Below are 114,832 nucleotides of genomic sequence, written 5' to 3' on the forward strand. Positions count from 1 at the left end.
GGCAACGAGCAGCGGGTTCGCACCCTGCAGGATCGCCGGCAGGATGAACAGGGTCAGCACCAGGAAGCTGACGGCCAGGGCGACCAGCGCCATCACGCCGCGCAGCCTGCCGACCACCACGACGGCGAGCGCGAAGATCCCCGCCAGCAGTCCGACGGGGAGTTTCCGATTCACGTCGGTCACCGAGTACTGCAGGTCCTTCGGCGCCGAGGGCTCGTAGGCGACCACCACCTGCTCGCCCTGGCGCAGTTGGCGGGTCTGGTCGGGCTGCACGATCTCGGTGAACGTACGGCCTTTGTCCTTACCGGTGTCGACCCGGACGGTCGCCTTCTTGCAGCTTCCCTTCACCTCCTGCCCCGCAGACGTGCCCTGGGCGGTGGAGGTGTCACCGGTCGGGGCGCCACCGGAGGCGTTCACCGACGTGCAGCTCACCTCGACGACCCTGGTGACCGTCGCCTGCTGGGTCTGCCGGTCGAAGCCGACGCCGCTGCGCTTGTGGGACGGGGCTCCCCCGGGCCAGAGCACCACCAGGCCGACGACAACTGCAACGGTGAACGGGACCAGGATCGCGGCGATGACCTTGCGCAGATGCTTGGAGACAGGGGCGGCGGGCCCATGGCTGTGGCTGTGCCCGTGTCCGTGGTCGTTCCCACGCCGGTGCCCGTGGCTGTGACCGAGTGCCCGACCGTGGCCGTCACCGGGGCCGTCGTACCGGCCGCCTTCCCGCTCGGAGACGTGGTCGTCGCCCTGTCCGGAGCTCGGTCGTTGGTGCGGCTCGGGCGGCCGATAGGGGTACTGCTGCATCCGGGTCACCGCCTGATCATTGCAACAGCGGCAGGGGGCCCACTGTTCACCGCGCCACAAATGACGCTAGCGTGGAGGCACCTTTGCACACGCGGGAGCTCGGAGCACCGGGCTGAGAGGGCGCTGACCTCCGTACGTGCGATGTTTCACGTGGAACAAGCGACGTTCCGCGCGGAATGCCGCCAAACGGAAACCGCTGCGTCGACCGCCGAACCTGTTACCGGGTAATGCCGGCGTAGGGAGTAGGTCTCATGACCAACAAGGACGCACGCACGCCTGCCTCCGCTCAGGACGAGAAGTCCCAGGAGGCCGGGAAGTCCATCGGATGGCACAAGGCGTACGTCGAGGGTTCGCGCCCCGACCTGCGCGTGCCGGTCCGTCAGGTGCACCTCACCAACGGGCAGTCGGTCACGCTGTACGACACGTCGGGCCCGTACACCGATCCACTCGTCGACACCGATGTCCGCAGGGGCCTGCCGCCGTTGCGGGAGAACTGGATCATCGCCCGCGGTGACACCGAGGAGTACGCGGGCCGTCCCGTCCGTCCCGAGGACGACGGGATCAAGCACACCTCACCTCGCGGTGGGCTGCGCAACCTGGACGCGGTCTTCCCCGGACGGCCGCGCCAGCCGCGGCGGGGCCGGAGCGGCGAGGCGGTGACGCAGCTCGCGTACGCCCGCCGGGGCGAGATCACCCCGGAGATGGAGTACGTGGCCATCCGGGAGAACGTTTCTCCGGAGGTGGTCCGCGAGGAGATCGCGGCAGGCCGGGCGGTGCTGCCGGCCAACGTCAACCACCCGGAGATCGAGCCGATGATCATCGGCAAGCGGTTCCTGGTGAAGGTCAACGCCAACATCGGCAACTCCGCGGTGACCTCCTCCATCGAAGAAGAGGTGGAGAAGATGACCTGGGCGACCCGTTGGGGTGCCGACACGGTCATGGACCTGTCCACCGGCCGCAACATCCACACCACCCGCGAGTGGGTGCTGCGCAACTCCCCCGTCCCCATCGGCACGGTGCCGCTCTACCAGGCCCTGGAGAAGGTCGACGGCAAGGCCGAGGAACTGACCTGGGAGATCTACAAGGACACGGTCATCGAGCAGGCCGAGCAGGGTGTGGACTACATGACCGTCCACGCGGGCGTCCGGCTGCCGTACGTGCCGCTCACCGCCAACCGCAAGACCGGCATCGTCTCGCGCGGTGGCTCGATCATGGCCGCGTGGTGCCTGGCGCACCACAAGGAGTCCTTCCTGTACGAGAACTTCGAGGAGCTGTGCGAGATCCTCGCCGCCTACGACGTCACGTACTCGCTGGGTGACGGGCTCCGTCCGGGTTCGATCGCGGACGCCAACGACGAGGCGCAGTTCGCTGAGTTGAGGACGCTCGGGGAACTCAACCGGATCGCCAGGCGTTTCCACGTACAGACGATGATCGAGGGCCCGGGACACGTCCCGATGCACAAGATCAAGGAGAACATCGACCTTCAGCAGGAGATCTGTGATGAAGCCCCGTTCTATACGCTCGGCCCGCTGACCACGGACATCGCGCCGGCGTACGACCACATCACCTCCGGCATCGGCGCCGCGATGATCGCCTGGTGGGGCACGGCGATGCTCTGCTACGTCACACCCAAGGAGCACCTGGGCCTGCCCAACCGTGACGACGTCAAGACCGGCGTCATCACCTACAAGATCGCCGCGCATGCGGCCGACCTCGCCAAGGGTCACCCGGGCGCCCAGGAATGGGACGACGCACTGTCCGACGCCCGCTTCGAGTTCCGGTGGGAGGACCAGTTCAACCTCGCCCTGGACCCGGACACGGCACGGGAGTTCCACGACGAGACCCTGCCGGCCGAGCCGGCCAAGACCGCCCACTTCTGCTCCATGTGCGGGCCGAAGTTCTGTTCCATGAAGATCTCGCAGGACATCCGCCGCGAACACGGTGGCAGCCGGGCCGAGATCGAGGAGGGCATGGCTCAGAAGTCGCAGGAGTTCGCGGCGAGCGGGAACAGGGTGTACCTGCCGATCGCCGACTGACGGCTCACCCCTGGCGGTGCCGCCCGTGGTGCGCCATGGGCACTGCCCGGGGCCGCGCCCACAGGTGTTCCGGTGCCGCCGGGCACGGCCGCCTCGGCCGGCCTGGGCGGCGGCGCACCGGTGGGCCCGGTCGGGCCCGCGTCGGCCGGGGCGCGAGCCGTGTCCGGGCTGCCGCGGGGCTACTCGGGCTGGTGCTCCGGGCCGCCGAAGTCCGGGCTCGTGTAGTCGGGGCTGGTGAAGCTCGGCCGGCCGGACTGGGTGCCGTCGTCAGGGCTGCTGAAACCGGGACGGTCGTATCCCAGACGGGGCATGCGGCCGCGCGGGGCCGGCGAGGTCGTGCGGTGCACGGGGGCCGGTCCGGGCTCGGCGAGCGCCTCCCTGAGGAACGGCAGGATGCCGCGCTCCAGCAGGGCGTCCCGCCAGGCCTCTCTGGCGCTGTCCAGTTCCCGGTGTGCCGCGTCCAGTGCCTGGGCCTGCGGCGAGGTGCTGTTGCGCAGGGCGGTGAGGAGCAGTCCGACGGCGGCGACGAGGATGGTGGCCGCGGTCACCGCGCCGAACACCCACCCGGCGGTGAGCATGGTCTGGGCGAAGGCCTGTCCGGGGCTCAGGGTCTTCAGGATGTAGCCGACGAGCAGGAAGATCGCCGCGGCGGTTCCGGAAAGGACGGGAGCCAGTACGGCGATGACCGCGACGGCACCCGCGCCGGTGCTCTCGGCCGCCTCGCCAACGGGGGGAACGAGTCCGGTCGTGGCCGAACCGGGGTCCGCGGGAGCGGAGTCACCGGAGGCCGAGGGGGTCATCACCGGCTGGCGAAGTTCCTGGCGGACCTTCACATAGTGCTGGTATTCGGCCGCGGCGGCGGCCGTTATCAGTGCGGTGGCGTTGAGCGCCATGGTGCGCAGTTGTTCGGGATTGAGCCGCTGTCCGACAGCGGCCAGTTCCGGCCGCTGTGGTGCGGAGCGCAGCGCCTCATCGAGGAGCCGCTCGAATTCCTGGCGGTCCTCGCTCTGCAGGTGCTGCGGAACGCTGTTCATGTGCATCCCCCGATGCTCCGTAGGGCTTGGGGCTCGCACGCCGGCGAGCCGTCGGGCAGAAACGGAGGGGAGCCTGCTACGGATAAGCCGATGGTAGAGCCGTTACGGCACACGGTGACAGGGGGTTGCCGGAAATTGCCCTCCGGCCCGCGGGCACTCCGCCGAGGGAGGCCCGCCCGCAAAACGGTCAGGTGGCCAGGGGGAGTTGCCGGACCAGGAGCTTTCCGGCCATGGTCACTCCGCCGTCCATCGCGATGGCGAGGCCGTCGGCGTAGACGTGCGGTCCCTCCACGACCGGGCCGGTGCCCTCCTCGCCGTCCTCGGAGCCGACCTCGCCGAGGAGGTAGGGAATCGGGCTGTGACCGTGAACGACGCGGGTGCCGCCGTACGTATCGAGGAGGGAACGCACGGCGTCGGCGCCGCCCTCGTCGCGGAAGGAGAAGCGCTTGGTGAACTTGCGGAACAGATCCCAGCACTCGTCCGCGTCGTTGCGGGTGAGGGTCTCGCGGACGGTGTCGTTGACCGCCTCGATGGAGTCGCCGTAGTCGAGGTAGGCGGTGGTGTCCGAGTGCACGAGCAGATAGCCGTCGACCTCCTCAACGGCGTCGAGGCGGGCCATCCACTGCAGATGGTGGTCCTGGAGACGGTCCATGTCGGTCTTCTGACCGCCGTTGAGCAGCCAGGCCGCCTGGAAGGTGGCGGTGCCCGCACCGGAGTTGACGGGGGTGTCGCCGAACCGCTTGGCGCCGAGGAGCAGCAGCTCGTGGTTGCCCATGAGGGCCTTGCAGTAGCCGCCGGCCGCCGCGGCCTCGGCGGACAGCCGCATCACGAGGTCGATGACGCCGATGCCGTCGGGTCCGCGGTCGGTGAAGTCGCCGAGGAACCACAGCCGGGCAGTGCCGGCGCACCACTGGCCGGAGGCGTCGATCAGCCCCTGCTCCTGCAGTGCGGCCACCAGTTCGTCGAGGTACCCGTGGACGTCTCCGACGACGAACAGCGGTCCGGGCCCGGTCGCGGGCTGCGAGGCCGGGGCTGCGGGTGCCGTCTCCACGGGGACCTGGAGCGTCTCCGTCCGGTTGATGACGGGCAGGTCGCGCTGGGTGGGGGTGTAGCTCTCGGGGTACGCCTCGTCGGCGGGCGGCGCGGTGTCGCCCGGGTGGGCGGTGCGGACGTACGGACCGGTCTCGTGGACGTACGCGGGTACCCGGAAGTCGCGCAGTGTCGCCGTCCGCTCCACTTCGGGTCCCTGACCGGCCCCCTGAGTCATCAGACCCCTCCACCATCGCGCCGCATCTGCACCCCTTCGGACTGCCTGGTCGCAGCGGTCCGCGGTGTCGTGGGCCCATCATAGGAATGCGCATCGCGCCGTGTGATGACCCAGGGGTGGTGAATCGGAACAAGACTCCAGTTCACCGCGGCTTTCGCCCCGTTTGGGCAGGTGTTCGGCCGACTGTGCGCCGACCGAACACCCGGCCCGCCGGTCGCCGGCCCGCCGAGCCCCCTCGCTCGGCCGGCGCGCGCACAGGGTGAGCGCCCCGCTTTCCGGCGCTATTTCTCGTCCGGCGTCCGCGGCGGGCTGACCGTCGTGCGCGGCGAGCGCCGCTGCGAGGAGGTGCGCACGATCAGCTCGGTCGGTATCACCTGCTCGACCGTCTGGTCCGACTCCACGCCCTCGATGGCGTCGATGAGGAGCTGGACCACCGCCGTGCCGATGCGGCGGGGCTTGAGGGAGAGCGTGGTGATGGGCGGCTCGGTGCTGGCGTACACCATGGACTCGCTGCAGCACACGAGCAGCAGGTCGTCGGGGACGCGGAGCCCGTAGCGCCGGGCGGCGGCCAGCAGGTCGGTGCCGTTGGGGTCGAACAGGCCGTAGACCGCGTCGGGCCGGTCGGGGCGGGCGAGCAGCCGGTCGGCGGCGACGGCGCCCGCGCACGGGTCGTGCGCCGGGTAGGCCTCATAGACGGGGTCCTGGCCGACCCGCTTGCACCAGCGCAGATAGGCGGTCGTGGACAGGTGGGTGTACGTGTCCGTCGTCGTGCCCGTGAGCAGGCCGATGCGGCGGGCGCCGGCGTCGGCGAGGTGGTCGAGGATGCCGAGGACGGCGGCCTCATGGTCGTTGTCGACCCAGGCGGTGACCGGCAGCGAGCCGGCCGGGCGGCCGTCGGAGACGACCGGCAGCCCCTGCCGGACGAGCTCGCTGACCACCGGGTCCTGGTCGGAGGGGTCGATGACGACCGTGCCGTCCAGGGCGACGTTGGACCACACGTCGTGGCGGGAGGTCGCGGGCAGGATCACGAGGGCGTAGCCGCGGGCGAGCGCGGCCGAGGTGGCGGCCCGTGCCATCTCGGCGAAGTACGCGAACTCCGTGAAGGTGAAAGGTTCATCCCCGTACGTCGTCACGGTCAGGCCGATCAGACCCGACTTGCCGGTACGGAGGGTGCGGGCGGCGGCGGACGGGCGGTATCCGAGCCGGTCGGCGACCTCGCGGACGTGGCGCCGGGTGGCATCCGGGAGCCGGCCCTTGCCGTTGAGGGCGTCGGAGACGGTCGTGATGGAGACTCCGGCGGCGGCGGCCACGTCTCTGATGCCCGCCCGGCCCGGCCGGCTGCCTCGACGTGAGGTTTCCGCGCGGCTCACCTGGTGCTTCCCTGCTGCTGTCATGGCGAGCCGATAGTAGGGCTCATGTGGTGGGGTAGTGCGGACGCATATGCACACGTTGACAGGCACGTTTCTGCATGGTCGCACAGGGCCAACTGCCTTAGAAAAACAGTCAGTTGAACGATTCTTCTGTAGGACGTGACGCAGTGACGCGTATGGACCTGCCAAGTGCCCGATGTCTCGAAGAGGTCTCAACTCACCTGCACGGGTGATGCGCGCCAGGGCGCAAGCCACCGGCGCATAGATATATGTACGGCGCGCCCCCTGAAACGTACGCCTTCGTACGGTGATGCCCCGGGATGACGCCGGGACGGATGCGGTTCATTTTGCAGGGCCGCCACCTGTACGCACCGGGGCCGAATCCTCATAAGGTGAGGAGTATTGGAAGCCGGCGGCGTCGACGGTCCGCCGGTGGTCGCGAGGAGGACTGCGGTGAGCGAGACGAGCCCCAAGCTGCGCGCCGAGCTGGAGGGTATCCCCACCTACAAGCCGGGCAAGCCCGCCGCGGCCGGCGGGCCGGTCGCCTACAAGCTGTCCTCCAACGAGAACCCGTACCCGCCGCTGCCCGGCGTGATGGAGAGCGTGACGGCGGCCGCTTGCAACTTCAACCGCTACCCGGACATGGCGTGCACCGGGCTGATGGCCGAGCTGTCGGAGCGCTTCGGCGTGCCGATGTCCCACCTGGCCACCGGCACCGGCTCGGTGGGCGTCGCCCAGCAGCTCATCCAGGCCACCAGCGGTCCCGGCGACGAGGTGATCTACGCCTGGAGGTCCTTCGAGGCGTACCCGATCATCACGCAGATCAGCGGCGCCCGGTCGGTGCAGGTGCCGCTCACGCCCGGGGATGTGCACGACCTGGACGCGATGGCGGACGCGATCACCGACCGGACGCGTCTGATCTTCGTCTGCAACCCGAACAACCCGACCGGCACGGTGGTGCGGCGGGCCGAGCTGGAGCGGTTCCTCGACCGGGTGCCCGGCGATGTCCTGGTGGTGCTGGACGAGGCCTACCGCGAGTTCATCCGCGACCCCGAGGTGCCCGACGGCGTAGAGCTGTACCGGAACCGGCCCAACGTCTGCGTCCTGCGCACCTTCTCCAAGGCCTACGGGCTCGCCGGGCTGCGCGTCGGTTTCGCGATCGCCCACGAGCCCGTTGCGGCGGCGCTGCGCAAGACGGCGGTGCCCTTCGGTGTCACCCAGCTCGCGCAGGAAGCGGCGATCGCCTCGCTTCGGGCGGAGGACGAACTGCTCGGGCGGGTCGGCTCGCTGGTGTGCGAGCGCACGCGCGTGGTCGACGCGCTGCGCGCCCAGGGCTGGACGGTGCCGGAGACGCAGGCGAACTTCGTGTGGCTGCGGCTGGGGGAGCGCACGGTCGCGTTCGCTCAGGCCTGCGAGCAGCACGGTGTGGTGGTCCGGCCGTTCCCGGGCGAGGGTGTGCGGGTGACGGTCGGAGAGACCGAGGCGAACGACATCTTCCTGAAGGTGACGGAGGCGTTCCGCAAGGAGCTGTAGCGCCGCGAAGGCTCTACTCGTCGATCAGTTCCACACGGATGGGGTCGCCGCCTCGTACGGTCGCCAGCACACCGGCGTCCCCGTCCAGGCCTCCCAGGATGTTGCACGGGCTCGCGAGGCGGCACTCGTCGCCTCGCGAGATCGGTGTGGGGCCGTAGGGGAGGGCGAGCGCGTCGCCGTCCGTCCAGAAGGCCACCGTGCCCGGCTCCACGACCTGCCGGGCGTCCGTTTCACGTGAAACGGAGACACCTGTGTCGAAATACACCTCCTCGCCCCATGTGCAGGCGCTGGAGGTGAGCGGCAGTGCCTTGGCGAGGGCCTGTGCGGTCGGGGTGTCGTCGAGGGTCGCGGTGATGTTGCCCGCGGGCCAGGAAATACGTATCTGCATGGCGCGCAATTCAACAAGATGTTGAAGTCGCTGCCAAGGCCTTGACTCCGCGGCAGGAGGGCCCCCCGCCCTACCGGGCCGAAAATCGGTACGTCATAATGGCTTGTGAATGTGAACGCGTTCACAAGCGCGTCCCGTTTGCCCTGTATGTATGCGACAGACGGGGCGAATCGCCGCTGTACCACGGCGTAGTAAGGAGAGTGACGACGTGGACCTGGCTCTGGCGCCGGAGACACTGGCGCGCTGGCAGTTCGGCATCACCACCGTCTACCACTTCCTGTTCGTCCCGCTGACCATCTCCCTGGCCGCTCTCACGGCCGGGCTGCAGACGGCCTGGGTGCGCACGGAGAAGGAGAAGTACCTCAGGGCGACGAAGTTCTGGGGCAAGCTCTTCCTGATCAACATTGCGATGGGCGTGGTCACGGGCATCGTGCAGGAGTTCCAGTTCGGCATGAACTGGTCGGACTACTCCCGCTTCGTCGGTGACATCTTCGGCGCCCCGCTCGCCTTCGAGGCGCTGATCGCGTTCTTCTTCGAGTCCACCTTCATCGGCCTGTGGATCTTCGGCTGGGACAAGCTCCCCAAGAAGATCCACCTGGCCTGCATCTGGATGGTCTCGATCGGCACGATCCTGTCGGCGTATTTCATCCTCGCGGCCAACTCCTGGATGCAGCATCCGGTCGGCTACAGGATCAACAAGGCGAAGGGGCGCGCCGAGCTGACCGACTTCTGGGCGGTGCTGACCCAGAACACCGCGCTCAGCCAGGCCTTCCACACGCTGTCCGCGGCCTTCCTGACCGGTGGCGCCTTCATGGTGGGCATCGCCGCCTATCACCTGGCCCGCAAGAAGCACATCCGCGAGATGAAGACCTCGCTGCGGCTGGGCCTGGTGACCGTGGTCATCGCCGGTCTGCTCACCGCGATCAGCGGCGACACGCTCGGCAAGGTCATGTTCAAGCAGCAGCCGATGAAGATGGCCGCGGCCGAGGCGCTGTGGGACGGCCAGAAGCCGGCACCGTTCTCGATCTTCGCCTACGGCGATGTGGAGAAGGGCCACAACACGGTGGCCATCGAGATCCCAGGGCTGCTGTCCTTCCTTGCCGACGACTCCTTCAGCTCGTACGTCCCGGGCATCAACGACGTCAACAAGGCCGAACAGCACAAGTTCGGCCCGGGCGACTACCGGCCCAACATCCCGGTCGCCTTCTGGGGCTTCCGCTGGATGATCGGCTTCGGCATGGCCTCCTTCGCCATCGGCCTGGCCGGGCTGTGGCTGACCCGCAAGAAGTTCATGCTGCCGCAGCATCTGCGGGTCGGCGAGGACGAGGTGCCGCATCTGGTGCTGTTCCAGAACAAGGCGCTCAGCCCGAAGCTCACGCACTGGTTCTGGCGCATCGCGACCTGGACCCTGGCCTTCCCGCTGATCGCCAACTCCTGGGGCTGGATCTTCACCGAGATGGGCCGCCAGCCATGGGTCGTGTACGGCGTTCTGCAGACCCGGCACGCGGTCTCCCCCGGTGTCTCCCAGGGCGAGGTCCTCACCTCGATGATCGTCTTCACCTCGCTGTACGCGATCCTCGCCGTCGTCGAGGTCCAGCTGCTCGCGAAGTACGTCAAGGCCGGCCCGCCCGAGCTGACCGAGGCCGACCTCAACCCGCCCACGAAGATCGGCGGCGAAACCCGTGACGCCGACAAGCCGATGGCCTTCTCGTACTAGGCCGGGGGAACAGTCATGCAACTTCACGACGTCTGGTTCGTCCTGATCGCCGTCCTGTGGACCGGCTACTTCTTCCTGGAGGGCTTCGACTTCGGGGTCGGCATCCTCACCAAGCTGCTGGCCCGCAACCGGCCGGAGCGACGGGTGCTGATCAACACCATCGGGCCCGTCTGGGACGGCAACGAGGTGTGGCTGCTCACGGCCGGAGGCGCGACCTTCGCCGCGTTCCCCGAGTGGTACGCGACCCTCTTTTCCGGCTTCTACCTGCCGCTGCTGATCATCCTGGTCTGCCTGATCGTCCGGGGCGTCGCCTTCGAGTACCGGGCCAAGCGGCCCGAGGAGAACTGGCAGCGCAACTGGGAGACGGCGATCTTCTGGACCTCGCTGATCCCGGCGTTCCTGTGGGGCGTGGCCTTCGGGAACATCGTGCGAGGTGTGAAGATCGACCAGCACTTCGAATACGTCGGCAGCTTGGGGGATCTGCTCAACCCCTATGCCCTGCTCGGCGGTCTGGTCACGCTCACCCTGTTCACCTTCCACGGAGCGGTCTTCACCGCGCTGAAGACCGTGGGGGACATCCGGGTGCGGGCACGGAAGCTGGCTCTGTGGGTCGGTCTCGTCACGGCCGTCGTGGCCGTCGGCTTCCTGCTGTGGACGCAGGCCGACAGCGGTGACGGCAAGAGCCTGGTGGCGCTCGTCGTGGCGGTCGCCGCCCTGATGGCTGCACTGGTGGCCAACCAGTTCGGGCGTGAAGGATGGGCGTTCGCGCTTTCCGGCGTCACCATCGTGGCCGCCGTGGCGATGCTCTTCCTGTCGCTCTTCCCGAACGTCATGCCGTCCACGCTCAACGGGGACTGGAGCCTGACGGTCAGCAACGCCTCGTCGAGCCCCTACACCCTGAAGATCATGACGTGGCTGGCGGCCATCGCCACGCCTCTCGTGGTGCTCTACCAGGGCTGGACCTACTGGGTCTTCCGCAAGCGGATCGGCACGCAGCACATCGCTCCCGATGCTGCGGCCGGCGCCACGCACTGAGTCCGTCGAGGGTGTGTTTCACGTGAAACACACCCTCTGGGCCGAAGGGCATGTTTCACGTGAAACCAATCGATCCACGTCTGCTGCGCTACGCCCGTGCCACGCGTTTCTTCCTCGTGGCGGTCGTTGCTCTGGGAGTCGTCGGGGCGGGGCTGGTCATCGCCCAGGCGATGCTCATCGCCGAGGTCGTCGTCGGCGCGTTCCAACATGGGCAGTCCGTTGCTGAACTGCGCACTCCTCTGCTGCTGTTGGCCGCCGTGGCCGTGGGTCGGTCGGTTGTCGCGTGGTTCACCGAACTCGCCGCCCATCGGGCGAGTGCGGCGGTGAAATCCGAACTGCGCGGACGGCTTCTGGACCGGGCGGCTGCGCTCGGTCCGGGCTGGCTGGCCGGGCAGCGCACCGGTTCGCTGGTGACTCTGGCCACGCGAGGGGTCGACGCCCTCGACGACTACTTCTCGCGCTATCTGCCGCAGCTCGGGCTCGCGGTGGTCGTGCCGGTGGCTGTGCTGGCGCGGATCGTCACCGAGGACTGGGTGTCGGCGGCCATCATCGTCGGTACCCTGCCTCTCATTCCGCTGTTCATGATGTTGATCGGCTGGGCCGCGCAGTCCCGGATGGACCGTCAGTGGCGGCTGCTGTCCCGGTTGTCGGGGCACTTCCTGGACGTGGTCGCCGGACTGCCCACGCTGAAGGTGTTCGGGAGGGCCAAGGCGCAGGCCGAGTCCATCCGCCGCATCACCGGCGAGTACCGGCAGGCCACCCTGCGCACCCTGCGGATCGCCTTCCTCTCCTCCTTCGCGCTGGAGTTGCTCGCCACGCTGTCGGTCGCCCTTGTCGCGGTGACGATCGGTATGCGGCTCGTGCACGGTGACATGGATCTGTACATCGGCCTGGTGATCCTCGTGCTGGCGCCCGAGGCGTACCTTCCGTTGCGGCAGGTCGGCGCGCAGTACCACGCGGCGGCGGAGGGGCTGGCCGCCGCGGAGGAGATCTTCAGCGTGCTGCAGACGCCGGTTCCGGCGTCCGGTACCGGTGCGGTGCCGTCGGGTGCCATGGCCTTCGAAGGGGTCACTGTTCGCTATCCCGGTCGGTCTGCGGATGCGGTGACGAACGTGTCGTTCAGCGTCGAGCCCGGTGAGACGGTCGCGCTGGTGGGGCCGAGCGGGGTGGGCAAGTCGACGCTGCTCAACGTGCTGCTCGGGTTCGTCTCGCCCAACGAGGGGCGGGTCCGGGTCGGGCAAGCCGATCTTGCGGTGCTCGACCTGGAGGAGTGGCGGTCGAGGATCGCCTGGGTGCCGCAGCGGCCGCACCTGTACGCCGGGACCGTCGCGGAGAACGTGCGCCTGGCGCGGCCCGGGGCGGACGATGCTGCCGTACGTCGGGCGCTGCGGGACGCGGGTGCGTTGGAGTTCGTGGACGCGTTGCCCGAGGGGGCGGAGACCGTCCTCGGGGAGGACGGGGCCGGGCTGTCGGCGGGGCAGCGGCAGCGGTTGGCTCTTGCCCGCGCCTTTCTCGCCGACCGGCCCGTGCTGTTGTTGGACGAGCCGACGGCCTCGCTGGACGGGGGGACGGAGGCGGAGGTCGTGACGGCGGTACGGAAGCTTTCGGTGGGCCGTACGGTGCTGTTGGTGGTGCACCGGCCGGCCTTGCTGGAGGTGGCGGATCGGGTGGTGCGGCTGGAGAACGGTGGGTTGCCGAGCGCCGAGCTGTCGAGCGCCCGGAGCTGCGGCCGGCCTGCCGGGGAGCCCGGAACCCTGGGCCCCCGTCCTCACCCACTCGCCACCCGACTCGGTGGGCCGGAGAGTGGTCCGTCGGTGTCTGGGCTCGGTGGGGTGGAAGGTGGGCCGGAACAGGCTGGGCCGGGGCCGGTGGGGACCGGCTCGTCGGCGTCTCTGCGCGGACAGCCGGAAAGTCGCTCGGTCGTGCTGGCTTCGGCGCGGTCACGGCGTGCCCTTGCGCGGGTTCGTGCGCTTGCCGGGCCGCGGCGGGGGCGGCTGGTGTTGGCGTTGGTGCTCGGGAGCCTCGCGCTCGGCAGTGCCGTTGGGCTGATGGCGACCTCGGGATGGCTCATCTCGCGGGCATCGCAGCAGCCTCCGGTGCTGTATCTGATGGTGGCCGTGACGGCCACGCGGGCCTTCGGTATCGGTCGGGCCGTGTTCCGGTACGCCGAGCGGCTGGTGTCGCACGACGCGGTGCTGCGGATGCTGGCCGACACCCGGGTCGCGGTCTACCGGCGTCTGGAGCGACTGGCGCCGGCAGGGCTGCGGACCGCCCGGCGCGGCGATCTGCTGACCCGGCTGGTGGCGGACGTGGACGAACTCCAGGACTACTGGCTGCGCTGGCTGCTGCCCGCGTCGGTCGCCGTCGCCGTCTCCGTTGCGACCGTCGGCTTCACGGCATGGCTGCTCCCCGAGGCGGGCGCCGCCCTCGCCGCGGGTCTCGTGGCAGCCGGTGTCGGCGTCCCGCTCGTCACCGCGACCGCGGCCCGCCGGACCGAGCGACGGCTGGCCCCGGCTCGGGGCGCCCTCGCCACCCGCGTCACCGACCTGCTCACCGGCACCGCAGAGCTGACCGTCGCCGGCGCGCTGCCCGCCCGTACGGACGCCGCCCGGCGAGCCGACGGGGCCCTCACCCGGATCGCCTCGCGCGCCGCCGCCGTGACCGCGCTCGGCGACGGTCTCACCGCGCTGATCTCCGGCCTGACCGTCACGGCGGCGGCGCTGTGCGGCGCCCAGGCGGTGGCCGCGGGCCGGCTCGGCGGCGTGGCGATGGCCGTGGTGGTCCTCACTCCTCTGGCCGCCTTCGAGGCCGTACTCGGGCTGCCGCTCGCCGTACGCCACCGGCAGCGGGTGCGGCGCAGCGCCGAGCGCGTCTACGAGGTGCTGGACGATCCGGAGCCTGTCCGCGAGCCGGAGCGGCCCCGGCAGGCGCCCGCCTCGCCGTTCCCAGTGGTGGTCAAGGGGCTGGCCGCGCGGTACGAGGGGCAGCGGCGCCAGGCGCTGGCCGGCTTCGATCTCACCCTGGAGGAAGGACGGCGGATCGCGGTGGTCGGGGCGTCCGGCGCCGGCAAGTCGACCCTCGCCCAGGTGCTGCTGCGCTTCCTCGACCCGCAGGAGGGCTCGTACACGCTCGCCGGTGTGGACGCGTACGCGCTGGCCGGTGACGACGTACGGCGGCTCGTCGGACTGTGCGCGCAGGATGCGCACCTCTTCGACAGCTCGGTGCGCGAGAACCTGCTGCTGGCCAGGAAGGACGCCACCGAGGCCGATCTGCGCAGTGCGCTGGACCGGGCCCGGCTGCTGGACTGGGTGGACGGGTTGCCCGACGGCCTGGACACGCTGGTCGGCGAGCACGGGGCCCGGCTGTCCGGCGGTCAGCGGCAGCGGCTGGCGCTGGCCCGCGCCCTGCTGGCCGACTTCCCCGTTCTGGTGCTCGACGAGCCCGCCGAGCATCTGGACCTGCCGACCGCCGACGCACTGACCGCCGACCTGCTGGCCGCCACCCAGGACCGTACGACGCTGCTGATCACGCACCGGCTGGCGGGACTGGAGGCGGTGGACGAGGTGGTCGTGCTCGACGCGGGCCGGGTGGTGCAGCGGGGAAGCTACGCGGATCTGCTCGCGGTGGACGGGCCGCTGCGGGCGCTCGCGCGGCGGGAGGCTGAGGCGGAGTCGCTGGTCGGAGCGCGGTGACCGTCACTCCGGTCACCGGCTCCGCCCGTATCAGAGGGGTGTTTCAGAAGCGGTCGGCGAGCAGTTGCTCGATCACGATCGCGACGCCGTCCTCGTTGTTGGCGACCGTACGGCCGGACGCGGCGGCGATGACGTCCGGGTGGGCGTTGCCCATCGCGTACGACTGGCCGGCCCAGGTCAGCATCTCGACGTCGTTGGGCATGTCGCCGAACGCGACGACCTCCTCGTGCGAGATGCCGCGCTCGGCGCAGCACAGGGCGAGCGTGCTGGCCTTGGAGACGTCGGGGCCGCTCAGTTCCAGCAGGGCGCTGGGGCTGGAGCGGGTGACGTTGGCGCGGTCACCGATCGCGAGCCGGGCGAGGGTGAGGAAGGCGTCCGGGTCGAGGTCCGGGTGGTAGGCCAGGATCTTGAGCACGGGCTGGTCGGCGTCCGGGCCGTCGGGGGCGAGGAGGTGCTCGGCGGGCAGGAGGTTGTCCGGTATCTCCATGTGCAGCTTGGGATAGTCCGGCTCCTGGTGGAAGCCGTAGGTCTGCTCCACCGCGAACACCGTGCCGGGCGCCGCCCTGCGCAGCAGCCGTACGGCGTCCAGGGCGTTCCCGCGCGCCAACTCGCGGACCTTCACGAAGCGGTGGGCGCCGGGGCCGCCGTGCAGGTCGACCACGGCGGCGCCGTTGCCGCAGATCGCCAGGCCGTGGCCGTGGACGTGGTCGCTGACGACGTCCATCCAGCGGGCCGGACGGCCGGTGACGAAGAAGACCTCGATGCCCGCGTCCTCGGCGGCGGCCAGCGCGGCCACGGTCCGCGGGGAGACCGACTTGTCGTCGCGCAGCAGGGTGCCGTCGAGGTCGGTGGCGATCAACCGTGGCCGTACGGCGGCGGACGGGGTCCCGGGCTGTCTGGTCGCTGAGGTCACCCGGTCATTCTCGCGCATATGCCCGCACGACCGTGCGGAACTCCGCACAGATGAGACACAGATGACGTCCGGCCCTTGCTGCGGCGCCGGTCAGTCCAGCTGGGCGGCGGCTTCCATGGCGATCTGCTCGAAGACCTTCTCGTCCGCGGCGAAGTCGGAGTCCGGGATGGGCCAGTGGATCACGATCTCGGTGAAGCCCAGCTCCCGGTGTCGACCGGCGAAGTCCACGAAGGCGTCCAGGGACTGAAGCGGCCGGGCGCGGTCCGGGGTGAAGCCCGTGAGCAGGGTCTTCTCCAGGCCGGCCGTGTCCCGCCCGGCGTCCGCGCAGGCCTCGGACAGCTTGGCGAGCTGCCCGCGCAGGGCCTCGACGGACTGCTCCGGGGTGCCGTTCTCGTACAGCTTCGGGTCGCCGGTGGTCACCCACGCCTGGCCGTGCCGCGCGGCGAGGCTGAGACCGCGCGGTCCGGTGGCCGCCACCGCGAACGGCAGCCGGGGCCGCTGCACGCAGCCCGGGATGTTCCGGGCCTCGTGCGCCGCGTAGAAGCGGCCCTCGTGCGTCACCGCGTCCTCGGTGAGGAGCCGGTCCAGCAGCGGCACGAACTCGGCGAACCGGTCGGCGCGCTCGCGCGGGCTCCATGGCTCCTGGCCGAGGGCGGTGGCGTCGAAGCCGGTGCCGCCGGCGCCGATGCCGAGGGTGATCCGGCCGCCGGAGATGTCGTCGAGGGAGATCAGTTCCTTGGCGAGGGTCACCGGGTGCCGGAAGTTCGGCGAGGTCACCAGCGTGCCGAGGCGCAGCCGCTCGGTGGCGGCAGCGGCGGCGGTCAGCGTGGGGAGCGCGCCGAACCACGGGCCGTCACGGAAGCTGCGCCAGGACAGATGGTCGTAGGTGTACGCGGTGTGGAAGCCGAGCTGCTCGGCCCGCACCCAGGCCGAACGGCCGCCCTCGCTCCAGCGGCGGTACGGCAGGATCACGGTGCTCAGACGCAGACTCATGCGTCCGAGGGTAAGCGGACCGACTGACAAGGGACCAAACGGTCACCTCACGCGGTTGCTCGGCCACGCGCTGAGCAGGACCGTCCCGGCGTCCGCCGGCACCTTCAGCGCGGGCCCGGAAACCGCAGGTAGCGCGGGGGGACGGCCTCGGTCAGCCAGACGCCGTTGGCGCTGACGCGGAAGACGTGGCCGTCGCGGTGCATGGCTCCGGCGTCGACCGTGAGCACCACGGGGCGGCCGCGCCGAGCGCCGACCCGGGTGGCGGTCTCGCGGTCGGCGGAGAGGTGGACGTCGTGCCGGCTCATGGGCCTGAGGCCCTCCGCCCGGATCGCGTCGAGGTTGCGGGCCACGGTGCCGTGGTAGAGGTGCGGCGGCGGGGTCGCCGGGGGCAGGCCGAGCTCGACCTCGATGCTGTGGCCCTGGCTGGCGCGGATGCGGCTGCCTTCGATCGCGAAGCGACGTTTGTCGTTGGCGGCCACCACGTGGTCCAGTTCCTCGCGTGTGAACGGGAAGCCGTGGGCGGCGGCCGCGGCGATCAGCGTGTCGATCTCGACCCAGCCGCCCTGATCCAGGGTGAGCCCGATGCGCTCCGGCTGGTGCCGCAGGTGTTTCGAGAGGTACTTCGACACCTTCACGGTGCGTCTTTCGTCCATGTGTCCAGGGTGCGGGAGAGACACGGATCACGCAGGTTCTTTTCGTTTGCAGGTTTGGTCCACAAGCAAGTGGTGTTATCCACAGGGGAATTGGCGACTCTGTGGACAAGTGATCTGTGGATTGGGATGGTTCGTGAAGTTGCTTGTGGCGGACGGAGTCTGTGGCCAAGCGGTCCAAGGTCCGTGATTTCACCTCGGGTTCGGCTGACAGTGCGGTGAGCTCAAGAACGCGTTCCCGGCCAACGGTTCCTTCTGGGGCGCGGATTGTCCCGGTGTGGCGGGTGCCCGAGAACTCTCCTGCGGGCCTCTGCGCATCCAGGTGTGCGCAGAGGTCTCGTGGCCAACGCCGCTATGGACGGCGCCAGTTCGGCGCGCGCCGTCTGCTCGGCCGAAGGGCGCAGCCGGGCACCTGCGAGGCAGCTTCCGCCGCGCGAGCGACCGCACGGTGAGCTGGGGCGGCCACATGGCGGGCGAAGACACCTTCGGTGGCGAAATCCAGGAAATACGCGGCGATTTGCCTGGCCTGCCTTCTCAACTCTCCCAGATGGCCTGTGAGCACGGACAGTGGACACCCGCAACGTGCAACTCAAAGGCCACGGACAACGCTTGAGGGCACGGGACGGGGAACGCCTCACACCTTCGGCTCCACCTGAGCCAGTCCCCGCAACGCCCCGGGCAGGAACCGTGACAGCAGATGCGCGCCGCGCGCCTCCGGTGTCACCGGCACCACAGCCCGGTTGCGGGCCACGGCGTCCAGGATCGCCTCGGCGACCTTCTCCGGTGGGTAGTTGCGCAGGCCGTACAGGCGGGCCGAGTTCTTCTGGCGGCGGCGCTCCTCCGCCTCGTCCACACCGGCGAAGCGGGCCGTGGAGGTGATGTTCGTGTTGACGATGCCGGGGCAGATCGCGCTCACCCCGATGCCCTGACCGGCGAGTTCGGCGCGCAGGCACTCGGAGAGCATCAGCACCGCGGCCTTGGAGGTGCCGTAGGCGGGCAGGGCCCGGGAGGGCTGGAACGCCGCCGCAGACGCGATGTTGACGATGTGGCCGCCCTGGCCGCGCTCGGCCATCCGCGCGCCGAAGAGCCGGCAGCCGTGGATCACGCCCCAGAGGTTGACGTCCAGAACCCTGCGCCAGTCTTCGGTGGTGGTGGCGAAGAAAGAGCCCGACAGCCCGATGCCCGCGTTGTTGACCAGCACGTCCAGCACGCCGTACTCGCGGTGCACCTTCTCCGCGAGCTTCTCCATCGCCTGCTCGTCGGAGACGTCGGCCGTCTCCGCCCAGGCCTCGGGCGCGCCGGTGAGCCGGGACAGCTCGGCGGTGCGGGCGGCGGCCTCTGCGTCGCGGTCGACGGCCACCACGCGCGCGCCGGCCTCCGCGAACGCGAACGCCGTGGCCCGGCCGATGCCACTGCCGGCCCCGGTGATCAGGACCAACTGGCCGCCGAACCGGTCGGCGTGGCGGCCGGTGGCCTTCGGTTCGGGGCGGCCGCCGTCCACGGACATGATGAACTCCTCGATCCAGGAGGCGAGTTGATGAGGGCGGGTGCGCGGCACCCAGTGCTTGGCCGGGAGCGTGCGGCGGGTCAGTTGCGGCACCCACCGCTCCAGGTCGTCGTACAGGCGCTCCGAAAGGAACGCGTCCCCCTGGGGCGTGATGAGCTGCACGGGCGCGTGCGCGTACGCGTCCGGGCGCGGCCTGAGCAGCCGTGGGCGGACGTTGTCCCGGTACAGCCAGGCGCCGTGCGCCGCGTCGGAGGGCAGGGACGAGGTCGGGTAGTCGCCCCCCGGGACCTTCTCCACCCGCTGGAGGATCTTGGGCCAGCGCTTGCCGAGCGGGCCGCGCCAGGCCAGTTCCGGCAGGGCCGGAGTGTGCAGCAGGTACACGTACCAGGACTTGGCGCCCTGGCCGAGGAGCTGGCCCACCCTGCGGGGCGTGGGACGCCGCACGCGCGCGTTGATCCAGTGCCCGAAGTGGTCCAGGGACGGGCCGGAGATCGAGGTGAAGGAGGCGATACGGCCCTCGGTGCGGCCGACCGTGACGAACTCCCAGGACTGCACCGAGCCCCAGTCGTGCCCCACCAGGTGGACCGGGCGGTCCGGGCTCACCGCGTCCACGACGGCCAGGAAGTCGTCGGTGAGCTTGGGCAGCGTGAAGCCGCCGCGCAGCGGCCGGGGCGCCGTCGAACGGCCGTGGCCCCGGACGTCGTACAGGACCACGTGGAAGCGGTCGGCCAGGCGGGCGGCCACCTCGGACCAGACCTCCTTGCTGTCCGGGTAGCCGTGCACCAGAACCACCGTGGGCTGCTCCGGATCGCCCAGCTCGGCCACGCACAGCTCGACCCCGCCGGTCGCCACCCGGCGCTCCCGCGCACCCTTCAGCGCCACGTTCGCCGTCGCTCCTCCCGACACGTCCGCCGTCACTTCTCCTCCGCCCAGCGCCGCACGTGCGGCAGATCGTCGTCCAGCCAGAACGCGCTCTGCTCGGGGTCCTTCGAGTCGGTGACCACGAGGATCTCCTCGAACTTGGCGCCCGTTCCCCGGAAGCCGAGGTGGGGTTCGACCGCCCACAGGCCCGGCTGCGGAGGATGGTCGGAGAAGCGGTACGGCGACCACAGCGGGGACCAGCCCTCGCGGTGGCCGTGCAGCGCGTCGGCGGCCAGGCCCTTCAGGGACTGCGTACCGAACCCGAAGAGGTGGGGAGAGAAGCGGCGCTGCTTCACGCGGTCCACCTTGTGGGCGATCACGCCGAAGGGGTACGCGCGATGCCGGTTGGCATAGCCCTGGCGGACCATGAGCCGGTCCACGTCCTCGTAGATCTCGCGCAGCGGGCGCCGTTCGCGCACCTCGTGCAGGATCAGCTCGCGATGGGCTTCCAGGTCGGCCATCAGCCGGTCCTGCACCGGGTTGACGCCGAGCGAGCCCGAGTAGCCGATGTCCGCCGTGTATCCCTCGCAGACGGGTGCCATGTCCAGGATGAACGGCATGCCCGGCTCCAGGGCGCGGTCGGTGGGGAAGAACTGCAGAGGTATGCGGAAGTTCACGAACGCCGTGCGGTCGCCGAACCAGGCGAAGGGCAGGTGGAACCAGTCCCGCACCCCGCGCTCGCGCAGCCACTCCCGCTGCATCCGCGCCGCCTCGCGCTCGGTCATGCCCGGCTCCAGCCGCGCCGCGACCGCCTCCGCGCACTCGTAGGCGAGGCGCTGCACCCGCCTGAACCCCCGCAGTTCCACGGGGAGTTCGCTGCTCACTGCCGTCGTCATGCCGCCCCGTCCCGTCGCGGCGTCGACTCGTCCCGTCGATGCGCCGACTCGTCTGTGGACCGCCGTACTCGTCCGTAACTTGACACTGGTGAATGTGGCAGTTGTTAGAGGCCGCGTCAATAGGAGGGGTGACAGGCTGTGGAGAACCCGGGGTAACCCTTAGGCGTGGCTTCCCCTAGGGCCCCGTAATACTTGGGTCTGACGCGAAGACGGCTCTGAGGTCTGACGACCGGCGTGGCCCGCATCACTACCGTCGTATGCGTGACTGTGATCGCGACCGAAAGCCTGAGCAAGCGGTTCCCCCGGGTGACCGCGCTCGACCGGCTGTCCGTGGACATCGGGCCCGGTGTGACCGGACTCGTCGGAGCCAACGGCGCCGGCAAGTCCACCCTGATCAAGATCCTGCTGGGTCTGTCCCCCGCCACGGAGGGCCGCGCCGAGGTGCTCGGCCTCGACGTCGCCACCAAGGGCGGCGCCATCCGCGAGCGCGTCGGCTACATGCCGGAGCACGACTGCCTGCCACCGGACGTCTCGGCCACCGAGTTCGTCGTCCACATGGCACGCATGTCCGGCCTGCCGCCCACCGCCGCGCGCGAACGCACCGCGGACACCCTGCGCCACGTGGGTCTGTACGAGGAGCGCTACCGCCCCATCGGCGGCTACTCGACGGGCATGAAGCAGCGGGTCAAGCTCGCCCAGGCGCTGGTGCACGACCCGAAGCTGGTGTTCCTGGACGAGCCGACCAACGGCCTCGACCCGGTCGGCCGGGACGAGATGCTCGGCCTGATCCGCCGCATCCACACCGAGTTCGGCATCTCGGTCCTGGTCACCTCCCACCTCCTCGGTGAACTGGAGCGCACCTGCGACCACGTCGTCGTCATCGACGGCGGCAAGCTGCTGCGCTCCAGCTCCACCACCGACTTCACGCAGACCACGACCACCCTCGCGATCGAGGTCACCGACAGCGACACCCACCCCGACGGAACCCGCGCGGTCCGCGACGCGCTCCACGCGCGCGGAGTGGAGACCGAGAACGAGGGCGCCGGACTGCCCGGCGCCGGACACATCCTGCTGCTGACCGCCCAGGGCGAGGAGACCTACGACCTGGTCCGGGACGTCGTCGCCGACCTCGGCCTGGGCCTGGTGCGCATGGAGCAGCGCCGGCACCACATCTCCGAGGTGTTCACCAGCAGCGCCGAGCACAGCGGCGACGAGCAGCGGAAGGAGGCCGTCCGTCATGGCGGTTGAGCGCCCTTTGCAGCCCCTGACCTCTCCCGCGGGCGACCAGACCCGCATCCACGACATCGGCTATCGCGGCTACGACGGCCCCCGCCTCGGCCGCGCCTACGCCCGCCGCTCGCTGTACTCGCAGTCCCTGCGCGGCGCCTACGGCCTCGGCCGCTCGGCCAAGTCCAAGGTGCTGCCGATGCTGCTGTTCGCCGTGATGTGCGTGCCCGCGGCCATCATGGTGGCCGTCGCGGTCGCCACCAAGGCGCACGAACTGCCGGTGGCCTACACCCGCTACGCGATCATGCTGCAGGCCGTGATCAGCCTGTACGTCGCCGCGCAGGCACCCCAGGCCGTCTCCCGCGACCTGCGCTTCAAGACCGTACCGCTGTACTTCTCGCGGCCCATCGAGACCGCCGACTATGTACGCGCCAAGTTCGCCTCGCTCGCCTCGGCGATCTTCATCCTGACCGCCGCTCCCCTGCTCGTGATGTACGTGGGCGCGCTGCTGTCCAAACTGGGCTTCGCCCACCAGACGAAGGAATTCGCCGAGGGACTGGTCTCCGTGGCCCTGCTCTCCCTGCTCTTCGCCGGCATCGGCCTGGTCATCGCCGCCGTCACCCCGCGCCGCGGCTTCGGCATCGCCGCCGTGATCGCGGTGATGGTCATCTCCTACGGAGCGGTCAGCACGCTCCAGGCCATCGCCAATGTGCAGAACCACACCTCCGCCATCCCCTGGATCGGCCTGTTCTCGCCCATCACGCTCATCGACGGAGTCCAGTCGGCCTTCCTGGGCGCGACCGCCCGCAACCCCGGCGCGGTCGACCCGTCGGCCGGGCAGGGCGTGGTCTACGTCCTGGTCGTGCTCGCCCTGATCGCCGGCAGCTACGGCCTGCTGATCCGCCGCTACAAGAAGGTGGGACTGTGACCACGCTCAGCATCGACCACGTCTCGCGTTGGTTCGGCAACGTGGTCGCCGTCAACGACATCACCATGACCATCGGCCCCGGCGTCACCGGCCTGCTCGGCCCCAACGGCGCCGGAAAGTCCACCCTGATCAACATGATGGGCGGCTTCCTCGCCCCCTCCACCGGCACGGTCACCCTCGACGGACAGCCGGTGTGGCGCAACGAGCAGATCTACCGGCACATCGGCATCGTCCCCGAGCGGGAGGCGATGTACGACTTCCTCACCGGCCGCGAGTTCGTCGTCGCCAACGCCGAGCTGCACGGCCTCGGCGAGAAGGCGGCCCAACGGGCGCTCGCCACGGTCGAGATGGAGTACGCGCAGGACCGGAAGATCTCCACGTACTCCAAGGGCATGCGGCAGCGCGTGAAGATGGCCAGCGCCCTGGTCCACGACCCGTCGCTGCTGCTGCTGGACGAGCCGTTCAACGGCATGGACCCGCGCCAGCGCATGCAACTGATGGACCTGTTGCGGAAGATGGGCGACGAGGGCCGCACGGTGCTGTTCTCCTCGCACATCCTCGAAGAGGTCGAGCAACTCGCCCGGCACATCGAGGTCGTCGTCGCGGGCAGGCACGCGGCCAGCGGCGACTTCCGCAAGATCCGCCGGCTGATGACCGACCGCCCGCACCGCTATCTGGTCCGCTCGAGCGACGACCGCACCCTCGCGGCCGCGCTGATCGCCGACCCGTCGACGGCCGGCATCGAGGTCGACCTGACCGAGGGCGCGCTGCGCATCCAGGCCGTCGACTTCGGCCGCTTCACCGCCCTGCTGCCGAGGGTCGCCCGGGACCACGGCATCCGGCTCCTCACGGTCTCGCCGTCCGACGAGTCCCTGGAGTCCGTCTTCTCGTATCTGGTCGCGGCGTAGGAGGCCGAAGATGTACGACCCCACCGTCGCCCGGCTCACCTACCGAGCCCTGCTCGGCCGCCGCCGGGCCCTCATCCTCGGCGCACTGCCGCTGCTGCTGATCATCATCTCCGTGGCCGTGCGCGGCCTGACCGGAGCCGACGACCAGACCGCCTCCGACGTGCTCGGCGGCTTCGCGATCGCCACGATGGTGCCGATCATCGGCGTCATCGCGGGCACGGGCGCGATCGGACCGGAGATCGACGACGGCTCCGTCGTCTATCTGCTGTCCAAGCCGCTGAAGCGGCCGGCGATCATCTTCACCAAGCTGATCGTCGCCATCGCCGTGACCATGGTCTTCTCGGCGGTGCCCACCCTGATCGCGGGCCTGATCCTCAACGGCAACGGCCAGCAGGTCGCCGTCGCCTACATGATCGCCGCGCTGGTGTCCTCCATCGCCTACTCGGCGCTGTTCCTGCTGCTCGGCACGGTCTCCCGGCACGCCGTGGTCTTCGGGCTCGTCTACGCGCTGGTCTGGGAGGCGCTGTTCGGCTCGCTGGTGCCCGGCGCGCGCACCCTCAGCGTCCAGCAGTGGTCGCTGGCCGTCGCCCACAAGGTCGTCGGTGGTGACCTGGTGACCTCGGACGTGAGCCTGCCGACGGCCACCGTGCTGCTGGTGGCGGTGACCGTGCTGGCCACCTGGTACGCCGGGCAGAAGCTGCGGACGCTGAAGCTGGCGGGCGAGGAGTAGGCGCAGCGGGGCCCGGCCCGGCTCCGGCGGCCTTGACGGCGACTTCACCTCGGTCCGGGCAGACTGGACAAAACCGGATGTACGGCTAGGAGGCCGGTGATGGCAGAGGAGACGCCGAGCGACGACGGGCGGGGGCGGACCGAGGGCGCCGGGGCAGACGTCTGGGACGGCCTGGTCCTGGACGAGGACTTCATACGGGGTGCCGAGACCTCCGAGCCGTCCGCCCGGGCCCGCATGCTCGCCGCCCGCTGGCGCGCCGAAGCCCCCGAGCCGCAGCCCTGGCGCTCGGACGAGGCGCCGGCCGGCTGGTTCTTCAGCAAGGCGCGCAGACGCAGGTGGCGTCGGCGGTAGCCGCGCGTCCTTTATTCGGTGGCACCCAACTCGGCGGTGAGGCACAGTGGCTGTGCCCCATCCGCCGGGATCGTCCCGGCGTCGTGTACCGGGAGTGGAGGTGGACGATGTCCATGCACGGCAGTACGTCCAGCTCCCGACAGGGCAGCCCGAGGCCGGCTCCGGTGTAGTTACCCCGCCGTAGAGCCCGAGGGGCTGCCCGGGGCGGCCGCTTCGAGCACGCGATGTCGCTCTCGCGTGGGCCGCCCACCCGGAGGATTGGCCGAGTGGTAAGGCACCGGTTTGCTAAACCGTGGTCGGGTCTGGAAAGCCCGCGCACGTTCGATCCGTGCATCCTCCGCGAGACGTTTTCACTGGGACCTGGTCGGGTTGTCAGCCGGGTGGGTGCCCTGCACGACGGTCACGCCACCCTGATCCGCACCGCGCGCGAGATCGCCGGCCCGGATGGCGAGGTCGTCGTGGAGCAGCTGCCCGCAGTGGTGGTGCCGCGGAAGGCGACGGCACCGCGGTCTCCGGCGGGAACCAGCCGCTAAGCCAGCAGTCGCTCCAGCACCACCGCGATGCCGTCCTCCTCGTTGGAGGAGGTCACCTCGTCGGCCACCGCGCGGAGTTCCTCGTGGGCGTTGGCCATGGCCACGCCCCGCGACGCCCAGGCGAACATCGGGATGTCGTTGGGCATGTCGCCGAAGGCGATCGTGTCCGCGGCCTTCAGGCCCAGGCGGCGGGCTGCCAGGGAGAGGCCCGTGGCCTTGGACAGGCCCAGTGGCAACAGCTCCACGATGCCCTCGCCCGCCATGGCCACGGTGACGAAGCCTCCGGCGGCCTGCCGGGCGGCGTCCGCCAGCTCGTCGTCGCCCATCGTCGGATGCTGTATGTAGATCTTGTTGAGCGGAGCCGTCCAGAGGTCGGACGCGTCCGTGAAGGGGGTCGCCGGGAGCTTGCCGGTGACCGCGTAGCCCGGACCGACCAGCACCTCGCCGTCGAGGCCGTCCCGGCTGGCCGCCAGGTACAGCGGACCCACCTCGGCCTCGATCTTGGCCAGCGCCACACCCGCCAGCTGCCGGTCCAGGGTGACCGAGGTCAGCAGGCGGTGCGCCCCGGCGTCGTAGACCTGCGCGCCCTGGCCGCAGACGGCGAGGCCCTCGTAGCCGAGGTCGTCCAGGATGTGCCGGGTCCACGGGACCGCGCGGCCGGTGACGACGATGTGGGCCGCGCCCGTCGCGGTGGCCGCGGCGAGCGCGTCTCGGGTGCGCTGCGAGACCGACTCGTCGGAGCGCAGGAGCGTTCCGTCGAGGTCGGTCGCGATCAGCCGGTAGGGGAAGCCCGTCACTTGGCGACCGGCTCCAGGACCTCCCGGCCGCCCAGGTACGGGCGCAGCACCTCGGGGACCCGGACGGAGCCGTCGGCCTGCTGGTGGTTCTCCAGGATCGCCACGATCGTGCGCGGTACGGCGCACAGCGTGCCGTTGAGGGTGGCGAGCGGCTTGACCTGCTTGCCGTCGCGGACGCGGATCGACAGGCGGCGGGACTGGAACTCGGTGCAGTCCGAGGTCGAGGTCAGCTCGCGGTACTTGCCCTGGGTCGGGATCCAGGCCTCGCAGTCGAACTTGCGGGCGGCCGAGGCACCGAGGTCACCGGAGGCGACGTCGATGACGCGGAAGGGCAGCTCGAGCGAGGTCAGCCACTGCTTCTCCCACTCCAGCAGCCGCTGGTGCTCGGCCTGGGAGTCCTCGGGGGCGACGTACGAGAACATCTCGACCTTGTCGAACTGGTGCACCCGGAAGATGCCCCGGGTGTCCTTGCCGTGCGAGCCGGCCTCGCGGCGGAAGCAGGGCGAGAAGCCCGCGTACCGCAGCGGCAGCTTGTCGGCGTCGATGATCTCGTCCATGTGGTACGCGGCCAGCGGGACCTCGGAGGTGCCGACCAGGTACAGGTCGTCCTTGTCGAGGTGGTAGACGTCCTGGGCCGCCTGGCCGAGGAAGCCGGTGCCCGCCATGGACTGCGGGCGCACCAGCGCCGGGGTGAGCATCGGCGTGAAGCCGGCCGCGGTGGCCTGCGCCATCGCCGCGTTCACCAGGGCCAGCTCGAGCAGGGCGCCGACACCGGTGAGGAAGTAGAAGCGGGAGCCGGAGACCTTGGCGCCGCGCTCGACGTCGATGGCGCCGAGCAGCTGGCCGAGCTCCAGGTGGTCCTTGGGAGCGAAGCCCTCGGCGCCGAAGTCACGGATCGTGCCGTGCGTCTCCAGCGTGACGAAGTCCTCCTCGCCACCGACGGGCACGTCGGGGTGGACGAGGTTGCCGAGCCGGAGCAGCAGCTCCTGGGTCTCGGCGTCGGCCGCGTCGCGCTCGGCATCGGCGGCCTTGACGTCGGCGGCGAGCTGGCTCGCCCGCTTCAGCAGCTCGGCCTTCTCGTCGCCGGTGGCCTTGGGGATGAGCTTGCCGAGCTGCTTCTGCTCGGCGCGCAGCTCGTCGAAGCGGACGCCGGAGGACCTGCGCCGCTCGTCGGCAGACAGGAGGGAGTCGACGAGCGCGACGTCCTCTCCACGGGCACGCTGGGACGCGCGCGCACGGTCGGGGTCCTCACGGAGCAGGCGAAGGTCAATCACGAGGCCAAGGCTACCGGTGCGGGCTTGTCGCTCACGAATCCCTATTCCACCGAGTTCGGATTCGCCACCCTTTGTCGCTTACGTTCCGTTATGCACGCATTGCGTAACGTATCGGAACATATCCAAACACGTCAGAAAGCGTCGGAATGCGTCGTGACGTGCCAGAACAAGCCGTCAAGGAAGAGTGTCTCACTCCCTGGGACGGGGCAGGTCCAGGCGCCGCGTTGACCGGATTCCCTTGTGGAGGCCGGGACTTCGTGAGGCCGCTGTCCACAGGAATCCACACCCTCCCAAGAGTTATCCACAGGCTGTGTGGAAGGTCTGTGGATTTCGGAATTGATCACTCCGGATCATCGTGACGCACTCAGGAATTCCCAGGGCATACGCATGTCACACCCACTTTTGAGTGGAAAGGGGTCGCTCCAAAAGATGAATCAACGGAAACGAGTGGACGAAGGGTGAGGTGTGGGATGGTGGCCGCATCGGGGACGCGAGGGGAGATTTGTCGACCGACTCACGCACCCTTGTCGACTTGTCCCCAGGTCGAGAAGCTGACCTGTGGATAACTTCTGTGGATAACGAAGATATGCAGGTAGTACTGGCCGGAAGTAGTCTACGGCCGCCTCAGAACCGGCCGTCCTGGCAGCGCGCCACCCAGTCCGCCGCCGCCACGAACTCCTCGTCCGACGTCCCCGGCCGGGTCCCCGGAGCCTCGTCGGGCCGGATGTCCGCACGTGGATAGGAGCCGAGGAAACGCACCTGCAGACAGATCCGCTTCAGACCCATCAGCGCCTCCGCCATCCGCCGGTCGGAGATATGGCCCTCGGCGTCGATGCAGAAGCAGTAGTTGCCGATGCCGGCGCCGGTCGGCCGGGACTGCAGCAGCATGAGGTTGATGCCGCGCGAGGCGAACTCGCCGAGCAGGTCCCGCAGCGCACCGGGGTGGTCGTCACGCTGCCACAGCACCACCGAGGTCTTGTCGGCGCCGGTCGGCGCGGCGGGCCGGGCCGGGCGACCGACCAGGACGAACCGGGTCTGCGCGTTCTCCGCGTCGTGGATGCCGGTCTCCAGGGCCTCGAGGCCGTACCGGGCGGCGGCGAACTCGCCCGCGAAGGCGGCGTCGTAGCGGCCCTCCTGGACCAGGCGGGCGGCGTCCGCGTTGGAGGCGGCCGACTCCCAGTGGGCGTCCGGGAGGTGCTTGCGCATCCAGTTGCGCACCTGCGGCTGGGCCGCCGGATGGGCGGAGACCGTCTTGATGTCCGTGAGTTCCGTGCCGGGCCGGACCAGCAGCGCGAAGGTGATCGACAGCAGCACCTCGCGGTAGATCATCAGCGGTTCGCCCGCGACCAGCTCGTCCAGGGTGGTGGTGATGCCGCCCTCGACGGAGTTCTCGATCGGCACGAACGCGGCCTCGGCCTCGCCGGCCCGCACCGCGTCCAGCGCGGACTGCACCGACACATAGGGGACGAGCTCCCGGGTGGCCGCTTCCGGGAGCGTCCGCAGGGCGACTTCGGTGAAGGTGCCCTCGGGGCCGAGATACGCATAGCTCGCTGGCATGTCCTCACCCTAATGGCGCCACGGCGAGCCGTCCCCTCTGTCTCACGACAGCCACTCGACCGGGTGGTTTGACGCCGGAAAGCCCAGCAGAACCGGTAAACCCCGTAACCCCGTAACCCCGTAGCTCCGTAGCCAGTCGGGCTCCGGGCTAGCCCTCCAGCAGCCGCTGCCCCACGTACTCACCCTGCGCTGCCCCGCCCGGGACCGCGAACAGTCCGCTCGCCTCGTGCCGGATGTACTGCGACAGCGCGTCGCCCCGGTCGAGCTTGCGCTGCACCGGGACGAAGCCGCGCAGCGGGTCGGCCTGCCAGCAGACGAAGAGCAGACCGGCGTCGGGCGTGCCGTCCGGGTCGAAGCCGTCGTGGTAGGAGAAGGGGCGCCGCAGCATGGCCGCGCCGCCGTTCTTGTCGGGCCGGGTGATCCGGGCGTGCGCGTTGAGGGGGACGACGTACTCGCCCTTGGCGTCGGTCTTCTCCAGGTCCATGGGGGTCGTCTCGTCGCCCCCGGACAGCGGCGCCCCGTTGGACTTCCGGCGCCCGATGACCGCCTCCTGGGCCGGCACCGACAGCTTCTCCCAGTCGTCGAGGAGCATGCGGATGCGGCGTACGACGGCGTACGAGCCGTTCGCCATCCAGGCCGGTTCGCCCGAGGCGGGCACGAAGATCCGCCGGTCGAAGTCGGAGTCGGCCGGCTTCGGATTGCGGGTGCCGTCCAGCTGGCCCATGAGGTTGCGGGCGGTCATGGGGTGTGCGGTGGCGCCCGGCGTGCGGTTGAAGCCGTTCATCTGCCAGCGCAGCCGGGCCGCGCCGCCCGCGTCCTTCTGGATCGCGCGCAGGGCGTGGAAGGCGACCAGGGCGTCGTTCGCACCGATCTGCACCCACAGGTCGCCGTCGCTGCGTGCCTTGTCGAGGTGGTCGGAGGAGAAGTCCGGCAGCGGGTCCAGCGCGGCCGGCCGCTGCTTGTCCAGGCCGGTCCTGCCGAAGAAGGAGTGCCCGAAGCCGAAGGTGATCGTCAGCGTGGAGGGCCCGGCGTCGCGGGCCACATCGGTGTCGTCGTGCGGCGCGGCCTCGCCCGCCATGAGCCGCTCGGCCGTCGTGGACCAGCGGCGCAGCAGGGCCGCGGCCTCCTTGCGTCCGGCGCCCGCCGCCAGGTCGAAGGCGGCGAGGTGGCCGCGCGCCTGGAGGCCCTCGGTGATGCCGGGCTGATGTTTCCCGTGAAACATCGCCCGGTCGGAGCCCACCGACGTCAGCGGGGTGGCCGGAGCGGGCGCGGCGGCATAGCCCACGGCCCCGCCGGCCGCGCCGAGCACGAGCCCGGTGGCGCCCGCGGTGCCGAGCAGGGCGCGCCGGGAGAGGCCCACGCCGTCGCGGGACGTGGCGTCCTGCGCGGAGGACTCGGGCGTACGGGCCTGAGGGACGGACTGGTCGGGCATGGTGTCGTTCAGCCGATCTGCGCGTTCTTGGAGACGGTCACCTGGTCGATGTCGGAGGTCCGCACGGTGACGGCGATCTTCCAGTCGCCCGCCATGGGGATCTGCACTCCGCTCGCCGACCAGTGGCCGGTGGTGATGTGGTCGGGGGTCACGGGGAGCGGGCCGATCTTCTTCGCCTCGAGGGTGAAGGCGACCTTCACCTCGGGGACGTCGAAGGCCCGGCCGTTGGGCCGCTGGACGTAGACATGCATCTCGTTGCCGCCCACGCGGGCGGGGTCGAGGTCGATGCTGACGACACCCTTGCCGTCGGCGCCGCCGGTGTCGAAGGGCATGTCCAGGGTCAGCGCGCCGTTCGAAGGCGCTGTGGCCGCACCGGAGGACGACGAGGAGGCGGCCTTGGCGTCGAGTTCGGTGCGGCCCGGCTCGGTCTGGGTCAGCCAGGTGGTGACGGCGAGCAGTACGACCGCGACACCGGCCTCGGCGAGCACCGTACGGCGCAGACCGAAGCGGTTCGCGTCGCCGTCCCGCAGCCGCTTCTGCCGGGCGGCGTCCATCGCGGCCCGCTGCCGGGCGAGCTGGGCGGCGCGCCGGGAGTCAGCGGAGCCGGTGTTCTTCCCGGCCGCCTTCGCCGCGGTGACGCGCTCCTTCTCGGCTTCCCCGTCGATGTCGACAACGGCGGTGTCGTCGGCGTTGTCGGCGAGCCGCCCCGTCCACCGCCGCGAGATCGAGGCGATGCCGACCAGCAGCGCCACCAGCCCGATCTTGACCAGCAGCAACTGCCCGTAGCGGGTGTCGGTGAACGCCGACCAGGCGCCCAGTTGCCGCCAGGACTGGTAGACACCGGTGGCGATGAGCACGACGACGGAGCCGAAGGCCAGCCGGGAGAAGCGGCGGACGGCGGCGGACTCCACCGGTGTCCCGGCGGGCGCCCGGTACAGGGCGACCAGCAGGGCGGTGAGCCCGCCCAGCCAGGCGGCGACGGCGAGCAGATGGACGACGTCGACGGGCATGGCGATGCCCGGCTGGAGCCCCACCGAGGCGTGCTCGGCCATGGCCCAGCTGCTCGCGAGGCCCGCCGCGACGACCACGCCGCCGATGGCGAGCCCGAAGGTCAGATCGCGCTTGTCCGGGCCCTCCTCGCGCTTGGTGAAGGCGCCGAAGAGGACGGCGATGAACAGCGCGGCGGCGGCGAGCAGCAGCAGCCGGGAGACCAGCGCTGCGCCGGTCTTGGTCTGCAGCACCTGGCCCAGCAGTCCGAGGTCGAAGACGTCGGCGAACTTCCCGGAGGTGGTGTACGAGCCGCGCAGGAGCAGCAGCCACAGGGTGGCCGCGGTGAGCGTGAGCCAGCCGCCGACCACCAGCCGCTGCAGGGCCCGTACGCCCGCGCCGCGCTGCCAGCAGGCGAGCACGAAGGCCGCGCCGCCGGCGAGGACGATGAACCCGGCGTACGACGCGTACCGCCCGAACGCGTAGAGCCCGCCCACGGCGCCGCCGCCCGCGACCGGCCCCGTGCCGGAGACCACGGTCTGCGAGGGCGCCCCGATGGAGAAGGTGTAGGCGCCGGAGACGGGGTGGCTGTCGGCCGAGACGACCTGGTAGGTCACCGTGTAGGTGCCGTCACCCAGGCCGCTCCTGAGCTTCACGGCGTACGTCGTCCCGCTCAGGTTGGCCGGTGTGCCGGTCTGGACCGGCTTGCCCCGGGGGTCGAGGACGCGCAGGGAGTCGTCGTTCATCGCCACCTTCTCGGAGAAGGTGAGCGACACCTGGGCGGGTGCCTGCTTGACCACCACCCCCTGTGCGGGGTCGCTGCCGGTCAGCGCCGCGTGCGCGGAGGCCGGTCCGGCACCCGCGAGCAGTGCGCCCAGGACGGCGAGGAGCAGCAGCACCAGGATGCGCAGGCTGCCCCGGTGTCCCGTGGGGGTGATGGTCAGCGTCACGGTGGTCGGTCCCTCCCTCAGTGGCCGGTCGACGGGTTGTACGTGGCGGACTTCACCGGCATCTCGACGGTGAGGGGCCCGGACTCGGCGAAGGTGAGCTTCACGGTGACCGTCTGGCCCTGCTCCGGCTTGTGCTTCAGCTTCTCGAACATCAGATGGTTGCCACCGCTTTTGAACACGAGTTGACCGTGGGCGGGTATGGCGAAGGAGCTCTTCTCCTGCATGGCGCCGCCCACGGTGCTGTGCATGGTGATCTGGCCGGCGACGTCACTGGTCACCGAGGTCAGCGCGTCCTCGGCGCCTCCCTTGTTGGTGATCGTCAGAAAGCCGGCGGCCATGTCGGCGGAGACCGGCTGCGGTATGTACGGCCCGCTCACCGACAGTTCGGCCTTCGAGGACCCGGGATCGGAGTCCGAGCCGGAGCCCGAGCCCGAGCCCGAGCAGCCCGCGAGGGTCAGGGCGCCGGCGAGCGCGGCGGCCGCGGTGCCGAGGACAGAACGGCGCCTCACGGGTTCGCCCCCTTGACGAGCTTGGGCAGGTCCTTGGTGTAGTCGTCGACGGTGGTGTCCTCGCCGTAGAGGACGTAACCGCCGTTCGTCTTCGGGGAGAAGGCGATGACCTGGGTGCCGTGGACGGAGACGAGCTTGCCGTTCTTGTCCTTCGTCGTCGGCTCCACGGAGATGCCGACCGAGCGGGCACCGGCCTGGATGGTGGCGAAGTCCCCGGTCAGGCCGATGAACTGCGGGTCGATGCCCTTGAGCCACTTGCCCAGCCCGGCCGGGGTGTCGCGGCCGGGGTCGGTGGTGACGAACACGACCCGCAGGTCGTTCTGCTCGGCCCTGGGCAGCGCCTTCTTGGCGACGGCGATGTTGCTCATCGTCGTCGGGCAGATGTCGGGGCAGTGGGTGTAGCCGAAGTACAGCAGGGTCGGACGGCCCTTGGTCTCCTGGCGGAGGTCGTACTTCTTGCCGTGCGTGTCGGTGAGGACCAGGTCCGGCTTCTCGAAGGGCTGGTCGAGGACCGTGCCGGCCTTGCCCGAGTCGGACTCCTCCGAGACCACGGAGACCGGCGACTTGCCGTCGTTCCCGCTGCCGCAGGCGGAGAGGGTCAGGGTGGCGGCGGCGAGCAGCGCGGCCGCGGCGAACGTCTTCTTGCGCATAGAAAAATGTCCCAGATGTGAGTAATCCGGCGCGCACCGGGGGGCGTACGACAGCCAGGACAGCGTCGCACGCGCCGCACGCCCCCCGGTGCGCGGTCCGGAACGGCCTAGGCGGTCCGGCGGCGGCCGGCGAGGACGCCGTAGGCGACGCCCGCGACGCCGACGGCGATGCCGGCCACGGCGAGCACGCGCGCGGTGGTGTCGGTGTCGTGGGAGCCCGATCCGGAATCGGCGGCGGCCGTGGTCGCGGCCTTGTCGGAGGCGTCCTCCGCCGTGCCGTGGTGGTCGTCGGCCGCGGCGGACAGCTGCAGCACCGGAGCCGGGTTCTCCGGCTCGTCCTGCCCGGCCTGCGGCACCTCGATCCAGCGCACGACCTCCTTGTCGGAGTACGTCTGGAGCGCCTTGAAGACGAGCTGGTCGGTGTTCTCGGGCAGGGCGCCGAGGGAGAGCGGGAACTTCTGGAAGTAGCCGGGCTGGATGCCCTTGCCGTCGGCGGCGGTCCAGGTGACCCTGGTGACGGCCTCGTCGATCTTCTCGCCGTGCATGGTCAGCGGCTTGGCCAGCTTGGTCTTGGTGACCTGCACGTTCCAGCCGGCGACGGGCTGGGTCATGACCGAGGCGAGCGGGTGGTCGGCCGGGAAGTCGACCTCGACCTTGGTGGTCGAGGCGTTGTCGCGCTCGTTGGGGACCTTGAAGTCGACGACCGCGTAGCCGCCCTTGGCCGCGGCGCCCTCCGGCTGCACGGAGACGTGTGCGAAGGCGGGTACGGACAGCGCCAGTACGGCCGTGCCCGCGGCGCCGGCGGCGGCGAGGGCACGGGAAGCGATACGAGAAGCCTGCATGGCAGGAGCACTCCACTCTGAGAGTTCCGGTGAGGAAGAGAGGTACGCGCACGCGCGCGTGCCGCGCGACGGCGGCAGCTCTCTCCCCGGATCCGTGGAGTGGTGCGCGCGTCGCGTCAGGAGGCGAGACGGAAGCCGGCGGCGGGCGGGCCGCGGCGGATCACCGTGTGCTGGAGTGCGATGGTGTGCGGGTCGGGTGCCTCGTCCCGGGCGGTACGACGGCCGCGCGGGAGGAGCCGCGGGGCGGGCAGCAGCCCGGCGCACAGGGCGCGCGTCAGCGCGAGCGCAGCGCGCAGGGACCGCACGAGCGCCCCCTCTGTGACTCCGTGCGCCGACAGTTCGATCAGACGCAGCAGCGCCAGGTCGCCGCGCCGCAGCAGCCAGCCCGCGGCGACGGCCGCGAGGGCGTGGCCGAGCAGCATCGGCAGCGAGGGCAGCAGCCCGGCGGAGGAGCCGGTGGCGTCGTACGCGTGGTGCGTGCCGCCCATGACCGCAACGGGCCGGCCCGAGCGGTCGACGAGGTGAGCGGCGAGCAGCAGGTGGAAGGCGCGCCCCGGGGTCAGGGCGGTCGGGCTCGCCCCGCACAGCAGTCGCGCGGCCTGCTCGACCAGCGCGGGGTCGCTGAGCGAGGAGCCCGCCGGGCCGGTGGAGTGCATCGACCCCATCGACCCCGTCGCCATCCCGCCGGCGGCCATGGCGGTCCCGTGCTGGCCCAGCCCGAACAGCGTGTGCAGGGCGGTCTGGCCGAGCGCGAGGAGTGCGGCGATGCCCGGCAGCGAGCGGGTCCGCCCGGCGAGCGGCACCACGAGCAGCAGACAGCCGAGGAAGCCCGCGCCCAGCGTCCACAGGGGCACGCCCGCGCAGGAGGCGAGGGTGTGCCCGCACGCGGCCAGCGCGACGCAGACCGCGGCGAACACCGCGGCCCGCAGGATCCGGAGCCCGGCTCCGGGTTGCGCCGTGCGCGCGTGGGGGGCAGTCATGGCGGCCTCATCATCGCACTGCGCCTACCGGCGGCCTGTGGCAGGGCCGGGGGATCGTCCCTCATACACTGATTCCTCCCCAAACGCATCGGCTGTATGGGCGGAGTCACGTCAACTGTGTGCTTACGGTCCCCTACGGGCGGCAATACGTATCGGTATGTCGTTCCGCGGCCAGGAGGCTGGAGCATGAGCATCTGGTGGTCACTCCATCTGCGCCGCGAGGCCGCGAGCGTGCCGCTCGCCCGGCGGCTGCTGATCGGCACCATGGAGACGGCGGGCGTCGACCCGGAGATCTCCTACGACCTGTCCGTCGCCCTGACCGAGGCCTGCGCGAACGCCGTCGAGCACGGCGGGAACACGCCGCACGGCGGCACCTCGGAGGCGTACCGGGTGACCGCGTATCTCGACGGCGAGAAGTGCCGTATCGAAGTGGCGGATTCCGGGCCGGGGTTCTTCCACGCCCAGGAGCTGCGGCCCGCCCGCTCGGACGCCGAGCACGGCCGCGGGCTCTGTCTCATCCGGGAACTCGCCGACCACGTCCACATCGGCGCCAAGCCCGGCCGGGGCGGCACGGTGGTCAGCTTCGACAAGATCCTCAAGTGGACGAAGGACCCCTCGCTGCTGACTGCATAGCCGGGGGTGCTTGCCGGGTGGCGCGGACGCACGAGGCGCACGGCACCTCGTGAGCCCCGCTCAGGCGTCCAGCACCTTCGCCAGCACCTCCAGCGCCTCCGGATACGCCCGCTCGCGGGGCGTGCCGTAGCCGACGACCAGGCCCTGCGGGCGGTGCTCGCCAGGGGCGTGCCAGTGGTCGCCGAGGGCACCCAGGGCGAGGCCCTCCGCCTCCGCGCGGCCCAGCACCTCCGCCTCGTCGGGCACGTCGATCAACGCGTGCAGCCCCGCCGCGATCCCGCGCACGCTCCGGCCCGCGCCCAGCCGGTGCAGCAACTGGTCCCGGCGGCGCCGGTAGCGCAGCCGGCACGCGCGCACGTGCCGGTCGTACGCGTGGCTGTCGATCAGCTCGGCGAGGGCCAGCTGGCCGATGGTCTCGGTGTGGTGGTCGCTGTGCAGCTTGGCGTCGGCGACCGCGTCGACCAGGTGCGGCGGCAGCACCATCCAGCCGAGCCGGAGTGCGGGGCCGAGCGTCTTGGAGGCGGTGCCGAGATACACCACCTGGCCGGGTGCCATGCCCTGCAACGCGCCCACGGGCTGGCGGTCGTAGCGGAACTCGCCGTCGTAGTCGTCCTCGACGATCAGCCCGCCACGCGCGCGTGCCCAGTCGGCGAGCGCCCGCCGACGCTCCGGGTGCAGGGTCACCCCGGTCGGGTACTGGTGCGCCGGCGTGACCACCACGGCGGCGGCCTCGCCGAGCCCCTCGGGGCGCACCCCTCGCGCGTCGACGGGCGCCGGCAGGACCGTTCCGCCACCCCGCCGCACGACCTCCCGGTGGAACGGCAGTCCCGGGTCCTCCATGGCGACGGCGGCGCCGTGCAGCACGCGCGTGAGCAGCGCGAGGCCCTGGACGTATCCGGACGTGACGACGATCCGCTCCGGCGGCGCGAGGACTCCGCGCGCCCGGCCCAGATAGCCGGAGAGCGCCGTGCGCAGCTCGATCCGGCCGCGCGGGTCGCCGTAGTCGTACGCCAGTGAGGGTGCCGTCGCTATGGCCCGGCGCAGCGCGCGCAGCCAGGCCGCCGCCGGGAACGCGCCGACGTCCGGGCTGCCGGGGCGCAGATCGAAACGCGGGGCACGCGTGCGTGCCGCCGTGCCGGGCTCCGCCGATGCGACGGGCGGCAGCTCGGCGACGCGGGTGCCCGAGCCCTGGCGCGCCGTCAGGTATCCCTCGGCGACGAGCTGGTCGTAGGCGGCCTTGGCGGTGCCGCGCGAGATGCCGAGCTCGGTGGCGAGCCGCCGGGTGGCCGGCAGCCGGGTCCCGGGCACGAGCCGCCCGTCCCGTATGGCGTCCCTCAGGGCCCGCTCCAGGCCGGTGCGGCGCCCGTCCGCCGAGTCCGGCTCCAGATGCAGATCGACACCGACACCGGACCAGAAGTCGTTCACGAGAACCTTCCCCCCAGGCACGCGAAATGGCCGGGCACCTTCCCGGTACCCGGCCATTGAAACCCAGATCAGCCCTTCAGCGCGGCCATCCACGCCTCGACCTCGTCGGAACGGCGCGGCAGGCCCGCCGAGAGGTTCCTGTTGCCGTCCTCGGTGACGAGGATGTCGTCCTCGATCCGGACGCCGATGCCCCGGTACTCCTCCGGCACGGTCAGGTCGTCGGCCTGGAAGTACAGGCCCGGCTCGACCGTCAGCACCATGCCGGGCTCCAGGACACCCTCCACGTACGTCTCGGTCCGCGCGGCGGCGCAGTCGTGGACGTCCATGCCGAGCATGTGTCCGGTGCCGTGCAGGGTCCAGCGGCGCTGCAGGCCCAGCTCCAGGACGCGCTCCACCGGGCCCTCGACCAGGCCCCACTCGACGAGCCTCTCGGCGAGCACGCGCTGGGCGGCGTCGTGGAAGTCGCGGTACTTGGCGCCCGGCTTCACGGCCGCGATACCGGCCTCCTGGGCCTCGTACACGGCGTCGTAGATCTTCTTCTGGATCTCGCTGTACGTGCCGTTGACCGGCAGCGTGCGCGTGACGTCGGCGGTGTAGAGGGTGTGGGTCTCCACGCCCGCGTCCAGCAGGAGCAGGTCGCCGGAGCGGACCGGGCCGTCGTTGCGGACCCAGTGCAGGGTGCAGGCGTGCGGGCCGGACGCGCAGATGGAGCCGTAGCCGACGTCGTTGCCCTCCACGCGAGCGCGGAGGAAGAACGTGCCCTCGATGTAGCGCTCGGAGGTGGCCTCGGCCTTGTCGAGGACCTTCACGACGTCCTCGAAGCCGCGGACGGTGGAGTCGACGGCCTTCTGCAGCTCGCCGATCTCGAACCCGTCCTTGACCAGCCGGGCCTCGGAGAGGAAGACGCGCAGCTCCTCGTCGCGCTCGGCGGTGACCTTGTCGGTCAGCGCGGCCTCGATGCCGGCGTCGTAGCCGCGCACGACGCGCACCGGGCCGGTGGCCTCGCGCAGCTTGTCGGCCAGCTCGCGCACGTCGGCGGCCGGGATGCCGTACAGCGCCTCGGACTCGGCGAGGGAGTGGCGGCGGCCGACCCACAGCTCGCCCTGGCCGGAGAGCCAGAACTCGCCGTTCTCGCGGTCGGAGCGGGGCAGGAGGTAGATCGTTTCCTCGTGGCCGCCGTCCTTGGGCTCCAGCACCAGGACGCCGTCCTCGGTCTGGTTGCCGGTGAGGTACGCGTACTCGACGGAGGAGCGGAAGGGGTACTCGGTGTCGTTCGAGCGGGTCTTCAGGTTGCCCGCCGGGATCACCAGGCGCTCGCCCGGGAATCGTGCGGACAGCGCGGCGCGGCGGCGGGCGGTCTCGGCGGCCTGCGGGATCGCCTGCAGATCACGCAGCTCGGTGTCGGCCCAGCCGGACTTCATGTTCTCGGCCAGCTCGTCGGAGACGCCCGGGTACAGGCCGTTCTTCCGCTGCTTGATGGGCTCCTCGGACTCGGTCTCCGGGCCCTCTGCGGTAGCAGAGTCGGGCACAGCCGGGTTGAGCTCGTCGGACACGTGATCCTCCTCGATACGCCATGTGATCTCCCCCGGGACCCGCGCGCTCCTGCTTGTGGCCGAGCGGGGGCCTCCATCATCGTACGGTCGTACCGCGGGCGGACCGGGGTCGGATGACCTGTTATGCCCGCTCATGCCAGCCCCCGGGGCGCCGGCTCAGTCGAAGCGGGCCGCCAGCACCACCACGTCCTCCTCGCTGTCGGCCTCGTCCAGACCGTCCGGCAGGACGGTGCGCAGGACGTGGTCGGCGACGGCGCCGGGGTCGTGGCGCAGCGCGCGCGGGATGCTCGCGGCGGCCGTGTGCAGGCGGGCGAAGGCGCGGTCCGTCGGGTCGCCGGTACGGTGCAGCAGCCCGTCGGTGTAGAGCAGGACCGTCTCCCCGGCCTCGGCCTGGAACTCGACGCTCGGCGCCTCCCAGCAGGCGAGCATGCCGAGCGGCGCGGAGACGGAGGTCTCGGCGAACTCGGTGCGCCGCTCGCCGATCAGCAGCGGCGGGCTGTGTCCGGCGCCGGCCAGGGTGATCTTGCGCAGGGCGGGCTCGCAGTAGGCGAACAGGGCGGTGGCCGAGCGGGCGGGTTCGGTCAGCCGCAGCAGCAGCTCCAGGTCGGACAGGACGGCGACCGGGTCCTCCCCCTCCATCACGGCGTACGCGCGCATGCTGGCGCGCAGCCGGCCCATCGCGGCCACGGCGCTCGGGCCGGAGCCGGTGACCGAGCCGACCGACAGGCCGAGCGCGGCGTCCGGCAGCGGCAGCGCGTCGTACCAGTCGCCGCCGCCGCGCGGGCCGGTGCGGTGCCGGGCGGCGAGCTGGACGCCGGGCACGCGGGGCAGCCGGGTGGGCAGCAGTTCCTCGGTGATGGTCGCCACGCGCGCGCGGGTGCGTTCCACCTCCAGCAGGCGGGCGAGGTGCTCGGTGGCGAACCGGACGTAGAGGCCGGCCAGGTGGCGCCGGCGCTCGTCGGGTTCGGCCGGCTCGTCGTAGAGCCAGACGGCGGCGCCGAGGCGGCCGGCGGAGTCGGTGGCGAGGGGCAGTGCGTAGCTGGCGGCGTAGCCGAGGCGGGCGGCCACCTCCCGGTGCCGGGGGTCGAGGCCCTCCTCGGCGAGCAGGTCGGGGTGGACGATCTCGGTGGCCGTGCCGGTGTCGTACGGCAGCGCGCCGGGCGGGACGGTCTCGATGTGGCCGAGGTCGGCCCGGCCGAGTCCGAGGCCGAGGGTGGTGCGGGGGCCGAGTCCGTCGCCGGGTTCCAGGGCGACCAGGCCGCGGCGGGCGCCGACGAGGGCGGCTCCGGCGCGCAGGAGTTCGTGGAGGGCCGGTTCCAGAGCGTTCGTGCGGGACAGGCGCTCGGTCAGTTCGTGGAGGGTCGTGAGGTCCGAGACCCAGCCGGCCAGCCGGTCCTGGAGGAGGGCGCCGGGCGCGGGGGTGTTCGGGGCGGGGACGGGAGCGGTGTCCGGGCAGGGACCGGCGCCGACGGCGGGGGGAGTGGGCGCAGTGTGTGCGGGCGTCGGAACCGCTGGATCGATTCCAGCCACTTTCGGAGGGTGCGGGGCGTTCATGGCGTCCGGCCTTCAGACCGGTGCGTATTGCTGAAAAGCATCGCAAACCCCCATGTCATTCTGCGCCGCTAGCAGTGTCTCCACATGTACACGCACTCGTGAGGGGATGTCCAGCATTGTCCTGCGGGGATTCCTGGTGTCCATGAGTCGGACGAGGTTTCCCTCGAACCCCTTGCCTTACTGCCAAGTTGGCTGAAAACTGCACCAGGTATCGGTCCATTGCGGTCGACTGGCCTTGCTCCACGCAGCGTCACAGCGGTCGTGATGGGTACGTACTCGGTGAAGGCCAGGGGTGGTTGGGGACCACCCGGAACCTGGCGACGGACCCGGGCGTCATAGCCACCGACGGCCGAGCCCCATCCTCCCTGGCGGAGGCGGAGAGAAATACGCGCGACGGCAAAACGCCATACTTCGCCACCCCCGCGCCGCAACCGTGCCTTTGAAAGACGCACTATGGACGCGGACGCGGCCCATGCTCGACCCCTTGGGGTTCCCCCTGCCGTACGCAGGGGCGTGATGCGCCAACAGGTACGCACAGTGAAGTGATCGACACATGATGTGATGTGGACCACGGTGTTGCCAGCGGTGCAACGGAAAGGAACGAGCGCTCATGCGCGAGATCCTCGGAAGGCGACGCAGGCTCCTGTCCAGGCGGAACGACGGGAGGCCTGAGCTGATCAGCGCGGCCCTGACCTTCGCGACCGAATGGCAGTGGCCCGTACTCCCGGGCGTGGCCCCGGACCCGCAGGGCCGGGCCCGCTGCGGCTGCCCGGACCCGGAGTGCACGGTGCCCGGTGCGCACCCCTTCGACCCCGGTCTGCTCGCCGCCACGACCGACGCCCGCATGGTGCGCTGGTGGTGGGCCAACCGGCCGAGCGCGCCGATCATCCTGGCCACCGGGGGCAAGGCGCCCTGCGCGGTCAGCCTGCCGGCGCTCGCCGCCTCCCGCGCCCTCGCCCTGCTCGACCGGCGGGGCATGCGCCTCGGCCCGGTGATCGCCTCGCCGACCCGCTGGGCGCTGCTGGTGAAGCCGTACTCCATGGAGCAGTTGGGCGAACTGCTCTACGCCAAGGACTTCGTCCCCGGCTCCCTGCGCTTCCACGGCGAGGGCGGCTACCTCGCCCTGCCCCCGACCGAGACCGGCCAGGGCACCGTCCGCTGGGAGCGCGCTCCGCTGCCCGGTTCGTCCTCACCCTGGGTGCCCGATGTGGAGGCCGTGGTGGACGCCGTGGTCGACGCCCTCACTCGTACGGGTGTGAGCGCGCCCGAGTTGTAGTGGTGTCGGGCGTGGGCGGGGCCGCGAGCCGCGTCGGCTCGTTATCTTCCGCACATGCTGCGAATGTCTGGGGGACATGGCCGCCGGTACTCCGGGGGGCCATCGGGGCGGCACGGCCGCCGATCGGTGCGGGGTGCGGCGCGGTCGTCGGGGGTGGGGCCGACCGCGGCGAGCGTGCCGGACTCCCGGAAGCTGCGGCTGCTCGCGCTCCTGGGTGCCGTGACGGCCGCGGTCGCGCTGCCGCTCGCCGTGGCGTCCGCCGGGCAGGTGGGCGGGGCGGGCGGACACGCGGGGACCGGGAAGGCTCGGGACGCCGTACGGGCCGCTGGGCGTGAGGGCGCTTCGGGGCGCGCCTTCGAGAACACCTCGGGACGCGCCTCCGGGGGCGACGAGGCCGCCGGGGGCGAGCCGGGCTCCGGGCGGGGCGAGGGGGGCTCCGGGCCGGAGGACGCCAAGCTGCCCTCGCTCGGCCGGTCCCCCCGGCTGCTCGAACTGGGCCTGGGCACCGCCATGCGGTGCGGTCCCCAGCTCACCTCCCCCGACGGCATCGAGGCGCAGACCTGCGTCCTGTCGCAGGACACCGACACCTGGGCCCGCACCTACTACCGCAACTCCACCGGCAAGTCGCTGGACGCCGTGCTCAGCCTGATGGGTCCGGGCGGCCACAGCCTGGAGATCCGCTGCGTCACGGGCGGCGACGACGAGCCCGCCACCTGCGAGACGCCCCGTGAACGCAGCCGGGGCGGCATGGACGCCTACACGGCCGTCACCGAGTTCGCCACGCGCGGGGCCGACGGCAGGCTGCTGCTGCGCTCGGGCAGCGACTCCCCGCACACCGACGGCAACTCACGTATCGATAACAAGAGTTAACGGTGGTTGACGCTCCGCGACGCGCTGTCCACGTCGTACGCGGGCATGGAAAGACCCGGTTGCTGGCGACGGGGGATGCACCAGCAACCGGGCTACTGGAACGGTAACAAGAGATCGGCGGTTCGCAAATTCCGGCTGGGGCATTCGGCCACCGATTTCCCTGTTACCAGGGGGAGTTGTGACAGGAGTCACCTGTTTCGCCGGCCGTGCGCGCGCCTTACCGACCGTTCAGTAGTCAGACGCGCGCGGCGGCGTCAGCTGAGCGTGACCTGCCGGTTGGTCAGTCCGCCACGCGCCCGGCGCTCGTCCACGGTGAGCGGCTCGGTGACGGCCAGGGCGGCGGCGAGGCGCTCGGCGAACTCGGCGGCAGGCTTCTCCACGTCGTCCGCCGTGACCCCGCTCGGCAGGTCCCAGACCGGCACGGTGAGGCCGTGAGCACGGAAGGAGCCCACGAGCCGGGTGCCCTCGCCCAGGCGGGAACGGCCCGCCGCGTGCAGCCGCGCGAGAGCGTCCAGAAGCTGCTCCTCCGGATGCGGCATCACCCAGCGCAGGTGGTTCTTCTCCGGGGTCTCGCACCAGTACGCGGCGTCCACACCGCTCAGTCTGGCCGTCGGGATGGCGGCGTCGTTGGCCCGCTCCAGGGAGGCGGTCACCTCGGGCGTGGCGTTCTCCGCGTCCGGCACCCAGAACTCGAAGCCGCTGTGCACGACCGGCTCGAACGGCGCCTGGAGGTCGAGCACGTCCTGCAGCCGCGGACCGCCGGCCGGGGCTCGGCGGCCCTGCACCGGGGTGCCGGGCTCGGCCTGCAGGGCGCGCTGGAGGGTGTCGGCGAGGTCGCGGCTGAGGTCACCGGACGCCGTGTCGTTCTGCAGGCCGAGCAGGACCGAGCCGTCGTCGCGGCGCAGCGCGGGCCAGGCCATCGGCAGCACCGTGGCCAGCGTGACCGACGGGACGCCCTCGGGCAGGCCGTCCTTGAGGGTCAGCTCGACCGTCGCGGCCGGCACCAGTTCGCGCAGCGCCACCCAGTCGCACTCGCCGGGCAGCCCCTCGAACGGGCGGTGCACCAGCTCCGTCACCGCGTGTGCCGCGGCCCGGCCGTGACACGCCTTGTAGCGCCGGCCGCTGCCGCAGGGGCAGGGCTCGCGGGCGCCGACAACCGGGACCTCCGCATCGCTGAGCTGCGGCCGCTCGGCCTTTGTCTGGGGTCGCTTCTTGGCCATCGTGGGTGTCTCCCGGTTACGGCTCTTCTCGTACGGGCGCGAGCCTAGCCGTTCAGGCCATGACCGGCTGGAACCTGTGGACAACGCACGCCCACACGACGCCAACGGTGTGAACCTGTGGACAACTTCGGGGTGCCCTGCGGCTCGGTCGTGCTCCTGCCGACGGCGGTGCTCGACCGGCGGGGCGGTTCGTGACCGGCGGGGCGGTTCTTGACGGCGGTTCAGTCCACGACTTCGGTGCGGTGCACGACCGCCCGGTGCAGCCCTCGCACGCCGGTCCTGGCCTTTGTCCGTCGGCTGAGTGGACGGGTCCCCGTCCGTCGGCGCGTCTCCCGGTCTCCGTCCGTCGGTGCGTCTCCCGGTCTCCGTCCGGCGGTGCGGGCCTCGGATTCCGCCCGCCGGACCCGGCTCCCGGTCTCCGCCGGTCGGTGGGGCCCTCGGGCTCCATCCGCAGGCCGAGGTCCTCGACCGCTTCCACCGACCCGGGGTTCTCCACGGCGTGGCTCAGGCCCTGGACCGCGCTCGTCGTCGGCCCGGCTCGTCCACCGTGTGCGTCGGTGCTGCCCCTCTTGTCCCGTCCGCCGGTTCAGGTCCTCGGGCTCCAGCCGCAGGTCCAGGTTCTCGACCGCGTCCGCCGAGCTGGGGGGTTCTCTGCCGTGTGGCTCGGTTCCTCGGCTGCGGCCCGCACCGTCGGTCCGGTTCTCTCGACCGTGCCACTGAGCCCAAGCCGTCGACCGTGTTCGACGGTCCGGGCTCGCGACCGTGCCGGCCGGTCCAGTTCCCCGACCGTGCGCCTCAGTCCAGGTCGTCGAACACGTCCGCGAAGTCCATGCCGGGGAGGGGCTGGAGTGCGGGGGACGTGACGCGCGTAGCGAAACCGTCCCGGCCGCACCCGGCATCGGGTTCGTGGACGCCGTCGTGGACCACCACCCAGACCGTCACCTCGCCGTGGACGTCGTCGCGGACGCCCCAGTCGTCGGCGAGCGCCGTGATGATGTTCAGCCCGCGGCCGCCGTGCGCGGTCACCGACGGGGTGGCCGGCACCGGGCGGGTCGGACCGCCGCCGTCCGTCACCTCGACGATGAGCCGGCCCCGCGCGTCGACCTGCCACGCGGCGCGCACGTCGCCGTCCCCGGCCAGCGCGTTGCCCAGGGGCCGCCCGTGTTTGCAGGCGTTGCTCAACAGTTCGGAAAGGATCAGTACGGCATCGTCGATGACCGATTCGGACACGCCCCCGCTGCGCAACTGCGAACGCATCCGGTGCCTCGCCTTCCCCACGCCCGCAGGGCCATGGGGTACGGCCATGCTCGACGACGTGGGCACCTCCTGTGCCACCACCAACGCCACCCCCGAGACCTCCTTTGCCCCACGCCACGGTGTGGATGCCCCATTGGCCTGTACCGGAAACCGGCCAATCCTCTTCCGGTGACGCATTCGCAACGACCCTGCACGGAGCGAACGCGCCGGAGCACTCCCTGTGACGAAGACCTTTCCTCGGGTCGTTCGTATGGCTGGACTCCAGTGGCTGGATTTCAGTGGTGTGGCCGAGAGTGGAGGATTCCGGCAGTCGCAGGCGGGGTCAAGGGGGCGGACGGGGCTCCTTACCGGCCTTTTGAGTTCACGCGCGCCCCAGCTGTCGCAGGACCGCGTGCGGGCGGTTGGTGATGATGGCGTCGATGCCCAGCTCCACGCAGAGATCGACGTCCTCGGGCTCGTTCACGGTCCACACGTGCACCCGGTGACCGGCGCCCTGCAGCCGCTCCACATAGGCGGGGTTGTTGCGCACGATGCGGATGGAGGGCCCCGCGATCCGCACGCCCGCGGGCAGCCGTCCGTCCCGCAGCCGAGGCGTGAGGAACTGCACCAGGTAGACCGTCGGCAGCGTCGGCGCGGCGGCACGCACGCGGTGCAGCGAACGCGCCGAGAAGCTCATGACCCGGACCTGGGACTCGGCCGCCGAGGCCGGCGCGTCCAGGCCGAACCGCTTCAGCAGCGTCAGCAGCCGCTCCTCGACCTGGCCGGCCCAGCGTGTGGGGTGCTTGGTCTCGATGGCGAGCTCCACCCGCCGCCCGGCGTCCGAGACCAGCTCCAGCAGCCGCTCCAGAGTGAGCACGGAGGTCTCCTCGCGGTCCTCCGGCCGGTGCTCCCAGTCGGGCTCCTCGTCCCGCCCGCGCCAGCTGTCGCGCGACTTCCAGGAGCCGAAGTCGAGCGCGGCGAGATCGGCCAGTTCGAGCGCGGAGACGGCACCGCGGCCGTTGGAGGTACGGTTCACGCGCCGGTCGTGGACGCAGACCAGATGGCCGTCGGCGGTCAGCCGTACATCGCACTCGAGGGCGTCGGCGCCGTCCTCGATCGCCTTCTTGTAGGCGGCCAGGGTGTGCTCGGGCGCGTCTTCGGAGGCGCCTCGGTGGGCGACGACCTGGACGGAGCGCTGTAGTGCGTGGGTCACCGCGTCATGGTGCCACCGTCCGGGGGTGTGCGGTGCGGCCGGGGCGCACCCGGTGCCCGTTTATGTAACTTTTGCCAGTAAGGCCCAATGTAAGGACTGGTCATGGACCCACAGCCACCGCTTATGGTGCTCTGACGGCTCGTGGGAAAAGCTGACTGCATACAAACGGCACAGTGAAGACTGACCACAGCACATGCACAGCTGCCGAGCGTGACCGAGTGCGACCGACAACAACAGCCGTGGACCGAGGAGAAGAGCTGTGAGCACCGAGAACGAGGGCAACGAGGTACCCCAGGCCCCGTCCGCACCTCCCGTGCCGGTGGCCTCTCCAGCCGCTTCCCCGCAGGGCACCGTCCCTGAGGGCAACGAGCCGACGGCCACCCTCCCGCCCGTCCCCCAGGACGCCCCGGCCGGCCCCGGAACCCAGCCGGGCCGGCCCGCCACCCCGTACGCCGCCGCCCCGCACGCGTCCGGCCCGCCCGCCCAGGGCCCGGCCCCCGACGGCTCCTGGCCGCCTCCGCCCCCGGCCAACCCGCCGTACGGCGAGGGCGCGCCCCATGGTGACGGCGCGTTCCACGGCGACGGCGGTGCCGGTGCCGCTGGCGGCTTCGGCGCCGGTGGTGCGGCTGGTCCGGGCGGCCCCGGCGGCTGGGGAGCGTCGTACCAGCAGCCCGCCCCCAAGCCGCGCAACGGACGCGGCGGCCTCGTCGCGGCGGTCCTGGTGGCCGCGCTGGTCGCGGGCGGCCTGGGCGGCGGCCTCGGCTACACCCTGGCCAAGAACGACGACAACAGCGGCTCCACCACCGTCTCCGCCTCCGACAGCAGCGCCGCGCAGGTCAAGCGCGCGCCCGGCACGATCGCCAACGTGGCCGCCAGGGCGCTGCCGAGCACGGTCACCATCGAGGCCGAGAGCACCAACGGCGAGGGCGGCACGGGTACCGGGTTCGTCTTCGACAAGCAGGGGCACATCGTCACCAACAACCACGTGGTGGCGGACTCGCTGGACGGCGGCAAGCTGACCGCCACGTTCCCGAACGGCAGGAAGTACGACGCCGAGGTCGTCGGCCACGCCCAGGGCTACGACGTGGCGGTCATCAAGCTCAAGAACCCCCCGTCCGACCTCAACCCCCTCCCCCTCGGCGACTCCGACAAGGTGGCCGTCGGCGACGAGACGATCGCCATCGGCGCCCCCTTCGGCCTGTCCAACACGGTGACGACCGGCATCATCAGCGCCAAGAACCGCCCGGTGGCCTCCAGCGACGGCAGCTCCACCAGCAAGGCGTCGTACATGAGCGCCCTGCAGACCGACGCCTCGATCAACCCGGGCAACTCCGGCGGCCCGCTGCTGGACGCCTCCGGCGCGGTCATCGGCATCAACTCGGCGATCCAGTCGAGCAGCAGCGGCGGCTTCGGCTCCGGCCAGTCCGGCTCGATCGGCCTGGGCTTCGCCATCCCGGTCAACCAGGCCAAGTACGTCGCCCAGCAGCTGATCAAGACCGGCAAGCCGGTGTACGCCAAGATCGGCGCCTCCGTCTCGCTGGAGGACTCCACCGCCGGCGCGAAGATCACCGACCAGGGCGCGGCCGGCTCCGCCGCGGTCGAGTCGGGCGGTCCGGCCGACAAGGCGGGTCTCAAGCCCGGTGACGTCATCGTCAAGCTGGACGACATGGTGATCGACAGCGGCCCGACCCTGATCGGTGAGATCTGGACCCACAAGCCCGGCGACAAGGTCACGATCACCTACAAGCGCGGCGGCCAGGAGCACACGGTCGACCTGACCCTGGGCTCCCGGGCGGGCGACAACTGACCCTGCGCCGCACGTGCGCCTGGGCTGCCCCACCGAGGAGCTTCTGTGACGGAGCTTCTTCGCGCGGCACAACCGGCCCACCACGGCCTGGCCCGGCCCGGTAATGTGTACCCGCGCCGCCGGACTCCGGCAGCGCGGGGAGGCGTGCCCGAGCGGCCGAAGGGAACGGTCTTGAAAACCGTCGTGGCAGCGATGTCACCGTGGGTTCAAATCCCACCGCCTCCGCACAGGTCATAGCCGGTACGGGTCGTGGCCGGTGCAGTCGAAAAGGGGTGCCTCTCGCAGAGAGGCACCCCTTCCGCATTCAGCCCGCCACCGTCGTCATGGGGCGCGCCACGGTCGTCACGGCCGGTGGCCCGTCATCCGTGCCGCCGAGGCGATCGTCGCGCGGGCCTCGCGTTCGGACAGGCCGGTGCCCAGGGCGGCCTCGGTCAGGGGATCGGCCAGGGCGGGGCCGATGCCGTTCTCGTAGGCGCGGCAGGCCGCCCAGAAGAGGCGGGTGTTGCGCTGGCCCTCGTGCGCGGAGAGGACGAACTGGACCAGGCCGCGGCCGTGGTCGCCGGCGTCCGGAGGGTTCGGGTGCGGATGCGGGGGCCGGGGTGGCGGCACCAGCAGGCGCAGCAGGGACGGCGGGCAGGGCGCGGGGGTCAGGTGCGCGGTGCCGGGAGCGGTCGTGTACACGCCGTGGTCGGTGCGGGAGCCGGGGCCCACCAGGTAGCCACCGGCGCCTCGGATGTCGATGCCGGGGGCGAGGCGCCCGGCGGAGTTCGGTACGACGACGTCCGGCGGGCCGGTGAGCCACAGGTGGCGCCCGCCGCTCGGGGTGCGCACGACGACGGTCTCCGGAATGGTGAACAGATGGCGCAGGGCCAGTTCGCGCAGCGCGGTCGAGGAGTTCGTGCCGGACTTGGTGTCCAGGTCGACGCCGATCAGCTGGTACGGCGGAAGCCCGCAGGCGATGCCGTAGCCGGTCGCCCAGGGCGCCGCGGCGAACATCTCGCGGATGCGGACGGGGTCGGTCGAGGCGTCGTACACGCCGTGGCCGAAGCGGCCGCACTCGCCGTGGCAGCGGGGTCCGGCGGGGTCTGGGTCGTCGCGGTGGGGGGAGCGCAGGGCCGGCAGCTTCGTCCGGGACAGGGGGATGACGGACAGGCCGCGTTCGGCGGCTGACAGGGCGTGTGCGAGGGCCAGCGTCGTGGCCTGCCGGTCGGTGTAGGCCATGCCTCCATGTTCGTACGTACGTTCGAAAAAGGGAAGGGGAGGCGGCCGCGGCGCGCCGGGGCCGGGGAAATTGGCCGGATGTGTGACGGAAAGATTCATCCCTTGTGCCGCTTGGCATGTGAAAGCCAGCGCCTGGTGGGTTACGTCACGAAAGATGGCGATAGGGGTTTATCGACTTGTCATCACGCTTGCGTGCGAATCGGGCTTTCGGGGTGGTTCGCCGGGGATTCGGTGGGCAACTCTGATCTCGCGACGTCGTCCACCACCGTCGGAGCGGTCGGCCAACTGCCCTGACACAAGCCGAACTTCACGCACTTCCGGCCCTAGGGCCGCACAGTTCTCGGTTCTGGAGGAACAACATGGCAAGCATCCGTACAGCCCGCGTTCTCGCCGCCGTCGCCGCGCTCCCGCTCGCAGCCGCTCTCTTCGGTGGCGTCGCGGCCGCGGACAACGGTGCGCTCGCGGACAACGGATCGAGCGCCAACACCGGTGTGGCGGGCATCATCGGCAGCGGAGTCGGCCACGACAACAACGGCAACTCCTCGACCACGCAGCAGAACGCGGTCGGCAACGGTGCCTCGACCCAGAGCAATACCGCCCAGGTCAACGGCTCTGCCTGGACGGCCGTCCAGCAGGGCAACGAGAACGTGGCCATCCACTTCACCGACCTGTGGTGAGCCTCGGGCGAGGTCCCTCCCGGTGAGGGCCCTCGTGGGGTGTGCTCAGGGGTCGTAACACGTCTGCGCGGCGGTACTCCGGTGCCGCCGCGCAGGCGTTTTCCCGCGCCCTGTGCCGTTTGGTTCCGGGGGAGCGACGACCGCGACGACCTTGACACCCGACCGTATCTGACGGACAGTCAGGAACCGTCCTGTCAGGTACGCGAGGCCGGGAGGGCCCGCCGTGCACCTCGCCCCCACCGAGCGGCAGCAGCGCCTGCGCGCCGAACTCCGCGCCTATTTCCGCACCGTGCTCCCGGACCCCCGCAAACACCGCGAACCGGCCGACGACCGCGCCCTGTTGCGCCGCATCGGCGCCGACGGCTGGCTGGGCCTCGGCTGGCCGGTCGAGTACGGCGGCCAGGGCCGCGGCGCGGACGAGCAGTTCGTCTTCTTCGACGAGGCGTACCGGGCCGGCGCCCCCGTCTCCATGGTCACGCTCAACACCGTGGGCCCCACCCTCATGAAGTACGGCAGCGAGCGGCAGAAGGCCCGCTTCCTGCCCCGCATCCTCAGCGGGGAGGCCGTCTTCGCGATCGGCTACACAGAGCCGTCCGCCGGCACCGACCTGGCCTCGCTGCGCACGCGTGCCGTGCGCGAGGGCGACGGCTGGCGGATCGACGGGCAGAAGGTCTTCACCTCGGGCGCCCAGCACGCCGACTGGATCTGGCTCGCCTGCCGCACCGACCCGGAGGCGCCCAGACACCGCGGCATCTCCGTCCTCGTCGTCCCGACCGACGCGCCGGGGTTCTCCTGGACGCCCATCGAGACGGTGGGCGGGCAGACGACGACGGCCACGTACTACGACGGCGTCCGCGTCCCGGGCGACAGCCTGGTCGGCGCCGAGAACGAGGGCTGGTCGCTGATCACCGGCCAGCTCAACCACGAGCGGGTCGCGCTCGCCGCTCTCGGCATGCAGGCGGAGGACTTCCTCGCCGCCGCGCTCACCGCCGCCCGTACACCCGATCCGGTGACGGGCGGGCGCCGCATTGACGAGCCGTGGGTGCGTTTTCGGGCGGCCGAAGCGCATGCCCGGCTGGCGGCATCGCGCCTGCTCAACTGGCGTTTGGTGGCGGATGTGGGGGCGGGGCGAGTGGCCCCCGGGGACGCGAGCGGGGTGAAGTTCGCGGGAACTGAATCGACTGTCGCGACGTATCGCATGTGTCAGGAGATCGCCGGGGAGGCGGGCCTGGTCCGCTCCGGTTCGCCGGGTGCCTTCGGGGACGGCGAGCTGGAGCGGCTGAACAGGGCGGCGCAGATCAACACGTTCGGGGGCGGGGTGAGCGAGGTGCAGCGGGAGATCGTCGCGACGATGCGGCTCGGCATGACGAGGGGGCGGCGATGAGCACGGCCGAGGTGGTCCCCGACCCGCTCGGCGCGCGGCTCAAGGCGTACGAGGGTCGGCCGGCCGCCGTCGCCGGGGTGGGCAAGGACCCGGTGAACGCGCCGATGATCCGGCACTGGTGCGAGGCCATGGGCGACACCAGCCCGGCCTACTCCGGCCCGGACGCCATCGCCCCGCCCACCATGCTCCAGGCCTGGACGATGGGCGGCCTGTCCGGACACCAGGGCCGCACGGGTGCCTACGACGAGCTGCTGTCCCTCCTCGACGCCTCGGGCTGTACGGCCGTGGTGGCCACCGACTGCGAGCAGGAGTATCTGCGGCCCCTGCGCCCGGGTGACCGGGTCGCGTTCGACTCGGTGATCGAGTCGGTCTCCGGCCGCAAGACGACGAAACTGGGCACCGGGTACTTCGTCACGACCCGCACGGACGTCCGGGTCGACGGCGACCTCGTGGGCACGCACCGCTTCCGCATCCTCAAGTACGCCCCGGCCCGCCGGAAACCCCCGGCCCCGCGCCCCCGCCCGGTCGTGGGCCGGGACAACGCCGGGTTCTGGCAGGGCGTGACCGAGCACAGACTCCTCATCCAGCGCTGCACGGACTGCGGCACCCTGCGGCACCCCTGGCTGCCGGGCTGCAACGCGTGCGGCTGCCTGGACTGGGACACGCTCGAGTCGAGCGGCGAGGGGACGGTCTACTCGTACGTGGTGATGCACCACCCGCCCTTCCCGGCATTCGACCCTCCCTACGCGGTCGGCCTGGTCGAACTCGCCGAGGGCGTGCGGATGGTGGGCAACGTGACGGGGGTGCCGTACGACAAGGTGCGCATCGGGTTGCCCGTCCAGGTGGAGTTCCGTACCTACGAGGACGCGGAGGGCGCGCAGGTCCTCCCGGTCTTCCGGGTCGTCGACGGCCACGGCGAGGGCGGGGCCTGACATGGACTTCACACCCACCGAGGCCCAGACAGAGGCCCGTGACCTGGCCGCGCGGATCTTCGGCGACCTCGCCACCCACGAGCGCCTCAAGGCCGCCGGCACCGGCAGCGACCCCGCGCTGTGGAAGTCGCTCTGCGCGGCCGGCCTGGTCGGTGCCGCGGCGGACCTGGGCCTGCTCGGCCTGGTCCTGCTCCTGGAGGAACAGGGGCGTAGGACGGCCCAGGTGCCCTACGCGGCGAGCTGTGTGTACGGCGTCCTGGCGGTCGCGGCCCACGGCAGCCCGGAGCAACGGGACCGTCTCCTGCCCGCCCTGGAGGACGGGTCGGTGGTGGTGACGGGGGCGTTCCCGGCGCAGGACGCCGTACGGGCTTCGGTGGCGAGCGATTACACACGACCTTCGGTGGCGAGCGACTCCGTACGGGCTTCGGCGGCCTCGGCCGTGCGGGGCGCCGTACCCGCCGCCTCGGCGCCGGGAGAGCTGACCGGCACCGTCCCGGTCGTGCCCTGGCTCCGGGACGCCTCCCACGCCCTGGTCGCCGACACCGACCGCCGGCTGTGGCTGGCCCCGCTCGGCCCGGGCGCGGACATCACCCCGGTCGAACTGACGGCTCCCTGGTCGGCGGCCCGGCTCACCCTCGACCGGGCACCGGCCGAACCGCTGGGCGGCCCGGACGCCTACGCCGACGTCCTCGCCACCGCCCGCACGGCCTTCGCCGGACTCCAGGCCGGGGTGTGCGCGGGCTCCCTGGCCCGGGCCGTGGCGCACGTCGCGGACAGGGAGCAGTTCGGGCGCCCGCTCGCCACCCGGCAAGCCGTTCAACTCCGCGCCGCCGACGCCCACATGGACACCGAGGCGATACGGGTCACCGCCTATGAGGCCGCCTGGCGGCGGGACGCGGGGCTGCCGTACGCCACTCATGCGCTGACCGCCGCCTGGTGGGCGTCCGAGGCGGGGCAGAGGGTGGTGCACACCGGGCAGCATCTGCACGGCGGAGCGGGAGCCGATCTCGACCATCCGGTGCACCGGCACTTCCTGTGGGGCCGGCAGCTGGACGCCTATCTGGGCTGCGGGGCCGAAGTGCTCCAGGAACTGGGGGAGTTGATCGCGAGTGGGGAGTGAGCCATGAACACGGCGCCGACGACGGCACTGACGGCGGGCGCCGAACTGCCCCCGCTGGAGATCGCGGTCACGCGGACGCTGATTGTGGCCGGGGCGATCGCGTCGCGGGACTACCAGGACGTGCACCACGACGCCGAGTCGGCCAGGCAGAAGGGCTCCCCGGACGTCTTCATGAACATCCTGACGACGAACGGCCTGGTCGGCAGATACATCACGGACCACTTCGGCCCGACGGCGATACTCCGCAAGGTCGCCATCAGGCTCGGGGCACCCAACTACCCGGGAGACACGATGGTGCTGACGGGCACGATCGAGGCGGTCGACGGCGACACCGCCACCGTGCGGGTCGTCGGCGCCAACGCCCTCGGCAGACATGTGACGGGCACGGTGACGGTCACGGTCCCGGACGCGGAGGCCCGCCCATGAGTTCCCGGGCGCGCGACACCCTGGCCGGGCGCGCCGCGATCGCCGGGATCGGGGCCACCGAGTTCTCCAAGGACTCCGGGCGCAGCGAGCTGCGGCTGGCCGTGGAGGCGGTGCGGGCCGCGCTGGACGACGCGGGGCTGGCGCCGGCGGACGTGGACGGGATGGTGACGTTCACGATGGACACCAACCCGGAGATCACGGTGGCCCAGGCCTGCGGGATGGGCGAGCTGTCCTTCTTCTCGCGGGTGCACTACGGCGGCGGTGCGGCCTGCGCGACCGTGCTCCAGGCCGCGCTCGCGGTGGCGACGGGCGTGGCGGAGGTCGTGGTCTGCTACCGGGCCTTCAACGAACGCTCGGGACGCAGGTTCGGTGCCGGTGTGCAGCACCGGGAGCCGTCGGCGGAGGGCGTGGCGCTCGGCTGGGTGCTGCCGTTCGGGCTGCTCACGCCGGCCTCCTGGGTGGCGATGGCGGCCCAGCGGTATCTGCATGCGTACGGGCTGGCGCCGGAGGTGTTCGGGCATGTGGCCGTGCTGGACCGCAAGTACGCGGCGACGAACCCGGCGGCGTACTTCCACGGCCGCCCGATCACGCTCGCCGAACACGCGGCGTCCCGCTGGATCGTGGAGCCGCTGCGGCTGCTGGACTGCTGCCAGGAGACCGACGGCGGGCAGGCGCTCGTCGTCACCTCGGTGGAGCGGGCCCGGGACCTGCGGCATCCGCCGGCCGTGATCGCGGCGGCCGCCCAGGGCGCCGGCCGGGCGCAGGAGCAGATGACCAGCTTCTACCGGGACGATCTGACCGGCCTGCCGGAGATGGGCGCGGTGGCCCGCCGGCTGTGGCGGTCGTCCGGACTCGGCCCGGCCGACATCGACGTGGGGATCGTCTACGACCACTTCACACCGTTCGTGCTGATGCAGCTGGAGGAGTTCGGGTTCTGCGGGAAGGGGGAGGCGGCGGACTTCGTGGCCGAGGAGCGGCTGCCGCTCAACACCCACGGGGGCCAGCTCGGGGAGGCCTATCTGCACGGGATGAACGGCATGGCGGAGGCGGTGCGCCAACTGCGGGGCACGGCGGTGAACCAGATACCGGGCGCGGCCCGGACCCTGGTGACGGCAGGCACCGGGGTGCCGACCTCGGGGTTGGTCCTGACGGCGGAGGGCTGACCGGCGGAGGGCTGACCGGTGGACGACGGACCCAGCAGATGACGGACCGGCAGATGACGGACGGCCGGAACCTTCGCCGAGGCCGCCGACCGGCGTACCGAAAGTCGCAGACGAGAGAGCCGGTGTCGTGCCCCCGGAACAGTTGCCGGACGCCCGCCCCGGCCCGGGTGTCAGGGGCGGCTCGGCGGGCGGTGCCTGGTGGGATCGGTGCGGAGTCAGGGTCGTACCCGCAGACGGGGTGCACCCGCCGTCCACCTTCAGGAGGTGGAGCAGACCCCACCCCTACAACCTGAGGGGGACGCCGCTTCGGGACCTGGGGGCGATCCGCCGCCGGGGCGTCCGCTCCTAGCGTGGAGCCATGACCACACCCGTCTGCACCAGCGCCTCGGCCGCCGCCGCACCAAGGCGGCAGAGCCTCCCGCACCCCCGGCACCGGCCGAGCGGGGAGGCTCCCGCATACCCGACGTTCGCGTCGTACGTGCGGGCTCGTCAGCCGGTTCTGCTGCGCACCGCGCGCTCGCTCACCGCGAACCTCTGCGACGCCGAGGACCTGTTGCAGACGGCGCTCGCGAAGACCTACGTGGCCTGGGAGCGGATCGAGGACCAGCGGGCGCTCGACGGCTATGTCCGCCGCGCGCTGCTGAACACCCGGACCTCGCAGTGGCGCAAGCGCAGGGTGGACGAGTTCACCTGCGACGAGCTGCCTGAGCCGGAGCCCGTGCCGGGCGACGACGACCCGGCCGAGCGGCAGGCGCTGCACGACGCCATGTGGCGGGCCATCACGAAGCTGCCGGCGCGGCAGCGGGCGATGGTCGTCCTGCGCTACTACGAGGACCTCAGCGAGGCCCAGACCGCCGAGGTGCTCGGGGTGTCGGTGGGCACGGTGAAGTCGGCGGTGTCGCGTGCGCTGGCCAAGCTGCGCGAGGATCCCGAGCTGGGACTGGTGCGCTAGACCGGGACGTTCCCCGGGTTTCCTGCCCGGTTTTCTCGCCGAGTGACACACCCCCTAGTGACATACCGCGCGGTATGTGCGCAGAATCAGCGCAACCTCTACCACCGCGTAGGCAATGCCGCCCCGGGAGGACTCCGTGCTGAGCACCATGCAGGACGTACCGCTGACCGTCACCCGAATCCTGACGCACGGGACGCTGGTGCACGGGCGGTCCCAGATCATCACCTGGACCGGAGAGGCCGAGCCCCAGCGGCGCAGTTTCGCCGAGGCCGGAGCGCGCGCGGTACAGCTGGCGAACGCCCTGCGGGACGAACTCGGCGTCCGCGGCGACGACCGGGTCGCCACTCTGATGTGGAACAACGCCGAGCACGTGGAGGCGTACTTCGCGATCCCGTCCATGGGCGCGGTGCTGCACACGCTCAATCTGCGGCTGCCCGCCGAGCAGTTGGTGTGGATCGTCAACCACGCGGCCGACAAGGTCGTCATCGTCAACGGCTCGCTCATCCCGCTGCTCGCCCCGCTGCTGCCCAAGCTGCCGACGCTCGAGCACATCGTCGTCTCCGGCCCCGGCGACCGCTCCCCGCTCCAGGGCGCGCACGCCCGCGTCCACGAGTACGAGGAGCTGATCGCGGACCGGCCGACCACCTTCGACTGGCCGGAGCCGGACGAACGCCAGGCCGCCGCCATGTGCTACACCTCCGGCACGACCGGCGACCCCAAGGGCGTGGTGTACAGCCACCGTTCGATCTACCTGCACTCCATGCAGGTCAACATGACCCAGTCGATGGGCCTGACCGACGAGGACACCTCGCTGGTCGTGGTGCCCCAGTTCCACGTCAACGCCTGGGGTCTGCCGCACGCCACCTTCATGACCGGCGTGAACCTGCTGATGCCGGACCGCTTCCTCCAGCCGGCGCCGCTCGCCGAGATGATCGAACGCGAGAGGCCGACCCACGCCGCGGCCGTCCCGACCATCTGGCAGGGCCTGCTCGCCGAGCTCACCGCCCGCCCCCGTGACGTCTCCTCCCTCACCCAGGTCACCATCGGCGGCTCCGCCTGTCCGCCCTCCCTCATGGAGGCCTTCGACAAGCTCGGCATGCGCGTCTGCCACGCCTGGGGCATGACGGAGACCTCGCCGCTGGGCACGGTGGCCCGTCCCCCGGCCCACGCCGCCGGCACCGACGAGGAGTTCGCCTACCGCCTCACCCAGGGCCGCTTCCCGGCCGGCGTCGAGGCCCGCCTCACCGGCCCCGGAGGCGAACGCCTCCCCTGGGACGGCGAGTCGGCGGGCGAGCTGGAGGTGCGCGGCCCCTGGATCGCCGGCGCCTACTACAACGGCCCCGACGCCGAACCGCTGCGCCCCGCCGACAAGTTCAGCGCGGACGGCTGGCTGAAGACGGGTGACGTCGGGACCATCTCCCCCGACGGCTACCTCACCCTCACCGACCGCGCCAAGGACGTCATCAAGTCCGGCGGCGAGTGGATCTCCTCGGTGGAGCTGGAGAACGCGCTGATGTCCCACCCGGACGTCACCGAGGCCGCGGTGGTCGCCGTACCCGACGAGAAGTGGGGCGAGCGCCCGCTGGCCACGGTCGTCCTGAAGGAGGGCGCAACCGCCGACTTCGAGACCCTGCGTACCTTCCTCGCCGAGGAGGGCCGCATCGCCAGGTGGCAGCTGCCCGAGCGCTGGACGATCGTCGAGTCGGTGCCGAAGACGAGCGTGGGCAAGTTCGACAAGAAGGTGCTGCGCAGGCGGTACGCGGAGGGGGAGCTGGACGTCACCCGCCTGTGACACCCCCGGACGCGCCGGGCAGCGGGGCTTGCTGCCCGGCGCGCGTGTGCCCGGCGTCAGCCGCCGGGCACCTGTCCGAAGCAGTGGCCGTCGGGGGTCGTACGAGGTTCGAGAGGTCCGTGAGCTAGTTGGTGCCGATCCGCGCCAGCAGGTCCACGATCCGGCTCTGCACCTCGCCGCTCGTCGACCGCTCCGCGAGGAAGAGCACCGTCTCGCCCGAGGCCAGCCGGGGCAGATCGGCCTGGTCGACCGCTGCGGTGTAGACGACCAGCGGGGTGCGGTTGAGCTGCCCGTTCGCGCGGAGCCAGTCGATGATCCCGGTGACCCCGGCCTGCAGTCGCTGCACCTGCATCAGGTCCATCACCACGAGGTTCGGCCGGAACTGCCCCGCCAGCGTCACCGCGTCGTTGTCGCTCGCGGCCCGCGCCACCTGCATCCCGCGCCGCTCCAGCGTCGCCGTCAGCGCCAGCGCGATCTCCGCGTGCTCCTCGATGAGCAGCACCCGCGGCGGATGCTGCTCGCTGTCCCGTGGCGCCAGCGCCTTCAGCAGTACGGCGGGATCGGCGCCGTACGCCGCCTCGCGCGTCGCCTGCCCGAGCCCGGCCGTGACCAGCACCGGCACCTCGGCCGCGACGGCCGCCTGGCGCAGCGACTGCAGGGCCGTACGCGTGATGGGCCCCGTCAGCGGGTCCACGAACAGCGCGGCCGGGAACGCCGCGATCTGCGCGTCGACCTCCTCACGGGAATGCACGATCACTGGCCGGTAGCCGCGGTCGCTCAGCGCCTGCTGGGTCGTCGCGTCCGGCGCGGGCCACACCAGCAGCCGGCGCGGGTTGTCCAGCGGCTCCGGCGGCAGCTCGTCGTCCAGCGGCTGCGGTCGCGGGGTGTCCGCGATCTCGATGGCACCCCCGGGGCCGTCCAGCGGCTCGGGGCCCTCGGCGGCGTCGGCGTCCGGCGCGCCTATGGCGTACGACCGTCCGGCGCCCTCGGTACCCGGGGCGAGCCGGGACTGCCCGGCCAGGGACGGATGCGCGGTCGTCGGCTGTTCGGCCGGCGGATGCGGCCGGCCCGCCTGCTCCGGCTGCCTGGCCGGGTCGGGAGGCGTGCCCAGCTTGCGCCGGCGGCCCGAACCGCCCGGCGCGTGCGGCGGCGGGGTCGCCGTCGGCTGCTGCACCTGAGCGGCCTGCCGCGAGAACGGCACACCCTGACCGAGCGTACGGACGCTGATCGCCCGTCCCTGCGTCGAGTTCGGGTCGACCGCGGCGCCCTCGGCGGGCAACGGCTGCGCGGCGCGCGGCGCCTGGACCCCGGCGTGGTCCGCGGGGAGCGGGGTGCCGGGGGCGGGTGTGCCGGTCTGCGGTACGGGCGTGCCCGCGCCGGAGGTGCCGTCGGCGCCGGGCCACTGCTGGGGCACGGGCGCCTGAACGGCAGCCGGTACCGGTCCGGCAGCGGCCGGTGGGGGCAGCGGCTGGGCGCTCGGGGTGGCACCGGGCGGAGTCGGGGTCGCCGGAACCGGCCGGCCGACGGTGTCGTGCGTCGGCGCGGCGGGATGCGGTACGGCGGCCTGGGGTACGGCCGTCTGCTGACCGGGGGCGGAGGCGCCGGCCGGGGCGCCGGGTGCCGCACCGGGCGTCTGCGCGGGCGCCGCCGCGGGACCGGCCTGGACGGGCATGCCCTGCCCGGCCGTACCGTGCGCCGGAATGCCGTGAACTGGCATGCCCTGTCCGGGAGTCGGCGTCCCCGCCGGGTGCGGTACGGCCTGCCCGGGAGCGACCGGAACCCCCTGAGCGGGAGTCACCTGCCCCGGTACGCCCGGCACGCCCGGTACGGCCTGCGCCGGAGCGGCCTGAGCCGTGGGCGTCGGAGCAGGGGCCGTGGGCGTAGGTGCCGGCTGGGCGGCATCCGCCGACTGTGCCACCGCGCGGCGGCGCCGGCCGGTCGGTGCGCTGGTCGGATGCGGCTGCGGCGGGGTGTGGTCCGCGCTCTGGTCGAGCGGTACGGCGTCGTGCCGGCCGTCGGCACCCGGTACCCCCGCGGGGGACAGCGGCAGCTGAGCGGGCACCGGCACCGGACCGGAGGACTGAGGGGGACCGGCAACCTGCCCGGCGCCCGGAACGACACCGGCACCCGGCCCGGCGGGCACAGCCGTACCCGGAACGCCACCGGCCGCCGGAACCGTGCCCACTCCGCTCGCCGAGTCCGCGGACTGCGGGGTGCGGTCGGCCTCGGCCGGCGGCAGGGCGAAGACCGTACGCGCACCGCCCGCCTCCTGGGCGGCGGCACGTTCCGCCGCGGCGGCCAGCGCGCGCCGGCGCCGCCCGGTCGGCTGCCCGCCCTCGGCCGGAACACCCTCGCCACCCGGAAGAGCCTGCGCACCCGGCGTCGGCTCGTCGCCCGCCGCCGGCAGTGCGGGCGGCAGGGCGGCCTGCGGGGCGCCGGAGGCGGGGCGGGCGCGCCGGCCCGTGGGCCCGGGCACGCCCTGCGGCGGAACGGCGGGGCCGAGGCCCGTGTTGGAGGCGGCGGCCCCCGCGGCATGCTCGGCCGCGGTCACCACCGCGCCCTCGCTCACACCCTCGCTCACATCCGCGCCGACACCGGCGCCGCCCTCGGCGGACCGGCCACGGCGTCGTCCGGTACCCCCGGACGCGGCCTCTACGGCCTCGGCCGGGAACGCGCCGGTCTCCTCGGCGGGCGCGCCGGCCCGCCTGCGCCGGCGCCCGGTCGGCGCGGCCGCGTCGGCCTCACCTGCCTGCCCGGCACCGGGAACGTCACTGTCCAGGAAGGCGTCGGTGGAGGACCGCCGGGCCCGCCGCCGACCGCCGCCGGCAGCCTGCTCGGCGCCACCGGCCTCGAACACGGCCACCTCACCGGCGCCGGAGCCGGGCACGCCCGCGTCCGGCGCGGCGGCCGGAAGCGCGGCGAGCACCGGCCCCGCGCCGGCGCCGTCGACGGTCCCGGCGCCACCGCCGAGCGGCACCTCCAGCACGTACGCGCTGCCGCTCATGCCCGGCACCTCGTGCGTCTGCAGCACGCCGCCGTGGGCCCGTACGATCCCGCGCACGATCGGCTCGTGCACCGGGTCTCCCCCGACGTACGGCCCGCGCACCTCGATGCGCGCGACCTCGCCGCGCTGCGCGGCGGCGACGACGACGGTGTTGTCCAGGTAACCGCCCGCGGAGACGGGCGAGTTGCCGGTGGCGTCGACACCGGCGACGTCCGCCACCAGATGGGCCAGCGCGGTGGCAAGCCGCTGCGGGTCGACCTCGGCCTCGATGGGCGGCGCGTGCACGGCGAACTGCACCCGGCCCGGACCGATCAGCTCGACGGCACCGTCCACACCGGCGGCGACGACGGCGTCCAGCAGGACCTTCGTACGGGTGATGTCCTCGGTGCCCGCGTCCAGCCGCTGGTATCCGAGGACGTTGTCGATGAGGGTCGTGATCCGCGAATATCCGGCCGAAAGGTGATGCAGGACCTGGTTGGCCTCGGGCCACAGCTGCCCGGCGTCGTCGGCGGCCAGTGCCGCCAGCTCGCGCCGCAGCTCCTCCAGCGGGCCGCGCAGCGACTGCCCGAGCAGGGTCAGCAACTGCTCGTGCCGCCCGGCGAGGGCCTCGTACCGGTCCTTCTCCCGCTCGGCGAGCGCGGCGTACCGCTCCTCGCCGGCCCCGACCTCCTCCGCGTGCTTCTCGCGCAGCTCCTCGAGCTCGGTGACGTGCTGCTGGCGCAGTGCGGTCAGGTCGGAGGCGTGCTCCTCGGCGAGCCGCTCGACCTCCTCCGCGTGCGCCTTCTCCAGCGCGGCCTTCTCCTCGGAGATGGCCTCGTACGCCCGCCGGTCGGTGAAGGTCATCACGGCGCCGACGAGCTGGTCCCCGTCCCGTACGGGAGCGGTGGTCAGATCGACGGAGACCCTTGCGTCCCCCTTGGACCACAGCACCTGCCCGCGCACCCGGTGCTTGCGCCCGGAGCGCAGGGTGTCGGCGAGCGGCGACTCCTCGTACGGGAACGGCGAACCGTCGGCGCGCGAGTGCAGCACCAGCTTGTGCAGCTCCTTGCCGCCGAGTTCACCGGCCCGGTAACCCAGTATCTGGGCGGCGGCCGGATTGACGAGCACGATCCGCCCGTCGGTGTCGGTCCCCACGACACCCTCGGACGCGGCCCGCAGAATCATCTCGGTCTGCCGCTGCGAGCGTGCCAGCTCCGCCTCGGTGTCGACGGTCCCGGAGAGATCCCGGACGACGAGCATGAGCAGCTCGTCACCCGTGTATCCGTAACCGTCGTACGCCTGCTGCCCGTTCTCCAGGTTCGCGCTCGTCACCTCGACGGGGAACTCGGACCCGTCGGTGCGCCGCGCGACCATCCGCGTGGGCTTGGTCCGCCCGTGCGGGTCCATGTGATCGGGCCGCCGCATGGACCCGGGGATCAGCCGCGAGTCGAACTCGGGCAGCAGATCGAGCAGCCCACGCCCCACGAGAGCCGTACCCGGCGCCTCGAATGCCTCGAGCGCGATGGTGTTGGCGTTGACGACGGTTCCGTTGGCGTTGACCAGGACCAACGCGTCCGGCAGCGCGTCGAGTATGGCTGCGAGGCGAGCAGCGCCTCGGGATGGCCTGCTGCTCACGAGACGCTTCCTCCCTGTTACCGCATCTTGCCGACCGCTCGGGCCATCTTGCCAACCGGCCCGCGACGTGTCACGCGAGGGAGTCTAAGGGCACACGTTGCGCTCGCGACGCCGGATGAGAGGGAGGTCCCACGACAAAGTGACAACGAACCGGCCACCACCCGCCACCCCCGGCGGACCCCGGCCGCCGACCCTGCCCTCCGACTCCGCGAGACCTTCGCGGGACCTTTACGGGACGGGTGATTTCCCGGGAGGAGCCGGTGAGCTGGTGGGGGTGGGGTGGGCCGGGGCCGGTCGGTGGGCAGGCCGGGGCGGGTCGCCGAATGTGGGGCGCTGGGCCCGGCGCCGGTTGGTGGGCAGCCGGCCGATGGGTCGCCGGGCGGTGCGGCGGTGGGCGGGCGCGGATCGCTGGATCGGGGGATCGCTGGGATGTGGGCCGGGAGGTGGGTGGGTGCGGCGGCCGGATCGGTCGGCCGGTCGATCGCTGGGCCGCCGGAGGGATGGCGGGAGGGCGGACCGGGCCGATCCCGGCTCGGCGGATCCTTGGGCGCCGGATCGCTGGGGTGCGGGTCGGCGGCCTGCGGGCTCCCTGGCCGACGGGTCGCCGGGTCTGCGGGCAGGTGGTCTGGTGGGCGAGCATGACGCGGAGGGGTGAGCGGGGTGACGGGGACGGGCCGGCGGGTCGATGGGCGGGCCGGTGCGTCGGCGGGGAGCCGGATGGGATGGCGGGCCGACCGGCCGACGGGCCCGCGGGCTCACGTCGCCGTGCCCGACTTCGGCAGCAGCGGCACCATCCGGTCCCACCGCCCGACCTCGCATCCGTTGCTGCGGTCGTAGGCGGCATCGACGCTGCGTCCGGCCCAGGTACCGGTCACCCGGGCGGTGGCCGGTCCGCCGTAGAGCATGGTGCAGACGGTGCCGGGCGCCACCGGGGCGAACAGATCGCGCCCCCACTGCGTGTGCTCGTCCAGCACCCGGCAGGCCTCCGCGGCGTCCGGGTGGCTCCCGCCGGCCGGATGACAGAACAGCTCGTACGTCCCGTCCCACTCGGACCCGGCATGCCGCACGGCGACGGTGAGGTGATCACCGGCCTGGTCCTCGGGCCGCACCGGCGGCGGCACGACGGGCGCGGCGACCGCGGGAACGGCGGAGAGGGCGACCAGGGCGGACACGCCGGCGAGGACGGACATGCCACCGCCATGTACACGCCCCCGCCGAGGGGCAGCGACCCCCGGATCCCGCTGGGGGGCTCTGCGTCCCTGACCCCGCTGAAGAAGAATGACCATGCCCTGCCCAACGCCGCGGGCCCCCGGACGTTGCGTCTTGCGCCGCGCCGGACCGAAGCCCTTTGCCCTGCGGCCCGACTGCCTAGTACCGTGGGGGGCGATTGGTGACAGGCCGCTCGGCTGTGTCATCATCTGCACGCACCACTCGCGCGCTCGCGTGAGCGGTTGTGCTGGAGGCGTCGCCTAGTCCGGTCTATGGCGCCGCACTGCTAATGCGGTTTGGGCCTTAAAGCCCATCGAGGGTTCAAATCCCTCCGCCTCCGCACCGATCCCGAAGCCCCGGTCCCCACGACCGGGGCTTCGGCGTTCCCGCCCTCCGTCGCTCCTCGGCCCGTCTGTGGACGTTTCCGCAGGTCACAAGGGGTGTGCCAATCGGATTTCACATGTCGGCGGCAGTCATGTAATGTTCTTCCTGTCGCCGGGACGGGGCCGAAAGGGCCGAAACGGGGACAAGAACAAAAGAACAAGCACTCGTAGCTTAACGGATAGAGCATCTGACTACGGATCAGAAGGTTGCAGGTTCGAATCCTGCCGAGTGCGCAGCAAGCCGGAGTCCCTGTGGAGTGATCCACAGGGACTCCGGCTTTTGCCTTTGATGTCAGTGTTCGACGGCAACCGTCACAGAGGGCGGAGATCTGTGCCGCCGTTGGGTGACTAGTCATGCCCCGTTCAAAAAGTTGTTCCCATCTGTACAACCGTTTCCGGCGGTCACGAGTCTTCGCGTTGAGTCAACAGGCTCCTCAGAACCTTTGGGCCCACCAGCGCCCCCACTACTGGTGAGCTCTCGTCCACTTGGGGAACATACATGCGCATTCGTGCCAGTCTGGCCGCCGCGGCCTTCTCCGGTGCCGCGGCCCTGACCGCCCTGGCCGTCCCGGCCGCGCACGCCGGGGAGAACCCGGCTGCCACCAAGGCCGAGCAGTTCAAGAGCGCTCATCAGGCGCCGGGCAAGCAGCGCTCCTTCGCCGCTTCGTCCGCCGCCGAGGCGGATGGCGACATCCAGGTGACCAAGGTCACCGTCAACGCCAACAAGGACGTCGTCGTCGGCCTTTCGCCGAAGTCGTTCAACGTCTACGTGACGGTGACCGACCCGTCGGGCGTCAACGCCGAGCAGCACGGCGTGGACGTCGCCCTGTGGCACGGCACCGACCCGGACCCGGAGACCGGCGACCTCGACGGTTTCCTCTGGAACGAGAACGGCGCCGAGAGCTGCGACTACTGGAGCGCGACCGCTGCGACCTGCAAGTTCACCATCACGGCCAAGCCGGGCGAGGCCGACGGGCTGTGGGACAGCTCGCTGAATGGCAAGTGGAACGTCACGGTCTTCGCGTCGGCCAACGACGGCGACACGTACACGAACGACTTCTACAAGAACCACTGGATCAAGCGCGCCAGCAGCTTCAGCGGCTTCAACGCCGGTCCGGAGCCCGTCGCCAAGGGCAAGACCATCACGATCTCCGGCACCCTGAAGCGCGCCAGCTGGAGCTACATGAAGTACTACGGCTACGGCAGCCAGTACGTCGAGCTGCAGTTCAAGAAGGCGGGCACCAGCACCTACAGCACCGTCAAGACCGTGAAGACCTCCTCCAGCGGTTACGCGCAGACCACCGTCACCGCCTCCGCGGCCGGCACCTGGCGCTTCCACTACGCGGGCAACAGCACCTCGTCCGTCGCGGACGCGTACGACTACGTCGACGTCCGCTGACCGGCATCCGCTGAGACAGAGGCCCCGGAGAGATCCGGGGCCTCTGGCGTTCCCGGCGGGGGTGTTCCAGGGGCGCCAGGGTCAGCACTCCTCCTCCGGGTCGTTCCGGTTCAGCTTCTCCAGGTACTCGTGCGCCAGGGCGGTGGCCCGGGTGAACCAGTCGGTGACGACCGCCAGTTCCTCTGCGGAGTAGTCCGAGAACAGGGCCGTCAGGCGTTCGTAGTGGCCCGCGTACACCGCCTCCACGCGGGTGACGGCATCCGGTACGGCGGCGACGCGGACCCGGCGGCGGTCCGTGGGGTCGGGTCGGCGGGTGACGTAGCCGGCGCGTTCCAGGCGGTTGAGGATGCCGGTCACCGCGCCGGTGGTCACGTGGGCGCGGGCGGCGAGGTCGCCGGCCGTCAGCAGGTCGTCGCCGGCCTCCAGGACGAAGGCGAAACAGGTCAGGTCCGTGACGTTCAGGCCCAGCCGCCGGGCCAGCTCCTGCTGTCCGATCAGGTGGGCGGCGATGAGGTGGTCCATCGCCGACAGCGCCTGGGCCGGAGTGGCGGGCGGTCGCGGCGTGCCGTGCATCTTTCGAAATCCCTTAGCTCGTGAGATATTCGGTTGGGGAAACTTCTTAGCTCGTGAGGGAATTTGGGTCTCGTTCCCGGAGGTGCTGTATGAGTCTGTACGACGAGGGACACACCGTCGCCGGCTGGACCGGCTTCGGCATCGCGGCGGTGGGCAGCGGTGTGGCGGGGCTGGGGGTGTGTACGGCCTCGCTGCCCCTGGTCGCGGGCGGCCTCGCCGTCGTGGCCGTGAGTGTTCTGGTCACGTGGGTCCTGCATCTCGCCGGCTGGGGCAAGCCGCCGGGAGTGCGGCCGCGGGGGGAGTGGGGGATGCGGGTCCGGGACGCGCAGGCCCGGGAGGGGCATCCGGAATGCGTCGGCTGCCGACTGGCCGGTCGGGGGCGGCGGGCTGTGGTCGTGGCGGCGGGGGCGGTGCGGACGACGGGCGCCGAATCGGTACCTCTGTCATCTGTCGAGTGAAGGCACGTTGCACCGGATTGCACGAAGCGGCTCGGTGACAGACAGGCCCGAAGTCGCACAACAGGACTGCGGCTTCGGGCCTTCGCGCGCCCTGTGACGGTCCCGGCGCCCGGAACCCGTTGTCAGACCCGAGCCATACCCTGACGAGTGATGGCACAGGTATGGAAGTGCTCGGGACTCCGCTGGTCGCCGGCCGGTCCCGCGCTGGTGTGGGACGGCGGGCGGCGCAGTGCGCTGCCGTGGGGGAAGCGGGTCGGCTTCGCCGTGCCGGAGGGGAGCGTCCGGCAGTGTGTGGGAGCGCGCGGGCATGCCTGCCCCACCCGTGCTGCCGTGCCGGCGCGGAGCAGGGGCGCCCGGTGCGAGGAGTGCGCGCGGCTGGACCGGGCGCACTCGGTGGCCGCCGACACGATCGCCGACGACCCGCGGCCGTACCGGGTGTATCTGGCGTGGTTCGGGCCCGCCATGGTGAAGGTCGGGATCACCGCGGTCGAGCGGGGCTCCGCCCGGCTGCTGGAGCAGGGGGCCGTCTGTTTCAGCTGGCTGGGCACCGGCCCGCTGATGGCCGCCCGGCGCACAGAGGAGCTGCTGCGGGCCGCGCTCCGGGTGCCGGACCGGATTCCGTACGCCGAGAAGCGGGCGGTGCGGTCGGCCTTGCCGGGGACCGGGGAGGAGCGTGCGGCGCAGGTGCGGGAGCTGCATGCGCGGGCCGTGGCGCTCAGCGGGTGGCCCGGGTCGTTGCGGCCGGAGCCCTGTGAAGTGGTCGATCACACGGGGGTGTTCGGGCTCGACGCTGTTTCCCCGGCCCTCGGGGAGGTGGTGGAGCTCGTCCCGGGGGGCCGCGTGAGCGGTGAGCTGGTCGCGGCGGCCGGGCCCGATCTGCATCTGGCGGTGGTCGGGCGTGCGGTGGTCGTGCTCGACACACGGCTGATGACCGGCTGGGAGCTGGTGTCGGTGTCCCCGGACGATGCGGTGGCCGCCGGACTCACCTTTCCGCTGCGGGAGTTCACGCGACCGCAGGAGGGGCTGTTCTGAGGGCTGCGAGCTGAAGGCGGTGCAGGTAAAGACTCGGATCCCGTACGGATCCCTTTCGGCAAGGGCCATGGACACCGAACGGGCCTGCGGCCGACCGTGGTTGACATGAGCTACGAAACCGAGACTCCTGTACAACCTGCCGCCCTCCCCGAACCCCCCTACTACGCCGTCGTCTTCACCTCGGCCCGTACCGACGACGACCCCGACGGATACCGGCGCACCGCCGAGCAGCTCTCCCGGCTCGTCCGCGAAGTCCCCGGCTTCCTCGGTGAGGACTTCGCCCACACCCCCGGCGGACTCGCCATCTCCGTCGCCTACTTCCGGGATCTCGCCGGGATCGAGCGGTGGCGGGGTCACCCGGCGCACCTCGCGGCCAAGCGACGCGGCCGGGAGCGGTGGTACGAGCGGTACGCGATCCACATCGCCAGGGTCGAGCACGCGGGCGTCTTCGCGAGGGAGTGAGCGCTTCCCAGGCGCCGCCTGAGAGGCGCCTGTGTGTTTCTCAGGAAAATCACAGATTGGGGAAAGCCTCTTCTCAGAGGGCCTCGTCAAGGTGTGCACCATGACCACGACCTCGCCCCAGGGGCGCACCGAACTGCTGAGGCCGGACGGGAGCCCCGTCCGAGTGCTTGTGGTGGACGACGAGTTGTCGATCACCGAACTGCTGAGCATGGCTCTTCGTTACGAGGGCTGGCAGATCAGGAGTGCGGGGGACGGACAGGGCGCCGTCCAGACCGCCCGTGAGTTCCGGCCCGACGCCGTCGTGCTGGACATGATGCTGCCCGACATGGACGGGCTGACGGTCCTCGGGCGGCTGCGGCGCGAGCTGCCGGACGTGCCCGTGCTCTTCCTGACCGCCAAGGACGCGGTGGAGGACCGTATCGCCGGGCTCACCGCCGGCGGCGACGACTACGTCACCAAGCCGTTCAGCCTGGAGGAGGTCGTGGCGCGGCTGCGGGGGCTCATCCGCCGCTCCGGGGCCGCCGACCGGCGCTCCGACTCCGTGCTCGTGGTGGGAGACCTGACGCTCGACGAGGACAGCCACGAGGTGTCGCGGGCCGGGGAGTCCATCCACCTCACCGCCACCGAGTTCGAGCTGCTGCGCTTCCTCATGCGCAACCCGCGGCGGGTGCTCAGCAAGGCGCAGATCCTGGACCGGGTGTGGTCGTACGACTTCGGCGGGCAGGCCAACGTCGTCGAGCTGTACATCTCCTATCTGCGGCGGAAGATCGACGCGGGGCGCGAGCCGATGATCCACACCCGGCGCGGCGCGGGTTATCTGATCAAGCCCGCCGTGTCATGAGCAGGCGACGACGGCCGGGTCCGCAGCAACGGCAGAAGCGGCAGAACCTACGGGCTGGACAGCCGCGGACCCTGCGGACCCGGCTCGTCGTCGCGTCGGTGGTGCTGATCGCCGTGGTGTGCGCGGTGATCGGCACCGTCACGACGGTGGCGCTGCGCTCGCATCTGTACGACCAGCTGAACGGCCAGCTCCGGGAGGCCTCCGCGCGCGCGGCGGGCGGGTTCGGGCCGGTGCCGGGCGGGCTGAAGAACGGTGTCACACCGCCGGACCAGCAGGGCGACGAGCAGGACAAGCGCCTTTCCAAGGAGACGAAGCCGGCCGACTTCGTCGCGCGGGGCCCGCAGCCCAGCGGCACCATCGCGGCGAAGGTCGAGAACGGTGTCATCACCGACGCCAAGGTCGGCAACAAGTCCAAGGACGACAACAACGTCCCGCAGATGAGCGCCAAGTCGCTGACCGCCCCCCAGCTCAAGGCGCTCGGCTCCGTCGCCAGGGACCAGAGGATCCACAGCGCGGAGATCCCCGGGCTCGGCGACTACCAGGTGCTGTACGTCGACGGCAACAACGGCACCTATTACGTCGCCCTGCCCACCGCGGAGGCCGACGGCACCATCGACACCCTGATCCTCGTCGAGATCAGCGTCACCGCCGCGGGTCTCATCGCCGCCACCCTCGCCGGGACCGTCATCGTCGGCGTCGCCACCCGCCCCCTGCGCAAGGTCGCCGCCACCGCCACCCGGGTCTCCGAACTCCCGCTGCACACGGGCGAGGTGAACCTGAGCGAGCGGGTCCCGGAGTCCGAGTGCGACCCGCACACCGAGGTCGGCCAGGTCGGTGCCGCGCTCAACCGGATGCTCGACCATGTGCACGGCGCCCTGCACGCCCGGCAGCAGAGCGAGATGCGGGTACGGCAGTTCGTCGCCGACGCCAGTCATGAGCTGCGCACCCCGCTCGCGTCCATCCGCGGGTACGCGGAACTCACGAGACGCGGGCGGGAGCAGGTCGGGCCCGACACCCGGCACGCCCTCGGCCGGATCGAGTCCGAGGCGGGCCGGATGACCCTCCTCGTCGAGGATCTCCTCCTGCTCGCCCGCCTCGACGCGGGACGGCCGCTGCAGTTCGAGCAGACCGATCTCGTCCCGCTCGTCGTGGACACGGTCAGCGACTCGCGCGCGGCCGGCATGGACCACAACTGGCGGCTCGACCTGCCCGACGAACCCGCCCTCGTGTCGGCGGACGCGGCACGCATCCAGCAGGTGCTGGTCAACCTGCTCGGCAACGCCCGCAAGCACACCCCGCCCGGTACGACCGTCACCGCGCGCGTGCAGCGGCGCGGGCCGTGGATGTGCGTCGACGTCGAGGACAACGGGCAGGGCATCCCGCCGGACCTGTTGCCGCACGTCTTCGAGCGGTTCGCGCGCGGCGACTCCGCGCGGTCCAGGGCCACCGGGTCGACGGGCCTCGGGCTCGCCATCGTCCAGGCGGTCGCGGCCGCGCACGGGGGTGCCGTCACCGTCGACAGCGTTCCGGGGCGGACCGTGTTCACCGTGCACCTGCCCGCGCTCGTCCCTGCCGCCGTGCGGCCCGCGCCCGAAACCGACTGGCGATCGCACTCACAGGCACAGCACAGTGCCACCACATGGGTGCGACAGGGCGCATGAGTTGAGTCGGTTCCATGCGAACCGACTCTTCTCCCGGCACCCTGCCGGCGCGGGAGCACCTCCCGGCCGCAGACGCCGGTACGCCTGTCCTGGACGTAGTGATCCCCGTCTACAACGAGGAGAAGGACCTCCAGCCGTGCGTCCGCAGACTGCACGAGCACCTCACGCGAACCTTCCCGTACGCCTTCCGCATCACGGTCGCGGACAACGCGTCCACGGACACCACCCCGATGGTGGCGGCGCGGCTGGCGGCGGAGCTCCCCGAGGTCACCAACTTCCGCCTGGAACAGAAGGGCCGCGGGCGGGCCCTCAGGACCGTCTGGTCCGCGTCCGAGGCGCCGATCCTCGCCTACATGGACGTCGACCTGTCCACCGACCTCAACGCCCTGCTGCCGCTGGTGGCGCCGCTGATCTCCGGCCACTCGGACCTCGCGATCGGCTCCCGGCTCGCCCGCACCTCCCGGGTCGTGCGCGGCCCCAAGCGGGAGCTCATCAGCCGGGCCTACAACCTGATCCTGCGCGGCTCGCTGCAGGCCCGCTTCTCCGACGCCCAGTGCGGGTTCAAGGCCATCCGGCGCGATGTGGCCCAGGTGCTGCTGCCGCTGGTGGAGGACACCGGCTGGTTCTTCGACACCGAGATGCTGGTGCTCGCCGAGCGTGCGGGGCTCCGCATCCACGAGGTGCCCGTCGACTGGGTCGACGACCCCGACTCCACCGTGCACATCGTGAAGACCGCCACCGACGACCTCAAGGGCGTCTGGCGGGTCGGCAAGGCGCTGGCCACCGGTTCGCTCCCGCTGGACCGGCTCACCCGGCCCTTCGGCGACGATCCACGCGACCGCGAACTCACCAACGTCCCCACGGGACTGGCCCGCCAACTCGTCGGCTTCTGCGTGGTCGGCGGCCTGTCCACCCTCTTCTACCTCCTCCTCTACAGCGTGTTCCGGCAGTTCTCCGGCTCCCAGATCGCCAACGCGCTCGCCCTGCTGGTCTCCGCGGTCGCCAACACGGCCGCCAACCGCCGGCTCACCTTCGGGGTGCGCGGCCGGGGCGACGCCGTACGCCACCAGGCGCAGGGCCTGGTCGTCTTCGGCATCGGTCTCGCGCTGACCAGCGGCTCCCTGGCCGCCCTGAACGCGGCCGGCGACCACCCGGCGCACTCCACCGAGCTGGCGGTGCTCATCGCCGCCAACCTCGCCGCGACCGTGCTGCGGTTCCTGCTCTTCCGCGCCTGGGTGTTCCCGGACCGCGACGAGTCCGGCACCGGCTCGGCGGTCGGCGCCTCCCACCCCCTCTCCTCGCCGACCTACCGCACGAGCACGACCCCGCCGCACGGCACGACCGCTCCGTACGGCACGACCGCTCCGTACGCACCGCTGCCCCAGCGCCCGGTGCCGTACCAGCAGCCGTATCCGACGGCCGCCCAGGTCCGCGCCGGTGAAGCCGCGGACGGCAGCTGGAGGGACGCCACCGCGCGACTGCAGCCGGTGCGCCCTCACGACACCGATCCGGGGGATCCCCGATGACCACGCACTACGACCAGCAGGCCGCCCGGCAGAGCGGTACGACCGTCTGGGGCCCGCCCCCGGCCGCTCCCCCGCGGGCCCCCGAGTCCGGCGAGCCCGGGCAGCCGATCCTGCGCAGACCGTGGCGCGGCCGGCCCGAGGATCCCCGCTGGGTGCGTCCGGCCTTCCTCGGCCTGCTGGCCGCCACCCTCCTGCTCTACCTGTACGACCTCAGCGCCTCCGGCTACGCCAACTCCTTCTACTCGGCGGCTGTACAGGCGGGCAGCAAGTCCTGGAAGGCGTTCTTCTTCGGCTCGCTGGACGCGGGCAACGCCATCACCGTCGACAAGCCGTCGGCCTTCCTGTGGCCGATGGAACTGTCCGTGAGGATCTTCGGCCTGAACTCCTGGGCGATCCTCACCCCCGAGGTCCTCATGGGCGTCGGCACGGTGGCCGTCGTCTACGCGGCGGTGCGGCGCCGGTTCAGCCCGGCGGCGGGTCTGGTCGCGGGCGCGGTGCTCGCGCTCACCCCCGTGGCCGCGCTGATGTTCCGGTTCGACAACCCGGACGCGATGCTGGCCCTGCTGATGGCACTGGCCTGCTACTTCGTCGTACGGGCGGTGGAGGACGGCCGGACGAGGTGGCTGGTGTGGGCCGGGGCGGCGATCGGCTTCGCCTTCCTCGCCAAGACGCTGCAGGCCTTCCTGATCCTGCCGCCGCTGGCGATCGTCTACGCCGTCTGCGGTCCGGTGCGGCTGCGCAGGCGCCTGGCCCAGCTGGGCCTCGCCACCATCGCGCTCGTGGTCTGCGGCGGCTGGTGGGTCGCGATCGTCGAGCTGTGGCCGGCCTCCTCCCGCCCCTACATCGGCGGTTCGCAGAACAACAGCTTCCTCGAACTGACCTTCGGCTACAACGGCCTCGGCCGCATCAACGGCGACGAGACCGGAAGCGTCGTGCCCGGCGGCAACGGCAACAACGGCGGGGGCGGGATGTGGGGCGCCACCGGCTGGGACCGGATGTTCAACTCCGAGATCGGCGGCCAGATCTCCTGGCTGCTCCCGGCCGCGCTGATCCTGCTGGTCGCGGGCCTGTGGGCGACCCGTAAGGCGCGCCGCACGTCCGTCACACGGGCCTCGTTCCTGGTGTGGGGCGGCTCGCTGCTGATCACCGTGGTGGTCTTCAGCTACATGGCGGGCATCTTCCACCAGTACTACACGGTGGCGCTCGCGCCTTACCTCGCGGCCGTCGTCGGCATGGGCGCCGGGCTGCTGTGGGAGCGGCGCAAGGAGACCTGGGCGTCGATCACCCTGGCCGCGTCCGTGGTGGCCGCGGCCGGCTGGGGATACGTCCTGCTCAACCGGACCTCGGCCTATCTCCCCTGGCTGAAGTGGCTGGTCCTGATCGGGGGTATGGCGGCCGCGCTGGGCCTGGTCTTCGCCGGCCGGATCTCCCGGCGGGCGGCCCTCGGCGTGGCGGCGGTGGGCCTGGTGGCCGCGCTCGCCGGACCGACGGCGTACACCCTCAGCACGGTGGAGTCCGCGCACACCGGCTCCATCCCGACGGCCGGCCCGGCGGGCGCGGGCATGATGGGCTTCGGCGGCGGCCGGGGGCCAGGTGGCGGCATGCGAGGCGGCTTCGGCGGCGGTGGCATGCCGGGACAGCCGGGACAGCAGAACGGCCAGGGCCGACCGGGTCAGCAGCAAGGTCGGCAGAACGGCAACGGCTTCCCGGGCGGCGGCTTCGGCGGCGGCGTGCCCGGCCGGACGGGCGAGGGCGGCATGGGCGGCGGCGGTGGCGCCGGCGGCCTGGTGAACGGCGCGGACGTCTCCTCCGCCGCCAGGGAACTCCTGGCCGAGGACGCCTCGAAGTACACCTGGGTGGCCGCGTCCATCGGTTCGCAGAACGCGGCCGGCTACCAGCTGGCCACCGGTGACCCGGTGATGGCGATCGGCGGCTTCAACGGCACCGACCCGTCCCCGACGCTGGCGCAGTTCGAGAAGTACGTGGCGGAAGGAAAGATCCACTACTTCATCGCGGGCGGAGGCATGGGCGGAGGCATGGGTGGTGGCATGGGCGGCAGCAGCAGCGGTACGTCGTCCCGGATCACCTCCTGGGTCGAGAGCAACTTCAAGAAGGTGACGGTCGGTTCGGCCACCTTCTACGACCTGACGCAGAAGAAGAGCGGCTGACAGGCGGAATCCGGCCGGCAGAAAAACCTGTCGTACACCGTATAGTGATCGCTATACGGTGTACGACATGTCTGCTTCCCAAGGTCATCCCCAGCGCTGGCTGATCCTCGGCGTGATCTGCCTCGCCCAGCTCACCGTGCTGCTCGACAACACCGTCCTGAACGTGGCCATCCCCTCGCTCACCCGCGAGCTGCACGCGGCCACCTCCGACATCCAGTGGATGATCAACGCCTACTCCCTGGTGCAGTCCGGACTGCTGCTCACCGCGGGCAGCGCCGCCGACCGCTACGGCCGAAAGAAGATGCTCATCGCGGGGCTCGCCCTCTTCGGCATCGGCTCCCTGGCGGCCGGACTGGCCGGTTCCACCGGCCGGCTGATCGCCGCGCGGGCCGGCATGGGCGTCGGCGGTGCGCTGCTGCTCACCACCACGCTCGCCGTGGCCATGCAGATCTTCACACCCGAGGAACAGCCGAAGGCGATCGGCATCTGGAGTGCGGTCGCCGCGCTCGGCTTCGCGGCGGGCCCGCTCATCGGAGGGTTCGTGCTGAACCACTTCTGGTGGGGCGCGATCTTCCTGATCAACATCCCGGTCGCGGTGCTGGCCCTGGTCGCGGTGGCGGCCCTGGTGCCGGAGTCGAAGAGCCCGCGCGGCGACCGTCCGGACCTGCTCGGCGCGCTGCTGTCCACCATCGGCATGGCCTCGCTCGTCTTCGCGATCATCTCCGGCCCGCACCACGGCTGGACCTCGGCGCGGGTGCTGGGCACCGCCGCCGTCGCGGTGGTGGTGCTCGGTGTCTTCGCCTGGTGGGAGAGCCGCGTCGGCGAGCCGATGCTCGACCTCCGTCTCTTCCGGGACCGGCGGTTCACGGGTGCGGTGGCCGGGGCCGTCCTCATCACCTTCGGCATGGGCGGGGCGTTGTTCCTGCTGACCCAGCATCTGCAGTTCGTGCTCGGGTACGGGCCGCTGGAGGCGGGGCTGCGGACCGCTCCGCTGGCCCTGACCGTGGTGCTGCTCAACTTCACGGGGCTGTCGGCGAAGTGGTCCGGACGGCTGGGCACGCCGTTGTCCGTCGCGCTCGGCATGCTGCTGATGTCCTCGGGGCTGGTGGCGATCGCGGTTGCCTCCGGCGGCTACGCCGGGTTGCTGCTCGGGCTGGTGCTGATCGGGGCGGGGTGCGCCGTCGCCAACCCCGCGATGGCGCACGCCGTCATGAGCGCGATCCCCCCGGAGAAGGCGGGGGTGGGAGCCGGTGTCAACGGCACCCTCGCCGAATTCGGGAACGGGCTCGGTGTGGCCGTGCTGGGTGCCGTGCTCAGCTCTTCCGTGGCCTCGGGGGAGTCGTTGTCCGCCGGGCTCGGGGCTGGTCAGCTGGTGGGGGCGGTTGCCGTGCTGCTGGGTGGGTTCGTGGCAGCGGGGCTGCTTCGGCGGGCGGAGCGGAAGGTCGCCCAGGAGCTCGGGTGATATGGGTATGTGAGCGGAATCGAGGAGGGTGTGCCGGTGGTGAAGGACGCAGGTCGGTCGCCGCGAGCCAGTGTGTGGCTCGCGGCCAGTGCCCGCCGGAGCGGTCGTAGCGGTGGCGGGCAGCCCTCCGGGCTCGACCGTGAGCGGATCACGACCGTGTCCGTACGGCTGCTGGATGCCGAGGGGCTGGCGAAGTTCTCCATGCGGCGGCTGGCCGCGGAGCTGAACGTCACCGCGATGTCCCTGTACTGGTACGTCGACACCAAGGACGACCTGCTCGAACTCGCCCTGGACGCGGCCTTCGGCGAGCTGCGGCTGCCGGATCCGGACGCCGAGGGCGAGGACTGGCGCGAGCAACTGCGCGGGCTGGCCACCGAGTACCGCGCGCTGCTGGTGCGCCACCCCTGGCTGTCGCCGCTGGCGGGCCGCTATCTCAACATCGGCCCGAACTCGCTGGCGTTCTCCCGCGCGGTCCAGCGGGTCGTCCGCCGGGCGGGGCTGCCCGCGCACGGGGTGACGGGGGCGATCTCGGCCGTCTTCCAGTTCGTGTACGGCTTCGGCACGATCGAGGGCCATTTCTTCGCCCGGATCGCGGACACCGGGCTGAGCCCCGAGGAGTACTACGAGCAGGCGATGGCCCAGGCGACCGAGGCCCCGGGGACCGCCGAGGTCGTCGAGGAGTCGAAGGACCTCATGGCGGCCCGCGGCGGGGACACGGTCGACGAGATGCTGGACCGCGACTTCGGCTACGCCCTGGACCTGCTGATCGCCGGCATCGAGGCGATGGTGACCCGGGGCTGACTACTGCCCCTCCACCAGCCGCGCCGGAAACCCGCCGGTGGCCACCGGGCTCCAGCGCTCCGGCGTCACGCGGATGATCGACTTGCCCTGCTTCGCCATGGCCGCGCGGTACTCGTCCCAGTCCGGGTGCTCGCCGGCGATGTTGCGGTAGTACTCGACCAGCGGCTCCACGGACTCGGGTGTGTCGATGACCTCGGCCGTACCGTCGATCTGGACCCAGGGCCCGTTCCACTCGTCGCTCAGCACGAGCACGCTCACTCGCGGGTCGCGCTTGGCGTTACGGGTCTTGGCCCGCTCGGGGTAGGTGGACACGACGATCCGGCCCGAGTCGTCGACCCCGCAGGTCAGCGGGGAGGCCTGCGGCCCGCCGTCGGCGCGGCGCGTGATGAGCAGCGCGCGATGGCGGGGCCTGACGAAATCGAGCAACTCGTCCAGCGATACGCGGGTGTTGGTAGCGATGTTCGGTGCCATGCCTGCACCTTAGACCGCGGGCAGGGAATCTCCCTGCACCGCCTGGATGTCCAGTTCCACCTTCAGGGTCGTACCGATCGCCGCGATGCCCGCCTGGAGGACCTGGTTGTAGTTCATCGCGAAGTCCTCCCGCCGCAGCTCGGCCGTCGCGCGGAACGCGGCCCGCGTGCCGCCCCACGGGTCGGCGCCGGTGCCGAGGTAGGCGAGGGCCAGGTCCACCGGTCGTACCACCCCGTGCATGGACAGCTCGCCGTGGACCGTCCAGCGGTCGGAGCCCGACCGGGTCAGGCCCGTCGAACGGTAGGTGATCTCCGGGTGCCGCTCCACGTCGAGGAAGTCCGCCGACTTCAGGTGCCCGTCGCGCATGCCGTTGCCGGTGTCGACGGACGCGGCCCTGATCACCGCTTCCACACGGGACTTGGCGACGTCGTCCGGTGCGATCTCGATCGTGCCGCCGAACTCCGTGAACCGGCCGTGCATGCTGGAGATCCCGAGGTGCTGGGCGACCGCGGCGACGGAGGAGTGCACCGGGTCGATGGTCCAGGGACCGGGCGGCGGCAGTTCGGTGCCGCCCTGCCGGGCCAGCGTGACCGTGCCGACCTCGGCCCGGCCGCTCGCGGTGACGATCGCGGAGGAGGCCGCGGGCGCGTACCCGACGGCCGTCACGATCACGGTGTACGCCCCCGGCGCCAGCTCGGTGGCATCCCGTACGGCCCCCTCGGTGTCCGCCTCGGCGCGCAGCACCTGCGTACCGGTCATGTCGGTCACCGTGACGACCGCGTGCGACACGGCCCACCCGTCCCGCGTGCGGATCTTCGCGGTCAGTCCCATCCCGTTTTCTCCCTGCAAAGCCTTACAAATCGGTCGTATGACACCGGCCCGTGGCGCACACACGACGGTATGTGTGCCACGGGCCGGGAGTGAACTACTCGCCGGGGTGGGCGAGTTCGAGGTCGTGGCCGTCGACCCCGGTGCCGGACACGGTCAGGGCCGTCGCCACCGGCGGGTAACCCGTCGCGATGACCGTGTACTCACCGCTGTCCAGGTCGGTGAAGGCGTACGCCCCGTCCGAGCCGGTGGTGGCGGTGCCGACCACGTTGCCCGCCTGGTCGACGAGCGTCACGCGGGCGTCGGCCAGCGGACCGTGCGGGGCCCTGACGACACCCTGGAGGCGGGCACCGGCGTCCAGATCGATCTCGATCCGGGTCAGGCCGGTGGCGCCGATCTCGACGGGCACGGCGCGCGGCCGGAACCCGCTCGCGTTGACCGCCAGGGTCACCGTGCCGGGCACCAGGTCGGTGAAGGCGAAGTCGCCCTGCTCCCCGGTGCCGGCGGTGGCCAGCAGGTCGCCGCGCACGTCGGTGACGATCACCATGGCGTCCTTGACCGGCAGCGCGCTCCCGGCGGCCCGGACCACACCGGTCAGCCCGCTGGTGCCGCTGAGCAGGATGTCGTACGACACCGGCTCCTCGCCCACCACGACGGTGGAGGCCTGCGGCTGGTAGCCGTCGGCGGAGGCGATCAGGACGTACGAGCCCGTGCCGGGGGCGTCGACTGAGTAGGAGCCGTCGGCCTGGGCGACCGCGCGGCCCAGCTGGCGGCCGGACAGCGAGATCAGGGTGATCGCGGCCTGCGGGACCGGGGCGCTCTCGGCGCCGCGGACGAAGCCGTGCACCGGGGTGCCGCCGCCCGCGCCCGGGCCGGGCTCGGCGATGGTCGCGACGGCGGTCGCCACCGGCTGGGCGGCGGTGGCCGCGGCCGGGGCCTCGGCGGAGGTGCCGGACACGACGGGCGTGGCCCAGCCGGGCACCTTCTGCGGGGCGGGTTCCTGCACGGTGTTCTCCACAAGGTTCTCGACGGGAGCGGTGGTTTCCGCGACCGCCCCGGCCTTCTGCTGCGCGGCCTGGGCCAGCGCGCCGGTCGTCCGCAGCGGGACCTCCTTGATGAACAGCACCGTGATGAGCGCGATCAGGGCGAAGGGGGCCGCGTAGAGGAAGACGTCCGCGATGCCGTGGCCGTAGGCGCCCTCAAGCCAGTTGCGCACCGGCGTGGGCAGCTTGTTCATGTCGGGCAGGTCGCCGCCGCCCACGGCCTTGGCGGCGGCCATCCGCGCCTTCGGGCTGAGGTCGGTGATGCTGTCCTTGGCGTAGTGCGTGATCCGCTCGGACATCACCGAGCCGAGCACGCCGACGCCGACCGCACCGCCCAGGGAGCGGAAGAAGCTCACCACGGAGGAGGCGGCGCCCAGGTCCGCCGGGGCGACCTGGTTCTGCGTGGACAGGACCAGGTTCTGCATCATCATGCCGACGCCGATGCCCAGGAGCGCCATGTAGATCGACAGCTCCCAGTAGGGGGTGTCGTAGCGCATCAGGCCGAGCAGGGCCAGGCCCGCCGTGAGGGAGACGCCGCCGGCGACCAGCCAGCCCTTCCAGCGGCCGGTGCTGGTGATGAACCGGCCGGAGACCATGGACGCGACGAACAGACCGCCGATCATCGGGATGGTCATGACGCCGGACATGGTCGGCGACTTGTCGCGGGCCAGCTGGAAGTACTGCGAGAAGAAGACGGTGCCCGAGTACATGCCGACACCGACGAACAGCGAGGCCAGCGAGGCCAGCGAGATGGTGCGGTTGCGGAACAGGCGCAGCGGGATGATCGGCTCGGAGGCCCGGGTCTCGGTGAACACGAACAGCAGCGCCAGCGCGATCGTGCCGCCCACCATCGTGTACGTCTGCCAGGACAGCCAGTCGTACTTGTCGTTGGCGAAGGTGACCCAGATCAGCAGCAGCGAGGCGGCGGCGGTGATGAAGAAGGCGCCGGTCCAGTCGACCTTGACCTTCCGCTTGGAGACCGGCAGGTGCAGCGTCTTCTGCAGCACGACCAGCGCGATCAGCGCGAAGGGGATACCGACGTACAGGCAGTAGCGCCAGCCGAGCCAGGAGGTGTCGGTGATGACACCGCCGAGCAGCGGGCCGCCGACGGTGGCCACGGCGAAGGTGGCGCCGGTGTAGCCCGAGTACCGGCCGCGCTCCCGGGGGGAGATCATCGCGGCCATGATGACCTGCACCAGGGCGGACAGACCGCCGGCGCCGAGGCCCTGGATGACACGCGCGCTGATCAGCATCGCCGGGTTCTGCGCGAGACCGGCGACGACCGAGCCCGCGACATAGATGACCAGGGATATCTGGACGAGGGCCTTCTTGCTGACCAGGTCGGCGAGCTTGCCCCACAGCGGCACGGAGGCCGTCATGGACAGCAGCGCCGCGGTGACGACCCAGGTGTAGGCGGACTGGCCGCCGCCGAGGTCCTTGATGATCGTCGGCAGTGCGTTGGTGACGATCGTCGAGGAGAGGATGGCGGCGAACAGGCCCAGAAGCAGGCCGGACAGCGCCTCCATGATCTGCCGGTGTGTCATGGGGGCGTGCTCCGCGGAGCCTCCCCCGTGCTTGGCGTGAGCCCGCACACCGGCTGGTGTGGTCGTTGCCATGGGCTTCCTTCTCTTACGTGCTTGCGGGTGTACGGGTGGTCTCTTCGACTACGGGAGCGGGCACGGAGGCCGGGTGCCGGAACTGGGTGGCCCGGCAGTCTCCGAAGGACTCGCGCAGGCGGTTCATCAGCCGGATCAGCTGGGCCACCTCGTCGTCGGTCCAGTCGGCGAGCCGCTCGGCCAGCAGATGCGTGGTCCGCCGGGACAGCTCGTGCAGCTGCTCCAGGCCCGCGGGCGTCAGGCGCAGGATGCGCGAGCGCTTGTCCGCCGGGTCCGGGTGCCGCTCGATCCAGCCGCGCGCGGCGACGTGCGCGACGTGCCGGCTGGTGACCGACATGTCGACGGCGAGCAGCTCCGCGAGCTTGCTCATGCGCATGTCTCCGTGGCGGCCGAGCAGGGTCAGCACGGCGGCCGAGCCGGCCGGGCAGTGGGGCGGCAGCATCCGACCCAGGTCCCGTTTCACGGCTCCGACGGCGCTGAGCTGACGCGCCAGCTCCTCGAACTGCGCCTGCTCGGCCATCACACCTCCCGAATTCGTTGCTTGAGGCAACCGTAACACCTGTTTGGTTGCTGCAGGCAAATAAACGGGAGTGCGGCAGAATAAAAACTTGGCAAAGGCAAGTATTGCGACCGTAAACGTGCAGGTCGGTGCGGGTGAGGTGCCCCCGTCTGTCCCGGTGGCCCCCCACTTGGGCGGCCCGGCCCGTCTTCGCTAAGGTCTCGGGCCATGGCTAACACCCAGGGCCCCCAGGGCAACTACGATCCCGCCGGCAACACCCAGATGTTCCGCGCGTTCGTCGACGAGGCCCCCCAGGGCCGCCAGCAGCAGGCCGCAACCTCCTCCGGCCCCCGCGTCGGCGTGATCATCGGTGTCATCGTGGCCCTGGCCGTGGTGGCCGGTGTCGCCTGGCTGGCGCTGAAGTAGGACCGGCCGAAGCAGGACCGGCTCCCGTCGATCACTTCCACCGGACGGACACGTCCCGCGTCTCGAGGTGCATGCCGAGCGGCACGCGCCAGGCGTCGACGCACACCGTCCAGGTGTGGTCCTCGTGCGCGCCCGGCGCGATCGGCACGGGGAGGTCCACCGTCGAGTCGACCGTCCCCCAGTCGATGCCGAGCGCGCCGATGATGTGCGTCCCGAAGGTCACCGACCCCGAACGCACCGCCGTGCCCCCGGAGTTCCTGAAACCGACGGCCACCTTCTGGCACCAGCGCTGATCCACCGGCTCTGTCGTGGGGGCGCCCCAGGAGAGGACGGCGGGGGTGGGAGGCTTTCCCCGGCTGGGGGCCGGACTGGGGGTTGGGCCGGGCGAGGTGGCAGGCGGCGTCGTACGACTGTCCGTGCCGTCCGTGCCGTCCGTGCCGGGGGTGGCGGGGGAGCCGTCATCGCTGGGAGGGGCGAAGGTCTGCTGCGCGGTGTCCGGGCTGCCCGAGGTGTCGGCGCCGGTGCCGACACCGCCCGAAGTCTCCACCCCACCAGGGGAGTTGCCGCCGCTCCCGCCTGTGCTGCCGCCTCCGTCGAGCGGAACCAGCGTCACGGACCCCGTCGGCCCGACCGGGGCCGGCCCGCGCTGTCCCGAGCCGACCGCGACATACCCGCCGCCCAGGCCATGGCCCCCGCACGCGGCCAGTACCCCGCCCAGGACGACGACGGCCGCCGACGCTGCCGTAACGGCGCCTCGGCGGCCACGTGTCCATGTCGTCGTACGAAGCATCGGGCCATGGTGACTGACGTACCGTCAGATAGGAACCCCCGGGCGGGCGCTCCGTCCGCACGGCCCGCGGAGCGCTAGTCCGAGATCAGGCCCTCCCGCAGCTGTGCCAGCGTCCGGGTGAGCAGGCGCGAGACGTGCATCTGGGAGATGCCGACCTCCTCGCCGATCTGTGACTGGGTCATGTTGGCGAAGAAACGGAGCATGATGATCCGGCGCTCCCGGGGCGGGAGTTTGGCCAGCAGGGGCTTGAGGGACTCGCGGTACTCCACGCCCTCCAGCGCCGTGTCCTCGTAGCCGAGCCGGTCGGCGAGCGAGCCCTCGCCGCCGTCGTCCTCGGGGGCCGGGGAGTCCAGCGAGGAGGCGGTGTAGGCGTTGCCGACCGCGAGGCCGTCGACCACGTCCTCCTCGGAGACGCCGAGCACGGCGGCCAGCTCGGTCACCGTCGGGGAGCGGTCCAGCTTCTGGGACAGCTCGTCGCTGGCCTTGGTGAGGGCCAGGCGCAGCTCCTGCAGGCGGCGCGGGACGCGGACCGACCAGGACGTGTCCCGGAAGAACCGCTTGATCTCGCCGACCACCGTCGGCATCGCGAACGTCGGGAACTCCACGCCCCGTTCGCAGTCGAAGCGGTCGATCGCCTTGATCAGGCCGATGGTGCCGACCTGGACGATGTCCTCCATCGGCTCGTTGCGGGAGCGGAAGCGCGCGGCCGCGTAGCGGACCAGCGGCAGGTTCAGCTCGATCAGGGTGTCCCGGACGTAGGCGCGCTCGGGGCTGTTCTCGTCGAGTGCGGCGAGCCGCAGGAACAGGGAACGGGACAGGGTGCGGGTGTCGATGTCTCCCGAGGCCGGCGGGGCCGGGAGGTCGGCGGCCGCCGGGGCGGGCGGGGCCGGCACGGCGTCGAGGGCCGTGGCGCCCTCGATGCCGGCAAGGACGTCGAGAGCGTCGAGCTCCTTGGGTGCTGCCTCGCTCGTCGCGGGCGTCAGCACCTTCGAGCTGCCCTGTTCTGCGGACATGCCACCCCCTTTGGGTCGCGGGACGGTCGTGGCGGCGCCGTTCTTGCGAGCAGCGCAGCCTTCACCTGAATACCGGCGCCGAAGGCCCGGCAAACGCGTCTCCCGCAGAATGTCACATGTCGGCAACACGCTGTAGTGACATGTCGACATGTGAGAAGTGAATCGGCCCTGGAAAGACGGGGTCTGACGCGGTTTCGGAATCCAACTGTCGGCATCTGCGCTGGTGAGCGATTCGCTCTCCATGGTGATGCATCGATCGGGTTTGCGATGCAGGCGGTGATCCCGGGTGTGCTTCCGTGCGCCCGCTGTGCTCCGCCTCGAGCGCTTCTATGCGTCGATGCGATTCGCTGAGCGCAGCCGCTGGAAGCTGCGGGCGAGCAGGCGGGAGACGTGCATCTGGGAGACGCCGAGTTCCGCGCTGATCTGCGACTGGGTGAGATTGCTGTAGTAGCGCAGCAGAAGGATTCGCTGTTCGCGCTCGGGGAGTTGGACGAGCAGATGCCGGACCAGGTCGCGGTGTTCGACGCCGTCCAGGGCCGGGTCCTCGTAGCCGATCCGGTCCAGCAGGCCGGGCAGCCCGTCGCCCTCCTGCGCGGCCTCCAGCGAGGTGGCGTGGTACGAGCGTCCCGCCTCGATGCAGCTCAGCACCTCCTCCTCGCTGATCCTGAGCCGCTCGGCGATCTCGGAGGTGGACGGGGAGCGGCCGTAGAGCGTGGTGAGGTCCTCGGTGGCGCTGTTGACCTGCACCCACAGCTCGTGCAGCCGGCGCGGTACGTGGACCGTGCGGACGTTGTCCCGGAAGTACCGCTTGATCTCGCCGACCACGGTCGGCATGGCGAAGGTCGGGAACTGCACACCCCGGTCCGGGTCGAACCGGTCGATGGCGTTGATCAGGCCGATGGTGCCGACCTGGACCACGTCCTCCATCGGCTCGTTGCGGGAGCGGAAGCGGGCGGCCGCGTAGCGCACGAGCGGGAGGTTCGCCTCGATCAGCGCCCCGCGCACCCGGTGGTGCTCCGGCGTGCCCGGGGTGAGCTCCTTCAGTTCGGCGAACAGCACCTGGGTGAGGGCGCGGGTGTCGGCGCCGCGCCGCTTCTCGGGGGGCACGGGAGCGGGAGCGGGGGCGGGCGCGGCCGACTCCTCCTGGGGCGGCGCAGTACTGGCCGACACGGTCAACGCCACCTCTTCATCGCTCAATCATCGGTCAAAAGCGGTCATAGCATCACAAGACATGTGCACGCTGTGCAAGCACCCAATAACGCCGTGTTGTGCGCAAACATGGACAAGTTGGGGCTTAAGACGCACGAAAGCCCCCAGCCGTTGCGGCGGGGGGCTCGGGGGCGGGAGCGGTCAGAATTCGTAGTCGGCGATCACCCACGTGGCGAACTCGCGCCACAGCGCGACGCCCGCCTGATGGGCTGGGTGCTCCAGATAGCGCTTGAGGGCGTCGGAGTCCTCGACCGCCGAGTTGATCGCGAAGTCGTAGGCGATCGGCCGGTCGCTGATGTTCCAGGCGCATTCCCAGAAGCGCACCTCCTCGATCTGGCCGCCGAGGGCCTCGAAGGCCTCCACGCCCGCCACGACCCGCGGATCGTCGCGCTCGACGCCCTCGTTGAGCTTGAACAGGACCAGGTGGCGGATCATGGGGTGTACCTCAGCTCTTTCCTCCGTTGGCGACCCACGTCATGAAGTCGCCCACGGCCTTGGCCGCGTCCGATATGCCCTCGAAGACTATCTGGACGTAGTGGGCGGCCTTGGGTGGGTCCGTGATGATCACGTACAGCGCGAAGACCACGAGCACGTATACGGCGATCTTCTTGGCATTCACCGCCACCGCGGCCTCCCCTGTCCGTGCGCCCCTGCTGCCGGCCGCGAGTGTAACCTTCATGCCTTTTTCCGGGACCAACGGCCCTCCGCGCGGGGTCTTTTGCCGGTTCCGTACCGACACGACACGAAGGGCCCCGTCTTTCGACGGGGCCCTTCCTCGCGCGGTAGCGGAGGGATTTGAACCCTCGGTGACTTGCGCCACACTCGCTTTCGAGGCGAGCTCCTTCGGCCGCTCGGACACGCTACCGAGGGAGACCTTACAGCACGGATGGGCGTGCCCTGAAATCGGTATTCACCGGTCTCGGAAGAACTCGGTGAGGACACGGGCGCACTCCGGCGCGAGAACGCCCTCGACGACCTCCGGACGGTGATTGAGCCGCCGGTCGCGGATCACGTCCCACAGCGAGCCCGCCGCGCCCGCCTTGTCGTCACGGGCGCCGTAGACGACCCGGTCGAGGCGGGACTGGACGATCGCGCCCGCGCACATGGTGCACGGTTCTAGGGTGACCACGAGCGTGCAGCCGGCCAGCCGCCACTCCCCGAGCAGGGCGGCGGCCCGCCGGATCGAGAGGACCTCCGCGTGGGCCGTGGGATCGCCGGTGGCCTCGCGCTCGTTGTGCCCGACGGCGAGCACCGTCGCACCGTCCGGGGACAGCACGACGGCGCCGACGGGCACGTCCCCGCCCTGGACGGCCCGTTCGGCCTCGGCCAGGGCGAGTCGCATCGCGGCCCGCCAGCGGTCGCGTACCGGGTCCGGTGCGGCCGCCGGGTTCTGCGTGGTCAGCGGACGGTCTCCAGCACCTCCGAGGCGCCCAGGGCCTCGGCGATCGCGCCCAGCGCGTCCTCGGCGTCCAGCGAGCGCAGCTCCTTCTCGCTGATGCCCAGGTCGTCGAGGATCTGGCTGTCGCCCACCGGGCTGTGCGGAACGGCGTCGGCGGCGGTGCCCTCCTCGTCGTCCTCGTCGGACTCGGACTCGCCGTCCTCCGTGCCGTCGAGGTCCAGGGAGTCCAGGTCGGGGCCGTCGTCGGCACCCGGCTCCCGGCCGAGCAGTTCGTCGGTGAGCAGCAGCTCGCCGTAGGCGCTGCGCTGGGCGGCGGCCGCGTCCGAGACGTAGATCCGCGGGTCGTCCTCGCCGTCCACGCGGACGACGCCGAACCACGCGTCCTCCTGCTCGATCAGCACGAGCACCGTGTCCTCCTCGGGAGAGGCTTCCCGGGCCAGGTCGGCAAGATCCGACAGGGTCTCCACATCGTCGAGCTCTGTGTCGCTCGCTTCCCACCCGTCTTCGGTGCGCGCGAGCAGTGCGGCGAAGTACACCGTGACTCTCCCACTGGTCATAGGCGTGCCGGTTGGGGGTCCCCCCGGCGGAGGTACGTAGGCGGAGAGAGCTGGGCTCCGAGCCCCACCCACTCGGAATCGTGGCAGAAACAAGGCCTTCAGGGGACGTCTTCGGCGCCCTGTGTCTTGTCAGCCACCTGCGGATCGTACGCGGCTTTTCCAGGCGCTCCCGCACGCCCACCTCGCAAACGCCGGTGTGTACGCGGATCTACCTTGCCAAGAACTTCCTTACCGGGTCTTGCCCATGAGGATCCCCAAGACGATTCCCAGGAGTGTCCTCCCCTCGGTCGGTCTACCAGCGGAACGTCCGCATGCGCATTTCGTGCCGCAGCCGGGCAGCCTTGGCGCGCCGCGGCTGGACCCGGGCGCGCAGCGCACGGGCCTCGGCGAGGTCGCGCAGGAACCGGGCGCGGCGGCGCCGGCGCTCGGCGTCCGTCTCCGGTGCGGCGGCACCGCGTATCGCGGGCTCTGCGGCGCCCCGGGTGCCCTCGGCGTCCCCGGGCGTGTTCTCAGGAAGGTCAGGCAGGTCTGGCACGTCTCACCACCCCAGTTCCGTCCCTCCCACTTTCCCCCGTACGGCCGCTTCGACGCCAGGGCCGGAAGGGGGGCCCTGCCGGGGGTACGCCGGGACGGGCGGGGGTTCGGGCGCGGGTACCGTTAGGGGCATGCGTCTCCATGTCGTCGACCACCCCCTGGTCGCCCACAAGCTCACCACGCTGCGCGACCAGCGCACCGACTCCGCGACCTTCCGCCGGCTCGCCGACGAGCTGGTCACCCTGCTCGCCTACGAGGCCACGCGGGACGTGCGCACCGAGGCCGTCGACATCCGCACGCCGGTCGCGCAGACCACCGGCGTCAAGCTCGCCCGCCCGCGCCCGCTGGTCGTACCGATCCTGCGCGCCGGCCTCGGCATGCTGGACGGCATGGTGCGGCTGCTGCCGACCGCCGAGGTGGGCTTCCTGGGCATGATCCGCAACGAGGAGACGCTGCAGGCCTCCACCTACGCCTCGCGCATGCCGGAGGACCTCTCGGGCCGCCAGGTGTACGTCCTGGACCCGATGCTGGCCACGGGTGGCACGCTGGTCGCGGCGATCCAGGAGCTGATCAAGCGCGGTGCGGACGACGTCACCGCCGTGGTCCTCCTCGCCGCTCCCGAGGGCGTCGAGCTGATGGAGCGGGAGCTGGCGGGGACGCCGGTGACGGTGGTGACGGCGGCCGTGGACGACCACCTCAACGAGCACGGGTACATCGTGCCGGGGCTGGGGGACGCCGGGGATCGTCTCTACGGGGCCGCTGAGTAGTTCTCGCGCCTGCCGGGGTGCTGATCGATCACCTTTCGGGTCAGCACCCCTTCTTGGCGGAGGGCGCCGACGTCGGTGCGGGCGCGGTCAGTCTGGTCAGCGCCTGGTCCGCCGCCGTCGGGTTCACCAGGCCCTTGAACGCGTCGCCGAGGATCAGGTCGACGTCGGTGCCCTTGCGGCTGTCGGCGCGTTGTTCGGTGCCGGTGAGCTGGGCGGCGAGCACCGGCAGTGAGGTGTTCTGGGCGGCGGCGGGACCGAGGAGCATCCCGGCGTTCTTCACCTTCTTGTCGTACGCCCCCGGCGCGTTGCCCACGGCACCGATCCGGAAGCCGCGCTTCTTCAGCTCGTCGGCGGTGGACTTGGCGAGCCCGGTGCGCTCGGTGGCGTTGTAGACGTTCACGGTGATCTGGGCCGGCTTGGGCAGGGACTTCACCTGGGCGGCCGTATCGGCCTTGGGGTGGCAGTCGGTCTTCGGGCCGGCCGCCGTGCTCTTCTTGGCGCCGCCGGTGAAGACGTCGATGAGCTGCAGGGTGCCCCAGCCGATCAGGCCGAGCGCGGCGACGGACGCCACCACGGCGGCCACGAGCCTGGCGTGTCGGCGCGGCGGGCGCATCCGAGGGTATTTGTCCCCCGTGATCCGGTACTGGCCGCCCATGCCAGGGGGAGTCAGCATGCTCATGAGCGCAGCGTAGTGCGCCCGAGCGGCGCTGCCTATCTGATGATCAGTCGATGCCGCTCAGCGGAACCCGAAAGGGTCAAGGGCCAACGGCCGTGCCGCGCCGGGTCAGTCGAGTTCGAGCACGCGCGCGTGCAGCACCTGGCGCTGCTGGAGGGCGGCGCGGACCGCGCGGTGCAGCCCGTCTTCCAGGTAGAGATCGCCCTGCCACTTCACGACGTGCGCGAAGAGGTCGCCGTAGAACGTCGAGTCCTCGGCCAGCAGGGTCTCCAGGTCGAGCTGCCCCTTGGTCGTCACGAGCTGATCGAGGCGGACCGGGCGCGGCGCGACGTCCGCCCACTGCCGGGTGCTTTCCCGGCCGTGGTCGGGGTACGGCCGGCCGTTTCCGATGCGCTTGAAGATCACACGGAAAGCCTACCGGTCAAGACCTTCCGGGCGCAGCCATGGCGGCCGAGTGGGGCACCTGAAAAGATGCCGCAAATGGAGCATACGTGCCGCTATCGGGATTCCAGGCGCAGCGCGTGGCGGACTTCTTCGGGGGGTGTGAGTCCGACACGGCGGATTTCCCCCGAACGGCGGAGGGCCGGCATGCGGCCCGGCGGAGGCGGAGGCCCGCCTCCGCCGGGCCCGGTTCAGCGGTCGTCCCGGTCCTCGGGCGGCCGCTGCGGCTCTTCCTTCCGTTCCGGCTCGGGCGTCGCCGCCCGCCGGGCCTCCGCGCGCAGCAGGGCGCGCAGGACGGCGTAGGGATCCATGGGCATGGCTGTCTGCTCCTTGCTTCCGACTGACCTGTGGCCGGCCTCCGACCGGCCTTTCGCGGGGACGCGGGTCTGTCAGCAGCGCAGGACGACCGTGCGGAGCAGGGGCGGGGCGTACGGCTCCCGCGGCGTGCCGGGGCAGGGCCGTGCCGCCGGCCGGGCGGGCGCCGGGTCGGACAGGGGCGCGGGGCGCTCGGGCAGGTCGGCGCGGTGGACGGCGGGGGCGGGCGGCCGCAGGAGCGTGTCGAGTACGTCGTGCTCGAAGGTCTCGGCGGACGCGCCCAGCGCGGGGGCCGCCTGGGCCTGCGCATGGGCGCCGGGCACCCACAGGGCGAGGAACAGCGCGAGCACCCGCAGCCAGGTACGGCTGCGGGGAAGGCTCGCGGTCCTGCTCACGTCGGGTGTGTCCCCGGGGCGGGCGGGGCATGACGCACGCCGGGCCCGAGATCCGCCCGCACGGCGTACCGCCGGGCGCCGCGGTTGACACCGCTCACACCGTGCGGGGGACCGCCCTGGCGCGGCTCCGGATGCCGAAAGCGGTGACGATCTCCCCGATCCCCACCGCGACCAGCCAGATGCCGGCGACCAGGGTCAGCACGGCGACCGACCGGAACGGCGAGTCGATGAGCACGATTCCGGCGATGAAGGTGACCACCCCGAGGAAGATCTGCCAGCCCCGGGCGGGCATCCGCGAGTCGTGCAGGGCGGCCAGGGTCTGGGTGATCCCCCGGATCAGCCAGCCGATGCCGATCCACAGGGCGAGCAGCAGGATCGACTGCATGGGCCCGCGGAAGCAGAACAGGCCGAGCAGGATCGACAGGGCGCCGCTGATGAACGCCAGCACGCGCAGCGAGGTCGCCCGGTGCGTGCCGAACGCGGCGACGAGCTGGAAGACGCCGCTGATCAGGAGGTAGATGCCGAACAGGACGCCGGCGGCGACCAGGGAGGCGCTGGGCCAGACGAGCACCAGGACGCCGAGGACCAGTGAGGCGATCCCGGTGACCAGGACCACCTGCCAGGCGGCCCGGGACAGGGCGTGCAGGGGGCCCTCGAACGGAGGCTCGGGCTCACGCCGTTCCCCCGGCGGCGTGTTGGCGTGCACGTTCCGGTCGTCGTACTCACGGCCCCACTCCGGACCGGTGTTCGGTGCCTCGGTCATGGTTCATGCTGCGAACGGCGGGACCGGGGCGGCCACCAGGAAGAGGCCGGTCGGGTGAAGCGCTCTAGCGGCCCGCCTTGCCGGAGGGCTTGGCCGCCTTCGCCGCCGCCTTCGTCTCCTGCTTGTGCGCCCGGACCTTGGCCAGCGACTCGGGCCCGGTGATGTCGGCGACCGACCGGAAGGACTCGCGCTCGCCGTACGCCCCCGCCGCCTCCCGCCAGCCCCTCGGTGTGACGCCGAGCTGCTTGCCGAGCAGCGCGAGGAAGATCTGGGCCTTCTGCTTGCCGAACCCGGGCAGGTCCTCCAGCCGCTTCAGCAGTTCGGGGCCGGTCGGCACGTCCCGCCAGACCGCCTCCGCGTCCCCGTCGTAGTGCTCGACGAGGTACTGGCACAGCTGCTGGATGCGCTTGGCCATCGAGCCCGGGTAGCGGTGCACGGCCGGCTTCTCGGCGAGCAGCGCGGCGAAGGCCTCCGGGGCCATGGCGGCGATGTCGTGCGCGTCGAGATCCCCGGCCGCTTCGACGCCGAGCCGGTCGGCGATGGTCCGGGGCCCCTTGAACGCCCACTCCATCGGGACCTGCTGGTCGAGCAGCATGCCGGTGAGTGCGGCGAGCGGGGACCGCCCGAGCAGCGCGTCGGCGTCGGGATCCTGGGCGAGATGCAGCGTGACGTCCATGCCTCGATGATCGCCCGGCCGCGCGCACGGCGCAGCCGGGGTGGCTCACATCTCCACGTGTGCGCTGGTCGTGGCCGCGCCGAAGTAGCCCTTCACGTTCTTGACGGTGATCCCGGCGCTCTTGCCGCAGACGTCGAACGAGCCGCTCGGGACGGGACCGGAGGCCGAGCCCCGGGCGACCCAGACGCAGCCGTCGCTGTTCTCGGTGGGCGCGCCGACGACCGTCTCGGCCTTGCCGTCCCGGTTCAGGTCGGCGAGGTGTACCGCGGCCCCGAACTGGTCGCCCGTCTCCACCGCGCCGGGCACACCGGCGGTGTCCTGGGTGTAGCCGGCGGCCTTGGCGGTCGTCAGGCCGGAGGCGGAGCCGCGCAGCAGTACGGCGGTGCCGGCCAGCCGGTGGGTGCCGACCGCCTCGCCGGGCGAGCCGACGAGGACGTCCGCGTAGCCGTCGCCGTTGACGTCGCCCACGCTCAGGGACTGGCCGAACTCGTCCCCGTTCTCGGCGACGCCGGGGACGCCCGCCGTGTCCTGGTGGAACACCTGGGGGTGCTGGCCGGCCGTGATGCCGTGGGGGCCGCCGTAGAGGACCTGGATCTCACCGCCGCGGTGGGCGGCGCCTGTGGCGTTCGCGAGGGAGTCGTCCTCAGCGATGCCGGTGACCAGATCGCCGTATCCGTCGCCGTTGACGTCGCCGACCTGGCCTGCGTGGCCGTCGGCGTAGGGAAGTTCGGTGGGGGCGTTCACGGATCCGGTGTCGTCGGCGGGGGCGCCGTTGTCGAGGTACACGGTGCCGCGCAGATCGTCGTCGGCGGGCCCGGACAGCCAGAAGCGCTCGGCCTTTCCGTCGCCGTTCACATCGCCCATCACCACCCCCCGGCCGGACGCCCGCCATTCGAGGTAACGGGAGGCGGACCCGCCGGTGCGGGTGAACGGGCCGGTGTACGCGGAGGCTTCGCAGCCGGAGCCGACGCCCAGTTCGGGCGCGCCGTCGCCGTTCATGTCGCCGGCGGCCAGGGACATCCCGAAGCGGCAGTACGTCATCCCGTCGCCGAGTCCGGCCGGCGGTGCGATGTTCGTGCCGCCGCCCAGCCCGTTCGGCCCGCCCCAGACGACGGTCACCGAGCCGCGCGAGGCCTTGCCGCCCACGCCCTCGTACGGTGTGCCCACGATCAGGTCGGCGTACCCGTCCCGGTCGAGGTCGGCACTGGCCACGGCGGTGCCGAAGCCGTCGTACTCCTCGGGGTCGCCGGGGATGCCGGCCGTCGCCTGGGTGATCACCGTGCGGCGGGTGGCGCTCACCGTGGAGGACGAGCCGTACAGCACGACCACGGCACCGGCCGCCTCGACGCCGCCGTCGGCCGCGTACGGCGCTCCGACGACCAGGTCCCGGTATCCGTCACCGTTGAAGTCGTCCTGTACGGCGGCGGTGTTGGCCCCCTTGTAGGGCGCGGCGGCGGAAGCGGCCGGGGTGAGCGGTCCGGCGGCAGCGGCGGTTACGGCGGCGAGCAGGGCTCCCGCCGTGAGGACTGTGCGCATGCCTCGGTGGACACACGGACCTCTCGGAAGGTTGTACGCCCCTGGCGCAGGGCTCCTTCGTCCGTCGCGTACGATCCTGCACTGAGACTTAGGTAAGGCTAACCTATCTTGACCTGTCCAGGAGTGGAGGGGATTCCCGGGTGACCACCGAGACCTACCGCGACGCCTGGGGCATCCCCCATCTACGGGCCTCCGGCACCCTCGAACTGGCCCGTGCCCAGGGCCGGGTCACCGCACTGGACCGCGCCTGGCAGCTGGAGGTCGAACGCCACCGCTCCCAGGGCACCTCGGCCGCCTTCCTCGGCGCCGGCGCCCTCTCCTGGGACGTCCTGGCCCGCCGGGCCCGCCTCGACGACACCGCCCGCCGCTGCTTCGCCGCGCTGGAACGCCGGGACCCGGAAACGGCCGACTGGGTACGGGCGTACGCCGACGGCGTCAACGAGGGCCTGCCGGCCGGCGCCCGCCGGGCACCCGAATTCGCCCGCGCCGGTCTCACCCCCGCCCCCTGGCAGCCCTGGACCCCGCTCGGCGTCTGGCTCGCCGCGCACCTCCTCTTCGCGGGCTTTCCCGCCAAGCTCTGGCGCGAACAGGCGAAACGGCACCTCGGTCCCGACGCCGCCGGCCTGTTCGCGACGGACGGCCCCGGCACCGCCGGCAGCAACGGCTGGCTGCTCTCCGGCGCCCGCACCGCCACCGGGCACGCCCTGATCGCCGGCGACCCGCACCGCTTCATCGAGGACCCCGGCGTCTACCAGCAGATCCACCTCGCCTGCCCCGAGTTCGACGTCGTCGGCCTGGCCGTGCCCGGCGTCCCCGGCATCGCCCACTTCGGCCACACCGGCACGGTCGCCTGGGCCATCACCAACGCCATGGCCGACTACCAGGACCTGTACCGCGAACGCCTGCGCCGCACCGGCGCGGGCGTCCAGGCCCTGGGACCGGACGGCCACTGGCACCGGGCCGCCCGGCACACGGAGACGGTGGAGATCGCGGGGGAACCACCGCTGGAGATCGAGGTGATCGAGACGGAGAGGGGGCCGGTGATCGCCGGGGGCCCGGAGGGCCTGGAGGCGCGGCTCACCCCGGAACCGCCCTGCGACCCGCGGACCGCCGACGCCGAGGACACCGGCACCGCCTTGACCCTGCGCTACCCGCCCCGCGTCACGGCAGACCTCGGATTCAGCGCGCTCCTCCCCCTCCTGAGGGCCCGCACGGTGCAGGACGTCGACCGTGCCCTGGACGCCTGGGCCGAGCCGGTCAACGTCGTACAGGCCGCCGACACCCACGGCGGCACCCTCCACCGAGTCGCCGGCCGCGTACCGGTCCGCGCGGAATCCAACCGCCTGCACCCGGTCCCCGCCTGGCAGCCGGGTCACGACTGGCACGGCTGGCACGAGATGCCGTACGCCGCCGTCGAGGACGGCATCGCGGTGATGGCCAACCAGCGCGGCCCCGCCACCCCCCTCGGCGTCGAGTTCGCCCCGCCGCACCGCGCCGACCGCATCCGCGCCCTCCTCGACGCGCGCCGCACCTGGACCGCCGACGGTATGCCGGCGATCCACACCGACACCCACCTCGCCTCCGCCGCCCCTCTCCTCGACCACCTCGCCGCGCTCGACGGCCTCACCCCCGCCGCGGCCCGACTGCGCGAGCGGCTGCTCGCCTGGAACCGCCGGATGGACGCCGACAGCACCGACGCGGCCGCCTACGCGGCGGTGCGCGGCGCGGTCGTACGCCGGCTCGCCGCCCACCCGGTGTTCGCCCCGCTCACCGAGCCCCCGGCCTACCCGGAGGTGCTGCTCCCCTGGCTGGCCCTGCTCCCGCGCATCGGCCACGCCCTCGAACACCTGCTGCGCGCCGAGGAGTTGTACGGCATCGACCGCCCGGCCGCGGTCCGCGCGGCCCTGGAGGAGGTGGCCGCCGAACCCCCCGCCGGCACCTGGTCCGCGACCCACCGCCTGGCTCCCTGGCGCGCACTGCCGTACCCGGGAACACAGGGGGACCTGGAGCCCGGACTCGCGGGTGACCACGACTGCGTGCTGTGCACCTCCGCCGTCCCCGGTCTCACCGACCGCGCGGCCCGCGGCCCGGCCGCCCGTTACGTCTGGGACCTGGCCGACCGCGCGGCCAGCCGCTGGGTGGTCCCCTTCGGCGCCGACGGCGTCCCCGGCACCCCCCACCACCACGACCAACTCCCCTTGTGGCTCAAGGGGGAACTGGTCCCGGTCGTCACCGACTGGACCCTGCTGACCCCGCCGGACCCCACCGAGGAAACCCGATGACCGACCACACCGCCCCGTACGAACAGCACGTCGACGGCTTCGGCACCGTCCGCGTGCGCCCCCTCGACCCGGCGTCCGACGCGGATGTCGTCCACGGCTGGGCGAGCGAGGAACGCGCCGTCTTCTGGGGCATGAACGGCCTCACCCGCGCCCAGGTCGCCGAGATCTACGCCCATATGGCCGGCCTCGACACCCACCACGCCCACCTCGTCACCAAGGACGGCGTACCGGCGGCCCTGCTCCAGACGTACGAGCCGGCCGCCGACCGGGTCGGCGAGTGCTACGCCGTCCGCCCCGGCGACCTGGGCGTCCACGTCCTCCTCGGCCCGGCAGGCCCCGACGGCCCGCGCCCCGGCTGGACCTCGGCGCTGCTGACCGTGATGACGACGTACGCGCTGCGCGCCCTGGACCGGCACCGGCTCGTGGTCGACCCGGACGTGCGCAACACCAGGGCGATCGCCCGCTTCGAACGGCAGGGCTTCGTGCGCGGCCCGGCGGTCGTCCTGCCCGAGGTGGACCTCCCCGACGTGTACCTGCCGCAGAAGCACGCCCAACTCGCCTTCCTGGAGCGCCGAGTAGCCTTCCCCGGGTGACGATGACGCCGGACGATCTGATCGCCCACTACGGCCTCGAACCCATCCCCCGCGAGGGCGGACTGTTCCGGCGTACCTGGGCGGGGCCCGTGCGTCCGGACGGCCGGCCCGAGGGCTCCGCCATCGTCGCCCTGCTCACCGCCGACGACTTCTGCGCCCTGCACCGCCTGCCCACCGACGAGATCTGGCACTTCTACCTCGGCGACCCGCTCGGCCTTCTCCTGCTCGCGCCCGACGGCAGCGCCCGCACCGCCGTCCTCGGCCCCGCCCCGCTGACCGGCCAGCACCTCCAGCTGACCGTGCCGGCCGGTACCTGGATGGGCGCGCGGGTGGCACCGGGCGGCGCGTGGACGTTCTTCGGCTGCACGATGGCGCCCGGATTCACCTACGCGGACTACGAACACGGCAGCGCCGCCGACCTGACGGCGCGTTATCCGACCGAGGCCGCCCGCATCGCGGAACTGTGCCGCCCATGACCCCGCTGAACCTGCTCGACGGACAGACCGCCCTGGTGACCGGCGCGGGCGGCGGCATCGGCCGCGCCATCGCGCTGCGCTTCGCCGAGGAGGGCGCGGCGGTGGCCGTCCACTGCCGTACGGCGGTGGACGCGGCCGGGGAAGTGGCGGCCAGGATCCGGGAGTCGGGCGGCGAGGCGGTCGTACTCCGGGCGGACCTGACGGACGAGGACGCCTGCCACCGCCTGGTCCGGGAGGTCACGGACTGGTCCGGCGGCCGGCTCACCGCCCTCGTCAACAACGCGGCCGTCCAGCCCGTCCGGCCCCTGCCCGGCATGACGGCGGCCGAGTGGCGCGCGGTCGTCGACACCGACCTCACCAGCGTCTTCGCCTGCACCCAGGCCGCCGCCGCCCATATGCGCGCGCACGGCGGCGGCAACATCACCCACATCGCCTCCATCGAGGCCGCCCGTCCCGCTCCCGGCCACGCCCACTACAGCGCGGCCAAGGCGGCGGTGGTCATGCACGCCCGCGCGGCAGCCCTGGAGTACGGGCCCGACGGCATCCGCGTCAACGCCGTCTCGCCCGGCCTGATCGACCGGGAGGGCCTGGCGGAGGCCTGGCCGGACGGCGTACACCGCTGGCTGGCCGCCGTCCCCACCGGCCGGCTGGGCCGCCCCGAGGACGTGGCCGACGCCTGCGTGTTCCTGGCCTCACCCCTCGCGAGCTGGATCACCGGCCACGACCTGACCGTGGACGGCGGTATCTCGGCCCGGCCGGCCTGGTGAGCGCTCCGGTCGGTCCGTGCGTACACATACGGAGGACAGGTGGCGAGGGAGGGGACGAGTGCTGTTGCGCGACCGGCGTCGATGGTCACGACGGCTGGGGCTGCTCTGCGCGGGCCTCCTCGCGCTGCTGCTGGGCACGGCGGCCCCGGCGTCCGCCCACGCGTCCCTACGCACGACCGACCCCGCCGACGGCGGCCTCCTGCGCGCGGCCCCCAGCCGCGTCACCCTGACCTTCACCGAATCGGTCGGCCTGCTCACCGACTCCTTCCGCGTCTACGACCCCGCCAACCACCGGCTGCGCACGGGCCCCGCGGAGCACGCCCCCGGCCGCCCGGACACGGCCCGCGTCTCCCTCCCCGCCAGGCTCGCCACCGGCACCTACACGGTCGCCTGGCGGGTGGTGTCCGCGGACAGTCACCCGGTCTCCGGCGCGCTCACCTTCTCGGTCGGCACCCGCACGGCGACGGCCGCGAGCCCGGCCCCCGACGACACCGAGAACCCCGCCACGGCGGCCCTGTACAACATCGCCCGCTACCTCGCCTACCTCTCCCTGGCCGTCCTCCTCGGCACGGCGGCGTTCGTGGCGTACTGCCGCCCGCCGACGGCCGCCCCACTGCGCACCCCGGTACTGGCCGCCGCCTGGACCCTCATCGCCACGACGGCCGCCCTGTACCTCCTGCGCACCCCCTACGAGGAGGGCACCCCGCCCACGCTCTCCGTGAGCTCCCTCACCCACCCGGCCGCGACCCGCCCCGGCGCCCTCCTGCTCACCCGCCTGACGCTCCTGCTCCTGGCCGGCGCCGGCATGGCACTCCTGCGGGCCCGCCGCAGAAGGCTCCCGCGCCGTACGACGCTCGCCGTGGCCGGGGCCCTCTCCCTCCCCCTGGCCCTGACCTGGACGGCGGCCGAACACGCCTCGGCGGGCATCCAGGTCCCGCCGGCGATCACCGCCGCCACGCTCCACCTGCTGGCCATGGGGACCTGGCTGGGCGGCCTGGCGGCCCTTCTGCGCACGCTGCCCCGCACCTCCCTCACCACCCTGGCCCGCTTCTCCCGCCTGGCCTTCGCCTCGGTGACGGTCCTGGTCCTGACCGGCGTCTACCAGTCCTGGCGGGGCCTCGGCTCCTGGCAGGCCCTCACGGACACGACGTACGGCCGCACCCTGCTGGCCAAACTGGCGGCGGTCACCGCGCTCCTGCTCGCGGCGGCCTGCTCCCGCGCGTGGACGACCCGTGTGACCCGAGAACCCCGGCTCGCCGTCGCCCGCGTCCCCGAACCGGCCGCGGGCCCCCCGCTGCCCCCGGAACCCCCGACGCCGCCCCCGCCCCCGCCGTTCCACATCCTGCGCCGCTCGGTGCTGGTGGAGGCGGCCGTCGGCGCGGTGGTCCTGGCCCTGACGACTCTGCTGACGAGCACGGTGCCCGGCCGCGCGGCCGAGGAGGCGGCGGCGACCGCAACCCCGGCGAGCGGCATCCCGACGGCCTCCGTCACCACGATCCCCTTCGACGTCGGCACCCCCGGCGGTCGCGGCAAGGTCCAGATCACCCTGGACCCGGGCCGCGTCGGCCGCAGCTCCGTCCAGGCGGTGGTCTACGGCCCCGACGGCGGCCTGTCCACGGTCCCCGAACTCCGCGTCACCCTCACCCTCCCCGCCCAGCACCTGGGCCCCCTGGACACCCGCATCACCGACCGCGGCGGCTACTGGTCCACCGGCTCCTTCGACCTCCCCCTCCCCGGCACCTGGACGCTGAAGGCGACGATCCGGATCTCGGAACTGGACCAGGTGACGGTGTCGGCACCGGTGCGGGTGACGCGGTAGGCGGTCGGGACGCGCCGGGCCGGCCGGCTCGCCGAGGACCGAGTGCGACGACCGAGTGCGACGCCAGAGGGCAACGCCAGAGGGCCGGGCCACTTTCGTGACCCGGCCCTCTGGGCGGCGGCGGATACGAGATGCGAACTCGTGAGGTGCTGTCGTTCACCTGCGTTCATGGGTGGCCCGGCTACGGCCACGTATGCCCTAGGCGGGCTCTTGTGCGTCCTCGAGCGGCAAGGTCTCGTCCTCCCCGAAGTCAGGGGCCTGGAAGGGATTGTTCGCCGGAGGCGGCGATGCCGCGGCGGAGGAGCGGGGTTGCCCTTCCAGGGCGGAGAACAGCGACGTCAGATCGATGAGGGGACTCTCTTTCGGTACAGGTCCCTGAAGGGGCCTGGTGTGCCGTGACCGGGCACAGCGGTCCTACAGCTTGGTCATCTTGGAGTACGGGCTCAGGATCCGCATTTGCGTCGAGCCGAAGTCCACGAGTGCCGCGACTCCGGCCTCGATGCCGATCACGCGGCCGAGGCCGTACATGTCGTGGGTGACCTGGTCGCCCACGGCGAAGTGCTTGGGGGCCGGTGTGACCGGGGCCTTGAAGGGGCTGGTAGGCAGATGACGCTTCGGCGCAGCAGGCTTTGTCATGACTCAGTATGAGCCTACGCGTATCCCGTTTGCTGTGGCCGTCGGCACAGATCCAGACGGGCACGACCGCTCCGTGTCGCTGACCTGGGGTTCCGAGACCTGGTGCGGCGAAAATGGACCGCAGGTCTCCTTCGCCGACCGTGCTGACCCCTGATCCCGGCCGTCACCGGAGCCTCCTACGCCAGAGGGCCGGACCACTTTCATGGTCCGGCCCTCTGGGCTGGCGGAGGATACGAGATTCGAACTCGTGAGGGGTTGCCCCCAACACGCTTTCCAAGCGTGCGCCCTAGGCCTCTAGGCGAATCCTCCGCCGGAAACATTACATGACCGAGGGGAGTGCTCGCGAACCCGTTCTCGCAGGCCCCCGTCGGTTGCAGCCCGCGGGCCGCGATCGGGTACTGTTGGGCGCAGCCCCTCACGCGGCGCTATCTGACTGAACTCCCCCAGGGCCGGAAGGCAGCAAGGGTAGGTCGGCTCTGGCGGGTGCGTGGGGGGCCCTTGCGTTCCCGGGGTCCGCGGGCCGGGGTCCGCGGCCGGGACCGGTTGTCAGTGGGCGCCTATAACCTCGTATGCGTGTCGTCTCTCGCGCTGTACCGCCGCTATCGCCCGGAGACCTTTGCCGAGGTCATCGGGCAGGAGCATGTCACCGACCCGCTGCAGCAGGCGCTGCGGAACAACCGGGTCAATCACGCGTACCTGTTCAGCGGTCCGCGCGGCTGTGGCAAGACGACCAGCGCGCGGATCCTCGCCCGCTGTCTGAACTGTGAGCAAGGTCCCACTCCGACACCGTGCGGCGAGTGCCAGTCGTGCCAGGACCTCGCCAGGAACGGCCCCGGCTCGATCGACGTCATCGAGATCGACGCGGCCTCTCACGGTGGTGTGGACGACGCCCGTGAACTGCGCGAGAAGGCGTTCTTCGGCCCCGCGAGCAGCCGGTACAAGATCTACATCATCGACGAGGCCCACATGGTCACGTCGGCCGGCTTCAACGCGCTGCTGAAGGTCGTCGAGGAGCCGCCGGAGCACCTCAAGTTCATCTTCGCGACCACCGAGCCCGAGAAGGTCATCGGTACGATCCGGTCGCGCACCCATCACTACCCCTTCCGGCTCGTCCCGCCCGGCACTCTGCGGGACTACCTCGGCGAGGTGTGCCAGAAGGAGAAGATCCCGGTCGAGGAGGGCGTGCTGCCCCTCGTCGTGCGCGCCGGCGCGGGTTCCGTGCGTGACTCCATGTCCGTCATGGACCAGCTCCTCGCCGGTGCCGGCGAGGAAGGTGTGACGTATGCCATGGCCACCTCCCTCCTGGGCTACACCGACGGCTCCCTGCTCGACTCCGTCGTCGAGGCCTTCGCCACCGGTGACGGTGCCGCCGCCTTCGAGGTCGTCGACCGCGTCATCGAGGGCGGCAACGACCCGCGCCGCTTCGTCGCCGACCTGCTGGAGCGGCTCCGGGACCTGGTGATCCTCGCCGCCGTGCCGGACGCCGCGGAGAAGGGGCTCTTCGACGCCCCGGCCGACGTCCTGGAGCGCATGCAGGCCCAGGCTTCCACCTTCGGCGCGGCCGAGCTGAGCCGCGCCGCCGACCTCGTCAACACGGGCCTGACGGAGATGCGCGGCGCCACCTCGCCCCGCCTCCAGCTGGAACTGATCTGCGCGCGCGTGCTGCTCCCGGCCGCCTACGGGGACGAGCGGTCCGTGATGGCCCGCCTCGACCGTCTCGAGCGCGGCGTCCACTTCTCGGGCGGCGCCGGTGCGCCCGCCATGGGCTACGTCCCCGGGCCGGAGGCCCACGGCGGCGCCCCCATGCCGCCTGCCGCCGCCTCCGTACCGCCCGGCGGCGGCCCGGCGGCGGCCCGCGCGGCCGTACGAGCCTCCAACGGGCCGGGCGCCGGTGGTCCTGGCGCCGGCGGGGTTCCGGGCGCCGGTGGCCCGGGTTCCGGTGGTGGGGGCCTCGGTGGTCCTGGCGCCGGTGGCGGTCCGGGTTCCGGTGGTCCCGGTTCCGGCGGCCCTGGTGTCGGTGGTCCGGCTCCGGCTGCCCCCGCGCCCACGGATCCTGCGCCCACGGAGCCCGCCGTTCCGACGCCCCCCGCACCGACGCCGGCGGCTGCCGCCCCGGCCGCCCCGGCGGCTCCCGCCCCGGCGGCTCCCGCCCCCGCCGCCCAGGCTCAGGTGCCGCCCTCCGGCGCTCCTGGTGCCCCCGCCCCGGCCGGTCCTTCCACCGCGGCCACCGCCTCCGCCGCTCCCGGCGCCTGGCCCACCGCCGCAGCCGCCGGAAGCGGCCGACGCCCCGGTGGCTGGCCCACGGCAGCGGCACCGGCGGGCGGCGCGCCCCAGGGACAGGCCCCCGGCCCCGGCCGTGCCCCGGCCCAGCAGCAGCCCCCGGCAACCCCGGCAGCCCCCGCGGCTCCGGCAGTGCCCGCGGCCGCCCCCGCCGGTGGCCTCGACCCCCGCATGCTCTGGCCGAACATCCTGGAGGCAGTCAAGAACCGCCGCCGCTTCACCTGGATCCTGCTCAGCCAGAACGCGCAGGTGACCGGCTTCGACGGCACCACCCTCCAGCTCGGCTTCGTCAACGCCGGTGCCCGTGACAACTTCGCCGGCAGCGGCAGCGAGGACGTACTGCGCGCGGCGCTGGCCGAGCAGTTCAACGTGCAGTGGAAGATCGAGGCGGTCGTCGACCCGTCCGGCGGCGGCTCCGCACCCCCGCCCGCTGGGGGCTCGGGCTCCGGCGGCGGTTACGGCGCTCCCGCCGGTGGCGGTGGCTACGGCGCCCCGGCCGCACCCCGCCCCGCTGCTCCCCAGCCCGCCCCGCAGGCACCCGCAACCCCGCCGTCCGGCCCCGGAGCCGGACCTGCCGCGCCCGCCCCCCGGCCCGCCGCCGCGCCCGAGCCGCCCCCGGTCGCTCCCGAGGACGACATCCCCGAGGACGACGACCCGGACCTGGACGAGTCGGCCCTCTCCGGCCACGAACTGATCGTGCGGGAGCTGGGGGCGACAGTGGTGGAGGAGTTCTCGAACGAGTAGGGCGAGCAGCGGCGCGCGGGGGCGAGTAGGGCGAACAGGGAGGGCGTTCTCAGGCGCCCGGGCGACCCCTCTCGGCGCCCCTTTGGAGGAAACCCCAACAAACCCGCCCCCCGGCCTTCGGCAACCTTGCCATTAGGCTGACCCCCGTGAAGGTCCTCGTCATCGGCAACGGCGCCCGCGAACACGCCCTGTGCCGCTCCCTGTCCCTCGACCCCGACGTCACCGCGCTGCACTGCGCCCCCGGCAACGCCGGCATCGCCGAGGTCGCCGAGCTGCACGCGGTCGACGCGCTCGACGGCACGGCGGTCGCCGAGCTGGCCGCCGGCCTCGGTGCCGACCTGGTCGTCGTCGGCCCGGAGGCCCCGCTGGTCGCCGGTGTGGCCGACGCCGTCCGCGCGGCGGGCATCGCGGTGTTCGGCCCGTCCAAGGAGGCCGCGCAGCTGGAGGGCTCCAAGGCCTTCGCCAAGGACGTCATGGCGGCGGCCGGGGTGCCGACCGCCCGCTCCTACGTGTGCACGACGGCCGAGGAGGTCGCCGAGGCACTCGACGCCTTCGGTGCCCCCTACGTCGTCAAGGACGACGGGCTCGCCGCCGGCAAGGGCGTGGTCGTCACCGACGACCTGGAGGCCGCCAAGGCCCACGCCGCCGCCTGTGAGCGCGTGGTCATCGAGGAGTTCCTCGACGGCCCCGAGGTGTCCCTCTTCGCGATCACCGACGGCGTGACGGTCGTACCGCTCCAGCCCGCCCAGGACTTCAAGCGCGCCCTGGACGGCGACGAGGGCCCGAACACCGGCGGCATGGGCGCGTACTCGCCGCTGCCGTGGGCCGAGCCGAAGCTGGTCGACGAGGTGCTGGAGTCGGTGCTGCAGCCGACCGTGGACGAGCTGCACCGCCGCGGCACCCCCTTCTCCGGCCTGCTCTACGCGGGCCTGGCGATCACCAGCCGCGGTGTCCGGGTGATCGAGTTCAACGCCCGCTTCGGCGACCCCGAGACCCAGGTCGTGCTGGCCCGGCTGAAGACCCCGCTGGCCGGCCTGCTGACGGCCGCCGCCACCGGCAACCTCGCCGACCTGCCGCCCCTGCGCTGGAGCGAGGACGCGGCCGTCACGGTCGTCGTCGCCTCGCACAACTACCCCGCCACCCCCCGCACCGGCGACCCGATCACCGGTCTGGACGAGGTGGCCGCCGAGGACGCCCCGCACGCGTACGTGCTGCACGCCGGGACCAAGCGGGACGGCGACGCCGTCGTCAGCGCGGGCGGGCGGGTGCTGTCCGTCACCGCCACCGGCAAGGACCTGACCGAGGCACGCGAGCGGGCGTACCAGGCGGTGGGCCGGATCCGTCTGGACGGCTCCCAGCACCGCACCGACATCGCCGCGAAGGCGGCCCGGGCCGAGCAGGCGGCCCCGGCTGGTCAGGCACCGACCGCCTGATCCGCACTTCCTCCTGACGCAGGCCCCGGATCTCCGATCCGGGGCCTGATCCTTGCTGTCTGTCGCCCACCTCTGACCAAAGCCATTCCATCGAGTGAGCAATCATCCATATGGCTGACGGGGGCCGGGGCCCCAACTATGGTGCCGCGCAAGCGTTCCGGCACTTGGCCCACCGGCATTGCGATGTCAGTGGCGGGTGCCACAGTGGGGGAGTGACCACAACCAGGACAGCACGGCATCGGCAGCGAGGGGGTGAGGGCAGGACGTGACCGGAATCGGTGCGGAGGCGGGCGCGCAGGCCGCGCGCTCCCGGGCCCTCGCGGTGCTGCGGGTCCGGGGCCGGGCGCTGGCCGTGGCCCTGCTGCCCGCGGCCGCCGCGGTGATCCTGCTGACCGGCGGCTCCACCGGCCACTTCGTCGGCCGGGGCTGGGACCTGGCCCGCTGGGTCGTGGGTGTGCTCGCCGTGCTGGTCCTGCTGGCCGCCACCGGTATCTCCCTGGTCGTGGCCCGGGCCCGCCCCGCCGTCAGCCCGACGGTGCCCGTCCCGGAGGAGTCCGCCCCTGACCTGTACCGGATGGTGCGGGACCTGGCCGACCGGCTGGACGTGCCGGCGCCCTCGGCCATAGCGCTCACCCCGGACTGCGACAGCTGGCTGGAGGACCGCACGCACTCGGCCCACGGCCCGCCCCAGCGCTTGGCGCCCGGCGAGGACGAGCTGGCCGGTCCGGGCCGCCGCCGCGCGCCCGTCGCGCCGGTGCTCGTCATCGGCTCCCCGTTCCTGTGGTGGATGCGGGTCGGCGAGCTGCGCGCGGTCCTCGCCCCGGTCATCGCCGGTACGGGCCCCTCGGCGCACCCCGACATAGCTGCCGCCCGGCGCTTCGTGCGCGGCCTGGACGCGGCGGTCGCCGTGGCCTCGACACCCGGCCGCTGCCCGGTGACGCGCGGTGTGTGCGCGGCCCTCGGCTGGGTGGCCCGGCTGCTGCTGCGCGGCTGCCGTGAGCACGCGACGCAGATGGAGCGCGGGGTTGCCGCGGCGGCGGCCGAGCGTGCCCAGGCCGTCGACTACGGCCTGCGGATCGTCGCCCAGGAGCAGGTGGGCCTGGCCTACGCCGGCTGGGACCGGCTGCTGACCAGGGTCGCGCTGCCCGCCTGGCGCATGGGCCGCTGGCCCTCTCGGCTGGACGCGGGCGTGGTGGCGGCGCTCACCGAGCTGTCCCGGCGCGACCGGCTGGCCGAGGGTTTCACCTCCCGGCTCGGCGAGCGCCCGGCGTGCGACCTGCTGGAGGAGCCGGGCGCCGTGGACGAGGCGGCGTCCCTCCTCGCCGCCCGCCTCTTCCACGGCGGCCCCGCGGAGTCCGGCCCGGACTGGGCGCCGGTGGACTGGCAGGCGTATCCGGAGGAGGTCGTGGACCGTACCTGGCGCGCCGACGCGGCCCGCCTGCACCGCGTCCTGGACTCCCTCGGCGTCCGCCCCGCCCCCGGTCCCACGGCCCCCGACCCTGGCGGCCCCACCCTGGCCCGCGTCCTGGACCACCTCACCGAACCCGCCCCGGACGCGGCGATACGGAAGTCCCCCAAGGACACCCGTCCACCGGCCGACTACGAGCACGGCCTCCCGTCCCCGCCCACCCCGGCGCCGGCCCCCCAAGCCGCCGAGCCCGTTCACGACCCCGCGGGCCCGCCCACCCCGCAGGCCGCCGACGGCGAGGACGCCCCTCAGGGGCCACCCGCACCCGGCGAAGAAAGCCGCACGGGTGGTGCGGATGGGAGCACGGACGCCGAAGGCGAAGCCGGGGCGGACGTGCCCCAGGCCGCTGAGGCGCCGCAGGAAACCCGCGAAGCCGAGGTGGGCCCCCCGGCCGAAGACCCCGGCACGGAACGCAGCGCCGCCCTCGCCGCCGGTCTGAGCGCCGAGCTGGCCCGTGAGGAGGCTGCCGCGCCGAGGTCCGGTGCGACCGCCACCGGCCGGACCCCGGAGAGCGCCCTGTGGGACGACGGCGGCCTGCCGCTCTTCCCGCTGCAGCCTCCGCGCACCGGCCGCGACCTGCTCACCGATCACGTCACGGCGATGGTGTGCTGCGCGGCCGTCGACACCGCCGGCGCGGTCCCCGCCCTGGACTGGCTGGACGGCCCCTCCCTGTTGCTGGGCGGTGAGCGCGCCGCCGACCTGACGCCGAAGGTTCTCAGCCTCATCGAGGAGGGAGACCCGGGCCCGCTGCGGGACTGGCTGGCCGCCTTGGGGATACGCCCGGAGAAGCCCGTACGGCTCGTCTAGGAGCCGAGTCGTACGGTTCGTCAAACGGGAGCTCTGTCTTCCACTTCAGGTCAATTCGCAACGACTAGTGACCGAGCCCGTGCGTTATGTGATGTGCTGGGAGCGACCACGCACCTGGCAAGAGCGTGCGACATACGACAGCACGCCCGAGGACTGCGCGGGCCACCGAGCACTGAGAGCACCGCGAGCACCACCGAGACAGGACGACACGGGGGGCATGAGGGAGGGGAGCGGTCATGGCCTCGGACCACATCCGCCGCTGGGAGTCCGGAGCGCTCGCGCACGCCGTCACGGACCCCTTCGGTCAGGGCCCGGTGCCCTGGCTGCGCGGCAGTGAGACCTACTTCGACGACACCGGTCACGTCGTGCCCTGGTACGTCGACCCGGGCCCGCAGCCGCTCACCGGGGTCGGTCCCGCCCCGCGCGTGCCCGGGCCCCGCGCGGCCGACGACGTGCGCCGCCAGATCAAGGGCTTCACCGCGACCGGCGCGGTCTCGCCCGGCGAGGCGATCGACTTCCACATCACGGTCGACCCGCCCCAGGAGTTCGGCGTCGACATCTACCGGATCGGCCACTACGGCGGCGACGGCGCCGCGAAGATCACCACCAGCCCGCGCCTGTCCGGCATCGTCCAGCCCCCGCCGCTGGCCGCCGACCGCACGGTCTCCTGCCACCACTGGTGGCTGTCCTGGCGCCTCCAGGTGCCCGCCCACTGGCCCATCGGCGCCTATGTGGCCGTCCTGACCACCGCCGACGGCTACCGCTCCCACGTGCCCTTCACGGTCCGCGACGGCCACCCCGCCGACCTGCTCCTGCTGCTGCCGGACATCACCTGGCAGGCGTACAACCTGTACCCGGAGGACGGCCACACCGGCGCGAGCCTCTACCACGCCTGGGACGACAGGGGCCGGCTGCTCGGCGAGGCCGACGCGGCGACCACGGTCTCCTTCGACCGCCCCTACGCGGGCGCCGGCCTGCCCCTGCACGTCGGCCACGCCTACGACTTCATCCGCTGGGCCGAGCGGTACGGCTACGACCTCGCCTACGCCGACGCCCGTGACCTGCACGCCGGCCGCGTCGACCCCGGCCGCTACCGGGGCCTGGTCTTCCCCGGCCACGACGAGTACTGGTCGGTGCCGATGCGCCGGGCCGTGGAGGAGGCCCGCGACCGGGGCACCTCGCTGGTCTTCCTCTCCGCCAACACCATGTACTGGCAGGTGGAGCTGGGCCCGTCCCCGTCCGGTGTGCCGGACCGGCTGCTGACCTGCCGCAAACGCAAGGGGCCGGGCAAGCCGGTGCTGTGGCGGGAGATCGACCGGCCCGAGCAGCAGCTGGTCGGCATCCAGTACGCGGGCCGGGTGCCCGAACCGCACCCCCTGGTCGTCCGCAACGCCGAGCACTGGCTGTGGGAGGCGACCGGTGCGCACGACGGCGACGAGATCGAGGGCCTGGTCGCCGGCGAGGCCGACCGGTACTTCCCGCGCACCCCGCTGCCGGCGCACGAGGAGCGCATCCTGCTCGCCCACTCCCCGTACACCGACAGCGACGGCGTCCTGCGCCACCAGGAGACCTCCCTGTACCGCGCCCCCTCCGGCGCCTGGGTCTTCGCCTCCGGCACCTTCGCCTGGTCCCCGGCCCTGGACCGCCCCGGCCATGTGGACCCCCGCATCCAGCGCGCCACGGCGAACCTCCTGGACCGCATCTGCAAACGCGACTGACCGCCGACGGACCGAGCCCGACCCCCTGGCCGAAACCGATCCCCCCGATAAGGGAGAATCGAGGCACTTGGACAGAACCACGGGGAGGAACCGTGTCCGGATTCGTAGAAAAGCCCGAGCCGATTCAGGTTCCGGGCCTGGTGCACCTGCACACCGGAAAGGTGCGCGAGCTGTACCAGAACGAGGCGGGCGACCTCGTGATGGTCGCCAGCGACCGCATGTCCGCCTACGACTGGGTGCTGCCCACGGAGATCCCCGACAAGGGCCGTGTCCTCACCCAGCTCTCCCTGTGGTGGTTCGACCAGCTGCGCGACCTGGCCCCCAACCACGTGATCAGCACCGAGGTGCCCGAGGGCGCCCCCGCCGACTGGGCGGGCCGCACGCTGGTCTGCAAGTCCCTGAAGATGGTCCCGGTGGAGTGCGTGGCCCGCGGCTACCTCACAGGCTCCGGCCTGGTCGAGTACGACGAGTCCCGGACCGTCTGCGGCCTCGCCCTCCCCGAAGGCCTCGTCGACGGCTCGGAACTCCCCGCCCCGATCTTCACCCCGGCCACCAAGGCCGAGGTCGGCGAGCACGACGAGAACGTCTCCTACGAGGAGGTCGCGCGCCAGGTCGGCGCCGACACCGCCGCCCAGCTGCGCCAGGCGACCCTCGCGGTGTACTCGCGGGCCCGGGACATCGCCCGCGACCGGGGGATCATCCTGGCGGACACCAAGTTCGAGTTCGGCTTCGACGGCGACAGCCTGGTCCTCGCGGACGAGGTCCTCACCCCGGACTCCTCCCGCTTCTGGCCGGCCGACCAGTGGCAGCCGGGCCGTGCCCAGCCGTCGTACGACAAGCAGTTCGTGCGGGACTGGCTGACCTCCGCGGAGTCCGGCTGGGACAGGAAGAGCGAGCAGCCCCCGCCGGCCCTGCCGGACGCGGTCGTCCGCCAGACCCGGCAGAAGTACGTGGAGGCCTACGAGCGGCTCACCGGCCTGAGCTGGAGCTAGCAGCACGAAAAGACCCCGGTCCAGAAGGACCGGGGTCTGATTCCCGAGCGGACGACGAGGCTCGAACTCGCGACCTCAACCTTGGCAAGGTTGCGCTCTACCAACTGAGCTACGTCCGCGTTGCGCCGTGGCGCGAGAGCAACTATACCCAACCTCGCTCCCGTGCGAGACGCACTGCCGCATGGCGGTTCTCGGCGCCGAGCTTCGTGACCGCCGAGGAGAGGTAGTTCCGTACGGTCCCCGGCGACAGCGCGGCCCGCTCGGCGATCTCCGTGACCGGCGCACCGTCGGCCGCCAGCTCCAGCACCTCGGCCTCCCGCGCGGTCAGCGGGGAGTCCCCGGCGGAGATCGCGTCGGCGGCCAACTCCGGGTCGACGTAGCGGTTTCCCGCGTGCACGGTGCGGATGATCTCGGCGAGCCGCTGGGCGCTGACGGTCTTCGGGACGAACCCGCGCACACCGGCCGCGAGCGCCCGTTTCAGATGGCCGGGGCGGCCGTGTCCGGTGACGATGAGCACCTGGCACGAGGGCAGTTCGGAGCGCAGGGATGTGGCGACCTTCACACCGTCGGCGCCGGGCATCTGGAGATCGAGCACGGCGACATCGGGTTCATGGGCCCGCGCCATCGCCAGCGCCTCGGGACCGCTGGCCGCCTCCGCGACGACCAGCAGATCGTCCTCCAGCGACAGCAGCGCCGCCAGGGCGCCCCGGATCAGATGCTCGTCGTCGGCGAGCAACAGCCGTACCGGAGTGCTCATGAGGTGACTTCACTCACTTCCTTGCTCAGGGGCACCTCGGCCACCAGCCGGAACCGGTCCTGCCCGACCGCGCCCGCCTCCAGCGTCCCGTCGTGCACGGCCAGCCGCTCCCGCAGCCCGGCGAGTCCGGAACCCCCACCCCCGTCGGGGGTTCCGGCCACCCCGTCGTTCTCCACCGTCAGCACCACACATCCCTCCAGCACCCGCAGTGACAGGGAGCAGCGTCCCGCGTTTCCGTGCCGGAGCACGTTCGTCGTCGCCTCGCGCACCACCCAGCCCAGCGCGGACTGCACGTCGGCGGGCAGCCCCGCCGTCTCCGCGCGGACCTCGCAGTCGATCCCGGCTGCCGCCAACACGCCCTGGGCGCCCGCGAGTTCGGCCCCGAGGTCGGCCTCCCGGTAGCCGCGTACGACGGCCCGTACCTCCCGCTGGGACTCCTGCGCGACGCGCTGCACCTCGATCATCTGCTCCACGGCCTCCGGCCGTCCCCGCCGGGCCAGTTGGACGGCCAACTCGCTCTTGAGCGCGATCACGGACAGGTTCCGCCCCAGCACGTCGTGCAGATCCCGCCCGAACCGCAGCCGCTCCTCGGCGACGGCGAGCCGGGCCTCCACCTCGCGGGCGCGTTCCGCCTCCCACAGCACGGCCAGCGTCCAGGCCCCGCACCGGCCGGCGAGCAGCGCGAAGACCACCTGGAAGGCGGTCATCGCGGCGGTCACCATCAGGCCGACGGCGTCGCGATCGGCGAACCCGACGGCTGCCGTGAGCAGGACCGTGAGCAGCGCCGCCCGGCGCAGGAACACCCGCACCGGGACCGTGAGACTGTAGAGCAGCGCGAAGGGCAGCACGCAGCCACCGATGGCGAACCGGACGGCCACCGGGGTCGCCGCGTCCAGTCCGGCCAGTGCCACGATCAGCGCCAGCGCCAGCCCCAGCAGGACGGCCGGGGTGCGTTGGGCGCCGCCCGGCAGCGCGGCGCGTCCCAGATAGTGGTCGAGAGCGGCGCGGGTGTGCCGGTTCGAGAACACGCACTGCAGCATCCCGACGAGGCCGAGGAGGCCACCGAGGACCAATGCCGCGGGCCGGTGGGCGAGGCCGCCGGGCAGTGGCAGCAGCAGCCAGCAGCACATGACGAACCAGACCGTGCAGTACCAGGTGAGGACGCTGAACAGCTCGACCCGCTCGGCCTTGCTGCGCCGCCCCCAGTGCCGCTGCTGCCAGCGCCGTATGCGTGCCGTCATCCGCGCGTCCCCCGTTCCTCAGCGCCCCTCAGCGCCGCGGCTCCCACCGGAACCGCCGTCGTACAGCAAACACCGCGAGGAAGAGCCAGGCCAACGCGGTCGCGAGGGCGCCGAGCACCTCTCCCGTGCTCAACTGGCCCGTCCAGCCGCCGCGGAAGAGCCGGATCGCCGGGGACAGCGGGAGCAGTTCGCAGACGGCGGCCAGCTTCTCGGGCATGACCTCGGTCGGGAACGTGATCCCGGAGCCGACCATCGACAGGAACATCAGCGGCAGCGCGGTGACCTGGCCGCTCTCCACGGTCCTGGTGAAGGAGGCGGTGAGCGCGGCGAGTGCGGCACTGACCAGGTAACCGGCCAGCAGCCCGGGCAGGATCAGATACGGCGCCCTGGGCGCGCCGGTGTGCAGCAGGGCCGCGGACCCGGCGCACAGCACCAGTGCCTGGGCGAGTCCGATGCCGAGGGCGGGCAGGGCGGTGCCGGTGAGGATCTCGGCGTCGGAGAGTTCGCCGGTGCGCAGCCGCTTCAGTACGAGTTCCTCGCGGCGGGCGACGTAGGCGTTGACCAGGGAGGTGTACACGGCGAAGAGGAAGGAGAACCCGATCGCGGCCGTCAGCAGGGTGGTGCCGATGGTCAGCCCCTGCTTGCGCAGATCCAGCTGGTCGATGGCCGGCCGCGCGCTGAACGGCAGCAGCAGCGGTACGGCCAGTGCGGTGAACACGACCCCGCGGTTACGGCCGAGCAGCGCGAGCTCCGCCCGCCCCAGCGCCCCCAACCGCCGCCCGACCACCCGCACCCCGCCCACGCCAGGGCCCTGTGCCCCCGCTCCGGGCGTGCTCGCGTGGTGTTCCCCGGTTGCCGCCCCGGCTGTGCGCACACCTTTGGCTCCGGGCCCCGCTCCGCCCCCGCTCGCGTCACGGCCCTCCGTCCTCACTCCGGCCCCGCTCACCCCGTGTTCCCCCGTCTCCGTTCCGGCCCCCCGCACCGCGTGCCCCGTCGCCCTCACACCGACCCCGCGCACGCCGCCACCTCCGGCTCCCGTACCGACCCCGCGCACGCCGCCACCTCCCGTTCCTGCTCCGACCCCGTTCACGCCGCCATCTCCCGCTCCTGCTCCGACCCCGTTCACGCCGCCATCTCCCGCTCCCGCGCGATCCCCAGGAACGCCTCCTCCAGCGAGGCCGAGCGCACGTCCAGTCCGCCCAGTTCGACGCCGGACCGCTCGGCCCAGGTCAGTACGCCGGTCGCGGTGCGCTGCAGTTGGGTCGTCCGCAGGCGTACGACCCTCCCCTCGGTCTCGTGGCCGCACACGCCGAGTTCGGCCAGCGGTGGCAGGTCGCCGAGGAAGTAGCCGTCGGGCAGGGCGAAGGACATCCGGGAGGGCCGGCCGGCGGTCACCTCGGCCGGGGTGCCGGAGACGGCGATGCGGCCGTCGTGCAGGATGGCGAGCCGGTCGGCGAGGCCCTCGGCCTCCTCCAGGTAGTGCGTGGTGAGCAGCACGGTCGTACCCGCGTCCCGCAGCCGACGCACCAACTCCCAGGTGTCCCGGCGGCCTTCCGCGTCGAGCCCGGTCGTCGGCTCGTCGAGGAAGAGCACCTCGGGGTCGCCGAGCAGGGCGAGCGCCAGGTCGAGTCGGCGCCGCTCGCCGCCGGAGAGCTGTTTGACCCGGACGCCGGCCCTGCGGCTCAGCCCCACCAGCTCCAGCGCCTCCGCCTCCGGCCGCGCCCCGCTCGTGCAGCCCGCCCACATCCGGGCGGTCTCGGCGACGGTCAGCTCGGCCGGGAAACCGCCTTCCTGGAGCATCACACCGGTGCGCGGCCGTACGGCGCGGCGTTCGCGGTACGGATCGTGGCCGAGGACCCGGACCCGGCCCGCGGCGGGTGCGGCCAGTCCCTCCAGCAGTTCGACCGTCGAGGTCTTGCCCGCGCCGTTGGTCCCCAGCAGGGCGTAGATCTCCCCGCGCGCCACGGAGAAGGAGATTCCGCGTACGGCCTCGAACCCGCCCCCGTAGACGCGCTTGAGGTCGGTGACCTCAATCACGTGTTCGTGTTCGTCGTTGTCCATGTCGCCAGCGTCCCGGCGGCCGGAGCGGTGCGGCAGTGCGCGATGTCACCGCTCGGCATGACAAATGTCAGAGCGGATCGCGGACAACGAAAAGACCCCGGTCCAGAAGGACCGGGGTCTGATTCCCGAGCGGACGACGAGGCTCGAACTCGCGACCTCAACCTTGGCAAGGTTGCGCTCTACCAACTGAGCTACGTCCGCACTGCTCCCGACCGGCTCCCACCGATCGGTGCGAGCACCAGCCTACCTGATCCACGAGAGTGGTCGTGACAAGCGGTGCCGGAGCGGGTGACAGGAATCGCACACTGCGCCTTCCCCCTGGAAGGGGGATGTTCTGCTACTGAACTACACCCGCACGCTCCTCGGGGTTTCGGCCTTTCGGCCTCGCCCCTCGGCGTGTCCCAGACATTAGCTGATCAGCAGGGGGGTCGCGCAAGTCGGCTTCCCCTGCTGCCCGGTATGCCCAAGTGCGCGGCCCTCAGGGCCCGCTGACGGACCCTGAGGACTGCCCCTTCGCGGGCTCGTACGGCCGGGCCGCTCAAAACGGCTCCCGGCGCGCCTCACTGCGCGGCGCTGAACGCCTCGTAGACCTTCTTGGGGATGCGTCCGCGGGCGGGAACGTCCATCTTGTTGGCCTGGGCCCAGGCGCGGACGGCCGCCGGGTCGGGGGCGACCTCCGTCTGCTTGTACGCCTTGCCGGAGCGCGACCGCTTGCGGCCGGCCTCGACGTAGGGCGCGAGCGCCTTGCGCAGTTTCTTGGCGTTGGTTTCGTTCAGGTCGATCTCATACGACTTGCCGTCGAGTCCGAAGGCGATCGTTTCCGCCGCTTCCGAGCCGTCGATGTCGTCAAAGAGCGTGACCACGACCTTTTGCGCCACGAATATCGGTCCCTTCGTGCGGCACGTCGATACAGCTCACCGGCGATGACGTGCCGAGTATCGGCTATTGCCAATTCATTTGTACAGTGCTCGGCAATGCAAAGTGAAGCCCGACTAAATCCGTCCGCGTGTCCGAAGACAATAGGCGAACGGGGCGGACTGTGGAACTTTCCCAGAACTTTTCACGGCGGTACGGCTTCGACACCCGATCGTGACGCGCCTCACGTAGTTTCCTACAACTCTACTCGCGTAGAAATTTTGTGCGGGTAGTCTGAAGGAACCTGCTCAGCACCACACACCGGGAGTGCCAGTGGCACGCGTCGTAGTCGACGTCATGCTCAAGCCGGAGATCCTCGACCCCCAGGGCCAGGCGGTCCAGCGTGCGCTGCCGCGCCTGGGTTTCCAAGGGATCTCGGACGTCCGTCAGGGAAAGCGTTTCGAACTGGAAGTTGACGGGCCGGTCGACGAGGCCGCGCTCGCCCGCATCCACGATCTCGCGGAATCCTTCCTCGCCAACACCGTGATCGAGGACTTCACCGTCAAGGTGGAAGAGGCCGCGGAAGTCGCGGAGGCGGCCAAGTGACCGCTCGTATTGGCGTCGTCACTTTCCCGGGCAGCCTCGACGATCACGACGCCCAGCGCGCGATCCGCCTCGCGGGTGCCGAACCGGTCGCCCTCTGGCACAAGGACAAGGACCTCAAGCAGGTCGACGCCGTGGTCCTTCCCGGCGGTTTCTCCTACGGCGACTATCTGCGCGCCGGTGCCATCTCCCGGTTCTCGCCGGTGATGGAGTCCGTGATCGAGCAGGCGAAGGCCGGGCTGCCGGTACTCGGTATCTGCAACGGCTTCCAGATCCTCACCGAGGCCCATCTCCTCCCGGGCGGGATGCTCGGCAACGACCACCTCCACTTCATCTGCCGCGACCAGAAGCTGCGGGTGGAGAACGCGGAGACCTCCTGGACCAGCGACTACCGCGCCGGCCAGGAGATCCACATCCCGCTGAAGAACATGGACGGCCGGTTCGTCGCCGACGAGTACACGCTGGACAAGCTGGAGGCGGAGGGTCGCGTCGTCTTCCGTTACCTCGACTTCAATCCCAACGGCTCGCTGCGGGACATCGCCGGCATCACCAACGAGGCCGGGAACGTCGTAGGCCTCATGCCGCACCCCGAGCACGCCGTGGAGCCGCTGGTCGGTACGGGCCGTACCGACGGGCTCCCGTTCTTCACCTCGATCCTCAAGAAGCTGGTCAACGCATGAGCCGGACGCCTCTGGACACGGTCGAGCACGCGGCCGCGACCCCCGACGTCGAGCTGCCCTGGGCCGAACTCGGCCTGAAGAAGGACGAGTACGAGCGGGTGGTGGAGATCCTCGGCCGCCGCCCGACCGGCGCCGAGCTCGCCATGTACTCGGTCATGTGGTCCGAGCACTGCTCGTACAAGTCCTCCAAGGTCCACCTGCGCCAGTTCGGCGAGAAGGCGCCCGAGAGCGACGCCCTCCTCGTCGGCATCGGCGAGAACGCGGGCGT

The 114,832-nt window shown here is 71.8% G+C and carries 101 protein-coding genes, 9 tRNA genes, 1 other RNA gene and 1 pseudogene (1 of these 112 cut by a window edge); 53 read left to right on the forward strand and 59 right to left on the reverse strand.

The features are described from left to right. Positions 1-804, reverse strand: an 804-nt coding sequence (locus LMU33_RS31970) for a YibE/F family protein (RefSeq protein ID WP_228624404.1), incomplete at its 3' end; no start/stop codon positions are given. A gap of 251 nt (positions 805-1,055) precedes the next feature. Here LMU33_RS31970 and thiC point away from each other — a divergent pair. After that, complete coding sequence (gene thiC, locus LMU33_RS31975; protein ID WP_228624278.1) at positions 1,056-2,840, forward strand: phosphomethylpyrimidine synthase ThiC; 1,785 nt, start codon at positions 1,056-1,058, stop codon at positions 2,838-2,840. Positions 2,841-3,019: 179 nt separating this feature from the next. Here the strand turns inward: thiC and LMU33_RS31980 are convergent, their stop codons facing one another. The 3 genes from LMU33_RS31980 to LMU33_RS31990 all read right to left on the reverse strand — a co-directional run bounded on the left by LMU33_RS31980 (position 3,020) and on the right by LMU33_RS31990 (position 6,535). Continuing rightward, on the reverse strand, positions 3,020-3,880 hold the full coding sequence (locus tag LMU33_RS31980) for a hypothetical protein (RefSeq protein WP_228624279.1): 861 nt from the start codon (positions 3,878-3,880) through the stop codon (positions 3,020-3,022). Positions 3,881-4,061: 181 nt separating this feature from the next. Continuing rightward, entirely contained in the window at positions 4,062-5,141 is a 1,080-nt protein-coding gene (locus tag LMU33_RS31985; RefSeq protein ID WP_228624280.1) for a metallophosphoesterase, read from the reverse strand. 281 nt (positions 5,142-5,422) lie between these two features. Continuing rightward, entirely contained in the window at positions 5,423-6,535 is a 1,113-nt protein-coding gene (locus LMU33_RS31990) for a LacI family DNA-binding transcriptional regulator (RefSeq protein ID WP_228624281.1), read from the reverse strand. Between the two features lie 429 nt (positions 6,536-6,964). On the opposite strand from LMU33_RS31990, the gene hisC reads away from it, so the two are divergent. Continuing rightward, positions 6,965-8,044 (forward strand): histidinol-phosphate transaminase, encoded by a 1,080-nt coding sequence (hisC, locus tag LMU33_RS31995; RefSeq protein ID WP_228624282.1) that lies wholly within the window; start codon positions 6,965-6,967, stop codon positions 8,042-8,044. A gap of 13 nt (positions 8,045-8,057) precedes the next feature. On the opposite strand, the gene LMU33_RS32000 is transcribed toward hisC, so the two are convergent. Further along, positions 8,058-8,432 (reverse strand): cyclophilin-like fold protein, encoded by a 375-nt coding sequence (locus LMU33_RS32000; RefSeq protein ID WP_228624283.1) that lies wholly within the window; start codon positions 8,430-8,432, stop codon positions 8,058-8,060. 208 nt (positions 8,433-8,640) lie between these two features. Between LMU33_RS32000 and LMU33_RS32005 the strand changes: the two genes are divergently transcribed. The 3 genes from LMU33_RS32005 to cydD are packed head-to-tail and all read left to right on the forward strand — an operon-like array spanning position 8,641 to position 14,876. Further along, positions 8,641-10,149, forward strand: a complete 1,509-nt coding sequence (locus tag LMU33_RS32005; protein ID WP_228624284.1) for a cytochrome ubiquinol oxidase subunit I — start codon at positions 8,641-8,643, stop codon at positions 10,147-10,149. Between the two features lie 15 nt (positions 10,150-10,164). Continuing rightward, positions 10,165-11,184, forward strand: coding sequence for a cytochrome d ubiquinol oxidase subunit II (cydB, locus tag LMU33_RS32010; protein ID WP_228624285.1), 1,020 nt, complete (start codon positions 10,165-10,167; stop codon positions 11,182-11,184). 59 nt (positions 11,185-11,243) lie between these two features. Beyond that, positions 11,244-14,876, forward strand: a complete 3,633-nt coding sequence (gene cydD, locus LMU33_RS32015; protein WP_228624286.1) for a thiol reductant ABC exporter subunit CydD — start codon at positions 11,244-11,246, stop codon at positions 14,874-14,876. Positions 14,877-14,919: 43 nt separating this feature from the next. On the opposite strand, the gene LMU33_RS32020 is transcribed toward cydD, so the two are convergent. From LMU33_RS32020 to LMU33_RS32040, 5 genes are all read right to left on the reverse strand, one after another. Then, positions 14,920-15,807, reverse strand: coding sequence for an HAD hydrolase family protein (locus LMU33_RS32020; RefSeq protein WP_228624287.1), 888 nt, complete (start codon positions 15,805-15,807; stop codon positions 14,920-14,922). Between the two features lie 72 nt (positions 15,808-15,879). Further along, a complete protein-coding gene (locus LMU33_RS32025) occupies positions 15,880-16,782 on the reverse strand; it encodes an LLM class flavin-dependent oxidoreductase (protein ID WP_228624288.1) in 903 nt (300 codons plus the stop codon). 104 nt (positions 16,783-16,886) lie between these two features. Next, a complete protein-coding gene (locus LMU33_RS32030; protein WP_228624289.1) occupies positions 16,887-17,435 on the reverse strand; it encodes an RNA 2'-phosphotransferase in 549 nt (182 codons plus the stop codon). 631 nt (positions 17,436-18,066) lie between these two features. Continuing rightward, positions 18,067-19,821, reverse strand: coding sequence for an SDR family oxidoreductase (locus LMU33_RS32035; RefSeq protein WP_228624405.1), 1,755 nt, complete (start codon positions 19,819-19,821; stop codon positions 18,067-18,069). Between the two features lie 32 nt (positions 19,822-19,853). Continuing rightward, complete coding sequence (locus LMU33_RS32040; RefSeq protein WP_228624290.1) at positions 19,854-20,696, reverse strand: M24 family metallopeptidase; 843 nt, start codon at positions 20,694-20,696, stop codon at positions 19,854-19,856. Between the two features lie 267 nt (positions 20,697-20,963). Between LMU33_RS32040 and LMU33_RS32045 the strand changes: the two genes are divergently transcribed. The 7 genes and pseudogenes from LMU33_RS32045 to LMU33_RS32075 all read left to right on the forward strand — a co-directional run. Then, positions 20,964-21,944, forward strand: coding sequence for an ABC transporter ATP-binding protein (locus tag LMU33_RS32045; RefSeq protein WP_228624406.1), 981 nt, complete (start codon positions 20,964-20,966; stop codon positions 21,942-21,944). Then, positions 21,934-22,851, forward strand: a complete 918-nt coding sequence (locus LMU33_RS32050) for an ABC transporter permease subunit (RefSeq protein WP_228624291.1) — start codon at positions 21,934-21,936, stop codon at positions 22,849-22,851. Before LMU33_RS32045 ends, LMU33_RS32050 begins: the two co-directional genes overlap by 11 nt. Further along, a complete protein-coding gene (locus LMU33_RS32055; RefSeq protein WP_228624292.1) occupies positions 22,848-23,759 on the forward strand; it encodes an ABC transporter ATP-binding protein in 912 nt (303 codons plus the stop codon). The genes LMU33_RS32050 and LMU33_RS32055 overlap by 4 nt, the downstream gene beginning before the upstream one ends. Positions 23,760-23,769: 10 nt before the next feature. Then, positions 23,770-24,489: an ABC transporter permease gene (locus LMU33_RS32060; RefSeq protein WP_228624293.1), complete on the forward strand. Its 720-nt coding sequence runs from the start codon at positions 23,770-23,772 to the stop codon at positions 24,487-24,489. Between the two features lie 99 nt (positions 24,490-24,588). Further along, positions 24,589-24,840, forward strand: coding sequence for an SGM_3592 family protein (locus LMU33_RS32065; protein ID WP_228624294.1), 252 nt, complete (start codon positions 24,589-24,591; stop codon positions 24,838-24,840). Between the two features lie 252 nt (positions 24,841-25,092). After that, a tRNA-Ser gene (locus tag LMU33_RS32070) sits at positions 25,093-25,180 on the forward strand. Next, positions 25,173-25,301 (forward strand): annotated as a pseudogene (locus LMU33_RS32075) (pantoate--beta-alanine ligase); the annotation flags it as partial. The gene LMU33_RS32070 and the pseudogene LMU33_RS32075, both read left to right, overlap by 8 nt. A gap of 68 nt (positions 25,302-25,369) precedes the next feature. Here LMU33_RS32075 and LMU33_RS32080 read toward each other — a convergent pair. From LMU33_RS32080 to LMU33_RS32120, 9 genes are all read right to left on the reverse strand, one after another. Next, positions 25,370-26,170, reverse strand: a complete 801-nt coding sequence (locus tag LMU33_RS32080; protein WP_228624295.1) for an HAD family hydrolase — start codon at positions 26,168-26,170, stop codon at positions 25,370-25,372. Next, the gene (gene serS / locus LMU33_RS32085) at positions 26,167-27,444 is read right to left on the reverse strand and encodes a serine--tRNA ligase (RefSeq protein WP_228624296.1); all 1,278 of its coding nucleotides are present in this window, start codon (positions 27,442-27,444) and stop codon (positions 26,167-26,169) included. The genes LMU33_RS32080 and serS overlap by 4 nt, the downstream gene beginning before the upstream one ends. A 624-nt stretch (positions 27,445-28,068) precedes the next feature. Next, positions 28,069-29,001 carry a prephenate dehydratase gene (pheA, locus tag LMU33_RS32090; RefSeq protein WP_228624297.1) on the reverse strand — a complete coding sequence of 311 codons (933 nt, stop codon included), beginning with the start codon at positions 28,999-29,001 and terminating at the stop codon, positions 28,069-28,071. Between the two features lie 148 nt (positions 29,002-29,149). Next, positions 29,150-30,433 carry an iron uptake transporter deferrochelatase/peroxidase subunit gene (efeB, locus tag LMU33_RS32095; protein ID WP_228624298.1) on the reverse strand — a complete coding sequence of 428 codons (1,284 nt, stop codon included), beginning with the start codon at positions 30,431-30,433 and terminating at the stop codon, positions 29,150-29,152. Positions 30,434-30,441: 8 nt separating this feature from the next. Next, on the reverse strand, positions 30,442-32,370 hold the full coding sequence (locus LMU33_RS32100) for a copper resistance CopC/CopD family protein (protein ID WP_228624299.1): 1,929 nt from the start codon (positions 32,368-32,370) through the stop codon (positions 30,442-30,444). 17 nt (positions 32,371-32,387) lie between these two features. Further along, the gene (locus LMU33_RS32105) at positions 32,388-32,879 is read right to left on the reverse strand and encodes a copper chaperone PCu(A)C (protein WP_228624300.1); all 492 of its coding nucleotides are present in this window, start codon (positions 32,877-32,879) and stop codon (positions 32,388-32,390) included. Further along, positions 32,876-33,529, reverse strand: a complete 654-nt coding sequence (locus LMU33_RS32110) for an SCO family protein (protein ID WP_228624301.1) — start codon at positions 33,527-33,529, stop codon at positions 32,876-32,878. The genes LMU33_RS32105 and LMU33_RS32110 overlap by 4 nt, the downstream gene beginning before the upstream one ends. 107 nt (positions 33,530-33,636) lie before the next feature. Further along, positions 33,637-34,371: a YcnI family copper-binding membrane protein gene (locus LMU33_RS32115; RefSeq protein WP_228624302.1), complete on the reverse strand. Its 735-nt coding sequence runs from the start codon at positions 34,369-34,371 to the stop codon at positions 33,637-33,639. Between the two features lie 116 nt (positions 34,372-34,487). Next, complete coding sequence (locus tag LMU33_RS32120; protein WP_228624303.1) at positions 34,488-35,351, reverse strand: hypothetical protein; 864 nt, start codon at positions 35,349-35,351, stop codon at positions 34,488-34,490. A gap of 186 nt (positions 35,352-35,537) precedes the next feature. Between LMU33_RS32120 and LMU33_RS32125 the strand changes: the two genes are divergently transcribed. Then, complete coding sequence (locus LMU33_RS32125) at positions 35,538-35,984, forward strand: ATP-binding protein (RefSeq protein ID WP_228624304.1); 447 nt, start codon at positions 35,538-35,540, stop codon at positions 35,982-35,984. Positions 35,985-36,044: 60 nt separating this feature from the next. Here LMU33_RS32125 and pdxR read toward each other — a convergent pair whose 3' ends face one another. From pdxR to LMU33_RS32140, 3 genes are all read right to left on the reverse strand, one after another. Next, positions 36,045-37,409, reverse strand: a complete 1,365-nt coding sequence (gene pdxR, locus LMU33_RS32130) for a MocR-like pyridoxine biosynthesis transcription factor PdxR (protein WP_228624305.1) — start codon at positions 37,407-37,409, stop codon at positions 36,045-36,047. A 68-nt stretch (positions 37,410-37,477) separates the two neighbouring features. Further along, on the reverse strand, positions 37,478-38,962 hold the full coding sequence (locus tag LMU33_RS32135; protein WP_228624306.1) for an aminopeptidase P family protein: 1,485 nt from the start codon (positions 38,960-38,962) through the stop codon (positions 37,478-37,480). 156 nt (positions 38,963-39,118) lie between these two features. After that, a complete protein-coding gene (locus LMU33_RS32140; protein ID WP_228624307.1) occupies positions 39,119-40,516 on the reverse strand; it encodes a PP2C family protein-serine/threonine phosphatase in 1,398 nt (465 codons plus the stop codon). Positions 40,517-41,126: 610 nt separating this feature from the next. On the opposite strand from LMU33_RS32140, the gene LMU33_RS32145 reads away from it, so the two are divergent. Both LMU33_RS32145 and LMU33_RS32150 read left to right on the forward strand, forming a co-directional pair. Further along, positions 41,127-41,792 (forward strand): bifunctional DNA primase/polymerase, encoded by a 666-nt coding sequence (locus LMU33_RS32145; RefSeq protein WP_228624308.1) that lies wholly within the window; start codon positions 41,127-41,129, stop codon positions 41,790-41,792. A gap of 174 nt (positions 41,793-41,966) precedes the next feature. Next, a complete protein-coding gene (locus LMU33_RS32150; protein WP_228624309.1) occupies positions 41,967-42,662 on the forward strand; it encodes a hypothetical protein in 696 nt (231 codons plus the stop codon). A 254-nt stretch (positions 42,663-42,916) separates the two neighbouring features. Here LMU33_RS32150 and LMU33_RS32155 read toward each other — a convergent pair whose 3' ends face one another. The 3 genes from LMU33_RS32155 to LMU33_RS32165 all read right to left on the reverse strand — a co-directional run bounded on the left by LMU33_RS32155 (position 42,917) and on the right by LMU33_RS32165 (position 46,331). Then, the gene (locus LMU33_RS32155; RefSeq protein ID WP_228624310.1) at positions 42,917-43,882 is read right to left on the reverse strand and encodes a DUF5926 family protein; all 966 of its coding nucleotides are present in this window, start codon (positions 43,880-43,882) and stop codon (positions 42,917-42,919) included. Positions 43,883-44,677: 795 nt separating this feature from the next. Then, entirely contained in the window at positions 44,678-45,316 is a 639-nt protein-coding gene (locus LMU33_RS32160) for an ATP-binding protein (protein WP_228624311.1), read from the reverse strand. 184 nt (positions 45,317-45,500) lie between these two features. Beyond that, positions 45,501-46,331: a glycerophosphodiester phosphodiesterase gene (locus LMU33_RS32165; RefSeq protein WP_228624312.1), complete on the reverse strand. Its 831-nt coding sequence runs from the start codon at positions 46,329-46,331 to the stop codon at positions 45,501-45,503. A 259-nt stretch (positions 46,332-46,590) separates the two neighbouring features. Here LMU33_RS32165 and LMU33_RS32170 point away from each other — a divergent pair, with 259 nt between their 5' ends. Beyond that, positions 46,591-48,138 (forward strand): S1C family serine protease, encoded by a 1,548-nt coding sequence (locus tag LMU33_RS32170; RefSeq protein ID WP_228624313.1) that lies wholly within the window; start codon positions 46,591-46,593, stop codon positions 48,136-48,138. 138 nt (positions 48,139-48,276) lie between these two features. Beyond that, positions 48,277-48,363 (forward strand) — tRNA-Ser (locus LMU33_RS32175). A 117-nt stretch (positions 48,364-48,480) separates the two neighbouring features. Here the strand turns inward: LMU33_RS32175 and LMU33_RS32180 are convergent. Next, positions 48,481-49,359 (reverse strand): bifunctional DNA primase/polymerase, encoded by an 879-nt coding sequence (locus LMU33_RS32180; protein WP_228624314.1) that lies wholly within the window; start codon positions 49,357-49,359, stop codon positions 48,481-48,483. Positions 49,360-49,718: 359 nt separating this feature from the next. Here LMU33_RS32180 and LMU33_RS32185 point away from each other — a divergent pair, with 359 nt between their 5' ends. From LMU33_RS32185 to LMU33_RS32220, 8 genes are all read left to right on the forward strand, one after another. After that, positions 49,719-50,036, forward strand: a complete 318-nt coding sequence (locus tag LMU33_RS32185; RefSeq protein WP_228624315.1) for a hypothetical protein — start codon at positions 49,719-49,721, stop codon at positions 50,034-50,036. Between the two features lie 223 nt (positions 50,037-50,259). After that, positions 50,260-51,420, forward strand: coding sequence for an acyl-CoA dehydrogenase family protein (locus LMU33_RS32190; RefSeq protein ID WP_228624316.1), 1,161 nt, complete (start codon positions 50,260-50,262; stop codon positions 51,418-51,420). Next, complete coding sequence (locus LMU33_RS32195) at positions 51,417-52,352, forward strand: bifunctional MaoC family dehydratase N-terminal/OB-fold nucleic acid binding domain-containing protein (RefSeq protein ID WP_228624317.1); 936 nt, start codon at positions 51,417-51,419, stop codon at positions 52,350-52,352. The genes LMU33_RS32190 and LMU33_RS32195 overlap by 4 nt, the downstream gene beginning before the upstream one ends. A gap of 1 nt (position 52,353) precedes the next feature. Further along, entirely contained in the window at positions 52,354-53,472 is a 1,119-nt protein-coding gene (locus LMU33_RS32200; RefSeq protein WP_228624318.1) for an acyl-CoA dehydrogenase family protein, read from the forward strand. A 27-nt stretch (positions 53,473-53,499) separates the two neighbouring features. Further along, positions 53,500-53,898: a hotdog family protein gene (locus LMU33_RS32205; protein ID WP_228624407.1), complete on the forward strand. Its 399-nt coding sequence runs from the start codon at positions 53,500-53,502 to the stop codon at positions 53,896-53,898. Continuing rightward, a complete protein-coding gene (locus LMU33_RS32210; RefSeq protein ID WP_228624319.1) occupies positions 53,895-55,061 on the forward strand; it encodes a lipid-transfer protein in 1,167 nt (388 codons plus the stop codon). Before LMU33_RS32205 ends, LMU33_RS32210 begins: the two co-directional genes overlap by 4 nt. A gap of 358 nt (positions 55,062-55,419) precedes the next feature. Further along, complete coding sequence (locus LMU33_RS32215; protein ID WP_228624320.1) at positions 55,420-56,013, forward strand: SigE family RNA polymerase sigma factor; 594 nt, start codon at positions 55,420-55,422, stop codon at positions 56,011-56,013. A gap of 115 nt (positions 56,014-56,128) precedes the next feature. Further along, entirely contained in the window at positions 56,129-57,805 is a 1,677-nt protein-coding gene (locus LMU33_RS32220) for a long-chain fatty acid--CoA ligase (RefSeq protein ID WP_228624321.1), read from the forward strand. A gap of 124 nt (positions 57,806-57,929) precedes the next feature. Here LMU33_RS32220 and LMU33_RS32225 read toward each other — a convergent pair whose 3' ends face one another. After that, positions 57,930-62,423, reverse strand: a complete 4,494-nt coding sequence (locus LMU33_RS32225) for a response regulator (protein ID WP_228624322.1) — start codon at positions 62,421-62,423, stop codon at positions 57,930-57,932. Between the two features lie 755 nt (positions 62,424-63,178). Continuing rightward, a complete protein-coding gene (locus LMU33_RS32230) occupies positions 63,179-63,613 on the reverse strand; it encodes an SSI family serine proteinase inhibitor (RefSeq protein WP_228624323.1) in 435 nt (144 codons plus the stop codon). Between the two features lie 268 nt (positions 63,614-63,881). Between LMU33_RS32230 and LMU33_RS32235 the strand changes: the two genes are divergently transcribed. The 3 genes from LMU33_RS32235 to LMU33_RS32245 all read left to right on the forward strand — a co-directional run bounded on the left by LMU33_RS32235 (position 63,882) and on the right by LMU33_RS32245 (position 65,414). After that, positions 63,882-63,972: transfer RNA gene (locus LMU33_RS32235), tRNA-Ser, on the forward strand. 204 nt (positions 63,973-64,176) lie between these two features. Continuing rightward, a tRNA-Arg gene (locus LMU33_RS32240) sits at positions 64,177-64,249 on the forward strand. A 265-nt stretch (positions 64,250-64,514) separates the two neighbouring features. Continuing rightward, positions 64,515-65,414 carry a calcium-binding protein gene (locus LMU33_RS32245; protein ID WP_228624324.1) on the forward strand — a complete coding sequence of 300 codons (900 nt, stop codon included), beginning with the start codon at positions 64,515-64,517 and terminating at the stop codon, positions 65,412-65,414. Between the two features lie 81 nt (positions 65,415-65,495). On the opposite strand, the gene LMU33_RS32250 is transcribed toward LMU33_RS32245, so the two are convergent. Further along, complete coding sequence (locus LMU33_RS32250; RefSeq protein WP_228624325.1) at positions 65,496-65,987, reverse strand: MarR family winged helix-turn-helix transcriptional regulator; 492 nt, start codon at positions 65,985-65,987, stop codon at positions 65,496-65,498. A gap of 89 nt (positions 65,988-66,076) precedes the next feature. Here LMU33_RS32250 and LMU33_RS32255 point away from each other — a divergent pair, with 89 nt between their 5' ends. From LMU33_RS32255 to LMU33_RS32295, 9 genes are all read left to right on the forward strand, one after another. Then, on the forward strand, positions 66,077-66,445 hold the full coding sequence (locus LMU33_RS32255; protein ID WP_228624326.1) for an HGxxPAAW family protein: 369 nt from the start codon (positions 66,077-66,079) through the stop codon (positions 66,443-66,445). Positions 66,446-66,595: 150 nt separating this feature from the next. Next, positions 66,596-67,477 (forward strand): DUF2797 domain-containing protein, encoded by an 882-nt coding sequence (locus LMU33_RS32260; protein WP_228624327.1) that lies wholly within the window; start codon positions 66,596-66,598, stop codon positions 67,475-67,477. Between the two features lie 105 nt (positions 67,478-67,582). Further along, complete coding sequence (locus LMU33_RS32265) at positions 67,583-67,939, forward strand: antibiotic biosynthesis monooxygenase family protein (RefSeq protein ID WP_228624328.1); 357 nt, start codon at positions 67,583-67,585, stop codon at positions 67,937-67,939. 100 nt (positions 67,940-68,039) lie between these two features. Beyond that, the gene (locus LMU33_RS32270) at positions 68,040-68,780 is read left to right on the forward strand and encodes a response regulator transcription factor (RefSeq protein ID WP_228624329.1); all 741 of its coding nucleotides are present in this window, start codon (positions 68,040-68,042) and stop codon (positions 68,778-68,780) included. Beyond that, positions 68,777-70,441: a sensor histidine kinase gene (locus LMU33_RS32275; protein WP_228624330.1), complete on the forward strand. Its 1,665-nt coding sequence runs from the start codon at positions 68,777-68,779 to the stop codon at positions 70,439-70,441. The genes LMU33_RS32270 and LMU33_RS32275 overlap by 4 nt, the downstream gene beginning before the upstream one ends. 14 nt (positions 70,442-70,455) lie before the next feature. Continuing rightward, the gene (locus tag LMU33_RS32280) at positions 70,456-71,967 is read left to right on the forward strand and encodes a bifunctional glycosyltransferase family 2/GtrA family protein (RefSeq protein ID WP_228624331.1); all 1,512 of its coding nucleotides are present in this window, start codon (positions 70,456-70,458) and stop codon (positions 71,965-71,967) included. Beyond that, a complete protein-coding gene (locus tag LMU33_RS32285) occupies positions 71,964-74,135 on the forward strand; it encodes a glycosyltransferase family 39 protein (protein WP_228624332.1) in 2,172 nt (723 codons plus the stop codon). Before LMU33_RS32280 ends, LMU33_RS32285 begins: the two co-directional genes overlap by 4 nt. 67 nt (positions 74,136-74,202) lie before the next feature. Beyond that, on the forward strand, positions 74,203-75,597 hold the full coding sequence (locus tag LMU33_RS32290; protein WP_228624333.1) for an MFS transporter: 1,395 nt from the start codon (positions 74,203-74,205) through the stop codon (positions 75,595-75,597). A gap of 36 nt (positions 75,598-75,633) precedes the next feature. Beyond that, positions 75,634-76,398: a TetR/AcrR family transcriptional regulator gene (locus tag LMU33_RS32295; RefSeq protein WP_228624408.1), complete on the forward strand. Its 765-nt coding sequence runs from the start codon at positions 75,634-75,636 to the stop codon at positions 76,396-76,398. On the opposite strand, the gene LMU33_RS32300 is transcribed toward LMU33_RS32295, so the two are convergent. From LMU33_RS32300 to LMU33_RS32315, 4 genes are all read right to left on the reverse strand, one after another. Beyond that, positions 76,399-76,869, reverse strand: coding sequence for a PPOX class F420-dependent oxidoreductase (locus tag LMU33_RS32300; protein ID WP_228624334.1), 471 nt, complete (start codon positions 76,867-76,869; stop codon positions 76,399-76,401). A gap of 9 nt (positions 76,870-76,878) precedes the next feature. Beyond that, positions 76,879-77,700, reverse strand: coding sequence for a YceI family protein (locus LMU33_RS32305; RefSeq protein WP_228624335.1), 822 nt, complete (start codon positions 77,698-77,700; stop codon positions 76,879-76,881). 94 nt (positions 77,701-77,794) lie between these two features. After that, a complete protein-coding gene (locus LMU33_RS32310) occupies positions 77,795-80,284 on the reverse strand; it encodes an MFS transporter (protein WP_504967715.1) in 2,490 nt (829 codons plus the stop codon). Positions 80,285-80,369: 85 nt separating this feature from the next. Beyond that, positions 80,370-80,876, reverse strand: coding sequence for a MarR family winged helix-turn-helix transcriptional regulator (locus tag LMU33_RS32315; RefSeq protein ID WP_228624337.1), 507 nt, complete (start codon positions 80,874-80,876; stop codon positions 80,370-80,372). A gap of 207 nt (positions 80,877-81,083) precedes the next feature. Between LMU33_RS32315 and LMU33_RS32320 the strand changes: the two genes are divergently transcribed. Beyond that, complete coding sequence (locus tag LMU33_RS32320) at positions 81,084-81,281, forward strand: hypothetical protein (protein ID WP_228624338.1); 198 nt, start codon at positions 81,084-81,086, stop codon at positions 81,279-81,281. Positions 81,282-81,312: 31 nt separating this feature from the next. Here the strand turns inward: LMU33_RS32320 and LMU33_RS32325 are convergent, their stop codons facing one another. The 9 genes from LMU33_RS32325 to LMU33_RS32365 all read right to left on the reverse strand — a co-directional run bounded on the left by LMU33_RS32325 (position 81,313) and on the right by LMU33_RS32365 (position 86,775). Beyond that, the gene (locus LMU33_RS32325; protein WP_308280827.1) at positions 81,313-81,828 is read right to left on the reverse strand and encodes a hypothetical protein; all 516 of its coding nucleotides are present in this window, start codon (positions 81,826-81,828) and stop codon (positions 81,313-81,315) included. A gap of 317 nt (positions 81,829-82,145) precedes the next feature. Further along, on the reverse strand, positions 82,146-83,084 hold the full coding sequence (locus tag LMU33_RS32330; protein WP_228624340.1) for an RNA polymerase sigma factor SigF: 939 nt from the start codon (positions 83,082-83,084) through the stop codon (positions 82,146-82,148). Between the two features lie 327 nt (positions 83,085-83,411). Further along, positions 83,412-84,260, reverse strand: coding sequence for an RNA polymerase sigma factor SigF (locus tag LMU33_RS32335; protein WP_228624409.1), 849 nt, complete (start codon positions 84,258-84,260; stop codon positions 83,412-83,414). Positions 84,261-84,434: 174 nt separating this feature from the next. Next, positions 84,435-84,728, reverse strand: a complete 294-nt coding sequence (locus LMU33_RS32340; RefSeq protein ID WP_228624341.1) for a Dabb family protein — start codon at positions 84,726-84,728, stop codon at positions 84,435-84,437. A gap of 10 nt (positions 84,729-84,738) precedes the next feature. Beyond that, the gene (locus tag LMU33_RS32345) at positions 84,739-84,918 is read right to left on the reverse strand and encodes a hypothetical protein (RefSeq protein ID WP_055708362.1); all 180 of its coding nucleotides are present in this window, start codon (positions 84,916-84,918) and stop codon (positions 84,739-84,741) included. Between the two features lie 155 nt (positions 84,919-85,073). After that, a tRNA-Ser gene (locus tag LMU33_RS32350) sits at positions 85,074-85,158 on the reverse strand. Positions 85,159-85,203: 45 nt separating this feature from the next. Beyond that, complete coding sequence (gene tadA, locus LMU33_RS32355; RefSeq protein ID WP_228624342.1) at positions 85,204-85,635, reverse strand: tRNA adenosine(34) deaminase TadA; 432 nt, start codon at positions 85,633-85,635, stop codon at positions 85,204-85,206. Positions 85,636-85,691: 56 nt separating this feature from the next. Then, positions 85,692-86,228 carry a tRNA adenosine deaminase-associated protein gene (locus tag LMU33_RS32360; RefSeq protein WP_228624410.1) on the reverse strand — a complete coding sequence of 179 codons (537 nt, stop codon included), beginning with the start codon at positions 86,226-86,228 and terminating at the stop codon, positions 85,692-85,694. A gap of 313 nt (positions 86,229-86,541) precedes the next feature. Continuing rightward, complete coding sequence (locus LMU33_RS32365) at positions 86,542-86,775, reverse strand: hypothetical protein (RefSeq protein WP_249814549.1); 234 nt, start codon at positions 86,773-86,775, stop codon at positions 86,542-86,544. A 139-nt stretch (positions 86,776-86,914) separates the two neighbouring features. Between LMU33_RS32365 and upp the strand changes: the two genes are divergently transcribed. Next, positions 86,915-87,550 (forward strand): uracil phosphoribosyltransferase, encoded by a 636-nt coding sequence (gene upp / locus LMU33_RS32370; RefSeq protein ID WP_228624343.1) that lies wholly within the window; start codon positions 86,915-86,917, stop codon positions 87,548-87,550. 40 nt (positions 87,551-87,590) lie between these two features. Here the strand turns inward: upp and LMU33_RS32375 are convergent, their stop codons facing one another. The 7 genes from LMU33_RS32375 to LMU33_RS32400 all read right to left on the reverse strand — a co-directional run bounded on the left by LMU33_RS32375 (position 87,591) and on the right by LMU33_RS32400 (position 92,352). Then, positions 87,591-88,229 (reverse strand): LytR C-terminal domain-containing protein, encoded by a 639-nt coding sequence (locus LMU33_RS32375; protein ID WP_228624344.1) that lies wholly within the window; start codon positions 88,227-88,229, stop codon positions 87,591-87,593. Positions 88,230-88,334: 105 nt separating this feature from the next. Then, the gene (locus LMU33_RS32380; RefSeq protein WP_003999914.1) at positions 88,335-88,631 is read right to left on the reverse strand and encodes a type II toxin-antitoxin system VapB family antitoxin; all 297 of its coding nucleotides are present in this window, start codon (positions 88,629-88,631) and stop codon (positions 88,335-88,337) included. A gap of 227 nt (positions 88,632-88,858) precedes the next feature. Continuing rightward, the gene (locus tag LMU33_RS41515) at positions 88,859-88,984 is read right to left on the reverse strand and encodes a hypothetical protein (protein ID WP_283844241.1); all 126 of its coding nucleotides are present in this window, start codon (positions 88,982-88,984) and stop codon (positions 88,859-88,861) included. A gap of 72 nt (positions 88,985-89,056) precedes the next feature. Then, a complete protein-coding gene (locus LMU33_RS32385; protein ID WP_228624345.1) occupies positions 89,057-89,377 on the reverse strand; it encodes a hypothetical protein in 321 nt (106 codons plus the stop codon). Positions 89,378-89,471: 94 nt separating this feature from the next. Next, positions 89,472-90,140 (reverse strand): HdeD family acid-resistance protein, encoded by a 669-nt coding sequence (locus LMU33_RS32390; protein WP_228624346.1) that lies wholly within the window; start codon positions 90,138-90,140, stop codon positions 89,472-89,474. Between the two features lie 64 nt (positions 90,141-90,204). Further along, on the reverse strand, positions 90,205-90,816 hold the full coding sequence (locus tag LMU33_RS32395) for an HhH-GPD-type base excision DNA repair protein (protein ID WP_228624347.1): 612 nt from the start codon (positions 90,814-90,816) through the stop codon (positions 90,205-90,207). Positions 90,817-90,861: 45 nt separating this feature from the next. After that, positions 90,862-92,352, reverse strand: a complete 1,491-nt coding sequence (locus LMU33_RS32400) for an FG-GAP-like repeat-containing protein (protein WP_228624348.1) — start codon at positions 92,350-92,352, stop codon at positions 90,862-90,864. A gap of 140 nt (positions 92,353-92,492) precedes the next feature. On the opposite strand from LMU33_RS32400, the gene LMU33_RS32405 reads away from it, so the two are divergent. Genes LMU33_RS32405 through LMU33_RS32425 form a run of 5 tightly spaced genes read left to right on the forward strand, consistent with a single transcriptional unit; the run spans position 92,493 to position 98,289 of the window. Further along, entirely contained in the window at positions 92,493-94,634 is a 2,142-nt protein-coding gene (locus tag LMU33_RS32405) for a penicillin acylase family protein (protein WP_228624349.1), read from the forward strand. Beyond that, the gene (locus tag LMU33_RS32410) at positions 94,631-95,227 is read left to right on the forward strand and encodes a GNAT family N-acetyltransferase (RefSeq protein ID WP_228624350.1); all 597 of its coding nucleotides are present in this window, start codon (positions 94,631-94,633) and stop codon (positions 95,225-95,227) included. The genes LMU33_RS32405 and LMU33_RS32410 overlap by 4 nt, the downstream gene beginning before the upstream one ends. 2 nt (positions 95,228-95,229) lie before the next feature. Then, positions 95,230-95,703: a cupin domain-containing protein gene (locus LMU33_RS32415; RefSeq protein ID WP_228624411.1), complete on the forward strand. Its 474-nt coding sequence runs from the start codon at positions 95,230-95,232 to the stop codon at positions 95,701-95,703. Beyond that, on the forward strand, positions 95,700-96,470 hold the full coding sequence (locus LMU33_RS32420) for an SDR family NAD(P)-dependent oxidoreductase (protein ID WP_228624351.1): 771 nt from the start codon (positions 95,700-95,702) through the stop codon (positions 96,468-96,470). Before LMU33_RS32415 ends, LMU33_RS32420 begins: the two co-directional genes overlap by 4 nt. Positions 96,471-96,528: 58 nt before the next feature. Next, the gene (locus LMU33_RS32425; RefSeq protein WP_228624352.1) at positions 96,529-98,289 is read left to right on the forward strand and encodes a copper resistance CopC/CopD family protein; all 1,761 of its coding nucleotides are present in this window, start codon (positions 96,529-96,531) and stop codon (positions 98,287-98,289) included. 414 nt (positions 98,290-98,703) lie between these two features. Here the strand turns inward: LMU33_RS32425 and LMU33_RS32430 are convergent, their stop codons facing one another. Together LMU33_RS32430 and LMU33_RS32435 are read right to left on the reverse strand one after the other, a co-directional pair. Beyond that, positions 98,704-98,925 carry a CarD family transcriptional regulator gene (locus LMU33_RS32430; RefSeq protein WP_228624353.1) on the reverse strand — a complete coding sequence of 74 codons (222 nt, stop codon included), beginning with the start codon at positions 98,923-98,925 and terminating at the stop codon, positions 98,704-98,706. A gap of 221 nt (positions 98,926-99,146) precedes the next feature. Then, positions 99,147-99,234 (reverse strand) — tRNA-Ser (locus LMU33_RS32435). Between the two features lie 98 nt (positions 99,235-99,332). Between LMU33_RS32435 and ffs the strand changes: the two genes are divergently transcribed. The 6 genes from ffs to LMU33_RS32465 all read left to right on the forward strand — a co-directional run bounded on the left by ffs (position 99,333) and on the right by LMU33_RS32465 (position 108,367). Further along, positions 99,333-99,427: signal recognition particle sRNA small type (ffs, locus tag LMU33_RS32440), an RNA gene on the forward strand. Positions 99,428-99,498: 71 nt separating this feature from the next. Beyond that, entirely contained in the window at positions 99,499-101,949 is a 2,451-nt protein-coding gene (locus tag LMU33_RS32445; protein WP_228624354.1) for a DNA polymerase III subunit gamma and tau, read from the forward strand. Between the two features lie 146 nt (positions 101,950-102,095). Further along, complete coding sequence (gene purD, locus LMU33_RS32450; protein WP_228624355.1) at positions 102,096-103,382, forward strand: phosphoribosylamine--glycine ligase; 1,287 nt, start codon at positions 102,096-102,098, stop codon at positions 103,380-103,382. A 265-nt stretch (positions 103,383-103,647) separates the two neighbouring features. Next, entirely contained in the window at positions 103,648-105,657 is a 2,010-nt protein-coding gene (locus LMU33_RS32455; RefSeq protein ID WP_228624356.1) for a hypothetical protein, read from the forward strand. Positions 105,658-105,893: 236 nt separating this feature from the next. Continuing rightward, positions 105,894-107,375, forward strand: coding sequence for a N,N-dimethylformamidase beta subunit family domain-containing protein (locus tag LMU33_RS32460; RefSeq protein ID WP_228624357.1), 1,482 nt, complete (start codon positions 105,894-105,896; stop codon positions 107,373-107,375). 92 nt (positions 107,376-107,467) lie between these two features. Then, positions 107,468-108,367: a phosphoribosylaminoimidazolesuccinocarboxamide synthase gene (locus LMU33_RS32465; RefSeq protein ID WP_228624358.1), complete on the forward strand. Its 900-nt coding sequence runs from the start codon at positions 107,468-107,470 to the stop codon at positions 108,365-108,367. Between the two features lie 46 nt (positions 108,368-108,413). On the opposite strand, the gene LMU33_RS32470 is transcribed toward LMU33_RS32465, so the two are convergent. The 8 genes from LMU33_RS32470 to LMU33_RS32505 all read right to left on the reverse strand — a co-directional run bounded on the left by LMU33_RS32470 (position 108,414) and on the right by LMU33_RS32505 (position 113,304). Continuing rightward, positions 108,414-108,486 (reverse strand) — tRNA-Gly (locus tag LMU33_RS32470). A 23-nt stretch (positions 108,487-108,509) separates the two neighbouring features. Beyond that, positions 108,510-109,124, reverse strand: coding sequence for a response regulator transcription factor (locus tag LMU33_RS32475; protein ID WP_228624359.1), 615 nt, complete (start codon positions 109,122-109,124; stop codon positions 108,510-108,512). Further along, complete coding sequence (locus LMU33_RS32480; RefSeq protein WP_228624360.1) at positions 109,121-110,365, reverse strand: sensor histidine kinase; 1,245 nt, start codon at positions 110,363-110,365, stop codon at positions 109,121-109,123. The genes LMU33_RS32475 and LMU33_RS32480 overlap by 4 nt, the downstream gene beginning before the upstream one ends. A 28-nt stretch (positions 110,366-110,393) precedes the next feature. Further along, on the reverse strand, positions 110,394-111,239 hold the full coding sequence (locus LMU33_RS32485; RefSeq protein ID WP_372478090.1) for an ABC transporter permease: 846 nt from the start codon (positions 111,237-111,239) through the stop codon (positions 110,394-110,396). Positions 111,240-111,487: 248 nt separating this feature from the next. Beyond that, the gene (locus LMU33_RS32490; RefSeq protein WP_228624361.1) at positions 111,488-112,426 is read right to left on the reverse strand and encodes an ABC transporter ATP-binding protein; all 939 of its coding nucleotides are present in this window, start codon (positions 112,424-112,426) and stop codon (positions 111,488-111,490) included. Positions 112,427-112,554: 128 nt separating this feature from the next. Further along, positions 112,555-112,627: transfer RNA gene (locus LMU33_RS32495), tRNA-Gly, on the reverse strand. Between the two features lie 82 nt (positions 112,628-112,709). After that, positions 112,710-112,781 (reverse strand) — tRNA-Gly (locus tag LMU33_RS32500). A gap of 205 nt (positions 112,782-112,986) precedes the next feature. Then, positions 112,987-113,304, reverse strand: coding sequence for a histone-like nucleoid-structuring protein Lsr2 (locus tag LMU33_RS32505; RefSeq protein WP_031164632.1), 318 nt, complete (start codon positions 113,302-113,304; stop codon positions 112,987-112,989). Between the two features lie 310 nt (positions 113,305-113,614). Between LMU33_RS32505 and purS the strand changes: the two genes are divergently transcribed. The 3 genes in view from purS to purL are tightly spaced (each overlapping or abutting the next) and all read left to right on the forward strand, a layout consistent with a single transcriptional unit that may run on beyond the window. Beyond that, positions 113,615-113,887 carry a phosphoribosylformylglycinamidine synthase subunit PurS gene (gene purS, locus LMU33_RS32510; protein ID WP_228624362.1) on the forward strand — a complete coding sequence of 91 codons (273 nt, stop codon included), beginning with the start codon at positions 113,615-113,617 and terminating at the stop codon, positions 113,885-113,887. Then, entirely contained in the window at positions 113,884-114,564 is a 681-nt protein-coding gene (purQ, locus tag LMU33_RS32515) for a phosphoribosylformylglycinamidine synthase subunit PurQ (protein WP_228624363.1), read from the forward strand. Before purS ends, purQ begins: the two co-directional genes overlap by 4 nt. Then, positions 114,561-114,832, forward strand: partial view of a phosphoribosylformylglycinamidine synthase subunit PurL gene (purL, locus tag LMU33_RS32520; RefSeq protein WP_228624364.1) — the 5' portion only. It continues 2,005 nt past the right edge of the window; the window shows 272 of its 2,277 coding nt (coding positions 1-272); it begins with the start codon at positions 114,561-114,563; its stop codon lies off the right edge, out of view. Before purQ ends, purL begins: the two co-directional genes overlap by 4 nt.

Source organism: Streptomyces barringtoniae (genome assembly GCF_020819595.1).
GTDB lineage: Bacteria > Actinomycetota > Actinomycetes > Streptomycetales > Streptomycetaceae > Streptomyces > Streptomyces barringtoniae.

Coding starts and splice junctions, on each gene's coding strand:
- thiC (WP_228624278.1), top strand. CDS start 1,056: ATGACCAACAAGGACGCACGCACGCCTGCCTCCGCTCAGGACGAGAAG.
- LMU33_RS31980 (WP_228624279.1), bottom strand. CDS start 3,880: ATGCACATGAACAGCGTTCCGCAGCACCTGCAGAGCGAGGACCGCCAG.
- LMU33_RS31985 (WP_228624280.1), bottom strand. CDS start 5,141: ATGACTCAGGGGGCCGGTCAGGGACCCGAAGTGGAGCGGACGGCGACA.
- LMU33_RS31990 (WP_228624281.1), bottom strand. CDS start 6,535: ATGACAGCAGCAGGGAAGCACCAGGTGAGCCGCGCGGAAACCTCACGT.
- LMU33_RS32000 (WP_228624283.1), bottom strand. CDS start 8,432: ATGCAGATACGTATTTCCTGGCCCGCGGGCAACATCACCGCGACCCTC.
- cydB (WP_228624285.1), top strand. CDS start 10,165: ATGCAACTTCACGACGTCTGGTTCGTCCTGATCGCCGTCCTGTGGACC.
- LMU33_RS32020 (WP_228624287.1), bottom strand. CDS start 15,807: ATGCGCGAGAATGACCGGGTGACCTCAGCGACCAGACAGCCCGGGACC.
- LMU33_RS32025 (WP_228624288.1), bottom strand. CDS start 16,782: ATGAGTCTGCGTCTGAGCACCGTGATCCTGCCGTACCGCCGCTGGAGC.
- LMU33_RS32030 (WP_228624289.1), bottom strand. CDS start 17,435: ATGGACGAAAGACGCACCGTGAAGGTGTCGAAGTACCTCTCGAAACAC.
- LMU33_RS32040 (WP_228624290.1), bottom strand. CDS start 20,696: ATGACGACGGCAGTGAGCAGCGAACTCCCCGTGGAACTGCGGGGGTTC.
- LMU33_RS32050 (WP_228624291.1), top strand. CDS start 21,934: ATGGCGGTTGAGCGCCCTTTGCAGCCCCTGACCTCTCCCGCGGGCGAC.
- LMU33_RS32060 (WP_228624293.1), top strand. CDS start 23,770: ATGTACGACCCCACCGTCGCCCGGCTCACCTACCGAGCCCTGCTCGGC.
- LMU33_RS32065 (WP_228624294.1), top strand. CDS start 24,589: ATGGCAGAGGAGACGCCGAGCGACGACGGGCGGGGGCGGACCGAGGGC.
- pheA (WP_228624297.1), bottom strand. CDS start 29,001: ATGCCAGCGAGCTATGCGTATCTCGGCCCCGAGGGCACCTTCACCGAA.
- efeB (WP_228624298.1), bottom strand. CDS start 30,433: ATGCCCGACCAGTCCGTCCCTCAGGCCCGTACGCCCGAGTCCTCCGCG.
- LMU33_RS32110 (WP_228624301.1), bottom strand. CDS start 33,529: ATGCGCAAGAAGACGTTCGCCGCGGCCGCGCTGCTCGCCGCCGCCACC.
- LMU33_RS32115 (WP_228624302.1), bottom strand. CDS start 34,371: ATGCAGGCTTCTCGTATCGCTTCCCGTGCCCTCGCCGCCGCCGGCGCC.
- LMU33_RS32120 (WP_228624303.1), bottom strand. CDS start 35,351: ATGACTGCCCCCCACGCGCGCACGGCGCAACCCGGAGCCGGGCTCCGG.
- LMU33_RS32125 (WP_228624304.1), top strand. CDS start 35,538: ATGAGCATCTGGTGGTCACTCCATCTGCGCCGCGAGGCCGCGAGCGTG.
- LMU33_RS32140 (WP_228624307.1), bottom strand. CDS start 40,516: ATGAACGCCCCGCACCCTCCGAAAGTGGCTGGAATCGATCCAGCGGTT.
- LMU33_RS32145 (WP_228624308.1), top strand. CDS start 41,127: ATGCGCGAGATCCTCGGAAGGCGACGCAGGCTCCTGTCCAGGCGGAAC.
- LMU33_RS32155 (WP_228624310.1), bottom strand. CDS start 43,882: ATGGCCAAGAAGCGACCCCAGACAAAGGCCGAGCGGCCGCAGCTCAGC.
- LMU33_RS32160 (WP_228624311.1), bottom strand. CDS start 45,316: ATGCGTCACCGGAAGAGGATTGGCCGGTTTCCGGTACAGGCCAATGGG.
- LMU33_RS32180 (WP_228624314.1), bottom strand. CDS start 49,359: ATGGCCTACACCGACCGGCAGGCCACGACGCTGGCCCTCGCACACGCC.
- LMU33_RS32185 (WP_228624315.1), top strand. CDS start 49,719: ATGGCAAGCATCCGTACAGCCCGCGTTCTCGCCGCCGTCGCCGCGCTC.
- LMU33_RS32195 (WP_228624317.1), top strand. CDS start 51,417: ATGAGCACGGCCGAGGTGGTCCCCGACCCGCTCGGCGCGCGGCTCAAG.
- LMU33_RS32200 (WP_228624318.1), top strand. CDS start 52,354: ATGGACTTCACACCCACCGAGGCCCAGACAGAGGCCCGTGACCTGGCC.
- LMU33_RS32210 (WP_228624319.1), top strand. CDS start 53,895: ATGAGTTCCCGGGCGCGCGACACCCTGGCCGGGCGCGCCGCGATCGCC.
- LMU33_RS32215 (WP_228624320.1), top strand. CDS start 55,420: ATGACCACACCCGTCTGCACCAGCGCCTCGGCCGCCGCCGCACCAAGG.
- LMU33_RS32220 (WP_228624321.1), top strand. CDS start 56,129: ATGCCGCCCCGGGAGGACTCCGTGCTGAGCACCATGCAGGACGTACCG.
- LMU33_RS32230 (WP_228624323.1), bottom strand. CDS start 63,613: ATGTCCGTCCTCGCCGGCGTGTCCGCCCTGGTCGCCCTCTCCGCCGTT.
- LMU33_RS32245 (WP_228624324.1), top strand. CDS start 64,515: ATGCGCATTCGTGCCAGTCTGGCCGCCGCGGCCTTCTCCGGTGCCGCG.
- LMU33_RS32250 (WP_228624325.1), bottom strand. CDS start 65,987: ATGCACGGCACGCCGCGACCGCCCGCCACTCCGGCCCAGGCGCTGTCG.
- LMU33_RS32255 (WP_228624326.1), top strand. CDS start 66,077: ATGAGTCTGTACGACGAGGGACACACCGTCGCCGGCTGGACCGGCTTC.
- LMU33_RS32260 (WP_228624327.1), top strand. CDS start 66,596: ATGGCACAGGTATGGAAGTGCTCGGGACTCCGCTGGTCGCCGGCCGGT.
- LMU33_RS32265 (WP_228624328.1), top strand. CDS start 67,583: ATGAGCTACGAAACCGAGACTCCTGTACAACCTGCCGCCCTCCCCGAA.
- LMU33_RS32270 (WP_228624329.1), top strand. CDS start 68,040: ATGACCACGACCTCGCCCCAGGGGCGCACCGAACTGCTGAGGCCGGAC.
- LMU33_RS32275 (WP_228624330.1), top strand. CDS start 68,777: ATGAGCAGGCGACGACGGCCGGGTCCGCAGCAACGGCAGAAGCGGCAG.
- LMU33_RS32280 (WP_228624331.1), top strand. CDS start 70,456: ATGCGAACCGACTCTTCTCCCGGCACCCTGCCGGCGCGGGAGCACCTC.
- LMU33_RS32285 (WP_228624332.1), top strand. CDS start 71,964: ATGACCACGCACTACGACCAGCAGGCCGCCCGGCAGAGCGGTACGACC.
- LMU33_RS32290 (WP_228624333.1), top strand. CDS start 74,203: ATGTCTGCTTCCCAAGGTCATCCCCAGCGCTGGCTGATCCTCGGCGTG.
- LMU33_RS32300 (WP_228624334.1), bottom strand. CDS start 76,869: ATGGCACCGAACATCGCTACCAACACCCGCGTATCGCTGGACGAGTTG.
- LMU33_RS32305 (WP_228624335.1), bottom strand. CDS start 77,700: ATGGGACTGACCGCGAAGATCCGCACGCGGGACGGGTGGGCCGTGTCG.
- LMU33_RS32310 (WP_504967715.1), bottom strand. CDS start 80,284: ATGACACACCGGCAGATCATGGAGGCGCTGTCCGGCCTGCTTCTGGGC.
- LMU33_RS32315 (WP_228624337.1), bottom strand. CDS start 80,876: ATGGCCGAGCAGGCGCAGTTCGAGGAGCTGGCGCGTCAGCTCAGCGCC.
- LMU33_RS32320 (WP_228624338.1), top strand. CDS start 81,084: ATGGCTAACACCCAGGGCCCCCAGGGCAACTACGATCCCGCCGGCAAC.
- LMU33_RS32330 (WP_228624340.1), bottom strand. CDS start 83,084: ATGTCCGCAGAACAGGGCAGCTCGAAGGTGCTGACGCCCGCGACGAGC.
- LMU33_RS32340 (WP_228624341.1), bottom strand. CDS start 84,728: ATGATCCGCCACCTGGTCCTGTTCAAGCTCAACGAGGGCGTCGAGCGC.
- tadA (WP_228624342.1), bottom strand. CDS start 85,635: ATGCGACTCGCCCTGGCCGAGGCCGAACGGGCCGTCCAGGGCGGGGAC.
- upp (WP_228624343.1), top strand. CDS start 86,915: ATGCGTCTCCATGTCGTCGACCACCCCCTGGTCGCCCACAAGCTCACC.
- LMU33_RS32375 (WP_228624344.1), bottom strand. CDS start 88,229: ATGAGCATGCTGACTCCCCCTGGCATGGGCGGCCAGTACCGGATCACG.
- LMU33_RS41515 (WP_283844241.1), bottom strand. CDS start 88,984: ATGCCCATGGATCCCTACGCCGTCCTGCGCGCCCTGCTGCGCGCGGAG.
- LMU33_RS32390 (WP_228624346.1), bottom strand. CDS start 90,140: ATGACCGAGGCACCGAACACCGGTCCGGAGTGGGGCCGTGAGTACGAC.
- LMU33_RS32395 (WP_228624347.1), bottom strand. CDS start 90,816: ATGGACGTCACGCTGCATCTCGCCCAGGATCCCGACGCCGACGCGCTG.
- LMU33_RS32400 (WP_228624348.1), bottom strand. CDS start 92,352: ATGCGCACAGTCCTCACGGCGGGAGCCCTGCTCGCCGCCGTAACCGCC.
- LMU33_RS32410 (WP_228624350.1), top strand. CDS start 94,631: ATGACCGACCACACCGCCCCGTACGAACAGCACGTCGACGGCTTCGGC.
- LMU33_RS32415 (WP_228624411.1), top strand. CDS start 95,230: ATGACGCCGGACGATCTGATCGCCCACTACGGCCTCGAACCCATCCCC.
- LMU33_RS32420 (WP_228624351.1), top strand. CDS start 95,700: ATGACCCCGCTGAACCTGCTCGACGGACAGACCGCCCTGGTGACCGGC.
- LMU33_RS32430 (WP_228624353.1), bottom strand. CDS start 98,925: ATGACAAAGCCTGCTGCGCCGAAGCGTCATCTGCCTACCAGCCCCTTC.
- LMU33_RS32460 (WP_228624357.1), top strand. CDS start 105,894: ATGGCCTCGGACCACATCCGCCGCTGGGAGTCCGGAGCGCTCGCGCAC.
- LMU33_RS32475 (WP_228624359.1), bottom strand. CDS start 109,124: ATGAGCACTCCGGTACGGCTGTTGCTCGCCGACGACGAGCATCTGATC.
- LMU33_RS32480 (WP_228624360.1), bottom strand. CDS start 110,365: ATGACGGCACGCATACGGCGCTGGCAGCAGCGGCACTGGGGGCGGCGC.
- LMU33_RS32490 (WP_228624361.1), bottom strand. CDS start 112,426: ATGGACAACGACGAACACGAACACGTGATTGAGGTCACCGACCTCAAG.